Source organism: Pseudomonas putida (assembly GCF_005080685.1).
Lineage (GTDB): Bacteria > Pseudomonadota > Gammaproteobacteria > Pseudomonadales > Pseudomonadaceae > Aquipseudomonas > Aquipseudomonas putida_V.
This window is the reverse complement of sequence record NZ_CP039371.1, coordinates 1-114985: the sequence shown is the minus strand read 5'-3', so window position 1 is coordinate 114985 and position 114985 is coordinate 1. Positions and strand designations below refer to the sequence as shown.

Sequence of the window (114985 nt, the reverse complement as noted above, 5' to 3'; positions counted from 1 at the left end):
CGCGCTTCACCCTGGTCAGCGGCCAACTGCCCAGCCGCATCGGCGCCTACGACAACGCCGCCGATTTCCCCGCAGACGTGCCCACCTATGCACACTACCTGCGCCGCCTGGGCTATCGCACCGCGCTCTCAGGCAAAATGCATTTCTGTGGCCCGGACCAACTGCACGGCTACGAGGAACGCTTGACCTGCGACATCTACCCGGCCGACTACGGCTGGGCGGTGAACTGGGATGCACCGGACGAGCGCCCGAGCTGGTACCACAACATGTCGTCGGTGCTGCAGGCCGGCCCCTGCGTGCGCACCAACCAGCTGGATTTCGACGAGGAAGTGGTGTTCAAGGCGCGCCAGTACCTGTACGACCACGTCCGCGACAACGACGGACGCCCGTTCTGCCTGACCGTGTCGATGACCCACCCGCACGATCCGTACACCATTCCCAAGCGCTACTGGGATCGCTACGAGGGTGTGGATATCCCCATGCCGTGCGCCGAGTTCAACCAGGCCGAACTCGACCCCCATTCGCAGCGCCTGCTCAAGGTCTATGACCTCTGGGGCAAGCCGCTGCCCGTGGACAAGATCCGTGATGCCCGCCGCGCCTACTTCGGGGCGTGCAGCTACATCGACGACAACATCGGCAAGCTGTTGCAGACCCTGGAGGAGTGCGACCTGGCCGACGACACCCTGATCGTGTTCTCCGGCGATCACGGCGACATGCTGGGCGAGCGGGGGCTCTGGTACAAGATGCACTGGTTCGAGATGTCGGCCCGCGTGCCGCTGCTGGTGCATGCGCCCCAGCGCTTCGCCCCAGGCCGGGTCAGCGCCTCGGTATCGACCTGCGACCTGCTGCCGACCCTGGTCGAGCTGGCCGGCGGCAGCGTCGAACCGGCCCTGCACCTGGACGGCCGCTCGCTGCTCGGCCACCTGCAAGGGCAGGGCGGACACGACGAGGTGATCGGCGAATACATGGCCGAGGGCACGGTCGGCCCACTGATGATGATCCGCCGCGGGCCGTACAAGTTCGTGTACAGCGAGGACGACCCATGCCTACTCTATGACCTGGGCAACGACCCGCACGAGCGGGAGAACCTCACCGGCAGCCCGGACCACCAGGCGCTGCTGCAGGCATTCGTCGACGAGGCGCGGCAACGCTGGGACATCCCCAGCCTGCGCCAACAGGTGCTGGCCAGCCAGCGCCGCCGTCGCCTGGTGGCCGAGGCCCTGGCCATCGGCACGCTGAAAAGCTGGGACCACCAACCGTTCGTGGACGCCAGCCACCAGTACATGCGTAACCACATCGATCTCGATGACCTCGAGCGCAAGGCACGTTATCCACAGCCCGCATCCATGGATTGAGAAGAGAGACAGCCATGCACACCATCGCCACCGCCGCATTGACCCTGGTACTCGGCCTGGGCGCCATCGGCGCCCAGGCCGCCGACGACGACGCACAATGCAGCACCGTGAAACTCGCCGACCCCGGCTGGAGCGACATCGCCTCGACCAACGCCGTCGCCCGCCTGCTGCTCGAAGGCCTGGGCTACCAGGTGAAGATCGACAACCTGGCCGTGCCAATCATCTACGGCGGCCTCAAGGACGGCCGCGTGGATGCGTTCCTCGGCAACTGGATGCCGGCGCAGCAGGGCTTTCATGACAAGTTCATCGCCAACGGCGATGTACAGCGGCTGTCGCGCAATCTCGAAGGCACCGAGTTCACCCTGGCAGTGCCCGATTACGTGTGGAATGCCGGTGTGAAGGACTTCGCCGACCTGCAAAAGCATGCCGATCAGTTCGACCAGAAGCTGTATGGCATCGGTTCCGGCGCTCCGGCGAACCTGTCGCTGAAGCAGATCATCGACGCCAATGAGTTCGAACTCGGCAAGTGGAAGCTGGTGGAGTCCAGCGAACAGGCGATGCTGGCGCAGGTGGAGCGGGCGGTGAAGAAGCAACAGTTCATCGTCTTCCTCGGCTGGACGCCGCACCCGATGAACGTGAAGCTGAAAATGCATTACCTGACAGGTGGGGAAAAATGGTTCGGCAGCAAGGGAGAGGTCTATACCCTGACGCGCAAAGGTTATCCACAGGCCTGCCCGAACGCGGCCAAGTTGCTGGCCAACCTGACATTTACCCTGGACATGGAAAACGCCATCATGGCCGAGGTCGTGGATAAGAAAGTCAGCTTCGACGAGGCGGCCAAAGCCTGGGTGAAGGCGCATCCGCAACTGCTCGAAGGCTGGCTGGCTGGGGTAACGCCTAAGGCCGGAGGCAATGCAGCCGAGGTCCTCAAAGCCAAGCTGTGATGATTGTCTGCTAGGCTGCCCCACAGGCCCACTGCTGGCCTTCAGGTTTGTAGAAAACCCGGTGGGAGCGGCCTTGCGTCGCGAAACGAGGGCAAAGCCGTCGCCCGCGATTCAGAACCAGGAAAAATGCATGCCCCGTTTCCACAACCTGCTGCCTTTCCTAGCCTGGCTCCCCCGGCAAACCGGTCGCAGCCTGCGCCAGGATCTGCTGGTGGGTTTGAGCGGCGCCATCCTCGCCCTGCCGCAGTCCATCGCCTACGCCCTGATCGCCGGTCTGCCCGCCGAATTCGGGCTGTACGCGGCCATCGTGCCGGTACTGGTCGCCTGTCTCTGGGGATCGTCATGGCACCTGATTTGCGGCCCTACCGCTGCGATCTCCATCGTGCTCTACGCCAGCATCAGCCCCCTGGCCGTGGCTGGCAGCGCCGACTACGTCACGCTGGTACTGCTGCTGACATTTCTTGCCGGGATTTTCCAGTTGTTACTCGGGCTCCTGCGCTTCGGCGCACTGGTCAACTTCGTATCCCATTCAGTGGTGATCGGCTTCACCCTGGGCGCCGCCATCGTCATCGCCCTCGGCCAGTTGCCCAACCTGTTGGGCCTGGACCTGCCCAGCCAGGCGACAGCGTTGAAAACCGCGCAAGACCTGGCCAGCCATGCCGGCGAAATCGACCTGCCTTCGCTGCTGCTGGGGCTGGCCACCGTGGGGGTCGGCGCATCCCTGAAACTCTGGCGCCCGCGCTGGCCGAGCCTGTTGATAAGTCTGGTCCTGGTCAGCCTGCTGGCCTGGCTGCTGCCGGGCGTCTTTGGCCATGTGCCACGGGTGCCGGCGTTCATTGGCCAACTGCCGCCGTTCAGCCCCCTGCCGCTGCTGGATGTGGAACTGATCCTGCGTCTGCTGCCCAGCGCCGTGGCGGTCGGCATGCTGGGGCTGGTGACCAGCCTGTCGATTGCCCGTTCGCTGTCGGCACGCTCGGAGCAGTTGATCGACGCCGACCAGGAGATCCGTGCCCAAGGGCTCTCGAACATGGCCGGGGCATTCTTCTCCGGCTACCTGTCGTCCGGCTCCTTCACCCGCTCCGGGCTGAGCTACGACGCCGGTGCCCGCTCGCCGATGGCGGGTGTGTTCTCGGCGCTATGGGTAGCGTTGTTCGCCGTGGCCGGTGCCGGGCTGATCGCCCACCTGCCGATTCCGGCCATGGCCGGGAGCATCCTGCTGATCTGCTGGGGGCTGGTGGACCACCGGGCGATCCGGGCGTTGTTCCGGGTCAGCCGTGCGGAATTCCTGGTCATGGCCCTGACCGCCGCCGCCACCTTGCTGCTGGAGCTTCAGACCGCGATCTATGCCGGCGTGCTGGCGTCGCTGTTCTTCTATCTCAAGCGCACGTCACGGCCACGCGTGCAGCAGAGCCGCGAAGGGGAGGCCGACCTGCTGCGTGTGGGCGGGTCGATCTTCTTCGGCGCCGTGCATTACCTGCAGGTGCGCCTGCAACGCTGCCAGGGGCCGCACGTGGTGATCGACGCACGCCAGGTGAACTTCATCGACTATTCGGGTGTGGATATGTTGCACCGCGAAGCGCGCAGGCTACAGCGCGCGGGAGGTAGCCTGACCTTGCTGCGGGCCAGGCCGCAGGTGATCGAGGAACTGCAGAAGCTGGAAGGGGTGGAACTGTGCCCGATCCGCTTTGAGGAGTGAAGCTTGAATCCTTGGGGCTGCTTTGCAGCCCATCGCAGGCAAGCCAGCGCCTACAGGGATCGCGCCAGCTTTTGGAAATTGAGCAAGACAGTTGCTATCGCAGGTAAACCAAAAAGCTGGGGGCTGCGCCGTACCTGTGGGAGCTGGCGTGCCCGCGATGGGTCGCGAAGCGGCCCCGGCAGTCTCAGCCCCGAGCGAGCTGTCGGCGCAGTTCAGCCAAGACCGGCGCAGTGTCTGGGCGCACGCCGCGCCAGATGAAGAACGCCTCGGCCGCCTGTTCGGCCAGCATGCCCAGGCCGTCGAGCACCTTGGCCGCGCCCAGCTTGGTCGCCCACTGACAGAACGGCGTCGGCTCCTTGCCATACATCATGTCGTAGCAGACCGTACGCCCGGCTTCGACCAGGCTGTCGGCAATCGGCGGCAGCTCGCCAGCGAGGCTCGCCGAAGTGGCGTTGATGATCACATCCACCGGCTCCTGCAACCAACCGAAGCCACTGGCCACCACCGGGCCCAGTTCGTCGAATTCGTGCGCCAGTTGCTCGGCCTTTTCCACCGTGCGGTTGGCGATCACCAGCGACTGCGGCTTATGCGCCAGGATCGGCTCCAACACGCCACGCACCGCGCCACCGGCGCCAAGGATCAGAATGCGCTTGCCGGCCAGGCTCACCCCTGCGTTCACCGTCAGATCGCGGACCAGGCCCGCGCCATCGGTGTTGTCGCCTTGCAGGGTGCCGTCGGCCAGCCGGGTCAGGGTATTCACTGCACCGGCCCGACGCGCTCGCGGGGCCAGGCTGTCGCACAGGCGGTAGGCTTCTTCCTTGAACGGCACGGTGACGTTGGCGCCGCTGCCTTGCTTGAAAAAGCCGCGCGCGCAATCGCTGAACTCGTCGATCGGCGCCAGCAGGGTGGTGTACTCCAGGTCCTGGCCGGTCTGTTCGGCGAACAGCCGGTGGATCAACGGCGACTTGCTGTGGCCAATCGGGTTACCGAAAACGACGTACTGGTCCATGGGAGCTCTCCGGTTATCCACAGGCTTACTGGCCGAGCCAGTCGCGGTCTTGCAGGAAGTATTCGGTCAGGCGCGCTTCCTCGCTGCCGGGTGCGGCTTTCCAGTCGTAGCCCCAGCGTACCTGCGGCGGCAGCGACATGAGGATCGACTCGGTACGGCCACCGGACTGCAGGCCGAACAGCGTGCCGCGGTCGTAGACCAGGTTGAACTCCACGTAGCGGCCGCGGCGGTACTCCTGGAACTCGCGTTGCTGGGCGGTATAGGGCGTGTCCTTGCGGCGCTGGACGATCGGCAGGTAAGCCTCGACATAGGCATCGCCGATGGCGCGAATGAAAGCGAAGCAGGTGTCGAAATCCCACTCGTTCAGGTCGTCGAAGAACAGCCCGCCGATGCCGCGCGGCTCGCCACGGTGCTTGATGTGGAAATAGCGGTCGCACCAGGCCTTGTAGCGCGGGTACACGTCGGCGCCGAACGGCGCGCAGGCCTGCTCGGCTACGCGGTGCCAGTGGATGCAGTCTTCTTCGTTGCCGTAGTACGGGGTCAGGTCGAAGCCGCCGCCGAACCACCATACCGCTTCTTCACCTTCCTTCTCGGCGATGAAGAACCGCACGTTGGCGTGGGACGTGGGCACATGGGGATTGTGCGGGTGGATGACCAGCGACACGCCGAGGGCCTCGAAACCACGACCCGCCAGCTCCGGGCGGTGGGCACTGGCCGATGGCGGCAGCCCGGCGCCGAACACATGGGAGAAGTTCACGCCGCCTTTCTCGATGACCTTGCCGTCGCCGATCACCCGCGTGCGGCCACCACCACCGGCTTCACGCACCCAGGCATCCTCAACGAAGCGGGCGCCGCCGTCCTCGTTTTCGAGGGCAGAGCAGATGCGGTCTTGCAGGTCGAGCAGGTAGGCTTTCACGGCCTCGGTGCGGCTAGTCATCGGGTCACCAGGAACGGGCAGGGAAGAATTCGCCGGGTAGCATACCACCGGCGGCCAGCGCGCCGCAGTTGACGGCGATCAAGCAAAGGCGTCCGATAGAGGGCCTTTCCCGATCCCGACTACAGGAGTACGAGATGGCCAAGCGTATCCAGTTCAGCCAGCATGGCGGCCCAGAAGTGCTGCAGCTTGTGGAATTCGAACCCGCGGCCCCAGGGCCGCAGCAGGTACGTGTGCGTAACCATGCGATCGGCCTGAACTTCATCGACACCTATTTTCGCAGCGGGCTCTATGCCCCGCCTGCGCTGCCGTCCGGGCTGGGCACCGAGGGTGCCGGCGTGGTCGAGGCGGTGGGCGAGGGCGTCACCCGCCTGAAGGTCGGTGACCGCGTCGCCTACGGCACCGGCCCGCTGGGTGCCTACAGCGAGCTGCACACCCTGCCCGAAGCCAACCTGGTCAAGCTGCCCGAGCACATCAGCTTCGAGCAGGCAGCAGGGGTGATGCTCAAGGGCCTGACCACCCAGTACCTGCTCAAGCAGACCTACGCCGTGCAGCCGGGCGACTTCGTCCTGTTCCATGCCGCCGCCGGTGGCGTGGGTTCGCTGGCCTGCCAATGGGCCAAGGCCCTGGGCGCCAAGCTGATCGGTACGGTGAGCTCGCCCCAGAAGGCCGAGCGGGCCAAGGCGCTGGGCGCGTGGGCAACCATCGACTACAGCCACGAGGATGTGGCCAAGCGGGTGCTGGAACTGACCGACGGCCAGAAATGCGCCGTGGTCTACGACGGCGTCGGTGCCGATACCTGGCTGACCTCGCTGGACTGCGTGCGCCCGCGTGGATTGATGGTGAGCTTCGGCAACGCTTCCGGTGCGGTCAGTGGAGTGAACCTCGGTATCCTCGCGCAGAAGGGCTCGCTGTACGTGACCCGGCCGACCCTGGCGAGCTACGCCAACAATGCCGAGAACACCCAGGCGATGGCGGATGAGCTGTTTGCGATGATTGGGAGTGGGAAACTGGTTGTGGATATCCAGCAGCGGTATGCGTTGAGCGAGGCGGCCAAGGCGCAGGCTGAACTGTCGGCGCGCAGGACTGTGGGGTCTACGGTTCTGCTGCCTTGAGATAACGCCTGGAGCGGGTTGCCCGCTCCAGGCCCAAGAACGAACTGCGCGCGGTGTTATCAATCGTCATAGTGATAGCGACACTGCAAAATCGTCATCTGGCCTCCTTCGAAGAGGTAGACCAAACGATGTTCGCGAGTAATGCGACGAGACCAGAATCCTGAAAGGTCGCCCTTGAGTGGCTCAGGCTTGCCGGTGCCTTTGAATGGCGTACGCAGACATTCCCTGATCAATGCATTGATCGTTGCAAATACACCTGCGTCAGCGTCTCTCCAGTGGCAGTAGTCTTCCCAACCTTCCGAAGTGAACGCAACGCTTACAGCATTTCGAGCTTCAGTCTTGTTGCGCTGTTTTGACTTCATGTTCATCGATGGACAGCTCATGGATAGCAGCTCTACCCGACTGCAGCTGATCAATGGAGGCACGCAAGCGCTTGGCATTAGCCGACGACCCCAACAGGTAAAGGGTCTCTTGCATACCGTTGTAATCCTCAAGCGAAATCATGACCACCGGTTCACCGCGCTGGCGGGTGATAATTGCGGGCTCATGGTCCCGGCACACATCATCCATCGTCTGCTTCAGATCGGCGCGAGCCTGGCTAAAAGTCAGTACATGCATTGTTTCAAATCCTTCCCAGGCAGAGCCTGGATCAGGTTTTTCTCGACCCAGGCAGGTTTGCTGAATGGGCAATAGGCTTGATGGCTACTGACTAATGGACAGGGAGCAGCGCCAACACGAACATTGTACAAGCCTATGTACAATCATCAACATCCCATGGTCGGATACTTTAAGGCTAGAAATGATAGGTTGGGTGCCGCGTGAGTGAAAGGTGATGGAATTCGAAGGGATTGTTAGGACATTTCCCAAGCTTCAGGCCGGACAGCCATTCGAAACAGAAACATCTGCCGTACAAGGCTAGTCAGGCCTGAACGGCACCGAAACCGGATAATCGCGCTGAATATGTATCGCGAAACGAGGGCAAAGCCCTCGCAGCCGTATCACCCCGGACGCACGACCTCGCCGGTCGCCAGGTTACGAATCACACTCGGATTCTTGCGCCCCCCCAGCGCCCCACCCAGCACCAGGTCCAGCTCGCCGTGGAAATACTGCTCGACCCGCAACCGGGTCTTCGCCGCCGGGCGCCCGCCTGGGTTGCACGACGTCGAAATCAACGGCCCCACCAGTGCGCACAGCTCGCGCACCAGCGGATGATCGCTGACCCGCAGGGCGACAGTGTCATGCTCGCCCGTCACCCACTCCGGCAACAGGTCCTGGTGCGGCACCAGCCAGGTATTGGGCCCCGGCCAGGTGCTGCCCATGCGGTCGATCCAGTCGGTGGGGAAGTCCTCGAAGAGGAAATCGAACTGACGGATGTTGTCGGCGATCAGGATCAACCCTTTATCCACAGGCCGCGACTTGAGTGCCAGCAAGCGATATACCGCATCCTCGTTCCATGGGTCGCAGCCCAGGCCCCAGACCGCTTCCGTCGGGTAGGCGATGACTGCGCCCGCCCGGATCTCACGTGCGGCTTGTTGCACACGAAAACTGCTTACCATGTTGTGTCTCTCCACCTGTAGACCTTGCTTGAAGCGCAGTGTACTTAGCCGACGCGGGCAAACCAACGCCCGGCGACATTGCTGACTCGGCCTTCGAGCTCCAGCTCGGTCAGCTGCGCCAGCACCTCGGCCAGCGGCCGCTCGCTGCAGTGGGCCAGGTTCTCGCTAGTCTGTGGCGCGGCATGCAGCAGAGCAAGCAGGGGATGCGCGGGTTTATCCACAGCCGCCGTCGGCAGATTCTGCCAACCTTGCAGGCTGTCGAGGATCTGCCCGACGTTTTCCACAAGCAGTGCGCCGTCACGGATGAGCTGGTGGCACCCCTTGGCTCCCGGGTGATGAATCGAGCCGGGCAAGGCATAGACCTCGCGCCCCTGTTCGGCCGCCAGGCGGGCGGTGATCAGCGATCCGCTGGCCAGGCCCGCCTCCACCACCAGCACCCCCAACGACAGGCCACTGATGATGCGATTGCGCCGAGGGAAGTTGCCCGGCAGTGGCCCGGCATCCAGCGGATACTCGGAAACCAGCGCGCCACCGTTGTCGATCATCGCCCTGGCCAACTCGAGGTGGCGCTGTGGATAAAGTTTTTGCAGCCCCGTGCCAAGCACCCCGACCGTACTCCCCCCGGCCTGCACAGCTGCCCGATGAGCGGCGCCGTCGATACCCAGGGCCAAGCCGCTGGTGATGGTGAACCCGGCCTGGGCGAGGTGCCGGGAAAAGGCCTTGGCGGTATCCAGCGCCGTAGGTGAAGCACGCCTGCTGCCCACGATGGCCAGTTGCGGTCGCTCGAGCAAAGCCGGCTCGCCAGCGACGAACAGCAGCGGTGGTGGGTCGTCGATCTCTGCCAGCAGGGCCGGGTAGCCGGGGCCGTCCCACATCAGCAAATGCTGGCCGGGACGCTCTAACCAGGCCATTGCAGCCAGGGCGCCGTCACGCACCTCAGGGCAGCGGCGGGCATCGATGGCGGCCTGCGGCATACCCAGGGAGCGCCAGGCACTGGCCGGCGCGCTGAGCGCCGACGAGGCACTGCCGAAGGCCTGGATCAAGGTGGCAAAGCGACGCAATCCCACCTCTGGAAGGCGGTGCAGGCGCAAACGCGCCTCGAGTTCGGCAGGCGGACAAGGCGACGAATGGTGAGTCGGCATGGGGATCATCCTTGATCGAAACAGGGCCATCGACGTGGCACAAGCTGTGGATAACTTTGTGGGTAACAGTTTGAAAAGCTGTCCATCGATTGGCAGCTATCACGCCCATAGACACCCTAGTCGAGCTTGCCAGGTGCCGAAATCCTCGATTCCCTTTATTATGTGTGTTCAGTTTTCAACCGAACGCACAGTGACTGCCTGACCTTATGGCCATTTTGAACATTCTCGAATTCCCGGACCCGCGCCTGCGCACCATCGCCAAACCGGTGACGGAGTTCGACGACGCCCTGCGCCAGCTGATCGACGACATGTTTGAAACCATGTACGAAGCCCCTGGCATCGGCCTGGCCGCGACCCAGGTCAACGTGCACAAGCAGGTCGTGGTCATGGACCTCAGCGAAGACCGCAGCGAACCGCGGGTTTTCATCAACCCCACGGTCGAGGAGCTGACCCACGACATGGGTCAGTACCAGGAAGGCTGCCTGTCGGTACCGGGCTTCTACGAGAACGTCGATCGCCCGCTGCGGGTCCGGGTCAAGGCCCAGGACCGCGACGGCAAGCCGTACGAACTGGAGTGCGAGGGTCTGCTGGCGGTCTGCGTGCAGCACGAGTTCGATCACCTCAACGGCAAGCTGTTCGTCGACTACCTGTCGCAACTCAAGCGCGACCGGATCAAGAAGAAGCTGGAAAAGCAGCACCGCCAGCAAGCCTGATCCCCACCTGCCAGAAGGCTTGCTCCGGCAAGCCTTTTTCTTTTTTGAAGCGAGAACTCCATGCGCATCGTCTTTGCAGGCACTCCAGAGTTTGCCGCCGAACACCTCAAGGCCCTGCTCGACAGCCCCTACGAGATCGTGGCCGTCTACACCCAGCCCGACCGCCCCGCCGGCCGTGGCCAGAAGCTCATGCCGAGCCCGGTCAAGCAGTTGGCCGTGGGCCATGACATCCCCGTGCTGCAGCCGCCGACCCTGCGTAGTGCCGAGGCCCAGGCCGAACTCGCCGCACTTGCGCCCGACTTGATGGTGGTGGTCGCCTACGGCCTGATCCTGCCCCAGGCGGTGCTGGATATCCCGCGCCTGGGTTGCATCAACAGCCACGCCTCCTTGCTGCCACGCTGGCGCGGCGCGGCGCCGATCCAGCGCGCCGTCGAAGCGGGCGATGCCGAGAGCGGCGTGACCGTGATGCGCATGGAGGCGGGCCTGGATACCGGCCCCATGCTGCTCAAGGTGACCACCCCGATCAGCGCCGAGGACACCGGCGGCAGCCTGCACGATCGCCTCGCCGAGATGGGCCCGCCCGCCGTGCTGCAAGCCATCGCCGGCCTGGCCGACGGCAGCCTGCAGGGTGAAGTGCAGGACGACGCCCTGGCGACTTACGCGCACAAGCTGAACAAGGACGAGGCACGCATCGACTGGAACCGCCCGGCCCTCGAACTGGAGCGCCTGATCCGCGCCTTCAACCCGTGGCCGGTGTGCCACAGCACCCTCGACGGCGAAAGCGTGAAGGTGCTGGCCGCCAAGTTGTCCACAGGCAAGGGCGCACCGGGCGAAATCCTCGATGCCAGCAAGGACGGCCTGGTCGTCGCCTGCGCTGATCAGGCACTGAGCCTGAGCCGCCTGCAGCTGCCGGGAGGCAAGGCGCTGAACTTCAGCGACCTGTTCAACAGCCGCCGCGAGAAGTTCGCCGCTGGCAAGGTACTGGGCCAATGAACCCACGTCTCGCCGCCGCCCGTGCGCTGGCCGCCGTCCTCAGCGGCAAGGCCTCGCTGAACAGCTCGCTGCCCGCGCAACTGGACAAGGTCGACGAGCGCGATCGCGGCCTGACCCAGGACCTGGCGTTCGGCACCGCCCGCTGGCAGCCACGCCTCGACCTGCTGGCCGCGCAACTGCTGCAGAAGCCGTTCAAGGCCGCCGACGCCGATGTGCAGGCATTGCTGCTGGTCGGCCTGTACCAGCTGTTCTACACCCGTATTCCGGCCCACGCCGCCATCGGCGAGACCGTCGGCTGCGCCGACAAATTGAAGAAACCGTGGGCCAAGGGTCTGCTCAACGCCGTGCTGCGTCGTGCCCAGCGTGAAGGCGAGGCATTGCTCGCCGACATGGAGCGCGACCCGGTGGTACGCACCGCCCACCCACGTTGGCTGCAAAAGGCACTGAAGGCCTTCTGGCCGGAGCAGTGGGAAGCCATCTGCGCCGCCAACAACGCCCATCCGCCGATGATCCTGCGGGTCAACCGCCGTCATCACAGCCGCGACGCCTACCTGGCCCTGCTGGCCGAGGCAGGTATCGACGCCAGTGCCTGCCAGTACGGCAGCGACGCCATCGTCCTGGCCCAGGCCTGCGACGTGCGCGGCCTGCCGGGCTTCGCCGAGGGCTGGGTGAGCGTGCAGGACGAAGCCGCGCAACTGGCCGCCGACCTGCTCGAACTGGCCCCCGGCCAGCGTGTGCTCGATGCGTGCTGCGCCCCCGGCGGCAAGACCTGCCACCTGCTCGAAGCCGAAGCCGGCCTGGCCCACGTGGTGGCCATCGACCTCGAAGCCAAGCGCCTGGCCCGCGTACGCGAGAACCTCGACCGCCTTCAGCTCGACGCCGAACTGATCGCCTGTGATGCCCGTGACACCGCAAGCTGGTGGGATGGCAAGCCATTCCAGCGCATCCTGCTCGACGCGCCATGCTCGGCCACCGGCGTGATCCGCCGCCATCCGGACATCAAGCTGACGCGCCAGGCCGACGACATCCCGGCCCTGGCTGCGCTGCAAGGCGAATTGCTCGATGCCCTGTGGCCGACCCTGGAGGTGGGCGGCATGCTGCTGTACGCCACGTGCTCCAGCCTGCCGACCGAAAACACCGAAGTGATCGATGCCTTCCTGGCCCGCACCCCGGGCGCCCGTGAACTGGACCTGGCGACCGACGCCGGCCTGCGCCAGCCCCACGGTCGCCAGTTGCTGGCCCAGGAAGGCGGCCACGACGGCTTCTACTATGCCAAGCTGATCAAGATCGCCGCCTCGCGCGGGTAAGAACCAAGGTAGGGAGTAGCGGATGAAGATCATCATCCTCGGCGCAGGGCAGGTAGGCGGGACGCTGGCAGAACACCTGGCCAGCGAAGCCAACGACATCACCGTGGTCGACACCGACGGCGACCGCCTGCGCGACCTCGGCGACCGTCTCGACATCCGCACCGTGCAGGGCCGCGGCTCGCTGCCCACGGTGCTGCGCCAGGCCGGTGCCGACGACGCCGACATGCTGGTGGCGGTGACCAACAGCGACGAGACCAACATGGTGGCCTGCCAGGTCGCCTACTCGTTGTTCCACACCCCGACCAAGATCGCCCGGGTGCGCGAGTCTTCCTATCTCAGCCGCGAAGAGCTGTTCGACAACGACCATATTCCAGTGGATGTGCTGATCAGCCCCGAGCAGGTGGTGACCAACTACATCAAGCGCCTGATCGAACACCCAGGTTCGCTGCAGGTGATCGACTTCGCCGAGGGCAAGGCCCAGCTGGTGGCGGTCAAGGCCTACTATGGCGGCCCGCTGGTGGGCCAGCAGCTGCGCCAGATCCGCGCCCACATGCCCAACGTCGACACCCGCGTGGCGGCGATCTTCCGCCGCGACCGGCCGATCACGCCACGCGGCGACACCCTGATCGAAGCCGACGACGAAGTGTTCTTCATCGCCGCGCGCAAGGACATCCGCGCCGTGATGGGCGAGCTGCGGCGCATCGACGAGACCAACAAGCGGGTGGTCATCGCGGGCGGCGGGCAGATCGGCGAGCGTCTGGCCGAAGCCATCGAAAGCCGCTACCAGGTGAAGATCATCGAGATGAGCCCGGCGCGCTGCCGCTACCTCTCCGACACCCTGGAAAGCACCGTGGTGCTGCAGGGCAGCGCCTCGGACAAGGACCTGATGCTCGAAGAGAACATCGCCGATGCCGATATCTTCCTGGCCCTGACCAACGACGACGAGGCCAACATCATGTCCTCGCTGCTGGCCAAGCGCCTGGGCGCGCGCAAGGTGATGACCATCATCAACAACCCGGCCTACGTCGACCTGGTGCAGGGCGGCGAGATCGATATCGCCATCAGCCCGCAGCTGGCCACCATCGGCACCTTGCTCGCCCACGTGCGCCGTGGCGACATCGTCAGCGTGCACTCGCTGCGCCGTGGCGCGGCCGAAGCCATCGAGGCGGTGGCCCATGGCGATGCGAAATCGAGCAAGGTGGTGGGCAAGGCCATCGAGGACATCTCGCTGCCACCGGGCACCACCATCGGCGCGATCATCCGCGACGAGCAAGTGCTGATCGCCCACGACGACACGGTGATCGAGTCGGGCGACCATGTGATCCTGTTCGTTGTGGATAAAAAGCATATCCGCGACGTGGAGAAGCTGTTCCACGTAGGTTTGAGTTTCTTCTAGGAGAACACGGCATGCGCGAATCGCTGGAGAAGATGCTGGCCAAGGGTGTGGATAACCCACTGCTGCGCTTTGGCCTGGGCAAGGCCTGGCTGGATGAGGGCAACGGCGCCGAGGCCGCGCAGCACCTGGCGCGCTGCGTGGAGCAGGACCCGAAGTACTCGGCGGCGTGGAAGCTGCTAGGCAAGGCGTATCAGTTGCAGGGCGACCTGGCGCAGGCGCGCAAGGCCTGGGAAGACGGGATCGTGGCAGCGCAGGCCCATGGCGACAAGCAGGCCGAGAAAGAGATGGCGGTGTTCCTCAAGAAGCTCGATAAAGCCTGAGATGGCCGGGGCTGCCTCGTAGCCCATTCGCGGGCAAGCCCGCGCCCACAAAGGTCCTGCATACACCGATCAATGTGGGAGCGGCCTTGTGTCGCGAATGGGGCGCAAAGCGCCCCCAAAATCTCAATACCAGCGCGCCTCACCCTCCGGCCGCTTCTTGAAGCGCTTCATGCTCCACATGTACTGGCTCGGGTACTCGCGCACATAACGCTCGACCACCTTGCTCATGGCCGCCGCCGATTCGGTCACGTCGGTGCTGTACATCGCTTCCGGCGCGGCCTCCAGGAACACCTTGAAGCCCGACCCATCGGGCAGGCGCAGGGCATGCAGGAACACCCCGACGGCTTTGCCACCGGCCAGCATGTTCGGCACGAACTTGCTGGTCAGCGCCTGGGTGCCGAGGAACGGCACGAACACCCCGGCCGATTCCGCCGGCTCCGGATCGGCAGGAATGCCCACCTGGCCGCCGCGGCGCACTTCCTTGATCACGCTGAGAATGCCTTCCTTGGTCGAGGGCGCCACGCGGTTGCCCATCTGCACGCGCTGCTCGCGCAGCAGGTCATCGACCGCCTTGAGCTTGGGCGGGCGGTAGAAGATGATCGGCTTGCACTGGCTGCAATAGAAGTGGTTGAGCACCTCCCAGTTGCCCAGGTGGCTGGTGATGCCGACCACGCCCTTGCCCGAGGCCAGGGCCTGCTCTAGCACCTCCAGGCCGTGTACCTCCTTGACCAGCTCCAGCGACCGCTGCGGCGGCCAGATCCAGGCGCAGGCGCTTTCGGTGAACGACTTGCCGATGTCCTTCAATGCACGGCCAACCAACTGCTCGCGTTCGACCGGATCCATCTCCGGGAAACACTTGGCCAGGTTGATGCGCACCACGTCGCGCGAGCCGTTGGGGACTTTCCACATCAGCCAGCCGATGCCGGCGCCAACGCGCTGCACTGCGCCCCAGGGCAGCTTGGCAAACAGACGCAGCACCCCGACCATCAGGGCGCCCTTGAACTTTTCCACAGGCGGATTCCTTATTTCAGCAAGGCGCGCATTGTACCCTTTCAGCGCGCCAGCGCGGCGTAGCGATCACAGTCGATGGTATGGTCCATGACCATGCCGGTGGCCTGCATGAAGGCGTAGCAGATGGTCGGGCCGACGAAGGTGAAGCCGGCCTTGCGCAGCGCCTTGCTCATGGCCTTGGCCTCGTCGGTGACCGCCGGCACCTCATCGCGGCCCTTGAAATGGTTGACCTTGGGCACGCCGCCGACGAACGACCAGAGCCACTCGGCGGGGTTATCCACAGCCAGCCAGGCCTGCGCGTTGCGGCGCACGGCATTGAGCTTGAGGCGGTTGCGGATGATCCCGGCATCGAGCATCAGCTCGGCGATCCGTTCGTCGCTCAACTGCGCCAGGCGCACCGGGTCGAAGCCGTGCAGCACCTGGCGATAGCGCTCCCGTTTGCGCAACACGGTGATCCAGGAAAGGCCGGCCTGGAACCCTTCGAGCAAAAGCATCTCGAACAGCAACGCCGGGTCACGCTGTGGCGTTCCCCACTCCTGGTCGTGGTAGGCCTGGTACAACGGATCGTCGGTACACCAAAAGCAGCGTGGCATAAGGCTCCAATGAGTAGAGGGCGAGGCGAATCAGGTTATACTCCCGCTCTTTACATCCGCATCCCCAGATACAGGTGAATTTCGTGAGCCAGCCTACGCCAGCCGTGCGTACCTTCCAAGACCTGATCCTCGCCCTGCAGAACTACTGGGCCGAGCAAGGTTGTGTGGTGCTTCAGCCCTACGATATGGAAGTAGGCGCCGGCACTTTCCATACCGCTACATTCCTGCGCGCCGTCGGCCCGGAAACCTGGAACGCCGCCTATGTGCAGCCTAGCCGCCGCCCTGGCGACGGCCGGTATGGCGAAAACCCCAACCGCCTGCAGCACTACTACCAGTTCCAGGTGGTGCTCAAGCCGAACCCGGCCAACTTCCAGGAGCTGTACCTCGGCTCGCTGAAAGCCATCGGCCTGGATCCGCTGGTCCACGACATTCGCTTCGTCGAAGACAACTGGGAATCGCCGACCCTCGGTGCCTGGGGCCTGGGCTGGGAAATCTGGCTCAACGGCATGGAAGTGACCCAGTTCACCTACTTCCAGCAGGTCGGTGGCATCGAGTGCTACCCGGTCACCGGTGAAATCACCTACGGCCTCGAGCGCCTGGCCATGTACATCCAGGGCGTCGACTCGGTGTACGACCTGGTCTGGGCCGACGGCCCGTTCGGCAAGGTCACCTACGGCGACGTGTTCCACCAGAACGAAGTGGAGCAGTCGACCTACAACTTCGAGCACGCCAACGTCGAGAAACTGTTCGAGCTGTTCGACTTCTACGAAAGCGAAGCCAACCGCCTGATCAAGCTGGACCTGCCGCTGCCGACCTATGAAATGGTCCTGAAGGCGTCGCACACCTTCAACCTGCTCGATGCTCGCCGCGCCATCTCGGTGACCGAGCGCCAGCGTTACATCCTGCGCGTGCGTACCCTGGCCCGGGACGTAGCGCAAAGCTATCTGCAAGCCCGTGCACGCCTGGGCTTCCCGATGGCCACCCCTGAACTGCGTGACGAAGTGTTGGCGAAGCTGGAGGCTGCACAATGAGTGCTCAAGATTTCCTGGTAGAACTGGGCACCGAAGAGCTGCCACCCAAAGCCCTGGCGAGCCTTGGCGACGCCTTCCTGGCGGGCATCGAGAAGGGCCTGCAGGCCGCCGGCCTGAACTACACCGGCAAGCAGGTGTACGCCGCACCGCGCCGCCTGGCGGTACTGCTGCGTCAACTCGACGTGCAGCAACCCGACCGCAGCATCAACATCGACGGCCCGCCCATGCAGGCAGCGTTCAACGCCGAAGGCCAACCGACCCAGGCCGCGCTTGGTTTTGCCAAGAAGTGCGGGGTGGATCTGTCCGAGATCGACCAGAGCGGCGCCAAGCTGCGCTTCTCCCAGCACATCCCGGGCAAGGCCACCGCAAGCCTGCTGCCGACCATCGTCGAGGACTCGCTCAACGACCTGCCTATCCCCAAGCGCATGCGCTGGGCGGCCAGCCGTGAAGAGTTCGTGCGCCCGACCCAGTGGTTGGTGATGTTGCTCGGCGACCAGGTCGTCGACTGCACCATCCTCTCGCAGAAGGCCGGCCGCGAGTCCCGTGGCCACCGCTTCCACCACCCGGAAAATGTGGTCATCACCACCCCGGCCAACTATGCCGACGACCTGCGCAAGGCCTATGTACTGGCCGACTTCGCCGAGCGTCGCGAGCTGATTTCCAAGCGCATCGCCGAGCTGGCCCTGCAGCAGGAAGGCAGCGCCATCGTGCCGCCGGCACTGCTCGACGAAGTGACCGCGCTGGTCGAGTGGCCGGTGCCGCTGGTGTGCTCGTTCGAGGAACGCTTCCTCGAAGTGCCGCAGGAAGCCTTGATCACCACCATGCAGGACAACCAGAAGTACTTCTGCCTGCTGGACAGCGAAGGCAAGCTGCTGCCGCGCTTCATCACCGTGGCCAACGTCGAGAGCCGTGACCCCAAGCAGATCGTGCAGGGTAACGAGAAGGTCGTGCGCCCGCGCCTGACCGACGCCGAGTTCTTCTTCAAGCAAGACAAGAAGCAGCCGCTGGAAACCTTCAACGAACGCCTCAAGAACGTGGTGTTCCAGGCCCAACTGGGCACCGTGTACGACAAGGCCGAGCGCGTTTCCAAGCTGGCCGCGTTCATCGCCCCGCTGATCGGCGGCGACGCCCAGCGCGCGGGCCGTGCCGGCCTGCTGTCGAAGTGCGACCTGGCCACCGAGATGGTCGGCGAATTCCCCGAGATGCAGGGCGTTGCCGGCTACTACTACGCGATCAACGACGGTGAGCCGGAAGACGTCGCCCTGGCCCTGAACGAGCAGTACATGCCGCGCGGTGCCGGTGCCGAACTGCCGCAGACCCTGACCGGTGCCGCCGTGGCCATCGCCGACAAGCTCGACACCCTGGTCGGGATCTTCGGCATCGGCATGCTGCCGACCGGCAGCAAGGACCCGTATGCCCTGCGCCGTGCTGCGCTGGGCGTGCTGCGCATCCTGATCGAGAAACAGCTGGACCTGGACCTGACCACCGCGGTCGAGTTCGCGGTCAAGCAGTACGGTGCCAAGGTCAAGGCTGCCGGGCTGTCCGAGCAGGTGCTGGAATTCGTCTTCGACCGCCTGCGTGCGCGCTACGAAGACGAAGGCATCGATGTCGCCACCTACCTGTCGGTACGCGCCCTGAAGCCGGGCTCGGCCCTGGACTTCGACCAGCGTGTGCAGGCCGTGCAGGCTTTCCGCAAGCTGCCGGAAGCCGAAGCCCTGGCTGCGGTGAACAAGCGCGTGTCGAACCTGCTGAGCAAGGCCGAAGGCGCCATCGCCGACCAGGTCGAGCCCAAGTACTTCGACAACGCCAACGAGTTCTCCCTGTACTCGGCCATCCAGCAGGCCGACCAGGCCGTGCAACCGATGGCCGCCGCTCGCCAGTACAGCGAATCGCTGGCTCGCCTGGCAGCCCTGCGTGATCCGGTCGACGCCTTCTTCGAGGCGGTGATGGTCAACGCCGAGGACGCCAAGGTCCGCGCCAACCGTTATGCCTTGCTCAGCCGCCTGCGCGGCCTGTTCCTGGGCGTGGCCGACATTTCGCTGCTGGGGTAAGCCTTGAAACTGCTGATTCTCGACCGTGACGGGGTGATCAACTACGACTCCGACGCCTACATCAAGACGCTGGAAGAGTGGATCCCGATCCCTGGCTCGGTCGAGGCCATCGCGCAGTTGAGCAAGGCCGGCTGGACGGTGGCAGTAGCCACCAACCAGTCCGGCATTGCCCGAGGCTACTACCCCCTGGCAACCCTCGAGGCCATGCACGCGCGCCTGCGCGCGCTGGTGGCCGAACAGGGCGGCGAAATGGGCTACATCGTGCACTGCCCGCATGGCCCGGACGACGGTTGCGACTGCCGCAAACCCAAGCCCGGCATGCTGCGGGCGATTGCCGAGCACTATCACGCCGACCTGCGCGGCGTATGGTTCGTCGGCGACAGCAAAGGTGACCTGGAGGCCGCCCTGGCCGTCGGTGCACAACCCGTGTTGGTGAAAACCGGCAAGGGCGAGAGGACCCTGGAAAAAGGCGTTCCCGAATCTACACTGATTTTCGACGATCTGGCGGCTATCGCCAGAGAACTAATTTAAATAGTGCGCCGTTTGGCGCACGTTTCTTCAGGCGGGCGCGCCCGCAACGGTACATGCCACTATGTCGATCCTGCAGGCGATCAGAATCTTTCTTTTTTACCTGCTGTTGGGCACCAGCTCCTTACTGTGGTGCTCCCTGAGCTTCTTTATCGCGCCGTTCCTGTCGTTCCCCAAGCGCTACACGTTCATCAACGTTTACTGGTGCCGCTGCGCGTTGTTCCTCGTGCGCACCATCCTCGGCATCGACTACAAGATCACCGGTGCCGAGAACGTGCCGAATGAACCCTGCGTGATCCTGTCCAACCACCAGAGCACCTGGGAAACGTTCTTCCTTTCCCAATACTTCTCGCCGTTGAGCCAGGTGCTCAAGCGCGAACTGCTGTACGTGCCGTTCTTCGGCTGGGCCATGGCCATGCTGCGGCCGATCGCCATCGACCGCGACAATCCCAAGGAAGCCTTGCGCCATGTGGCCAGCAAGGGCGACGAACTGCTCAAGCAAGGCATCTGGGTGCTGATCTTCCCAGAAGGTACCCGCGTGCCGTTCGGCACCGTGGGCAAGTTCTCCCGCGGCGGTACCGCCCTGGCGGTGAACGCTGGGCTGCCGGTACTGCCGATCGCCCACAATGCCGGCAAGTTCTGGCCCAAGACGGGCTGGGGCAAGCGTTCGGGGACCATCGAGGTGGTGATTGGCGAACCGATGTATGCCAACGGCACCGGGCCACGCGCCATCGCCGAGCTCAACGACCGTGCTGCCGCCTGGAACGAAGCCACCCAACGGGCCATGGGTTCGTTGCCACCGGTGAATGAAAATCCCGAAGAACAGATTGCTTGACGATCTGTGGATAACTTGTGTGCAATTTTGGGATGGAATGCCTGGATCTATAGATAACTCATTGAATTAGTTATTTATTTCCTTGTATGAATTTTTTTGGAAAATCGTGCATAAGTTTTTTCGGGGCATAAGAAAACCGGCTTTTACAGCCGGTTTTTTTATGTCGGTTCGTCAGCGCTTCGCCGATTGTGTGGGAGCGGCCTTGCGTCGCGAAAGGGCTGCGAAGCAGCCCCGGATTTCAGCCGTGTCGCATATTCTGCCGGGGCCGCCTTGCGGCCCTTTCGCGACACGAGGCCGCTCCCACACAAAGCCCTTCAGACCTTGTCGATATCCACATCCTTGGTTTCTTTAAGGCAGAAGATCCCTACCACCAGGCTGATGCCGGTCACCAGCACCGGGTACCACAGCCCGTAGAAGATATCCCCGGTGTACACCACCAAGGCGAACGACACCGTCGGCAGGAAGCCACCGAACCAACCGTTGCCGATGTGATAAGGCAGGGACATGGAGGTATAACGGATGCGGGTCGGGAACAGCTCGACCATCACTGCCGCCAGCGGCCCGTAGGTCATGGTCGCGATCAGGATCATCGCCACGATCAGCACCACCACCATCACCTGGTTGACCTGCGCCGGATCCGCCTTGGCCGGGTACCCGGCCTGCTCGATGGCTGCGCGCATGGCCGCTTCATCGAAGCCATTGATGCTGGTTTCGCCAATTTTCACCACCACGTCGCTACCGGTGGCATTCACCGAGCTGTAGGGCAGACCCTGCTTGACCAGGAAGGTCTTGACCTTGTCGCACGGGCTGTCGAAGCGCGCCTTGCCTACCGGGTCGAACTGGAAGGTGCAGCCTTGTGGGTCGGCGCTGACCACGATCGGTGCCTGACGGCTGGCCGCGTCGATCTGCGGGTTGGCGTAGTGGCTCAGGGCCTTGAACATCGGGAAGTAGCACACGGTGGCCAGCAACAGCCCAATCATCAGGATCGGCTTGCGGCCGATGCGGTCGGACAACCAGCCGAAGAACACGAAGAACGGCGCGCCGATCACCACACTGATGATCAGCAGGGTATTGGCTTGCGCCGCGTCCATCTTGAGCATCTGGGTGAGGAAGAACAGCACGTAGAACTGCGCGGTGTAGAAGGTCACGGCCTGGCCGGCGTTGATGCTGAACAGCGCGGTGAGCACCACCTTGAGGTTAGGCCACGACGTGAACGATTCACGGATCGGCGATTTGCTGACCTTGCCCTGGGCCTTCATTTTCACGAACGCCGGCGACTCGTGCATGCTCATGCGGATCCAGGTGGAAATCGCCAGCAGGAAGATCGACAGTAGGAACGGCAGGCGCCAGCCCCAGGTTTCGAACTGATCGCCGCTTATATAGCGGCTGGCCAATACCACCAGCAGCGACAACAGCAGGCCAAGGGTGGCAGTGGACTGGATGAACCCGGTGTGGAAGCCGCGTTTGCCGGGTGGCGCATGCTCGGCCACGTAGGTCGCCGCGCCACCGTACTCACCGCCCAGGGCCAGGCCCTGGAGCATGCGCAACACCACCAGGATGATCGGTGCGGCGATGCCGATGCTGGCGTAGGTGGGCAGCAGGCCGACCGCGAAAGTCGACAGGCCCATGAGCACGATGGTGATCAGGAAAGTGTACTTACGCCCGATCATGTCACCGAGGCGGCCGAACACCAGCGCCCCGAATGGCCGCACCAGGAAGCCGGCGGCAAAGGCCATCAGGGCGAAGATGAAGGCGGTGGTGTCGTTCACGCCAGCGAAGAACTGCTTGCTGATCACCGCTGCCAGCGCGCCATAGAGAAAAAAGTCATACCACTCGAAAACAGTCCCGAGGGATGACGCGAAAATGATCTTGCGCTCTTCGCGACGGCTGGAGCTGCTGGCCGTCGCACCCTGCTCTTGGATGTAATCCGACATCGTTGCTGTCCTCGGCCCGCAGGCCACAGTGATTATTCTTGTTGTTCCACTGTCGGCAGCTTCCGACCGCTAGCTGCCGGTGTTGCACGCACCCGGTCAGGGCGTCGGTATTGCGTCTTGGTTCAGGTAGGTTTGGGTGGGCGCTCCCTTGAGAATGAGTTCGGCCGCCTTCTCGGCGATCATCAATGTGGGTGAACAGGTATTGCCGGAGGTGATCTGCGGCATGATCGAGGCATCCGCCACGCGCAGGCCGGGGATGCCGTGCACGCGCAGCTGGTTGTCCACGACGTCCAGCGCGCCGTTGCCCATGCGGCAGGTGCCTACCGGGTGGAAGATGGTGGTGCCAATGCGTCCAGCGGCCTCGAACAGCGCCTGCTCGGTCTGCAGGGCAGGGCCTGGCAGGTATTCCTGCGGCGCGAACGCCGCCAGCGCCGGGGCCTGGACGATGCGCCGGGTAAGGCGGATGGCATCGGCGGCAACCCGCAAGTCCTGTGGGTCGCTGAGGTAATTGGGGTCGATCAACGGCGCGCTGTTCATGTCGGCGCCGCCGATGTCGATGCGCCCACGGCTGGCCGGGCGCAAATTGCACACCGAGGCGGTGAAGGCCGGGAACGGGTGCAGCGGCTCGCCGAAGCGCTCCAGCGACAAGGGTTGCACGTGGTATTGCAGGTTGGGCGTGGCCTGCTCGGGGCTCGAGCGCACGAAGGCGCCCAGTTGGCTCGGCGCCATCGCCAATGGGCCACTGCGATCGTAGAGGTAGCGCAGGCCCATGCCCATCTTGCCCCACAGGCTGTTGGCCATCTGGTTCAGGGTCCGGGTGTTGCGAATCTGGTAGATCAGTCGCAGTTGCAGGTGGTCCTGCAGGTTGCCACCAACCCCCGGCATGTCGTGGCGCACGGCGATCCCAAGGTTTTCCAGAAGCTTGCGCGGACCAATCCCGGAACGCTGCAGGATGCCGGGCGAGCCGACCGCACCGGCGCAGAGGATGATCTCGCGCCGGGCCCCGAATTCGTGCCAGGCACCTTGCCAGAAGGCTTTCACGGCGCGGGCACGGGTGTTGTTGAGCAGTACCTGGTCGACCTGGACGCCGGTCAGCACAGTGAGGTTGGGACGATGCTCGATGGGCCGCAAGAAAGCCTTGGACGCATTCCAGCGCACGCCGCTGCGCTGGTTGACCTGAAAGTATCCACAGCCCTGGTTGTCGCCAGTGTTGAAGTCGTCGACCTTGGCGATGCCGCTTTGCTCGGCGGCATCGCGGAAGGCATCGAGGATCGGCCAGCTGTAGCGCTGGCGCTCGACCCGCCATTCGCCGCTGCCGCCATGGTGCTCGCTGGCGCCGGCAAAGTGGTTCTCGCTCGCCTTGAACAGCGGCAATACGTCCTTCCAGGCCCAGCCTTGGTTGCCTTGCTCGGCCCAATGGTCGTAGTCGGCGGCCTGGCCGCGCATGTAGATCATGCCGTTGATCGAAGAACAGCCGCCCAGCACCTTGCCCCGTGGATAACCCAGGCTGCGACCGCCCAGGCCTGGCTGCGCCTCGGTCTTGAAGCACCAGTCGGTGCGCGGGTTGCCGATGCAGTAGAGATAACCGACGGGAATGTGGATCCAGGGATAGTTGTCACGGCCACCCGCTTCGAGCAGCAGGACGCGGCAGGAAGGGTCGGCGGACAGGCGGTTGGCCAGCAGGCAACCGGCGGGACCGGCACCCACGACCACGTAGTCGTAGACAGAATCGGCTGATGGCATGTGCAACCTCGGGCCTGTTTTTTATTCTTGTCCCGAATCATCTTAGTGAGTAATTTCGCTGAGGAAACACGAAATTTCGCGCAGCCGTTGTGCGTTTTAGCACAGGGTGCCCACTGCAACGTCGCATTTCTGTAGGAGCGGCCTTGTGTCGCGAAAGGGCTGCGCAGCGGCCCCGGCTATATCTGCTGCGGCGCTGAAATCCTGGGGCTGCTGCGCAGCCCGTTCGCGACACAAGGCCGCTCCCACAGGATTCACTCCGCCTGGATGCATAGGGATCAGCATGTTCGACTGGAACGATCTGCGGTTTTTCCTCGAGTTGCAGCGCAGCGGCCGGCTGCTCACCGCCGCCAAGCGACTGAATACCACCCACAGCACCGTTGCCCGGCATATCGAAAGCATCGAGAAGAGCCTCGGCACGCCGCTGTTCATGCAGCACGCCCAGGGCTACGAACTGACCCCCTCGGGCCAGGCCCTGCTCAAGCATGCCGAGGCCATGGAGAACGTCGCCCTGCTGGCACAGGAAGAAATCACCCAGGCCATCACCCCGCTGGGCAAGATCCGCCTGGGCGTGACCGAAGGCATCGGCATCATGTTCTTCACCCCGCGCATGCGCGAGCTGTTCAGCCGCTATCCCGGCCTTGAGGTAGAGCTGGTGGCGGTGCCGCGCTTCGTCAGCATTCTCAACCGCGAGGCCGAGATCAGCATCCACCTGGAACGGCCGAACGCCGATTTGCTGATCACCCGCAAGCTCACCGACTACCGCCTGGCCCTGTACGCCAGCCAGGCCTATCTCGACCACGCGCCACCGCTGCACAATCGCGAAGACCTGGCCCGGCACAGCTGGATCGGCTACGTCGACGACCTGCTGTTCAGCCAGGAACTGCTGTTTCTCAACAGCTTCTGCAGGGCGCCCAACGTGGCCTTTCGCAGCACCAGCGTGATTGCCCAGCAACAGGCCGCCCGGGCCGGCGTGGGCATCGCCGTGCTGCCCAACTACATGGCCCGCCACGACCCTGGATTGGTGAGAGTGCTGCCCAGCGAAACCATCCAGCGCAGCTACTGGATCTGTACCCGTCGTGAGTTGCACAAGTCGGTGCGCCTGCGGGTGGTCTGGGACTACCTGCTGGAGCTGTGCGCCGCCGAACAGGACGAACTGCTAGCCCAGTAGCGCCTTGCCGGCCAGCGACACGGCGGCCAGCCAACCGGCCAAGGCGAACAGCTGCTGCAGCCGCGGGCCGGCGATTTTCGCCGCCAGCGGCCGTGCCAGCAGCAAGCCGAGCACCGCACCGACCGCGAACGGCGCACCGATCCGCCAGTGCATCACGCCAGCGAGGCTGGCGCTCACCACGCTACCCATGGATACCAGGGCGATCACGGCCAGGGACGTCGAGACGATGCTTTTCATGCGCAGGTTGGTGTAGCGGTTCAACGCCGGAATGATCACGAAACCGCCGCCGACCCCGAGCAGGCCGGACAACAGCCCGGACAGCGCGCCGGTGGACGCCAGCGCACGGGCACAGGGCAGCGTCCAGCGCAGGCGGCCCTGCAGCGGGTTGAGCACGCAGGGCTCGATGTAGCGATGAGCCTCGTTGAGTTCGCCGCGCAGTTCCTTGCCGGCCTTGCGCCAGATGCGCAGGCAGGCATAGACCAGCACCCCGGCGAACACCAGCGCCAGGGGCGTGTTGGGCAGACGGTGCGCGAGCATCAGGCCGAACGGCGCGGCAGCGATACCGATCAGCGCGATGAACAACGCGGCGCGATAGCGCACCAGGCCTTCACGCAAACCCAGCCCGGCCCCGACAGCCGCGGCCAGGCCGACAGCAAGCAAACCGATGGGCGCAGCTTCGGCCATCGACAGGCCAAGCCCGAACACCAACAGCGGCACTGCCAGGATGCCGCCACCGGCGCCGGTCAGCGCCAGTACCGCGCCGATGATCGCGCCCAGGCCGGCGCCAAGCAGCTGATGCTCAATCACCGTGTCGCCTCGACTGCCAGCTGCGACCGCGCCAGCCATTCACGGCCCTTGAGCATCGCCTGCCAGTAAAGCGGCGGCAACACACGGGCTTTCAACAACCAGGCCAGGCGCGTCGGCTGACGCCCATCGAGCAGCCAACGCGGGAAACTGGGCGCGAGCTTGCCGCCGTAGGTGAACTCGGCCAGCACGATCTTGCCACGCTCGACGGTCAGCGGGCAGGAGCCATAGCCATCGTATCGGGCCAGGGTCGGCAACCGGCCCAGCGCCACCAGCACGTTGTTGGCCACCACCGGAGCCTGCTTGCGCGCGGCGGCGGCGGTCTTGGCATTGCTGGTATTGGCGACGTCGCCCAGCGCGTGGACGTTGTCGAACTGCCGGTGGCGCAGGGTATGCGGATCGACATCGACCCAGCCGGCTGCATCGGCCAGCGGGCTGTTGCGGATGAAGTCCGGAGCGACCTGGGGCGGTACCACGTGCAGCATGTCGAAGGCTTCGATGCGGGTCTCGCTGCTGCCGTCGGCCAGGGTCCGCACGAAGGTGGCACGCTGCCTGGAGCCATCCACCGCGACCAGGCGATGGCTGTAATTGAGGTCGACGCCGTACTTGTCGATATAGCTCATCAATGCCGGCACATAGTCCGGTACACCGAACAACACGGCACCGGCATTGAAGAAGTGGGCCTTGATATCGCCTAGGCGACCGCTGCGCAGCCAGTGGTCGCACGACAGGTACAGGGCCTTCTGCGGCGCCCCCGCGCACTTGATCGGCATCGGCGGCTGGGTGAACAACGCACGGCCTTGCTTGAGCGACTGCACCAGCTCCCAGGTATAGGGCGCCAGGTCATAGCGGTAGTTGGAGGTAACGCCGTTGCGCCCCAGGGTCTGGCTCAAGCCTTCGATGGCGTCCCAATCGAGCTTGAGGCCGGGACAGACCACCAATTGTTCATACGTGATGGCGCGACCATCTTCGAGCATCACCTGCCAGGCGATCGGGTCGAAACCCTGCACCCGCGACTTGATCCAGCGCACCCCGCGCGGCATGGCCGAGGCCATGGCGCGGGCAGTGTCTGGCGCATCGAACACACCGGCGCCGACCATGGTCCAGCCGGGCTGGTAGTAATGCACGTCGGCAGGGTCGATCAAGGCGATGTCCAACGACGGGTCGCGCGCCAACAGGCTGGAAGCCGTGGCGATACCGGCGGCACCGGCACCGACGATGAGCACCTGATGATGGGAGGGGGACAGCAAGGCAGGCATGGCAGTGAATCCTGGATTCTGATGGGGGGCAGGGCGGTCAGAGCTTGTTCAGCGGGATCTTCAGGTAGCTGACACCGTTGGCCTCGGGCGCGGGCAGTTGGCCGCTGCGCATGTTGACCTGCACCGACGGCAGGATCAGCACGGGCATGTCGAGGGTCTTGTCGCGGGCTTCGCGCATGGCCACGAAGCTGTCTTCGTCGATGCCCTGGTGGATGTGGATATTGCTGGCACGCTGCTCGGCCACGGTGGTGACGTATTGCATCTCCCGCCCGCCTGGCAGGTAGTCGTGGCACATGAACAGCCGGGTCTGGTCGGGGAATGCCAGCAGGCGCCGGATCGAACGGTACAAAGTACGGGCATCGGCGCCAGGGAAGTCGCAGCGCGCGGTCCCGTAGTCGGGCATGAACAAGGTATCGCCGACGAATACCGCCTTCTCGCCACTGTCTTCCACGACGAAGCTCATGCACGCCGGGGTATGCCCGGGCGTATGCAAGGCGCGGGCATGCAGGTTGCCGATGCGAAATTCTTCCTCGTCTTCGAGCAGGACGTCGAACTGGCTACCGTCGCGGGCAAAGCCGGGCTCGGCGTTGAACAGCGCACCGAATACCTTCTGCACCTGGGTGATGTGCGCGCCGATGGCGGTATGGCCGCCGAGCTTTTCCTTGAGGTAGGCCGCCGCTGACAGGTGGTCGGCGTGAACGTGTGTTTCCAGCACCCACTGGACCGTGGCGTTCAGTTCGGCCACGCGCTCGATCAGGCGGTCGGCCGAGGCGGTGCAGGTGCGCCCGGACTTGGGGTCGTAGTCCAGCACGCTGTCGATCAGCGCGCACTGCCTGGTCTCGCGATCCAGCACCAGGTAGCTGATGGTCGAGGTCGCCTTGTCGTAGAAGGCGTCCACGTGAAGGTTGTTGCCGATGATCATCACGTTCTCCAGATTATCCACCAGGGCTTATAGAGGCCTAGGCAGTAACCGAAGGTTTATCAAGATGCATGCCAGGGATTTTTCTGCCTCAAAACCCATGAAAACGGCCTGTCGCCACCCGCTGGCAGGCGCAATGGCAGTGTTTTTGGCAGTCGACTGTCAGCCAATGGCAGTGTGTGGCAGCGCCTGTTACCCTCGGCGTGTTATCCACTGGTTGCCGTCATGTCCGATTCCCATCCGCTGATCCTCGCCCTGGTTTCCTACCTTGAACACGATGCCTTGCCCACCATCGTGCTGGATACCGACTACAACATCCTCGCGGCCAACGCTGCCTACCGACGCCAACTCGGTCAGGGCGAGCGTGCGCCGCTGGGCGAGAAGTGCCACCGGGTTTCGCACCACTATGCGGTGCCGTGCGACCAGGCAGGCGAGCATTGCCCGATGCGCAAGGCCTGGGACAGCAAGGTCCCGGAGCGTGTCCTGCATATTCATCACACCCCTCGCGGACCCGAGCATGTGGATGTGGAGTTGCGCCCGATCCTCGATGAACAGGGCAGGGTAGTGGCCTTCGTCGAGCGCCTGACCAGTATCACCTTGGCTTCGGCGCAACCCCAGCAGCAAGGCCTGGTAGGCCGCGCGCCAGCATTCAAGGCGGCACTGGCGAGCCTGCAACGTGCGGCCCCTGCGCAGATCCCGGTGCTGCTCCAGGGCGAATCGGGTACCGGCAAGGAGTTGTTCGCCCGCGCCATTCACCTGGGCAGCCCACGTGCCAATGGCCCTCTGGTGGTCGTCGACTGCACCGGCCTGACCGAATCGCTGCTGGAAAGCGAACTGTTCGGCTACGAAAAAGGCGCCTTCACCGGCGCCACCCAACGCAAGGTCGGCCTGGCCGAGGCTGCTCACGGCGGGACCCTGTTCCTCGACGAGATCGGCGAGGTGCCGCTGGCGATGCAGGTCAAGTTGCTGCGCTTGATCGAGTCAGGCAGCTTCCGCCCGGTGGGCAGCCTGCGCACCGTGCACTCGGACTTCCGCCTGGTATCGGCCACGCACAAGCCGCTGAAGAAGATGGTCGCCGAGGGGAGCTTTCGCGAAGACCTGTATTACCGCATCAGTGGTTTTCCGATTCGCCTGCCAGCGCTGCGCGAGCGGGTCGAAGACTTGGCGCTGCTGGCCGAAAGCCTGCTGCAACGCATGCCGGGCCACCCGCCAGCGCAACTCGGCGATGAGGCCCTCACACAACTCCAGCTGCATCCGTTCCCAGGCAACATCCGTGAGCTGCGCAACATTCTGGAAAGGGCCCGGTTGTTTGCCGATGACGGGCTGATCCGTCCTGAACACTTGCCAGAAGACATCGGGCCACAGTGCTTTGCCAGCGTAGCAAGCCCGCGTGGCGGTAGAGGCCTGGGGGATCTTGCGCAAGCGCTCGAGCACTTCCAGGGGTCTCGCAGCGAGCTGGCCCAGCACCTGGGTTTGAGCGAGCGCACGCTGTATCGGCGCCTGAAATCACTGGGTCTGGGGTCAGCGTAGGCCCTTAGCCTTACACACCTTTACCGGACCTTTACCTGTTGCTGAGGTTTACACCTGGGAAACTGTGTTTTCATTACTCCATCGCACCAGGCATAAACGACGTAGTTGCCGGTCGTTCACCGTAGAGGAACACCCCCGATGAAAAAGACGCTTACAGTGATCTGCGCCGCGCTGATGATCAGCGCTCCCTTGGCCAGCTTCGCTCAACCCGGGCCGTCCCAGGGCGGCCAGCAGGGGCGTCCGCAGCAGGGACAGCAACAGAATCGTCCCCAGCAAGGTCAACAGCAGAACCGCCCGCAGCAGGGACAGCAACAAAACCGTCCCCAGCAGGGCCAACAGCAGAATCGGCCGCAGCAGGGTCAGCCGCAAAACCGTCCGCAACAAGGCCAGCATCAGGGTAACCAGCAGCACAACAGGCCGGGCAACAACCAGGGCTATCGTGATCCGAGCTATCGCCCGCAGCCGGGCATGCCAGTGCCGCATTCCCAGTGGAAACGTGGTCACGTGGTCGACCCACGCTACCGCGGCGACGGTTACTGGGTAACCGACTGGCGTACTCGTCACCTGCCGGCACCGCCACATGACCACCGCTGGCTGCGCGTCAACGGCGATTATGTTCTGGTCGCCATCGCTACCGGCGTGATCATGAACATCTTGACCGGCTACTGACCAACACGAAAAAGCCCGCTGATGCGGGCTTTTTTCTGCGTGTCGATTTCTGTTACAGAGCCTTGCCCAGCGCGCCATGCGATTTACGTTTCGCCAGCCAGGCATCGATGCTCAGCGCACCGCCCCCGAACGCTGCGATCTGCAACAGGCCGCCAGCGATCGAGATGTTCTTGAAGAAGTTGATGAACTGGCCCTGGTCCGCGAGGTTGTTGTGAAACGCCAGCGCCGCCATCACGGTGAACACCGCCATCACCACAGCCGCGATCCGCGTTTGAAAGCCGACGATCAGCAACGCTGCCAGGCCGAGCTCGACGCCAAGCGCAGCAAGGTAGCTCAGTACCGGGAAGGGCAGGCCGCTCGACTCGATGTACGCGATGGTGCCCTCGGGCGAGGCCAGTTTGCTGAAGCCGCTCAGCAGGAACAGCACGGCCAGTAGTACGCGGCCGATGATTGCAGTGGTGTGTTTCAGAGAGTTCATATCGTTGCTCCAAATCCTGAGGGTTTGCCGAAGTGGCTTGCGATGGAGAAATGATAGGGCTGCTTACTTTATGCAACAATATGGCGATGTTTGATTTGACTGTTTCTAAATAAGGGACAGTGATAACCGCCATCTTGCTACCAGGGAACGCCAGTGGACCGTATCGAATGCATGCGAACCTTCATCGCGACCGTCGACGCAAACGGCTTTGCCGCAGCTGCCAGGATTTTGCGGGTACCGCGGTCGAAAGTCAGCAAGCAGATGCAAGCCCTGGAAGAGTCACTCGGCGTGCAGTTGCTGCATCGGACCACGCGCAGCCTCCACCTCACCGAGGCGGGCTGCGAGTATTACGAGGCCTGTCGGGAATTGCTGGCCTCCTTGGAGGAGGCCGAGCAGCGTGCACGCAGTGGCCTGGCCGAGGTGCAGGGGGTATTGCGGGTAAACGCACCGATGTCGTTCGGTCTGTGCAGGCTCGGGCCGCTGCTGCCGCAGTTCCATGCCCTGTACCCAAAGGTGGAGTTGCAGTTGGTGTTGAGCGATCAACAGGTCGATCCCATCAAGGGTGGCTTCGATGTCACCATCCGCATCGCCAGCCTCGCAGATTCATCGTTGGTAGCCAGGCACCTGTCACCAGCACCCAGAGTGCTGGTAGCCTCCCCAGGTTACCTGGCCCGACATGGCATGCCGGAATCTCCCAAGGACCTCGCCAGCCACCAGTGCCTTAACTATGGCTACCTGCAAAGCGGCGTGAGCTTGCAATTGAGCAACGGCAAGGATGTGCAACGCGTGCATGTCACAGGCCCGCTCAATGCCAACAATGGCGACCTGCTTGCACAGGCCGCCGAGGCGGGTATGGGGATTGCCCTGTTGCCGCTGTTCATCGTCGAGAAGGCCTTGGCGGACGGGCGCTTGGTGCAGGTGCTGGACGAATGGGAAGCTCCGCCCATCTCCATCAATGCCGTTTACCCGTCGGCGCGACGCGTGCCACTCAAGACCCGAGCGTTTCTCGATTTCCTTGCGGGCGAATTGCGCATCCCTGAAACCGCGGGGGAGAGTTAGCAACAGGCTCAAGGTGATCGACCCGTGGCTGGCTAGCGTCTCTCACAGCAATCCGCCGCCGGCCATCGCGCCAAAGAGACAAATTCGTTCAGCGCGGGCCGGGGCCACAAGGTTCCACGTGGAACATACACCGGTCCTTGGGTGGGGATCCGGGGCAAGGTCTAAATCGACCGGGCAAAGAAAAGCCCGCTTGCGCGGGCTTTGGTTCAGAGCACCACTCGCGCTGTGTCGGCGCCGATTTCCAAGCGCGTTTCATAGCCTGTGCATAAAGCCGCGAAGCGGTGCAGGATTGCCTGGGCCTGGTCACCTGCTGCCAGCCTTGGCCTGCCGCGTCGGTGGATGGCTTCGCCGAGACCCAGGTGCACCGGGTGCAATTCGATGCCTGTCAGGGTGCGACCGTCGAAGGTGCAGATCGGCACGATGCTCTCCCAGAAACGCGCATCGGACGGGAAGCTGCGCGTATCGTTGCGGGTGCGCTGCAAGAACACCTTGGACGGCGTCTGTTGGCGGTCCACCCGGAACTGGTCGTAGCTGTCCACCGGTAGACGCTCCACCAGTTCGTTCTGGCCGATGAAGTTGCCCAGGCTGTAGAAGATCGGCTTGCCCTGGTAGATCTCCATGCCTCGCAGCAAGTGCGGACCATGACCCACGACGATGTCGACGCCCGCATCGATCAGCTTGCGCGCAACCGGCTGGATGAATTCGGCGGGAGCTTCCAGGTCCCATTCCCCTTCATCGTTGTAGCCCAGTTCATGGGCATGCAGGCTGACCATCACGATGTCCGACGTCAGCCTTGCTTCCTCGACCCAACGCAAAATGCCATCCAGGTCTTTCTTGCGGGCGAGGGTGCGCAACCGGGTGCTGGCGCCTTCTCGGAACAACAGCGGAGTAAACGGGCCAAACACCTGCAGCGAAGGATCGGGCAGGGGATGAGCAAAGCCCAGGTCCACCGCCCCCTGGTACAGGCGATCCAGGCCAAGGTCGGCAATCAGCTGGCGCACCTGCGCCATCTGCTCGGTGCTGACTTCATGCAGGGTGTCATAACCCAGCGGGTTGAGGCCCGGGCGCCCAGGCATGTCGCGGCTCTGGTCGCTGGCTTCCTGGCCCTTGCCATAGGTCGAACTGCACGCCAGCAACGCGACGGTTCCCGCCGGTTTGCTGCAGTACACCGGACGGCGGGCTTCCTCGAGGTTACGCCCGGTGCCGGCGAACAGCAGTTCACGCTTGCGCAACTGTTCGTGGGCGGCATGAAGGCCACTGATGCCGTAGTCCAGGCTGTGGTTGTTGGCGGTCGAGAACAGGTCGAAGCCACCCTCGACCAATTCGTCGAGCACCCAGGCCGGCGCGCCGAAATGCGAGCCGCCGCTTTCCAGAGCCGGGTCACCGGCGAAGTCGTTGGGCAACACCTCAAGATTGGTGAAGCTGACGTCCGCTGCACGGATCAGGTCGAACAACGGACTCAGCGTCTGGTCGTCCCGGCTGTGCAGGCGGCGCTGCAGGATACTGTCGCCGGTCAGGGCAATCTTCATGGTCTACCTCGAAAGGGGAGAAGTCCGACCGGACTATAGGGCAAGGCTGCACGACATCAGATTGAATACGGCTCATCCCGATAGCCAGCAGTTATCAACCCCTCGCACGTCGCAGGTACTCGCACCCGCCACCCTCTCATTTGGCTATAGGCATCACTTTTTTTCAGAAGCCGCCGCTGTGACTCGCTGCTTACCATGCAAGCGCCCCGCCGACGGGGAGGCTTTCTCATGAACAGCAAGTTCAAGGCGCAGAGCACTATGAAAAAAACAATAACCGGCGTCGCGGGCCTTCGGCTTCGCGCTCTGCCGTTGGCAGTTGGCCTGGCAATCGCGGCAAGCACCGCGCAGGCCGTTACGTTCAACATCGGGGAAATCGAAGGGCGGTTCGACTCCAGCCTGTCCATCGGGGCAAGCTGGGCGATGGACAGCCCGGACCGCGCATTCATCGGCAGCCGCAACGGAGGTACGGCTTCTACCCAGACGTCCGACGACGGCCGCCTGAACTTCAAGAAAGGCGAGACCTTTTCGAAGATCTTCAAAGGCGTGCACGATCTTGAGCTCAAGTACGGCGACACCGGCGTGTTCGTGCGGGGCAAGTACTGGTACGACTTCGAGCTCAAGGACGAAAGCCGCCCGCTCTACGACATCGACGACAGCCACCGCGACAATGCCGCCAAGGCGTCGGGCGTCGAGCTGCTCGATGCCTTCGTCTATCACAACTACAACATCAACGACCTGCCCGGCACTGTTCGCGCCGGCCGGCAGGTGGTCAGCTGGGGCGAAAGCACGTTCATCCAGAACGGCATCAACAGCATCAACCCGGTCGACGTCTCAGCCTTGCGCCGCCCAGGCTCCGAGGTCAAGGAAGCGCTGATTCCGGTCAACATGCTCTATTTCAACCAGGGCCTGACCGACAACCTGTCGATCGAGACCTTTTACCAACTGCAGTGGGAAAAAACCGTCGCCGACAACTGCGGCACCTTCTTCAGCAGCGATGTGGCCGCCAAGGGCTGCGACATCAACATGGCCATCAACGGCAGCGACTTCGACCGCGATATCGACGGCACTGGGGTCCTGGGTGGGTACGGCTACGTGCCACGGCTATCTGACAAGGATCCACGCAACAGCGGCCAGTTCGGCGTGGCCCTGCGCTGGATGGTGCCTGAACTCAATGACACCGAGTTCGGCTTCTATGCCATGAACTATCACAGCCGTACCCCGACCAGCACCTGGTCGGTCGGCCGCGGCGCGCTGGCCGACCCGGTGGGCGGGCTGGCAGGGCGCGGTGGCGTCAGTACCGCGAGGTACTACCTGGAATACCCGGAAGACATTCGCCTGTACGGCCTGAGCTTCAGCACCACCGTCGGCGCCACCGCCGTGGCCGGCGAAATCAGCTACCGGCCAAACATGCCGCTGTCGCTGAACGCCAGTGACGTATCGGCAGCCGCCACGCTCGGCTCGGCGGCCACCAACCCGCTGGTCAATGCCGGCCTGCCGATCTTCGAGACCGGTTTCGCCAGCTCCGCCTACGGTTCGCTGATCAACGGCTATGTCCGCAAGCCATTCACCCAGGCGCAAGTCACCCTGACCCGCACCATCGACCAACTGACCTTCATTGGCGCAGACCGCCTGACGCTGGTGGGCGAGGCCGGCTACAGCCACATCGCTGACCTGGGCTCGACCGATGGATCGGACCTGCGCTTCGGTCGCAGCAGCGTCTATGGCAACGGTCAATTGTCCGAAGCCGGCAGCGCCGCGCTGCTCGGTGGTATTTCCGGTAACGACCTGTGCCGCCAGGTCGCCAACTCGGCCAATCCCGACCAGTGCACCAGCAAAGGCTTCTACACCGCTGACTCCTGGGGTTACCGACTGCGCGCCACGCTGGAATATGCCGACCTGATCGGCGGTGTGGTACTGCGCCCGAGCCTGTCCTTCTCCCACGACGTCGAAGGCTTCGGTCCGACCTTCAACGAAGGCGACAAGTCGATAAGTATTGGCCTCGATGCCGAATACATGAGCCGCTACAACCTGGCCGTCAGTTACACCGACTACTTCGGCGGTGACTTCAACACCAACACCGACCGCGACTTCCTCGCCGTCAGCATGGGCGTGAGTTTCTGACATCCCTTTGTTCCTGGAGGTAGACCATGTTTCGCAAATCCTTGATCCGCAGCAGTTGTCTGGTCCTGAGCCTGTTGGCCTGCCAGGTGATGGCGGCAGTGTCCGAGCAGCAAGCCGCACGCCTGGGAACCGACCTGACTCCAGTCGGCGCCGAGAAGGCCGCTAATGCCGACGGCAGCATCCCGGCCTGGACCGGCGGCTTGTCGGCCAGCACCGGAGCGGTGGACGCTGGCGGCTTTATCCCCAACCCTTACGCCGACGAAAAACCCCTGTTCGTCATCACCGCGCAGAACGCCGACCCATACAGGGAACGGCTGACGCCCGGTCAGTTGGCGATGTTCAAACGGTTCCCGGACACCTACCGCATCCCGGTCTACACCACCCATCGCAGCGTCACCTTGCCGCCAAAAGTGCTGGCTGCCGTGAAGGAAAACGCCACGCGCACCACCCTCGCAGAGGGCGGTAACGGCCTGCAGAATTTCAAGATGTCGATTCCCTTCCCGATTCCCCAGTCGGGGCTGGAAGTGATCTGGAACCACATCACCCGCTACCGGGGCGATTCGATCCTGCGCAACACCGCGCAGATGAACCCGGTGGAAAACGGCACCTACACCATCAGCATGATGAAAGAGCAGTTCGCCTTTCCGTTCGGGCTGAAGGATTACGACCCGCAGAAGATGGCCAACATCCTGTTCTACTTCCGCCAGGAAATCCTCTCGCCACCACGCCGAGCCGGTAGCGTGATGCTGGTGCTGGAGACCCTCGACCAGGTCGCCGAGCCGCGCATGGCCTGGATGTACAACGCTGGCCAGCGGCGGGTACGCCGTGCGCCCCAGGTTGGGTATGACAGCCCGGGCGCCGAGGGGATGCGCACCTACGACGACTTCGACATGTTCAACGGTGCACCCGACCGCTATGACTGGAAGCTGGTGGGCAAGAAAGAGGTGTATATCCCCTACAACAGCTATGCCCTCGATTCGCCGAAGCTCAAGTACGACGACATCATTCGCCCAGGCCACCTCAACCCCGACCATACCCGGTACGAACTGCACCGCGTCTGGCACGTGGTCGCCACCCTCAAGCCGGGGCAGCGGCATATCTACAGCAAGCGTGACCTGTACATCGACGAAGACAGTTGGCAGGTCGCCGAAGCCGATGCCTACGACAGTCGTGGCAACCTCTGGAGGGTTTCCGAAGGCCATGCGCGATTCTTCTACGATCAACAGTTCCCCTGGCTGACGGCCGAGACCCACTACGATGTGAACAGTGGCCGCTATACCGTCTCGGGCCTGCGCAACGAAGAGAAAAAGGGCAGCTACGACTTCTCGCTGAACGCCTCGAGCAAGGATTTCACCCCGAGCGCCCTGCGCGCTACCGGGATTCGCTGACCGACTGCTGCGCCCACGGGATCGCGATGTAACCCGTGGGAGCGGACTCGTCCGACGCGGCTTTTTATGCTCTAGTTCGCATCCCCTCACGTCCAGGTGTGTGTCCATGAAGTTGCATCAACTGCGCGCCATCGTCGCGATCTGCGAAAGTGGCAGTATCCAGGAGGCCTCACGGCTACTGCATATTTCCCAGCCGGCCCTGTCCAAGAGCATCAAGGAACTGGAGTCGGAACTGGGCGTGCCACTGTTGGTGCGGTCCAACCGTGGCATCACCGCCACCCCCTACGGTGAACGCCTGGTCCGCCGTGCGCGCCTGGTGGTGGAGGAGGTACGCAGGGCTCGCGATGAGATCGAGACGCTCAAGGGCACCATGGACGGTCGCGTGACCATCGGCGTATCGCCGGTAACGCCCAGCCAACAGTTCGTCAGCTGCATCCTCAGCTACCGCAAACGCTATCCGAAGGTGCAGCTGGAGATACTTGAACTGCGCCCGGCCAAGCTACTGGAAGGCCTGCGTGAGGGTCAGCTGGACCTGGCCCTGACATCGCACCCGCCGTTACGCAGCGTTGACGGCTTCGAATGGCGTGAACTATATGCCCAACCCACCACCCTGGCCGTGCGCAAAGGGCATCCACTGTCGAAGGCGCGCTCGTTGAGCGAACTGCTCGACCAGGAATGGCTGCTGCCCGATGCCCTTGCCATCAGCATGGCCGGTCGCATGTTCGAGGAGTACGGCGTCAAGCCCCAGAACGCACAATTGTCTGCGCGTCAGTGGTGCTCTACGCGGAACTCGCCGCCTCGACCGATGCCATCAGTAGCTGGTCGCGCCGGGTGTTCGACCTGCCGATCATATCGGGCAACCTCGATATGCTGTCGATCGCAGAGCGCGTACCCGGGACCGATATTTTCCTCGTCTGCCGACCTGCAGAACTGATGACCCGCGAAACGCAGATGCTCATCGACGACATCATCTACGCCTTCAAAAGCCCGCAATCCTTGCGTTCACCGCTTCATAACCAACCCTGATAAGCATGCCGATAGATCATTATTCAGCGATCAACGGCTGCGGCATCCTGCCCGCAAGCCCCATGGAGTAGCCCTGTATGCCGTTCTCCCGCCGTAATCTCGTGCTGGTGATGCTGATGGCAGTGATGATCATCAGTGTGCTGGACAAAAGCATCTTCGCCTTCGCCGGCGCCCAGATCATCGATGAATTGAAGCTCACGCCAGCGGAATTCGGTTTCATCGGCAGTGCGTTCTTTTTCCTCTACTCGATCTCCGGCGTAGCCGTGGGCTTTCTCGCCAACCGCTTTCCCAGCCGCTGGATCCTGGTGGGCATGTCAGTGGTGTGGATGGTCTCGCAACTGCTCGTGAGCGTCAGCAGCAGCTTCGCCGCGCTGGTGCTCAGCCGCTTGATGCTCGGTGCCGGTACCGGCCCCGGCACCGCCGTGACCCAGCACGCCTGCTTCAAATGGTTCGGCCCCACCGAACGGGTGATGCCCGCATCGTTGATCCAGGTTTCGATCATGCTTGGCGCCGTGCTTGCAGCCGTCAGCCTGCCGTTGCTGATCGCTCATGTCGGTTGGCGTATGGCCTACCTGGCGCTGGCGCTGATCGGGCTGGTGTGGATGCTGCTGTGGTTGGCTTTTGGCCGCGAGGGTACGCAGGTGGATGAGGTGGCCAGTAATACCGGCCAAGCCTTGCCGGGCTATCGCCGGTTGTTGCTGAACCGGACCTTCCTCGGCATCACGTTGATTGGCTTCATGGGCTACTTGCCCAATGCACTGGTCTATAGCTGGGTGCCGGTTTATCTGCAGAAGGGCCTGAGCATAACCGCGATGCAATCGGGTTACGTGGTCATGGGCGTCACCCTGGCTGTCATCCTGTGCAACCTCGGTGTCTCGGCACTTTCGCAACGGGCATTCAAACGAGGGGCCAGTCCACAGCGGGCAATGGTGGTGTTGCCACTGGCCTGCTGCCTGATCGCCGGCGTCGCCTTCCTGCTGATCACCCAGACCCACGGTCACATGATGGCGACCCTGGCGCTGTATGCGATCGGCGCGGTACTGATCAATGTGTTGCCCACGTTCGCCAACACCATCGTCGCCTTCATTGCGCCCAGCGTACGCCGAGGGTCGATGTTGTCGATCCATATTGGCGGGGTGACCAGCGCCGGCATGCTCGCGCCCTGGCTGGTCGGGCAATTGGTGGCGCTGCGCGGCGACGACATCGCCCATGGCTTCGAGTCTGCGCTGGCGCTGATCGGCACCGCCATCATCGCCTGCACGCTGATTGCCTTCTGGCTGGTACGACCCGAGCACACCCGCGAGCGCCTGCAAGCCAACGAGCCGTCGCTGCAACCAGCGCTCCACACCAGCTGATCGTCAGGCCGCGCTCTGCGGCCTTTTCCCTTCTCACTTTTCTGGCCTTGGGCCGGCCGGGATGCGGCTGCCCGTCGGCCGGGTCAACCCATGGAATATATTCAGGAGCCGCAATGAACCCTGCTGCCTGTTTCTCACAGACTTATGCACAAGCTCGACAAAAATTCCTCAATGCCTGTGCCGATCGCGGTCTAGCCGTGGAGTCCCATAAGCACCCGTTACTGGGTGCGGAGGGGGAAGAACTGGCGATCGATGTAGCGCGCAGCGGCCCGCTCGATGCCGAGCACGTGATGCTGATCAGCAGTGGCTGCCATGGTGTCGAAGGCTTTTGCGGATCGGCGGTGCAGTTGGCGCTGTTGCAGGACGAGGTCTTCCAGCACCAAGCCAGAGAGGCCCGTTGCGCGGTGGTGTACTTGCACGCAGCCAACCCGTACGGGTTTTCCTGGCTGCGCCGATGGACTCACGAAAATGTCGACTTGAACCGCAACTTTCGAGATTTCAGCCAGGCCCGTTCGCACAACCCCGACTATCCAGCGCTTCATTCGGTGATGATTCCCAAACGCTGGCCGGTGACCTTGGCCAATCGTCTTCACCTGTTTTCAAACCTGCTGAAGATGGGGCGCAAGCGTCTGCAGAAAGCGATCTCAAGTGGGCAACACAGCCATCCCGATGGCCTGTTCTACACCGGCACCGCGCCAACCTGGAGCAACGTCGCGGTGCGTCAAAGCGTTCGCCAACATGCCAGCCGATGCCAACACCTTGTGTGGGTCGATATCCACACAGGGCTAGGACCGAAAGGCCACGGTGAACGCATCTACTCCGGGCCTGCCAACTCGCCCATGCTGGAACGGGCACGGCGTTGGTGGGGGGAGGGCGTTCGCTCCTCGCAGGAAGGTCAGTCGGTGTCGGTGCCGCTGAGCGGGCTAATGGTGTACGGCGCGATGGAGGAGTGCGCGCCGCCAACCTTCACCGCGTTGACCCTGGAATTCGGCACTTTGCCAGGTGCCCAGGTACTCGATGCGTTGCGCGCCGAACAGTGGCTGCACAACAACCCGGGGACCGATGAGCCGAAGCGCCAGCAGATCAAGCGGCAACTGCGCGATGCGTTCTATGTCGACGAAGCACAATGGAAAGAGGATGTTTTGCGCCAGGCGCGAGAAGTCGCCTATCAGGCAATCAATGGCCTGAGCCAAGCGCCATCCTTGGCTCAGTAATGAAAAAGCCCGCTTGCGCGGGCTTTTTGATGAACCTGATGTAGGTTCACAAAATAGGTGATAGGCCAGACCCCGTGAAATTGGAATCTTCGCCATTTTTTTTGTGAAATGAAGGGGTGCTTTTCACAGAAAAGCCGAGAAATCCCTACTCACCAATCACAAAAGTTGATTGGCCTGGAAAGGGCCGTTTACGACCGACGCGTGACTTTTCGGTAAGGGATGAGGAGTAGTCGCAGCGATCCTTTAGCTCCTAGTCTGGCGACCTTGGGTTCAGAATCCGACTGGCAATGCCCGCCGTCACTACTTCAGAGGAACCAGCTTCCTCTGCTGCCAAAATTGCGGGGGGCTCATGCTGGTACCCAGGCCCGACAAATGCGCAGTTGCAGCCCTCAATTGCAAGGCTATCCAAAGCGGCACGCGTGTCAATCAAGATCTGATGCATGACGATGGCCGGCCTCACGGAGGTGAAACCGGAGATTCAGATTGACTAAACCGACCCCGTAGACACCAACCTCCACGAAGGCCGCTATCGACCCAAAGCTGTCCTTCAAGAAAGGCAGCTAACGGCGAGAAGCGGTCATTTTGTATCTACAGGTTTCGGGGCGATTCACTCGTCTGATGCTCAGGAGCACCAGGATGGGCGTCAAGGAGGTGGTCATCTTGAGGTGGACTATGCTGACCAGTTGCTCTCAAATCTAATCGTGAGGTCCTCCATGGCAAACCCCAATCTGCTGGCTCTATTCAGAGATGAAGTCCTTCTGACCGGGCCTGAAAGCTCCCTTCCAAGCAACCTATCTCAGTTCTGGCTTGAGGAGCTCCAGAGTCATCTGGAGAGGTATTTCGACGGTTTGAACTCGGATTCAGATGCAGAAGAGAAGGATCTCGACATCTCTCTCCCACTCGCAGCGATCATCCACATCTTGTTCGCGAAGAATGGTGGGGAGGAGATATCCGAGAGCTCTGAAAAGCTGTACGAGTATTTCCAAGACTACCGGCTCGAACTGGCCCTTGAAGAGATCACGCGAAAGACTCATGTGGCTGCCGAGGCTGCAACCATTGAGACCATCTTCACCAACCGAGATGTCCTGGTGGAACAAGGCCCCCTTCTTCAATAGGTACCTCCACCGATGCCATCGCCGGCGGGCACGCTCCGAGGCATTGATGGAATGCATTTTGACGGCTGCCGAGATCAGCGAATGAAAGAAATTGCTGCGCCGATGTTCGATCTAATCGCTTTGTCGCTTCCACGAGGGTTGGGGTTTGGGGACAGCCCGCCAGTAGGGGCATGGCTTAGTGAGGACGGAATTTCTTGTGCCGCTCTAACCCGAAATATCCATTCCGGCAGCTTCGGAATTGTCACCTTGCGGCGTCGTGTCGATAGCGTGTGGGTGCTCCTCAGCCATAGTGAGCGCACCACTGGCGAGTCTGAAGCCCGCGCCTCAATCAGCCATTTTCTCTATACCCAAGCCCATCCGCTTCCACTCCCTTCAGGTGAACGACGACGTGCTCCTCTAAGCAGAATGGGTAAGCGCACACCAAGCGTGGTGTTCAAATCACTATTTGATCCAAGCCGCCGTATTGGGGCGTGGGCGCTGAATCAACTGTATCTCGCACTGCCATCCCCAGACAGAAATTGGGTTCCCGATTGCCAGACTGAGAATTTTCACACCCGCCTCTGGGAAGCCCACCTATTAGCGATTTTTCGTGAACAGGGACTCTTGGTCACCCAGCCTAAAGAATCACCCGATTTTCACATCGAGAATAGGCTGGGAGATGAGGCCTGGGTTGAAGCAGTGACAGCCAACCCGGAAGAGCGGTATGAGCATTTTGGCGCCTCGCCGGTCCCCCCCACCCGCTGACCGACATGAGCGTTTCTTAGGAGCGGCTGCAGAAAGGTTTGCGAGGACCATCCAAAACAAATTGGACAAGCGTTACGAATCCCTACCGCACGTGGAGGGTAAGCCGCTCATTCTGGCCTTAGCCGATTTCCATGCGCCCAGTTCAATGCTGTGGAGCAGGGAGTCGCTCATCAGCTATCTCTATGGCTTTGCAGTTCACTCATCTGCGCATCGTGGTACGCACCTGATAACTGTGGAGGAAGAGACATCTCTGCTATCAGGGCGCCCCAACGGCCTATTTACGCTAATGGAAAATGCCCATCTTTCAGCGGTCATTTTCACCAATGCCTGCACAGTGCCAAAGCTCAGCCGAGTGCCGATCTCAGGTGGAGCTCATCTAGACGGGTACCGATACTTGCGGTTTGGTGAGTTTTTCGACCGTTCTCCGGGAGCATCACGAGGTATCCCATTTCTGTTGGATGTAGCGTCCAGCGACTACGGTCAGCTCTGGCCGCAATATGGCTACGAGCCGTGGTCTGCTGAAGTGGAGGTATTCCATAACCCTATGGCACTATACCCGGTGCCTAATGAGTTGATACCAGAAGTCACCCACTGGAGAGAAGTAAACGGAAGAGTCGAGTGCGAATCTTTCTTTGATGTATCCATACTCCGATCCAGAACACTCGTCCTCAGTGCAAACGCTAAGGTTCCGTCACTCGATGAGTTGCTGACAGCAGCCAGTCCTCCAGAGCTCTGACGGCGGCGGGGTGGCCGCATCGTTGCCACGCAGGTAGATGAGAATTTCTCAGCAAGCTACCCAGCCAGGGGAAGGACATGAGATCCCCTGCGCAATTCAGGACCGTTGAAGCGTCACCTCTCTTCGGGTAAAAGCATGACCGTCATACAACGCTACAACAGCGTCATACCCGAGAGCATAGGAAGAAAAATGTCGATCCAAGGACTAAAACGATACTTTGGAAACAAGATTCACGCAGTGATAATGATGGCCCCGCTTAAGCGGGAAATGATACGCCTCGGCATATGCACCCTTATGGCGATTATTCTGAATATCATCTTGTATACCGGCGTTGAAGTAGACGGCACCATCAAGCCGTGGGCAGAAACCCCGATAAAACTGTTTGCATCGTCGATGTTATTCGCCTTCATGATCAAGGCTTTTCTGCCAGTTCTCGGCTGGACGATACTGAAAGCAATGCTGTTGAGTGCGAACAATGCCTTCAGCGGCATACTGAGTTTTTTGGGCAATCAGTTCACAGGCGTCATGTACTGTACCGGAATTATTATGGGTTCTATCACGATTAAATTGTATATGGTTTCCGGGGTTTTAGACTCTGAGTTTGCTTATCTGTCCGCAATCGTATTTGCTTCCGGGGTTTTATATTTCTATGTGCTGCAATGCGCCATTCAAAAAACAATGAGTCCGGCCCTGCGTACACCAGCAGTACCGCGTTAAACCACTAGGCTGTGACTATTCATCTCTGGTGCTCAGTAGGCGCTCGCTCTGCTGAACCCTCACCCATACACAACCATTAATGGACTGGCCCGCCTTCGACTTTATGAAGAAGGCGAGCGAGCACGTGACTGATTGCGCATGTATTCCGAGATGAGACTTTCGAAATTGATGTCCGCCTCCTCAACGAGAATATTGACGTGACAGTACAGCTCTTCAGGACCTCTGAGATAATTGAAAATCCTTGATCTAACGATGCCGCAAACCCCTTCTTTGACCGCCGTAGAGGGGAGGTTGATAACATCGCCAACGCACGGGATAAGAGCTAGGCCATGGTCGCTGTTGAAGACAATGTCAGCTGGACAGGCATCAATGCTGGCATCGGATTGTCCTTGCGAAACCTGCTGATAATCAATGCTATACCTCATGTACAGCCTACCTCATTTGTTGAGTGAGGAATCAGCGCCGCGGATCGTAAACAGAAACCTCAAGTTCGCAAGCGACGGGAGCATGTAGCGGATTTTCGGTACTAGAGAGCTTGGCAACTATCGTTTTTCAAGCACATACCCTACGCCCCGAAGCGTATGTATCAGTTTGGTCTCGAAAGGGTCATCTATCTTGGCTCTGAGTCTTCGAATCGACACCTCTACAACGTTTGTGTCGCAGTCAAAATTCATATCCCAAACCTGCGAAATAATTTGGGTGCGGCTCAGCACCACACCGGTATTACGCATCAGGTAATGCAGTAACGCGAATTCTTTCGTGGTCAGGTCAATGCGCTGACCGTCCCTGAATGCCCTGTGCCGGCTCTGATCAAGCTCCAGGTCAGCGACGCGAATGACCTCTACGGATCCAGGGTGATCTGACCTGCGCATCAAGGCGCGAACCCGGGCCAGCAGCTCAGGGAACTCAAATGGCTTGATCAGGTAGTCATCTGCTCCGTTCTCCAGCCCCCGGACCTTATCCGCCAGCCGGCTTCTCGCCGTCAGCATCATGATACGGGAAGGGCAGTTTTTACGACGCAACAACTCAAGGACCTGCCAACCGTCCATCTCTGGCAGATTTATATCCAGGATAATCAGCTCATATTCGTGCTGCTTAGCCAAGAATAATCCATCTGACCCGGTGTGGACGCAATCTACGACATAGCCACATTCCGTCAGACCTTGACGCACATACTCCGCAGTTTTTACTTCATCCTCAATTACCAGAATTCGCATGGGATTTTGTCTCGATATCACTGAGCAATTAACCGCGCACGCGCGCCGGCATTATTGAAAGGGATGGTAAATCAAAATGAGCGTGCCGGGGCTCAAATGACGGATTTGTAATTTCTAGGTAATACAGTTGATAGTCTGGCGGTATATCTTGTCGCGGTTTGGGTTTGACAGTTGCGGGCCCTCTCTCCAGCAGGTGATTTGACCTTATGAAGTATTGGGTTATTTTCTTCTTTGTGCTGGCTTCGTTCCGCTCAGATGACGGCGAGGTCGCTCACATTGAAGAGACTGGTCATTGGTGTAGTCATGAACTTCACCGGCATGCGATGCGTACAATCGAACGCCTACTTGAATTTTAGGCAAAAAAAGGCGCCCAATGGGCGCCAAATATCCACCTTTTACCAAAGGAGCACTTAAGCCACTCAAGGTGAATTCGTAATGCTCGTTTTACTAATAGGACCAGTTAATGAATAACTGGTCCAGTTAGCGAATTACAGAATCGAAAGCGGGTACTCAATGATCACACGGGTTTCATCCAGATCCGATTCGAATGCAGTGGCACGTGTGGTTGCCTGGCGCAACCGGAAGGACAGATCTTTTGCTGGACCGGTTTGGACAACGTATTTGACTTCGACGTCACGCTCCCAACGCTTCTGATTGTCGAGCGGGTTGCCGTTGTCATCAGTGCGCATGTAGAACTGGTTAGCGTTCGAGTAATCCGCGCCCGAGCCTCTGGCGTAGCGGGTCATGAACGTCAGGCCTGGAATGCCGTAGCTGGTGAAGTTCAGGTCATAGCGCAGCATCCAGGAACGCTCTTTCGGCGAGTTGAAGTCGCTGTACTGGATGGAGTTGTCGACGAAAATCGAGTCCGACTGACGCAGGTAGTCAAAATCGTCGTCGCCGTTGTTGCGCTGGTGCGACAGGGCTAGGGTATGGGCACCGTAACGCACGCCGACCTTGGCACTCCAGATGTTGTTGTCGAATTCACCCAGGCGCTTCTTACCTTCATCTACGGCTTTGTAGTAGTTGAAGCCACCGATCAGCGCCAGATCGTCGCTCAGCGGGTAAACCACGCTGGTGCCGGCGTAGTACTGATTCCAGACGTCTTTCAGCTGGCTGGCGTAGACGCTCACAGTCCAGTTGTCGTTGATCGAGTAGTCACCGCCACCGTAACCGATCCATGGCGAGTTGACCGGGCCGCCGTAGAACGTCACGAAGTTGTCGTTCAGGTTGCTTGAGACCGGCTGGCTCATCGCATGCAGACGACCACCCTGCAGGGTGAGGCCTTGGATGCTGGTGTTCTCAACGGTCACGCCGCGGAAGCTTTCTGGCAGCAGGCGAGAGTCGCCGGATGCAACGACCGGAGTCGATGGGAAAACATCACCTACTTTCACGATGGTATCGAACAAGCGGACTTTGGCTGCGCCGCCGACCTTGGTGTATTCGTCGCGAGCTTCGCCCTTGTTATCAACGGGTAGCACGTCGAAGGAGCTACGGCCGCCGTTGCGCCCATCACCGGTGTCGAGCTTGAGGCCGATCATGGCGAAGGCATCAACGCCAAAGCCAACGGTTCCCTGGGTAAACCCAGAGTTGAATTTGCTGATGATCGCGTGCGCCCAGGCTTCGGAGTAGCCGTTGGTGTTGCCCTTGCCACTGTTATAAGTGGGGGCAGTGCTGTCGCGGTTATCACGGTTGAAGTAGAAGTTACGGTTCAGCACTGTAAGGCTGCTGCCTTCAATGAAGCCTTCTGGCTTGTCTTCTGCCTGTGCCGAAATAGCATAGCTTCCAGACAGCGCAGAAACTGCCGCCAAATACAGTGGTACTTTGATTTTCATCCGATGCTCCTTTGATTCACGGCAGTTTTTATTATGTTTACCGGCGCGGGTGTCGTTAATTGTTCTGACCAGGCGGCGCGCCTAGCGTAGCGCGAGCTCATATTTGCAGGCCGAAGATAACGGGGGGGTGATAGGAAAATTACAATTTCGTCATCTACCTGTTGTTCGGGCCTTCGCACCGCGTGTTTGCCATCTCCGTTGCTTGTAACGAAATCATCGTGTCGGGTTTGGTTTCCCAGTATTTTCGGGCATTACAGGACATTCTTACGGAATTGTAATTTTCTAGCCACCCCTCTGATAGCTACCGCTCATTAGAGTGCCATCACCTAATCAAGTGGGGCTTGGCAGCTGTTTCGGCGTTCTCGCCAAGCTTTATCGAAGTTTGTGCACGAGGACCATCAAAGTGCCCCGGTATAACCGCAATGTCTTACCCAAGACCCCCGTCTCGCCCTGGAAGATCGCTGCACTCTGTGCAGTCATCTCTGGGTTGATGGCGCCTGCAGCCCTTGCCCAAAGCATCAGCTTGCCCCAGGCGCTTTCGACGGCCATGGATGCCAACCCAGACCTGGCCGCGGCCAGGCAAGAAATTGGGATCGCTGATGGTGCTCGCAAGCAGGCCGGGCTTATCCCCAACCCCACAATCTCGTATGACGTGGAAGACACCCGTCGTAACACCAGCCAGACGACTGTCTCTCTCAGCCAGACCCTTGAGCTGGGCGGTAAGCGGGGGGCTCGTGTTGACGTCGCCACATACGGGCAGACCGCCGCACAGCTTGAGTTAGACCGTCGCGTTAACGGCCTGCGTGCAGATGTCGTCCAAGCCTTTTACGCCGCGTTGCGGGCCCAGACAGGTCTCGACCTGGCCAAGCAATCTCTCGAACTGACTGAGCGCGGTCTTCGCATCGTCGATGGCCGTGTTCGCGCAGGTAAGTCGTCCCCAGTGGAGGCGACCCGCGCTCAAGTGCAACTGGCCGAAGCCCAGCTGCAAGTTCGACGTGCAGAAACGGAAAAAGCGACCGCTTACCAACAGCTCGCTCAAATTACCGGGAGCTCAGTCACCGTGTTTGATCGACTCGAATCGCCAACCCTCTCCCCGGGCTTGCCACCTCGCACTGAAGATCTGCTGGCTAAGCTCGACCAAACAGCAGAAATGCGTCAGGCCGTGGTGCAGATAGACAAGAGCGATGCCTCGCTCGGCTCAGAGAAAGCTCAGCGTATCCCGAACCTTACTGTCAGTGTAGGTAGCCAGTACGACCGCTCTGTGCGCGAGCGGGTCAACACTGTGGGCCTGTCTATGCCTTTGCCGCTGTTCGATCGTAACCAGGGCAACATTCTTTCCGCTTCTCGTCGTGCAGATCAGGCCCGGGACCAGCGCAATGCTGTTGAGCTGCGCCTGCGCACCGAAACCCAAACCGCGTTGAACCAATGGTCCACCGCCATGCAGGAGGTCGAGTCCTACGACAAGACCATTCTGCCTTCAGCCCAACAAGCCGTAGAGACCGCAACCCGCGGCTTCGAGATGGGCAAATTCGGTTTCATCGAAGTGCTGGATGCCCAGCGCACCTTGATCGTCGCTCGTGGCCAATACCTCGAATCGTTGGCAGCGGCGACCAATGCGCGTGCGCAGGTGGAAAGGGTTTATGGCGAAGTCGGCTCAACCGCCGGCACTCGCTGAACGGGCCAAACATTTTCTTCGGCACACAGCCTTGAACAAGCCGGTGCCTACGATCAGCAGGAGTAGCAATGGATAACAAACGCAAGATCGCCCTCGCGGTAGCCGCTGTGGCAGCCCTCGGATTTGGCAGCCTTGCCTGGAACAACAGTTCCGGACAGCAGGCCGCCAGTACTGCCGAGCATGGCGCTAACGATGGCCATGGCGACGAAAAGAAAGCCGCATCTGCCGCCAAAGAGGAAGGTGATGAGGGCCATGGTGAAGAAGGCCACAGCGAAGAGGGCGGTGAAGAAGAGGGCAAGCTGACGCTCAGCGCTGAACAGATCAAGGCCGCTGGTGTTGCCCTGGAAGCTGCAGCGCCTCGTGACCTCGGTACCGTCGTGAGCTTCCCTGGCGAAATTCGCTTCGACGAAGATCGTACTGCCCACGTGGTTCCTCGTGTTCCTGGCGTTGTTGAGGCTGTCCAGGCCAACCTGGGCGAGACGGTCAAGAAAGGGCAAGTCCTCGCGGTAATCGCCAGCCAGCAGATCTCTGACCTGCGCAGCGAACAACAGGCCGCACAGCGTCGCGTCGAACTGGCGCGTGTGACCTTCGAACGTGAGAAGCAACTGTGGCAGGACAAGATCTCTGCAGAGCAAGACTACCTCCAAGCACGCCAAGCGCTGCAAGAAGCGGAGATCTCCTTGGCCAACGCCAAGCAGAAGGTCGGCGCAATCGGTGCCTCGGTTAACTCCGTTGGCGGTAATCGTTACGAGCTCCGCGCTCCCTTCGACGCCGTGGTAGTGGAGAAACACCTGACCGTCGGCGAAGTCGTCAGCGAGGCGACCAACGCCTTCATCCTTTCCGACCTGAATCAGGTCTGGGCGACCTTCGCAGTTCCGCCGACAGATCTGGGCAAGGTCACGACTGGCCGTGCAGTGAAAGTCTCTTCGCCTGACATGAACGTCGAGGTCGAAGGGAAGGTGGGTTATGTCGGCAGCCTGCTGGGCGAGCAAAACCGTGCAGCTACTGTCCGCGTCACCTTGACCAACCCCAACGGCGCCTGGCGTCCAGGCCTGTTCGTAAACATTGCGGTCACCTCCCAGACCGATCGAGTTGCCGTAGCGGTCCCTGAGCACGCTGTGCAGACCGTTGAAGACAAACCTTCGGTATTCGTACGCACCCCAGATGGCTTTGACACCCGCCCGGTAAAACTGGGTCGCCGCGACAATGGGTACGTGGAAATCATCGACGGTATTGAAGCCGGCGCCCAGGTAGCAACCAGTGGCAGCTTCACACTCAAGTCCGAGCTCGGCAAAGCTTCTGCCGAACACGGTCACTGATGCGAACTGACAGGATGATTTCTCATGTTTGAACGTATCATCAGATTCGCCATCGAGCAGCGCATCGTAGTAATGATCGCCGTTCTGATCATGGCGGGTATCGGTATCTACAGCTATCAAAAGCTGCCCATCGATGCGGTACCCGATATCACCAACGTCCAGGTGCAGATCAACACTGCAGCGCCTGGTTACTCGCCCTTGGAAACCGAACAACGGATCACGTTTCCAGTTGAAACGGCCATGGCCGGTCTCCCGGGCCTTCAGCAGACCCGTTCCCTGTCTCGCTCTGGCCTGTCTCAGGTCACCGTGATCTTCAAGGATGGCACTGACATCTTCTTTGCCCGCCAGTTGATCAACGAGCGGCTGCAGGTTGCGAAGGAACAGCTGCCAGAAGGTGTAGAGGCCGTCATGGGTCCGGTATCTACCGGCCTCGGCGAGATCTTCCTGTGGACTGTTGAAGCCGAAGATGGCGCGGTCAAAGAGGACGGTACGCCGTACACCCCGACCGACCTGCGCGTGATCCAGGACTGGATCATCAAGCCTCAGCTGCGTAACGTCCCGGGTGTGGCCGAGATCAATACCATCGGCGGTTATGCCAAGCAGTTCCTGGTTGCGCCGGATCCAAAGCGCCTGGCTACCTACAAGCTGACACTCAATGACCTGGTCGCAGCGTTGGAAAGTAACAACGCCAACGTCGGTGCCGGCTACATCGAGCGTAATGGTGAACAGTTGCTCATCCGTGCACCGGGTCAGGTAGGCAATATCGAAGACATCGCCAACATCGTGATCACCAGTGTGGATGGTGCACCGATTCGCATCAGCAGCGTTGCTGACGTCAGCATCGGTAAAGAGCTCCGTACAGGTGCTGCTACTGAGAACGGCCGCGAAGTCGTGCTCGGTACCGTGTTCATGCTGATTGGTGAAAACAGCCGCACCGTATCTCAAGCTGTCGCCGCCAAATTGGCGGACATCAACCGCACCCTGCCAAAGGGCGTGGTGGCTGTGACTGTTTACGACCGTACCAACCTGGTTGAAAAAGCCATCGCGACGGTGAAGAAGAACCTGGTGGAAGGCGCGATCCTGGTTATCGCCATTCTGTTCCTGTTCCTCGGCAACATCCGTGCGGCTCTGATCACCGCGATGGTGATTCCGCTGTCCATGCTGTTCACCTTCACAGGCATGTTCAACAACAAGGTCAGTGCCAACTTAATGAGTTTGGGGGCACTCGACTTCGGCATCATCGTCGACGGTGCCGTGGTTATTGTAGAAAACGCGATCCGTCGACTGGCTCATGCGCAACATAAGCATGGCCGCATGCTCACCAAAACCGAACGCTTCCACGAGGTCTTTGCCGCGGCGCGAGAAGCTCGCCGGCCGCTGATCTTCGGTCAGCTGATCATCATGGTGGTGTACCTGCCGATCTTCGCCCTCACCGGCGTCGAAGGCAAAATGTTCCACCCGATGGCCTTCACCGTTGTGATGGCGCTGCTGGGTGCAATGGTCCTGTCCGTTACCTTTGTTCCTGCAGCTATTGCCATGTTCGTCACTGGCAAGGTGAAGGAAGAGGAAGGCGTGGTCATGCGCACAGCTCGACTGCGCTATGAACCGGTTCTGCAATGGGTGCTGGGACATCGGAACATCGCTTTCTCGGCCGCAGTAGCCTTGGTCGTGCTCAGTGGTTTGCTGGCAAGTCGTATGGGTAGCGAGTTCATCCCAAGCCTCAGTGAGGGTGACTTTGCGATGCAGGCCATGCGTGTGCCTGGAACGAGCCTCACTCAATCTGTCGAGATGCAGCAGCGTCTGGAGAAAGCGGTGATTGCGCAGGTGCCTGAAGTTGAGCGGATGTTCGCACGCTCGGGTACCGCAGAAATTGCATCTGACCCGATGCCGCCGAACGCCTCTGACGCCTACATCATGCTCAAGCCTCAGGATCAGTGGCCTAACCCGAAGAAGCCTCGTGATGAGCTGATTGCTGAAGTGCAGAAGGCCGCAGCGGGTGTTCCAGGAAGCAACTACGAGTTGTCGCAGCCAATCCAACTGCGTTTCAACGAGCTGATTTCGGGCGTGCGTAGTGACGTCGCTGTGAAAGTCTTCGGCGATGACATGGACGTGCTCAACAACACCGCCAACAAGATCGCGGCAGCGCTCAAAGCGGTCCCGGGCTCATCGGAAGTGAAAGTTGAGCAGACATCCGGCCTGCCGGTGCTGACCATCAACATTGACCGCGAAAAAGCAGCACGCTACGGCCTGAACATCGCGGATGTTCAGAACTCGATCGCTATCGCCGTGGGTGGCCGTCAGGCCGGCACGCTGTATGAGGGCGACCGTCGGTTCGACATGGTAGTACGCCTACCAGAGACCGTTCGCACCGACGTAGCGGGTATGTCCAGCTTGCTGATCCCGGTACCTGCCAATGCGGCACAGGGTGCCAATCAGATCGGCTTCATCCCGCTGTCCCAGGTCGCCAATCTGGACCTGCAACTGGGCCCGAACCAAATCAGCCGCGAGAACGGCAAACGTCTGGTTATCGTCAGCGCCAACGTTCGAGGCCGCGATCTGGGGTCCTTCGTTGAGGAGGCGACCGCATCGCTGGACAAGAAGGTGCAAATCCCTGCGGGCTACTGGACGACTTGGGGGGGCCAGTTCGAGCAGCTGCAGTCGGCTGCCAAACGCCTGCAGATCGTTGTTCCAGTCGCCTTGCTGCTGGTCATGACCTTGTTGTTCCTGATGTTCAACAACCTGAAGGACGGCATGCTGGTCTTCACCGGTATTCCATTCGCACTCACCGGTGGTGTTGTGGCGTTGTGGCTGCGGGACATCCCACTGTCGATCTCGGCAGGTGTCGGCTTCATTGCACTGTCCGGCGTTGCAGTACTGAACGGCCTGGTGATGATTGCCTTCATCCGCGGGCTAAGGGAGGAGGGACGAACGCTCAGACAGGCAGTCGATGAAGGTGCATTGACCCGTCTGCGACCTGTTCTGATGACAGCCTTGGTAGCGTCCCTGGGCTTCATCCCGATGGCTTTGGCCACCGGCACCGGTGCCGAAGTTCAGCGGCCATTGGCGACGGTGGTGATTGGCGGGATCCTGTCCTCCACCGCACTGACCTTGCTGGTACTGCCTGCCCTGTATCACTGGGCACACCGCAAGGATGAAGACGGCGACGAGGCCGAAGTGGTTAGCTAACAGCCTCCGCTAAAGAGAAGCCCACAACACGTGTTGTGGGCTTTTTTGTTTAAAGTGAAGTAGATGCACTTACCTTTCAAAATTGTAAGTTTCTCGTCATGCCGGTGATGCCTATGCATTGCTAAGGTTACGCCCGAGAAGTTTTGAAATTGAGAGGGTTTTATGAAAAAGCTAATTATCGCTGCTGCACTTGTTGTTTTCTCGGTGGCTTCGCAGGCCAACACTTTCTCCGAGAGCAAGCAGCTTCAATACACCAAGGAACACCAGACCGCAGTGGCCAAGTACGCGGAGAAAAATGGCAAGCCAATGCCAGAGATTCAGGATTACAAATATGGCATGAAGATAGACGTTGCGAAATTCGTACGTCAGTCGCAGGCCCCCCGTACCTGCCAGGTCTATCCACGGTTGATGACCTTCGAGGACTCCCAGGGCACGCTCAAGACTGTTCGTTACTCGATGTATTCGCAATGCATCAACAACAAGTAGTAAACGATTTGAACAGAACAATTAGAGAATTCATAAATGCCAGGCAGTGCCTGGCATTTTTTATTACGCCCGATACCCCATAGCTTCGAAATGTTAACGCCTGGGCTCGGGCAAACCGTGCAATAGATCTTAGCCAACCAACAGAGACGGCTCCCCAACTGCAGAGGGCAATTGGAAGCCTTGACCCCAGAAGGGACGAGTTATGAAGAGTTTGCTTGAACGCCCTGATGACCAAGCCGGGCATGAAGGTCATAGCCATGAGCATGGCGGCATTTTTGGAATGAACACAGAGCTGATTTTCGCGCTGATCTGTGGTGCTCTCCTGGGTGCCGGAGCTCTCGCAGGAAAACTTGGCCTGATTGATCGTCTGCCTCTGATTCTGTACGTGTCGGCCTACGTGTTCGGTGGATGGTTCACCACTAAGGAAGCGGTTACCAACATCCGTCAGAAACGCTTCGAGATCGACTCGCTGATGCTTCTCGCCGCAGTCGGTGCCGCGAGCATCGGCGCCTGGGCGGAGGGGGCTCTGCTGCTGTTCCTGTTCAGTCTGGGGCATTCCCTTGAAAGCTACGCGATGGGGCGGGCCAAGAAAGCGATTGAGGCACTGTCCAAGCTCGCACCAGCCACCGCGATCGTACGCAGAGCAAATGGCACGGTGGAGATGCCCGTGGAGCTGCTGGTTCCCGGTGACGTTGTCATCGTGCGCCCCAATGACCGCCTGCCGGCCGATGGTTTTGTAGTCGTAGGCTCCTCAAGTATCAACCAGGCGCCAGTAACCGGTGAGAGCGTCCCCGTGGACAAGCAACCTGTTCCTGATGCCGAACTCGCACGCAGCAAGCCAGATGCAGTGGATGCAGCCTCGAAAGTCTTCGCCGGTACCATCAATGGCGAAACGCTCATCGAGGTTGAGGTAACACGGCGCTCTACGGAGAGTACCTTGGCGCGGGTCATCAAGATGGTCAGTGAAGCCGAAGTCAGGAAGTCACCGACCCAGCGATTCACGGACCGCTTCCAACGCATATTCGTCCCGTTGGTTTTACTGCTGGTAGTCGGGCTGCTATTTGCCGGCATTTTCCTTGACGAGCCGTTCCGTGACTCGTTCTACCGGGCGATGGCCGTACTGGTTGCAGCCAGCCCCTGCGCGCTCGCGATCGCTACACCAAGCGCCATTCTCTCTGGCATCGCCAGGGCAGCCCGAGGTGGCGTGCTGATCAAGGGCGGTGCGCCACTTGAAGAGCTTGGATCATTGAATGCCATGGCATTCGACAAGACCGGTACCCTGACCGAAGGGCGCCCACGTATCACCGATGTAATACCCATAGGCGGCACGCAGATCGAGGATCTGCTAAACGTCGCCATCGCTGTGGAGTCGATGAGCGACCATCCGCTGGCTGCGGCAATTGTGCGTGACGGTGAAGAGATGATTGGCACACGGCGCCGATTCCAAGCCAAGAACATGAGCAACATGATTGGCCGCGGCGTGCGTGCTGAGCTTGATGGGCAGTTCGTCTGGATTGGCAAGGTCGAGATGTTCGGTACCAATGGTATTCCCGCACTCAGCAAGGCAGCCCTGGAGGCTGCGGAGCGTCTACGTCAGTCAGGCCGTACCACCATGGTGGTACGGCGTGCTGACAAGGATCTGGGCGCTATCGGGCTATTGGACACACCCCGGGAGGGGGCCAAAGAGGCACTCCAGAAGCTTAGAGAGATGGGCATCGAACGCATGGTCATGATTTCTGGAGACCACAACCGCGTTGCAGAGGCTGTAGCCAAACAAGTTGGCTTAGATGAAGCGTGGGGAGACCTGATGCCGGAAGACAAGGTCAAGGCCATCAAAAACCTGCGCCTTAGCGCCAAGGTGGCCATGGTGGGTGACGGCGTCAATGATGCCCCTGCCATGGCCAGTTCGAGCGTTGGTATCGCAATGGGGGCTGCTGGATCTGATGTTGCCCTGGAAACGGCTGATATCGCGCTTATGGCTGACGACATCAGGCAACTCCCATTTGCGGTGGGGCTGAGCCGTCACACGCGATCGATCATCCACCAGAATCTGTTCGTCAGCTTGGGGATTGTGGCCATCCTGGTTCCGTCCACCATCATGGGCTTGAGCATTGGTGCCGCTGTTGCGATCCATGAGGGCTCCACACTGTTGGTCGTCTTCAACGCCTTGCGCCTGTTGGCCTACCGCAGAAGCACCTGATCCCTGAGCTTCAATCATGAAGCTAAGCAGGGAAATGACCTGAAGTAGAAGTACGGGTCGTGCGCGATCAGCGCACGACCCGTACTTTTCTCTCACTCGTCGATCCCGATGCGCTTGAGGCTTTCAAGGGCCTTTCCGCACTCAGGTGAGCCATGCCGTAAGCCGCAGGCCAATGCAGCTTTGAGGCTCATGACACCGGCTACGAAACCGACTTGATTGCCGACTCCGTGTCCGTCCGCAAATCCCTGATCATACGCAATCTCGACAAGCGCATTGATCGCCGCCAGGGTGTCCTGTTTGTTTTTACTCTTTTGCATATCTACTCCGCGAGCATTCAGCTCATATCGCTCGGTTAGGTGGCGGCGCCTTCAGGTTTGGGGTGAGCGAATCCCGCTCCCATAGCCAATCCCTAACGGGGGGCTCAGCCCGCCACCGTAAGGAAAATCAGCTATTGAGAGCAGATGACTCGTTTTGGTCACCCGTGCTGCTCGCCTCACCGCATTGGCACTGAGTGGGTACATCCGGGTAGTCGCTGTGATTCTCAATGAACAGCGTTCGGCAGGTTTCGCACCCATAGATCCGGGGCAGGGATTTAAGGCCGCTCGGAAGCACGTCACTCAGAGGCTCGTTATGCCAAGGAGCCCCGTCAAGGATTCTTGAACGCAGGATGTTTCCCAGGCGCCAGGTGTCACTTTGTGCGCGCCAGGACCACATCGGCGCAGAAAGCGAATACTGGATGAAGGTCTCTTGTGACTGCCTGGATAGCGGGTACTTGGGGCGGGTCCAGCCGGAATCGATGATGCTGAACCCCATGCCCATTTCTGCGCTCGGGTGGGTCTTTTCACCAAAGAAACGGTCATGCGTCGCTGGAGCCGTCGCATGATGGTCAGTCGGTGGGAATACCCACAGATAACACTCATCCCGGTTGACCATGCTGATGAGCTCGCTTGGCCCCCGCATGGGGGAATTTGCAGCCAGGGCGAAGCGATCCTTCCACGACATTTTGGGAGGCGGCGCAATACCAGCAGCGATGGCCAACGTGGCAGTCTTGGGGACGAAGCGATCGCCTAGCTCGTTCAGATCCAGGTTCTTGCAGAGAGCCTTGAAGGCCTTTTTGCGAGTCTTCGAGCTGAAGGAGGGGTCAAGGAGCAGGCGAACCTGGTTCACGCCGATTCCCGCAGTTCGTAGCACCTCAATGACTTCTTCAGCCACACCGACTGCTTGAAGATCGGTCAATCCTAAGCACGTTTTCGCCCGCTCGACCGCCGCGTAGAGGTTGTACTGCCGTGTCTCGTTGTCACGACAGACCTGAATTGGCAGCTTGTCTTGGATGGCAACTTGCGGTGCAACGGAGCCGATGGCCGCGTGGAACAGCTGGTGGAGGTGCAGATGAGAGTACGGGCGGCCAGAAGCCGAGAACGAGGCGTGCAGCTGAGCAGCGAGAGGTTGAAGCAGCTTTTTTGCAGACATGACTATCCCCTAATGAGCGACGTTGGGGTAGCTGCGCTTGTAGGGCCGTTAGACGCGAAGCTGGACGTCGAATCAGGTTCAATCATGAATAGGAGTCAGGTTTGATTTGCTTGCACGGCCACCATGCAAAGCCCGACGCGGCAATCACATCAGATTCGCCGAGCTTTGGCAAGAGCGGTCATCGGTAAGCGAAAGCAGGTAGGAGGAGGGCGCTCCATGCTTGATCACCTCCAGAAACAGGAAAGCCGGAAGCACGTTGAGCGCTTCCGGCTTTCTCACGTCAGACTGATGAGAGGGATCAGAAGACGTATTGCAGGCGGGTCACGATGGCATTGCCGCTGTCGTCGCCCACGGTGTTCTCGTTGTTGTCGGTGCGCACGTTGATGTAGTTGGCACTGACTTTCACCGCCTCGTTGACGTACCAGTTCACACCCACCGTGTGGCTCTTGGCCTTGCGCTCGTTCGATTGGTCCGCCGCGGTGACCAGGTTGCCGTCTTCGACCTTGATATCGTCAAAGCGGTAGAAGACTTCCCAGGCCCCCAGTTCCTTGTTCTCTGGTTTGATAGTGTCGAACTTGGCACCATCGAGCTTGTAGATACGCGGCTCGCCGGTCAGGGTGTAAGCCATCTGGGCGTAGTAACCGGAGGCCTTCATGTCGTTGTTGGCCTGGTCAGCTTTCAGCTTGCGGCGAAGGTATTCCGCTTGAACCGAGAACGGGCCGGTGGCCCAGGCACCTTCGAGACCCCAGACCGAGTCGTCCTTCCACAGGCCATCTTGTGCAGCAGCACCGCCAAACAGCATGCGGTTGCCGTTGGTGCCGGCATCGCCGCCGCCATTGGTATCTACACCGCGGACGCCCAGACGCGAACGAATCCGGGTATCGACCGCACTGTTTTTGAGGTCGCGGTAAGCGTACTGAGCACCGACGTGCAGGACGTTGCCATCACTGTGCAGCGGTGCGAACACGCCACGTACGTTGTAGCGCTTGGTGCTGTCGCCATCCGAGTTGTTATTGGTTTCGCTGAAAACGCTACCGGAAACATAAGCCATGTCAGCGATGGTGCTGGTGGCTTGAACACCCATGCCGGCGTTGTCGTTGATCCAGTCCGCCAGGTCGTACGAGAGGTTCCGCTCCATGGCGGTGGTCCACTTCGAACTGGTGGCTTTCTCAAGACCGAAGTCGGTGTAGAAACGGCCAAAGCGCAGTTGCACCGGCTTGAAACCCGTGTAGGTCAGGCTGGCTTCGTCGAAGTAGCCGTCGGAGTCGTTGCCCGTGTTGCGGGAAAGGTCGTAGTTGAGCTGATACTTCCAGTCGCGGTACAGCACGCCACCGAGCTCAAGGTAGGCGCGACGGAAGTAGCCTGCGTCAGCGGTATCGCCATTCTTGGTGAAGACACCATCGAAACGGCCGTAGTCGGCCTGAACTCGGCCGCCCAGTTTGAAACTGAATTCCTTGTCAGAAGTCGATACTTCAAGACCGCCCTTGGTCTTCAGAACGATGTCAGCTCCGTCAGTGGTTACTGTTCCGGAGAATGCTTGCGAGGAAAATGTGCCTATTATTGCGGCAGCCAACAGCTTTTCCCGCATGTTCGAAGAACGGATCATTGCTTGCCTCTCGTATGTTAAGTGCTTAGCTACCGACGTTATATTTCGCCCTGCGCCGGCCTAAATTTATCTTGCAGATGGGAGCAGGCCACGGTTGTCACCCGCTGTAACAAGATGCCTTTGTTCTAAGCACTCTGACTAGGTTGCAAGCGAATATGACAGTTGTGTTTCTGTAGTGTTAACGGAGGAGTTTGAAACCTAACAAAACTGTTACCGAACAAGCCAGTCCTTCTTATCAAAGAAGCTCTTCTTGATCAATCTTCGAATTTCCAAAACCTGCGGATTGCGGACAAGCTTCGTTTTGATAACAAGATAGACATCTTTCTCCTCCAGGTCGTCCAGGAAACCCGGCACGGGTAGGATATTTCTCTCCAGTTTTCGGCTGTAGTCGGGCAGCACTCCAATACACGCACCGCCAACGACAAGGCCTCGTGATAGGTTGTAGCTCTTGACCCGAGTGGTACCGCCCTGATGCTCAGCCATTATCGATGCCCACTTTCGTGAGCCCGCCAAGATCTCTTCATCCCAAGGGACAACGAGCATGAAGTTGTGCAAATCCAAGCTCTCCACTGGAAGGGTGACGCTTCTTGAATAGCGGCTGGAAATGAACAGGGCGTGCCCAATCCGGCCAAGCCTTTCAAACCTATACGTAGGATGGCGATCAAGCGCGCCTTTATCATCTGGGCTCACCAAAGCGATACCCACATCGACTTCACACTCAGAAAGCATCTGCGTTGTGCATTCTGAATGGATTTCCAGCTGCATTTCGGCATGATCACGCACGTAGGCGACTAGATCGCGGTTTACGATGTCGTTCAGCACTGGCTCTGTGATCGCGATGGTAAGCCTGGGGACTTCCTTTTCACCGGACTTGCCAAGGCCGTCTGGGCCGAAGAGCTGGCACAGGTAATGGCTGACCCTCTCGCCTGTGCGGGTCAGGGCAAGCTTGTTGTGTTTGTAGACAAACACGGGAGCACCAATGTGCTCTTCCAGTTTCTCCAAGCGTTTCCGCAGGCCTACCACTGGCACATTGAGCCCTCGGGCAGCCTGTTTGAAACTGGCACAACGTGCTGTTGCGAAAAACTCTACGGCCAGCTGATCATCAATTGGCAAATCATCCAATATGTCAGGGCTGTAAGGAACAACGCTGCTTGTATATGTTTCATTTTGTGTAACCATTAGGTCCCCCTTAATTCGGGGAATCTATCTCAATGCCACCCGGTGTTTCCTTATCTTGTCAACATTGTAATCCACGGGTCATGCATGCGTTATCGGAAGGCTTTTATTTCGAAAGCGTAATTTTCAGGCAATCCCTCTGATATTGTAGCGTGCTAGCCTAGTGCGCCGACTTGTTACTTACCATATATAGATTCGGCTAATTACGCATTTACATTTAGTTCACTATTTTTTCACCTTTGCCTCCATAGGCTTTGGGCATGGAAAATCAAACCCCACCTCTTACTACCTTACTGATTCGTTATCTGGGGATCGGCTTCATAGCAACGGGAGTCCATTATGCGGTGTTCCTATTGCTGGTTACGACAGAATTCGTTACTCCGTTACTGGCCAGTATCTGTGGCGGCATGGTTGGCGCAATCGCGAGCTTCATTGGAAATAGGGCGCTCTGTTTTGTGGCAGATGGCTCTCGTAAGTTTCAGCCTGTCAGGTTTGCACTGGTCGCGTTAACCACAAACTTCGGCAATGGCGTGGGTATGTGGTTCCTCATCAAGTCGAATCTGTCACCGCTCATCTCCCAAGTCGTAGTGACCTTAAGCCTCACTGCACTTGGATTCATTGCACATCGTTTTTGGACATTCAATCATGCAGACATTACATCGCTTTCCCGAGCGCCCTGATCCCTTGTTAACCATCGTGGTCCCTTGCTTCCAGGAAGAGGAAACCATCCCCGAGTTCCACCAGCGAATCACCCGCGTGGTGAAGCGCTTACCCGTCTCCTGCGAAATCCTCTATGTCGACGACGGCAGTAATGACCGGACGGCCGACATTCTTCGCCACTATCAGGATGGGTCATCTGTACGTTGCCTGTCCCTGAGTCGCAACTTCGGCAAAGAGGCTGCACTGAGCGCCGGGATAGACCATGCCCGTGGCAGTGCGCTGATCTTCATTGATGTCGACCTGCAGGATCCACCAGAGCTCATCGCGGCCATGGTGGACTACTGGCAACGCGGCTACGACGTGGTGAACATGCAGCGCAACCTGAGAATCGGTGATTCGTGGTTCAAGCGCATGAGTGCCCGGGCTTACTACTGGGTCATGCAGCGCCTGGTGGAGAAGGTGGACATGCCGGCCGATGTCAGCGATTTCCGATTGATTGGGCCTGCGCCGCTGGCAGCCCTGCGGGCCCTGGATGAACGCTCCAGGATTCTCAAAGGCATGATCGGCTGGGTAGGCTTTCGTACCATCGAACTGCCCTACAATCGCACTGTTCGCCATGCCGGGAGCACCAAATGGAATGCAGCTGGCCTGTTCAATCTGGCCATCGAGAGCATCGTCAGCTTCTCTCGCAAACCACTGCGCATTTTCAGCCTCATCAGTTTCGGTCTTTTCGTCTCCAGCATCTGCTACATGCTTGCGTCGCTTGTGGCAGGCAGTTTCGACATCCATCACCTGATCGTCGGAATGGCTTCATTCATGTGCGTCGGTGTCGCCATGGTGGGGGAGTACCTGGGCGTGACACTCGCGGAAGTGAAGCGCCGGCCTCTCTATTTCCTGAAGCACAGCAACAAGGCAGATCCCGTGTCACTCCACCCTTCGATGGCTTCGATCGAGGGTAAGAAATGCTGAACCTGAAGAACGAGAGGACGCTGTGGTGGGTCCTGGGTTCGATTTTGCTATTGCGTTTGGTGGGGCTGGGCATCTACCCGCTGATGGACACATCTGAGGCCCGTTACGCTGAAATGGCTCGCAAGATGGTCGAGTTGAATGACTGGATCACGCCCATGTTCGACTACGGGGTACCGTTCTGGGGCAAGCCTCCGTTGTCCTTCTGGACCCAGGCCGCGAGCATGACGGTCTTCGGCGTTAACGAGTTCGCTGCGCGCTTCCCAGCGTGGCTACTCCACCTGGCAAGCTGTTTCATCATCATCAAACTCGGCACGCAGCAGATTTCTCGTAACGCCGGCATCTGGGCTGCCATTATTTTTTCCAGCACCACACTTGGCCTGGTCTCCAGCGGTGTTGTGCTGACTGACCCTGTTTTGTCGTTCTCGATTCTGCTGGCCAGCTACGGTTTCTGGCGTTGGATGAAGTGCGCCAGCAAGGCGGATGCCTACCTGATGTTCGCAGGTCTCGGGCTGGGCTTGCTTGCCAAAGGGCCGCTGACCCTGGTGCTTATGGGGGCGCCGGCATTCGCCTGGTTCGTTATCTACAAGGAATGGGGACGGGTACTGAGGCTTCCCTGGATTAGCGGCCTTGTACTCATGTTCGGTATATCCGTGCCATGGTATGTCGCGGCCGAGATGAAAACGCCCGGCTTCATGGAGTACTTCTTCGTTGGTGAGCACTGGAGCCGCTACGTCGTCAGTAACTGGGCAGGGGACCTCTATGGTAGTGCTCATGCCAAGCCGTACGGCAGCATCTGGATCCAGCTCGGATTGTCGCTACTGCCATGGGCCTTGTTTCTACCACTGTTGATCCGCAAGCGTGGATCGATGCAGCGCTTCAAAGCCTACCTCTGGCTGTGGGCCTTGGCGACACCGGTCTTCTTCACATTTGCAGGCAACATTCTGTGGACCTACCTGCTACCCGCGCTGCCAGCGTGGGCATTGCTGCTGTCTGCACGGGTCAGCGAAGTTGGCCCGAAGACCACCTGGGCTGCCGCTGCGAGCGCATTGGTGTTGCCAATCATCGGTGCGGGCATCATCTACGCCGGGGTACTAGAGGAGCGCCCTCAGAATCAGCGGGATGTGGTTCAAGCCTGGCTCAATGTGCAGTCTGCTCATTCCGCTCCCCTGATCTATCCTGGCCGCCGCTCATACTCGTCGGAGTTTTACAGCAGCGGGAAGTCCGAGAACATCAAGGATCCTGCCAAGTGGCCGCGGGATGGCTCGTTCTATCTGTCCAGGCGCTTGCGAGACAGCAAGGATGGTCTGCCCGCTGATCTAGCTTGCACATCGATCACCGAAGCGAACGCCAGCCAGCTCCTGCTGTGCCATTGGAAACGCCCCGCACAAGGTGCCGAGGGTCTGGCCGGAGAAAGCAATGCGGAAACGCCTCGCAAGAACGAAGGCTAAATTCCAAGCACAAAAAAGCCAGGTTTTACCCTGGCTTTTTTGTCGATTTCTTTCGTCATTTGAAGTCCTATTTAACCGCCGATTAATTGTCGGCTTGTTCCTTACCATCCTTGCTTTCTTTCTTTTGCTCTTGAGCGACTTGTTGTTTGTTCTGGTCCGAAGAGTCATCGCTCCATAGGCGAGCCTGTTCGGTTCGGAAGTTCTCGTTGAACTGTTTCGTTCGCTCGAAGCCGCCTTCAGCGTAAGCGGTACCCATGAGACCCAGCAGCAGGCTGCCAATAGCGATAGATTTGACAAATTTCATTGTGAACCTCGGTTCATACTAGGCCAACCTGATTAGCGGCCTTTGTTGGTTTGTAGTTTAGGAACGCGAAGCTAACGACAAGGTGAGTCAATAATTACAATTCCGTAATTTTGGCTGCAGATAGGATGCGTTAAATCTTCAAATCTGGAAGGATCATGTCTATCTCGGCACTGTCGAGGGCGACTTCGAATTTTCTCTTAAATTACAATTTTGATATCTAGCGCGTTAATTCAGCGCGGCGTTGTTGGCCGCCCTAGGAGATAGCCATGAATGACATAGAGCCCTGGGCAGTTGCTATCGGTGACTTTCGCCGCTGCACTGAAAAACTCACTGTCCAGCTCGATGAGCTGACCTCGCAGACGCGCACCTCCAGCGCTGTTCTGGAGAGGTCGAACGAACTGGTGGAGCAGGTGGACGCTGTCGGCCGGCAGATTCAGGAGGAGGTGCGAAAGGCGGAGAAGGCTTGGTCGAACGCGGAGGAGGTTGCCTTGCGCGCCGCTGCATCAGCGTATTCAGCTGCATGCCGCGGAGTCGACACCGCCATCCAGCCACTGATCTCGGAGCTTACAGCAGCGACAAAGGCGGCGGACGCCTCTATCCAGGAGCTCAAGCGGGCACCGGTGCTGGCCAAGCGTTATGTGATGGTGGTCGCCACGGCGTTCTTCATTCTGGCGCTGATCTGTGTCTACTCGACCATGCGCCTGATCGATGCCGCCGGCAGCGTAAGTGCTCAAGAGAAAGTGAATGCTCAGTACTTCTCACACCTGTGGAAAAACGCCAATCCTGACGAACAGAAGATTATTAAGTCGGTGATTCTGCGGTCGCCCATGGACCCTGTGGTCCTTCGGCACTGATGCATTGAGGCAAACAAAAGGCCCGTCGATTGACGGGCCTAATCGTGTCTGCGCAATTTAAGCGGCGGTCATTGCCGGCTGCATTTGCTGGGCTTCCGGAAAGTGAAGGTGGAACCAGGTGAAGTTTTCTTCGGTCACCTCCACGCTCGCCGATCCCTGGTGCAGACTCATGATCGACTGCACAATGGCCAAGCCAAGACCGGTACCGCCTTCGCTCCGTGCTCGGCTCTTGTCCACACGGTAGAACCGCTCAAACAAGTGCGCGTGGTGTTCCTTGGCAATACCACGGCCGGGGTTGCCGACACTCAACGTCGTACCGCTCGCACTATGCTGCACCTTAACGTAGACCGTGCGGCCGCGAGGGCAGTAACGGATCGCGTTCGAGACCAGATTCGAGACGGCACGTTGAACCATCAGGCGATTCCCGCGCACCACGTCATCACTGCCGGAGATCTGCAGCTGAATCTCGCCTTCTTCTGCTGAAATGCTGAAGAGCTCGCACACTCGCTGAACCTCGTCGACCAAGGAGACGGATTCGAACTCCACCATTGATGCTGGATGACTGACCTGGGCCAAGAACAGCATGTCGGAAACCATGCGGCTCATGCGGTCCAGCTCTTCTGTGCACGACTCCAGAACCTCCCGGTACTCGGAAAGCGATCGTTCTCTGGTCAAGGCAACCTGGGCCTTGCCCATCAGGTTGGAAAGCGGTGCTCGAAGTTCGTGAGCAAGGTCGTCAGAAAACTGCGAGAGCTGCTGAACCCCATCATCCAGGCGAGCCAGCATGATGTTGATGCCGTCGGCGAGCATTTTGAGTTCTGCCGGCATCCCATCAGTTGGAAGGCGATGGTCGAGGCTCTCGGTTGAGATTTTCGAGGCGATCTTGAGGAACTTGGTCAGTGGTAGCAGGCCTCTGCGCACAGTCCACCAGCCAATGGCCAAGATCAGTGCGAGGATGACGGGGGACATCATCAAGGCCCAGGTCAGCAACGCATCGAGCAGCGCCTCACTGGATGACTGGTCCATGGTCATATAGACGCTGACCTCTGTTCCATCGCCCAAACGCATGATTCGAGAAGCACTCAGCAGAGGACGGTCCTGCGTATCACGCCATTCGTGCTCTTTGGGCTGGGCCGCCGGCTGAAACTTGTGCACCTCCAGATTGACCTGTTTCGAGCCAATCGAGAGCAGGGGAGTCTGATTCTGTGAGGTATCGAATATGCTCACATACAGGTTGTTGTGGCCCATGACCAAATCGACAAGCTGATGCGCATCCGCGTTGACGCCGGAGATGTCCGGGATGGTGGACAGGTTGTGAGCCATCCCCGCCATCTTTACTTCCAGGTCTGCTCTGGCATTTCTTTCCAGAGCCTTGCCTACCATCAGATAGCCAAAGGTGGCGAACAGAAGCAGCAACGCTGCGCTCATCAACCCAACTTTTAACCCCAGCTTTGCAGCCAGGCTGAATGGCCTCATGCGCGTTCCTCAAAAACGTACCCAACGCCACGAAGCGTGTGAATGAGCTTGGTTTCAAACGGCTCATCGATCTTCGAGCGCAAGCGCCGGATGGCTACATCGATGACATTGGTGTCGCAATCGAAATTCATATCCCAGACCAACGAGATGATCTGAGAGCGAGTCAGCGCTTCGCCCGTTCGGCTCATGAGCAGGTGCAGAAGCGCAAATTCCTTGGTGGTGAGATCGATGCGTGTGCCACCGCGGAAGACGCGATGGCGGACGGAGTCGAGTTCCAGATCGGCAATTTTCAGCGAGCTCTTCTCGACTAACTCATCACCACGGCGTTGCAGCGAACGGATGCGAGCAAGCAGCTCAGGGAATTCGAATGGCTTCACAAGGTAGTCATCCGCGCCGCCGTCCAAGCCCTTGAGCTTGTCATTGATGCGTCCGCGGGCGGTCAGCATGATGATGCGGACCCGGCTGGTCTTACGGATGGTTTCCAGCAGGTCCCAGCCGTCGATACCCGGGAGGTTCACGTCCAGGAGGACCAACGAATAGACATTAGTGTTGAACAAGTGCAGAGCATCTACACCGTTGTGCACGATATCTACGACATACCCGCTTTCGGATAGGCCCTGCTGAAGATATTCGGCAGTTTTAATTTCGTCTTCCACAACTAGAACGCGCATAACTTATCTCAAGGTGTGAGGAAGGAGTTGGCCTAATCCGCCAAGATTATGGTTGCAGGCTGTTCGAAAGTTTGGCTGAGGGTATGGCATGTGGTAGTCGCTACCTCTGTCCATACGCCGGGTCACCTGAGGACGCTTGAATCTTAACGCGAAGAAGCTGGCCGCGGCGAAATCCTACAAATTTGTAATGTAGCCGCAAGATTTCTGACAGTCATGCAGGCTCCACCCCTAAGCATAGCGGATTCTGGGGCCTGCGGCGGTGTATGACAGATTCGCCTGGCAGGTGGAATCGGCCAGGACAGGCAGCATTTCGGTCGTTAGCTTGCAAGGACTGGTACTGGCCTTGGATCGAGGGCGCCACGCAGGCAGACCCCATGCACGGCCGCAAACCGCAGCGCCTTTCTGCAAATTAGTTCACGTGGCGGCTCGATATTCTCTCGAATAATTATCTTACAATCTATTACATGTCCAAATTGTAATTGCCCGATCATCTTGGTGTTAGCCTCCTTTGCTAGTTTAAGGGCAGCGGAAGAGGCATCGCTGCTTTGGAAATTGTCTCATTTCAAAGCAGCTTGGCAAGAGCACCGAGCAGTTGTTCGCGCCAGTGCATTCACCTGTAAACCATACGCTCCTTTGGTAGGTGAATTTTAGCGCCCCCCTACGGGCGCTTTTTTATTAAGGGACTTCTTATGAACACTACTGTATCAGCGATCGCCGTGTTTTTGCTCTTTACATCACTAACAGCCAATGCCCAAAGCGGTATGGAGATCAATAAACGCATCGAGCGTACTGCTAGAGAGGCTACAGCGGATTATGCTCAACGCGTAAAAAAGCCCATGCCTCAACTAGAAGACTACGCCTATGGCATGGACCTGGACGTTGGTAAGTTGGTGTATGTATCACCCAGTGTGCGGTACTGCGGTAATGTAAGAAGCATGATGACCTACGAAGACTCGAAAGGCGAACTGCACATGGTTCGCTACCTGGTGAAGGGCGAGTGTGTTAATAGCCGTTAAGACTCATCAAGATGATCCCTGCGGCCACCGGATCATAGAAGCTCAATGCCGAACCGGCGCAGCAGTATGGCGAAGCCTCCGAAGCTGGCCATTGTGATGAGGATGCTGCTGATCAGTGTCGGCCAAAAGCCGAGCTTAGGTAGCAGCAATGGAAAAGCAATAAACATCGGTAGGGTCGGAAGCACGTACCAGAACGTGTACCAAGCATGGTTGGAGATCTTCTCCATGCTCTGGTTCTCTAAATAGAGCCAGACCAACGTCACGACCGTGACCAAGGGTAGGGCGGCGACCAAGCCGCCCAGCTTGTCGCTGCGTTTCGCCAGCTCTGACACGAGAATCACTATACCGGCAGTGAGTAGGTACTTCGTGATGATCCAGGCCATCGCTGAGCCTTCTGGAGGTTGTTGACGAGGGCAGGCGAAGCCATTCACCAACCCCCTTGAAGCGCTCCTGCCGTTTACGGCATCCCTCACCGCATTTTTTTTGCAACATCACCCTCAGCCAGGAGGGTGATGTGTTTGCATGGTGTTTACCGATCGGTCAGTGCGAGGGTGAGGGAACGCTCTCGTGGAAAGCTGCCCGCTCGATCTGGATGGTGCAGTGATGGATTTCGAATGCATCGCTGACAGCATCCACGACGGCCGCCAACACAGCATCCCCATCTGCAGAATCCCGAACCACTACGTGCGACGTCATCACGTTACTGCCACTGCTGACAGCCCACACGTGCAAGTCATGAACGTCCGTCACGCCATCTACTCCGAGGATGGTGGCCTCGATTGCCGTAACGTCGAGCCCCCTCGGGACACCCTCCATGAGGATCCCCAGGCTTTCGCGAAGCAACTGCCACGTCCGCGGCAGAACCCAAAGGCCGATCGCCACAGCGACAATCGTGTCGACCCAGGTCCAGCCGGTGAAGCGGATGATAAGTGCCGCGATGATTACGCCAAGCGAGCCGAGCATGTCGCTCCAAACTTCGAGGTAGGCTCCTTTGACGTTGAGGCTTTCGTTGCTCGCAGATGCCAGAAGGCGCATCGAAATTAGGTTGATGATCAGGCCGGCGATTGCGATCCACATCATCGCTCCGGTAGCGATCTCCGCCGGCATGAAGAAGCGCTGGTAGGCCTCATACAAGATGTACATCGCCACCAGGAAGAGCAGCACGGCGTTGAACGTCGAAGCCAGAATTTCCAGGCGCGCATAGCCGAAGGTTCTTTTCTGATCCGCCGGCCGCTTGGCTATCTGAAGTGCAATCAGTGAGATCGCCAAGGCGGCAGTATCTGTGAACATGTGAGATGCGTCCGACAGCAGCGCCAGGCTGCCGGTAATCCACGCACCGATCACTTCTGCAATCATGAAGCTGCCAGTCAAGCCGAGCGCCATGATTAGCTTCTTCTGATGCCCCTCGCGTACTGCAGCGCTGCCATGGTCATGATTTGAACCCACGTATTTCTCCTTGCGCAGGGTTGTGGTCTCGTTGGCCTTCCTGTCTACCTAGCCTTAGAGCGTCGCTTGGCCACAGTGACTGCAAAATCTTGCTCCTGCACTCAGCAGCGAGCCGCAGGCGGTGCAACCACTCGATAGCGGTGTTCCGCAGTTTAGACAAAAGCGTGCTGACGGATCGTTGGCCGTCCGGCACTGCCTGCAGCCCTGCAGATCTTTGATGGGGGCAGGAGTGGGAGGGCGCCCGCCGTCATACACCTGATTACCGCCGTCGCAGCCCTGCTGCCGGCCATGGCGATCATATTGCTCGGCCCCATGTCCCCCGCTGTGGTGCTTGCCTCCACCGTGGTTTCCACGGCCATGGTGCCCGCCCAGGATGTTTTTGAAAAAGCTCATGGTATTCGCCCCTCATTGATGGGTGACATATTAACGAGCAAAAGTTGAAAATAATATTCTGCTCGCGAGAAAGACTTGTAAGTTGAATTGAAAGTTCAAAATTAGCCTACGACAAAACGAAACCGTTTTGTTTGTGAAATTAAATTTATCTAGCTGAGCGGAGCATTGCTTTTGGTGGGTAGTATCCCCCTAATTTTGATCATAGCGTGATCAATGACAATCAAAACAGCAGTAATTGGATTTCTGTCAGCATTGTAATCCCGAGGTCATCGTGTCGTTATCAGGTCCCGGAAATAATGCGCTCAGCGAGATTCATTTCTCTTTTTATCCCTATGCCTCACACATACTAAGCGTCCCCAACGCCTAGGGGCCTAAGGCCTCTGACGCTCCGCACATTGCGCAATCGCTCAGCATCTGTCGACGGTTTGCCTTGTAGCTCCCGCTAACTCCATAGCTACCGCCATGGATAAGCAGCTTCCAGAGTTTGATAATGACACCTTCCAAATCCATTGTTCACACCCTGTTAAGCAAATGGATCTTTGCTATTCGCAATGCGCGGCAGAAAGGCATCAGTACTAATTTGCTAATCGGCCTGGTGACTTTTTGGTTACTGCTATTCGCGAACGCTGAGCTCTGGAACGTGCTCTGGAAGCTGGTATTCAAAACCGATGAAGTGAACTGGCAGCTAGCGGCTAGCCTCCCAGTCATAGTATTCGCATGGGTGTTTACCGTTCTGAGCTTGCTGTCATGGGGGCGGCTGGCCAAACCCATACTGTGCCTGGTACTGATCAGCGCGTCTTTTGCGAGTTACTTCATGAATGCCTACGGCATCGTGATCGATTACACAATGTTCACCAACGTTGTGGAGACCGACGTCGCTGAGGCAACCGAGCTGCTGAATTGGAAGCTCGGTCTTTGGGTCGCAATGGTTGGGGTGTTGCCCGTCTACCTGATTGCCCGGGTTCCCCTCCGGCGCAAGCCTTGGGCCAAAGCTTTGGTCAGCAGGTTCATTGCTCTGTCGCTCGCTCTGTTGACCTTATCTGGCATCGCGTTGAGTCAGTACCAGTCGTATGCCTCCTTGCTGCGCAACAATCGGGAGATCCGGCTGATTCTGGTACCTACCAACTTGTTTGCGGCTGGCCATGGGTACCTGAAGCGTCAGCTGGCCTCACCTAAAACGCTGACGGCCATTGGTACTGATGCGGTAGTTAATCGACAGGGTGCGGCTCGTAAACCCAGGCTGCTGGTACTGGCAGTAGGAGAGACCGCTCGCTCCGCCAACTTCTCCCTCAACGGCTACTCCCGTGAAACGAATCCGGAACTAGAAAAGCGAAATGTCATTAGCTTCACGAACGTGAGCTCCTGCGGTACCGCTACCGCGGTCTCGCTGCCATGCATGTTCCTGGACGTGGGTAAGGCCCAGTACAAAGATGGCTTGGCCAAGAGCCGAGAAGGGCTGCTCGACGTGCTTCAACGCGCTGGCATCAGTGTCATGTGGACTGACAACAACTCGGGGTGCAAAGGGGTCTGCGACAGGGTTCCCAACCACAAGGCTGCCTCTCACGCGGATTCCCAACTGTGCACCAGCGAGGAGTGTAAGGACGGGGTGCTGCTCACGGAGATGCAAGACTTCATCAAGCGCCAGGAAGGCGATGCTGTCCTGGTGCTCCACTACAAAGGCAGTCACGGCCCGGCCTACTACAAGCGCTACCCCTCGCAATTCAAGAAATTCGCACCGGTGTGCGAGACCAACGAGCTCGACAAATGTAAGCAGGAGGAGGTGGTCAATGCCTACGACAACTCAATCCTCTACACCGATTATGTGACTGCAAATCTCATCGATATCCTGGCGGCCAACACCAAGTTCGACACTGCGCTGATGTACGTTTCGGACCACGGCGAATCGCTGGGGGAGGGTGGGCTCTATCTACACGGGCTGCCTTACGCGATGGCTCCTGACGAGCAAACAAAGGTGCCGTTGGTACTTTGGATGTCTGACTCGCTCGCGAAGAGCGAAAAGGTCAACGTGGGTTGTTTGAAAGCTCAAACCACGTCACCGCTGAGCCACGACAACCTGTTCCACACCGTGCTCGGCATGATGAACGTCCAGACGTCTTCGTATCGCTCAGCGCTGGATTTCACTGCCCCTTGTAAGCCCTTTGTCGGAGGCTCTTATTCTGGCCTCTGAATGTTCGATGTGGACCGGATCATCGGCCAGGCGGTTCTGCACCAGCCTGCTTTGACAGCTGAGAGAAGCTGGACTAATTACATAGCTGCATTCAACAACCCAAGCGGAAAAGGAAGTTTTGCATGAGCATCAAGCCAGGCCCAAAGCGCACCAATGAAGATGGCACTCCGGACAAAAGGCAGCGAGTCACCCCTGAAAAGCAGAAGGACCATCCGGACCTGAAACCCCACAAGCACAAAAAGGGGGAGTAAGAAAAAAGCAGCTCTCGGGAGCTGCTTTTTTTTTGGGGCTGTGTGCAAACCCTCCCGACCGTCTCGCTGATCAATCGGACCGCGTCGTGAGTCTTCCGCTTGGCTTGATGGATTCTGAAGCTACCTCCGGATCGGTTATCCCTTCAGTGCGGACGACGAGACTGATATCCCAGAGCGTTGAGCTGATACTCGCTGACAGCCCGAAATTGTGATTCTGCGATTTGACGCAGGCGCTCAACCTCTTCGGCAGATGAGCCAGAAGCCTGCGCCTCGTGGTATTGCTTCATCGCATCCACTGCGTCGGTATACATGGGGTGGTCGGGGAGAAGAGCTGGTATCTTTTTCGTCATGTAGCGGCAGGTCCTCACTGGATAGTCGACGGTGGTTTACCTGCTTTGAGGAGCTGAAAATCAATGACCGCCTGATAGAGCGAATCTGCCAATAGGTGAAGACGCTGTACCTCAAGGTCTGGCAATCCAGCAGCCTCCGCTTCGTGGGCCTGTCGGATAGCTTCAAGCGCTTGCCTCATCAGTGGCTCACCAGCCTCGACCATTCCAATGAATGTGCGCTTCACAACATTTTGCTCCATTCAGCTGAAGATGAATTATAGGACACCGCGGCGTGGCAAGGCCCCGAGCAGCACAGGTGTTCGACGTCCGGCTGAACGAACCAATGAGGAGCGCGCTGGCCTGGGGAGTGGCCAGGGCGCGTGTCATAGCTACGTTGTAAACCACTTTTTTCACTGTAAACCACTGTGGTTTACAGTGAAAAAAAGTGGTTTACAGCAGGCCTCCTCAGGCCTGAGTCAGCTCCAGCAGATCGCCCAGTTCCTCCCGGGCCATCTTCACTCTATCCATTCTGCGATAAGGATGATCAACCGGCATCCGGATAAGAGATTCGAACCAAGCCGAATCGAATTTGATGACTTCCTTGTGAATGTGCTCAAGCTCACCTCCGCGAGGCTGTGACACTACAAACTCCATGCTTTGAATCGCCCCTGGTTTCGTAGACACCTCCAAGCCTCATAATGAGGCCCAAATAGGAGGTGCCATGAGTCGTCAGCGTTACCCCGAAGAATTCAAGATCGAAGCGGTCAAGCAAGTGACCGAGAAAGGCAAACCTGTCGCCGATGTCGCCCAGCGCCTGGGCATGTCCGTGCACAGTCTTTACGCCTGGATCAAGGTCTACAGCAAGCCCCAAGAGCAGCGTCAGCAAGACGACGATCAGCAGGCCGAACTGCGCAAGCTACGCGCTGAACTCAAGCGCGTGACGGAAGAGCGAGACATCTTAAAAAAGGCCGCCGCGTACTTTGCCAAGGAGTGCGGCTGAAGTACGCCTTCATCAAGAAGCACTCGACTGATTACCCGGTGCGGCGCCTTTGCCAAACCCTCAAGGTGCACCCCAGCGGCTATTACGCCTGGCTGGCCGAGCCTCAATCTGCCCGAGCAAAAGAAGATCAACGTCTGCTTGGCTTGATCAAACACGCTTGGCTGGAAAGCGGAGGTGTATACGGCTACCGCAAAATTCACGATGACCTGCGTGAGCTGGGAGAGGAATGCGGCCGAAATCGAGTCAGGCGCTTGATGCAGGCGGAGGGACTGCGTTCTCAAACGGGCTATCGGCGGCGTCCAGGGTTCTATGGTGGAAAACCAACAGTGGCCTCGCCCAACCACCTCGCGCGGCAGTTCAAGGTAAGTGAGCCGAACAAGGTCTGGGTGACAGATATCACTTACATCCGCACCTATGAAGGGTGGCTCTACCTCGCGGTAGTGCTGGATCTGTTCTCACGCCAAGTAATTGGTTGGTCAATGAAGCCAAGGATGTGCAGCGACCTGGCTATCGACGCGATGTTGATGGCTGTTTGGCGACGCAAGCCTCAGCAGCAAGTTATGATTCACTCAGATCAAGGCAGTCAGTTCAGTAGCTCGGATTGGAAAAGCTTTTTGAAGGCCAACAATGTAATCAGCAGCATGAGCCGACGGGGAAACTGCCACGACAATGCCGTAGCCGAGAGCTTTTTCCAGCTTTTGAAGCGAGAGCGAATCCGACGAAAGATCTACACAACCCGTGAAGAAGCCCGAAGTGATATTTTCGATTACATCGAGATGTTCTATAACCCTAAACGCCGACACAGCAGTGCTATGCAGCTGTCTCCAGTAGAGTATGAGAAACGCTATTTCCTGAGCTTGGAGAGTGTCTAGAAAACCAGGGGCGATTCAAAAGCTTGCCTACATCGAATGCCGAGTCGCTGGCAGAAACCGGATTGAAATCGACGACCTCCACAAGGCTTACCGATCGAGCGCGTATACCACCAGCTCGAAAGAGGTCGAAGAACTGCAGTTGTTGGCCATTAGCAAAGGCAATCAAGGCGGGCATTTGGACCTGCGCTGTCCATTTGACTTACCTGTTGAATACAAGTCGAACGTGGTGAGTTTTAACAGGACAGACCGTGATCAGCGTGTACAGACAAGGGTCTTCGATTCGTCGGCTACCGAGACTGAGCGCACCCTACTGAGGCAGATCACCCAACCGGATGAGAACGCTCCGGTCAAAGCGCCTCGTCGTAAACCGCTTCCAAAGGCGACCGACGAAGACCTAGCACTAGCCTTCCATCGATACGTGGACTCACAGTCCCCGTCCTCACCTAAAAAGCCGAAGTAGCATGGCTGGTTTGGCTTTCAAATCAATGACCATCACGGAAGAAGTCATCCCTGGAAGCGAGGCCGAAGTCATCCTCGGGCTGCTGCGGATCACCTTCAAACATGTTGGCTGTGCGCCGCTCTTGCTTGAGGTAAGCGATGGTTTGGAAGAAGCAAGGTTCACATAGGTGTACCTCATAGCGCTCTCCGTCATGCAGTGCACCAAAGCCCCAGTGCGCCTGGAGCACCCCATACTGCAGGCTGCCGTTTTCCAAACGTGTGGAGGAGCCGCATACGTCGCAGCTCACGTCGACCACCGCTTCTGTTTCTACACGACCAGTGATTTTCATCATGAAGCCTCTGCCAACGTTGGGACAAATGATTACGCCAGAGTTGGGCCTTGGAGAGCATCAATATGCGCCGTATCGGTATTCCTGCGGCGAGAGTCGGCCGCCTGGGCCGAATAGCAAGTGGGAGGTATAACGCTCCAGAAAAGCTATGGCTTCCTTCTGAACGCATCCCTCGTAGTAGGCTCGCCGGGCTAGCGGAACTGTGGCCCGATTTTTCAGGCACAGCTTCACCAACTCTGATAACAAATAACCGCGAACGTCATATCGAGCATCAACCGCCTTGATCACCGTCGAATAGCAATCATGGAAGACGGGTCGCCAGTTACGATCGTTGCGGGGAGCTGGTTGACTGCTCATCTTTGATCCCCTGAGACACTATCCATCGGGCGCGTCACGGTATGCAATCTGAAGCCGTTCATCTAATCACACGTCTTCCTCTTGGCTTTTTCTTTGCCGCAGCTAGCACCCATTCTGGGGCGGATGACAGCAAGGCTTTGGGGGCGATACCGCCCAGAGACGAATTTTCTGATTGGAACCAAGCCGCCATAGACCACTCGTCCATGCGAGTCGAGAGAACGGACAATACGTCGCAAAGGCTGCTGATCGGTTGATAGCCGTTGCTACCGTCCAAAGCATAAGCGGGGAAGAAGTCGACCTTCCCAGGTCGAAGCGAGAAGATCTGACCATCAGCCAGTAGCTGGTCGGGGTCAACTCCACCCCCTGGGGTGGAGGTAGATGCGAGCTGAAGCCATTGCTTGCCTGATATCCAGTCTCCGCTTTGGAAGACCCTGGAGCGGATGAGCCCGGCTGAAACGCCACTCTTCAGGATGGATTGAGGCACCGACTCTGCGGGGAGAAAGCAGTCGATGATGAGATCTAGCGCTTCCTGGGGGTATTCATCCAGCCGCCACTCGAATAGATCGTTGTACATCTGCAGGCCACCAAGGTAAGCATCGATCGTCCGGTCTGAATTGGCTTCAATCGACAGGGTAGCAACCAAAGCGACCTTGCTTTTATTCAGGGCGGTTGAAGGCTCATGTCGGGTCTGGATGTGAGCAAAGGGAGTGGTCATATGCACCTCCCGCGATGGGGCTAGAGATAGCTGTAGGTCGGGTAGCTGAAATCCATTGGAGGTTTACTAGAGCGGTAGCAGCAGTATGCGGCACCCTGCGCTCTACGCTTGGTTTTCCGATCAAACGCGAGTGCTTTAGCTGGGATGTGCGGCCGTTACCGTGTTTACTGCAAGGGAGTCCCCGCTGCGGGGCTGAGGTGTGTCCAATGAGCAATTTGCAAAGAGCTGCTGAGGCTTTGCGCAGGTCCAAGAGGGTCGTTTTTTTCACGGGTGCTGGCATCTCTGCTGACAGCGGAATTCCGACCTTCCGCGACAAGCTGACAGGCCTCTGGGCGAAGCATGACCCTCAGCGTCTCGAAACAGCGGACGCCTTTCGCAAAAATCCAGCTCTCGTCTAGAGCTGGTATCTTTGGCGCCGGCAGCAGGTTGGCCAGGCCAAACCTAACTTGGCTCATCTATCTATTCCACGGATAGCTGATGCTGGCTGGAACGTATCTGTCGTTACCCAGAATATTGATGATCTGCATGAACGAGCCGGCTCCAGTTCGGTGATACACCTTCATGGCCGCTTGATGGACGTGAAATGCTTCGGATGCCACCGGCCAGCAGAGTTATCACCAGATCAACTGGCGGTTCCCCCGGCGGGACAGATGATCGAGCCTCCGCGGTGCACTCGATGCAACGGGAGGTTGCGCCCTGGGGTGGTCTGGTTCAGAGAGAATCTTCCAGAGGATGCGTGGCGTTCAGCAGTAAGGCTTGTGGAAGCCTGTGACTTGCTGATTTCGGTGGGTACATCTGGCGTAGTCATGCCGGCAGCCGGTATTCCAGATATGGCTCTGGCGGCCGGGGCAACCGTGATCCATGTGAACCTTGACGACGTGGGGATGGACGGGGCGGAAGAGATAATGCTCGTTGGGCCTGCAGGGGTGGTATTACCCGCTTTGCTTCAAGCCGCAGGAGTTGCAGGTCCGTTGCAGCTTGATGGTTTTACTTAAGGAGCCAAGCCAGCTCTCCAATCCGCAGATGCTGTGCACATTTTTTTGCACATATCTCACGCCACGATACCCCAGTAGATTCAGGCTTTTCGCAGCCTTTGCATAGGTGAGTCGCGATGGATTTCTACACATCTCAATGAGGAAACCTAAGCTCCGTTTTCCACGTATTCCTCCGCTACAGAACGCTTTTCTGCGGTGTGTCCCCTGACATTCGCTTTTCAGGGCGAGCTATGGGGGCCACTCAAGACGGCTATCTTTTGCCTGGCACCAATGAAAAGGCCCTCAATATTGAGGGCCTTAAATTCAATGCGGATCCGTCACGCGGGCATTTTTTGCAGCTGTCGAACTCGATCATGGACCACAAATTTAATGATTCCTTTGACATCGTTGGTGCAGTTTTCAAAGGCAAGGCGCGATACCACCTGGCGACCCTCCTTCAGAATCAGCGCCCCGATCAACTCGTCGACGAAGGACTGAGTGACATCGTTCCCAGCGAAATCTATGACAACGCTCTCACCACTGCTGAGCGAGCGTTCGATTTCGGTACGGTAGGGGATCGCTGAAGCTCGCATTCCGTACGTTCGGATAGAACTATCCCTACTTAATCGAATTTGAGTTTGCATGTCGTAACCCCTTGTATTGCATAATCCTTTTTTGCAGCCCGAGAGTTTCAGTTGACGCTGAATCTCCCATTTACCGCTCCTTGCATGATCGACTCTAGCCCTCGAGCTATCAAAAAGCCAGAGCTAGCGGAAATTCAGATCTAGGTCGAGATCGTCGTCAACCTGTCCTGCATCGTCCTTCGGCAGCAAGTCACTGATCGAAATGGTGGGCAGCAGCTCACGGGTACAGCTAAACGCGATCGATACACCATTCCACAGCGCATCATGCAGCTCCTGAGACTGCCGACGCTTTGTGTCATGTATGCCATTGCCGCTCACGATGATCAAACCACCGCCCGCCGCGTCTGCAATTTTTGCGGTAGTTGTTAACCCGATACCTTGGTTCTCGCTACCCAGGATCTGGGCCATCGCACCCCGGTTGCAGCTCACTCGCGGTTTGAGTGCCGCCTCGATCGCGTGCAAATGCGTGCGGTCATGAAGCTCAGGGTGATTCCTCAGTGTCGCGAGAAACCCACACCCATTATCGACGATGGCCATGCGTACAAGGTTCAATTTTGGATAAAACTGACAGGTCAGCCAAACGGCGGCGTCACCACGTCCCTCTCTGCGGGCGTGAGTAAGCGAGTTTTCCAATAGCTCCTTGAGCGAATACTCCAGAGGGCCCCGGTAGGAGTCAAACTCATTCCGTCCCGTGTGCTCGTCGACTGGGGCATCCGGGTCCGATTGAGTCAACCTTCCCGTAATAGCTCTAGCGAGGCGAGAGGCTGCAGCCTCTGCTTGATGGTGTTCGCTGATTTTGGTGATTTCCACCAACGAGGTGCTTCGGTCGTTTCGACGTCCTACCCCCGATAGATCTACACCCTCTACATCAATGTCCTTGAAAAAATCCATCCTGGCCAGGTAGGAGGTCAGGTCTCTGCTCAAAAACTGCATCGAAACTCGCTTCTGGACCAACTGGTTTTCAAACAACGCTCGCAGCGTGGCCATCCCTAACGGATCGATATACGAGAGGTTGCTAGCGTCTAAAACGATGTCACCAGGGCAGTTAATGATTTCTGCGCACACAGAAAACAGGTCATGGGGCGATCTTGAGCCAAGCCCCCAAGGAAGAACGATCGCGTTTTCAATATCGATGGCCTGCATGCAATTCCCTGGCAACGGAGCTAACCCTTTCGGATAGATATAGGGCTCGATAGTAGCCCATTGCCTGCCGGGTAAGCACTCACCTATTTTTTGACGAGTAGTGCCGGCATAGAATTGGCGCGCGGCAGTAGCGGCCTGTGGATGGTGGATCGCGCTCGCCTTGGGCTCAACACGCACGAAGAAAACACGGCCAACGCCCTGCCACGGGTCAGCCATTCAAGCAAAGATGGCCAGATCAAAGCCTTGTGCGAGAGCACTGGAGCAGGTTTGTGAGTCCGCCGAGCAGTTTCATCTCCGACGTCTGCTGTGGGCAAAGGCAAAGCTGGAAGGGGAACAGCGAAGAGTGACCCGATCAGCGCTGTACCGCACCGCATGTATCAGGTCTGGGGCTTGAGCTGTTAGATCGCATAAGGCTACCTTGGCCGGCAACTGGAGAACGAACTGCACCTCGTCTTCCAATGCGTTGGCGTGGAAGTAACTGAGGAAGTACTCGCTTTGACGGAACTGGTCAGAAGCGATCTCCTCCAGGCGTTACAGCCCACTGGGCAGGCCTTCCTGACAGGCCTGGTAGAAGGGGTCGAGCAAGTATAGGCCGTCCAGGCAGGAAAGCATGGACGGCGTTCCCCACCGGGAGCCGGCGTCGTACTCCTCCAGCGGCTTGGGCACTCCCTCGCCGGGGTACAAGGCAGCCAGCGCATTGTCGAAGGGCAACCACTGGTGCAGCAGCAGGATCAGCAACCTCCAGAAATGATCTATGCCATGACGCTACACCACAACAATAATCGACACGCTTACAGGAGCATTGATTGGCGTCACAGCTGTTCAAGGAGATGTTGTCTAGGCTGGACAATACGGCAGCGGCCGATATTTCCCACCCAGCTTGGGAGTTGATCATGACGGAGCCCATCGCCGTGGTACAGATCTGGCAATACCTTTTTGGCGGACTAAAGGCGGTATTGCACTGATCATGCTGGCCATATTTGGCCTGTTTTATGTGGCTCGTGCACTATGGCCACCTGTCACAGGCACTACAGTTATTTAATTTTGTTGCTCTGTCCGCTGACGCAACTCTTCGGGCACAACCATGGCGGGTATTCTCACCAGAAGGGTGAAAACTCGTCCAAACCGGACAACAAAGGGAACTACTTCATGCACACCGAATCGTGCCAGCATGACCATGACCATGACCATGACCATGACCACTCGCACCCGCATGAGCAACCGGATGGTAGTCAGCGCGATTTGGTATGCGGTATGACGGTGCCACCGGATAGTCGCTACTTCGAGCTATACGAGGGAAGGACATACCGCTTCTGCAGTGAAAAGTGCCTGACGAAATTCCGCGCAGCGCCTGTGCATTATCTTAGCCCTCCCCAGGACCAAGAACACGCGGGCCATCTCCACTCGGCTGCCCCGCAGCCAAGCAACGCGGCGGACGCCGAATACACTTGCCCGATGCATCCCCAAATCCGCCAGCGTGGGCCGGGCAGTTGCCCAATCTGTGGCATGGCCCTAGAGCCGGTAATACCGGAGCTTGAGGAAGACGAGAACCCGGAACTCAAGGACTTCTCCCGCCGCTTCTGGTGGACCTTGCCCCTGACGGTCATCGTGACCGTGTTGGCCATGACTGCCCACCAACTCCAATTGCTGCATGGTGCCACACAGAATTGGGTGGAGTTGATTCTGGCCACTCCCGTGACACTATGGGCTGGCTGGCCGTTTTTCGTGCGTGGGGTCGCATCGATTCGTAATCGCAGCCCGAATATGTGGACCCTGATAGGTTTGGGAACGGCTGCGGCGTACCTATACAGCGTTGCGGCCACAGTGTTCCCGCAGGTTTTCCCGACGACTTTCATGCAGGATGGCCGCATCGGTGTCTACTTCGAAGCGGCTGCAGTCATCATCTCATTAACGTTGCTCGGCCAAATGCTCGAGCTCAAGGCGCGCTCACAAACCTCCGCCGCCATCAAGTCGCTCCTGGGTCTTGCCCCCAAGACGGCCCGTCGCATCGGGGCCGATGGTCAGGAGGAAGATATTCCGCTCACCCACGTGCATACGGGCGACCACCTGCGCGTTCGCCCTGGCGAGAAGGTGCCGGTCGACGGGGTGGTCCTGGAAGGCGAAAGTGCTATCGATGAATCCATGCTGACAGGCGAGCCCGTGCCAGTGATGAAGAAAGCTGGGGATGCACTCATCGGTGCCACGCTGAATACCCACGGCAGCCTTGTGATGGCGGCGCAGAAGGTCGGCGCCGAGACAGTGCTCTCGCAAATCGTGCAGATGGTCGCGCGGGCTCAGCGCTCGAAAGCCCCGATGCAGCGGATGGCGGACACCGTGGCCGGCTATTTCGTCATGGGGGTGATTCTGGTCGCGCTGGTCACGCTCTTCGGCTGGGGGCTTTTCGGACCGGAGCCTGGCTGGGTCTTCGGCCTGATCAATGCGGTCGCGGTCCTGATCATTGCCTGCCCCTGCGCGCTCGGCCTAGCCACTCCCATGTCGATCATGGTCGCTACCGGGAAGGCTGCCAGCAGTGGCGTGCTCTTCCGAGACGCCAGTGCTATCGAGAACCTCTGCAAGATCGACACGCTGATCGTCGACAAGACCGGGACCCTCACCGAGGGCCGGCCAGTGTTTCATAGCGTGGTCGGTACCGGGCAGTTCATGCCACCCGAAGTCTTGCGCCTTGCCGCCAGCCTGGACCAAGGCAGCGAGCATCCGCTGGCACATGCGATTGTCGATCATGCGCGAGCGCATGGACACAGCTTGTCCAAGCCAGAGGCGTTTGAGTCGGGCTCTGGGATCGGTGTACGTGGCCAGGTGAACGGCAAACGGCTGCAGCTTGGCAACACGACCTTGATGGAAGAGGCTGGCCTCGACACCAGTCCGTTGCGAGACCGCGCCGAGCAGCTGCGTCTGGAAGGCATGAGTATCATGTACTTGGCCGTCGATGGCGTGCTCGCTGGCCTGCTAGCGGTGTCCGATCCGGTCAAACCCACCTCCAAGGAGGCGGTAACCCGGCTACAGGCAGAAGATGTGAAGGTCATCATGGCCACCGGCGACGGCCTGACTACGGCACGTGCGGTCGCGAAACAACTCGGCATCGAGGAAGTCCACGGAGAAGTGAAACCCGAGGACAAGGAGCAACTGGTGGCGCTCCTGCAGGGCGATAAGCGCCGGGTTGCCATGGCAGGAGATGGGATCAACGATGCCCCTGCGCTGGCCCGGGCTGATGTCGGGATCGCCATGGGAACTGGCACCGATGTTGCCATGAACAGCTCCCAGTTGACGCTGGTCAAGGGCGACCTGATGGGCATCCTGCGGGCCAGAACACTATCCGTGGCCACGGTGAAGAACATGCGTCAAAACTTGGGCTTCGCATTCTTCTACAACGCTATGGGCATACCGCTGGCGGCAGGTTTGTTCTACCCGCTTACCGGCCATCTATTGTCACCGATGATTGCGGCATTGGCCATGAGCGTAAGTTCGGCTTCCGTGGTATTCAACGCACTGCGGCTGAAGCGCGTAGTCACAGACTGAAATGGGCACACCGCAACCTATGAGAGGAAGTTCCGCCATCAGCGTTTCAACGCCTGATCCATATGACTGACTGTCTAGGGCTTTGGCCTTAGCGGGTATGTCCGCGAGTTCGGCGCCAATCTGGTCCTGATGGAGGACATCGGGCAACTGCGACGTCCGCCATCTTCTGCCAAGATCGTAAGGGACAATTGTGATGCAGCAGGGGCCGCCGCCAGAGGAGTTGGACAAGATTTCAGGGCGAAGATAAATCCTTTGACCGGGCCTTGACCTTGTCATCGTGTCAAGGTTGAAGCTGTAAATGCGGCGAGAAAAGCCGTACCAGCATGAGAGGCCCGCTATGTTCGTTTTGGAAGTTTCCGGTATGGGATGTGGCAGTTGTGTCAACAAGATCACCAAGGCCATCCAGGCTGCCGATGGCGACGCGAAGGTGATCGTTGATCGTGCTGCCGGTACAGTGAGTGTCCAAAGCAACATCGAGGCGGAACGCGTCGGTGCACTGGTCCAGGCGCTTGGTTACCCAACCAAAGTCAGTCGCTAAGTCTCGTTACCGCTCAGATGGCAAGCCGCCGTGCCATGTTTCATGGCGCGGTTTCTTCATATACAGCCTGATGTCGACTGACTCCGGGTCGGGATAGCCAGCAATACTCCCCAAGAAATGGACGGCCTTCGATCACCCAGTGCCGAGTCAAGCTGTGGACGTTGACGCTGATCAAGAAAATGCTTCGCGATTGGTGTTTATCTTGAGTAAATGTATAGGCCAGCCTGGCTCACATACCCCGGCCCCTCGTTGGAGCTCATTCACAATGATGACTGCCAAGCGGTTTAGTTCTATGGCCTTGGGGATATCCCTGCTCATCCCTCTGGGGCTGGTCATGGCAAACCCTACGGGTAACGTCTACACGGCCAATGAACGGTCCGCTTCCATTAGCCAGGTAAATCTTGCGACAGGTGATGTGAGCACGGTCGCCTTGCCGATCGCACCCCACAACCTACAGGTTTCGCCCGACGGCAGCTTGCTTCTGGTTGTTGGAGTGGCTGGACATGCGGGGCATTCGAGCGGTGAAAAGCCCGGTGGGCAGTTGCTGGTGTTCAGTACCAGCGCGCTGGACAGGCCACCGTTCAGCTTCCCGGCAGGCGATCACCCGGCTCATGTGGTCACCGACGTCACCGGGCTGCGAGCTTTTGTGACCGATTCCGCTGCCAACCAGGTGCGAGTATTTGACCTTGAGCAGCGAATCGAGTTGCCCGGTATTCCAACTGGGCGTTATCCCCATGGGCTGCGCTTGAGCCCTGATGGCCGGACACTCTATATCGCGAACATGAAGAGCGACAGCGTATCGCTTATCGATGTCGTCACACTCAAAGAAACCGCGCAGATTCCCGTGGGCAAAGGCCCTGTCCAGGTCGGCTTTGCCCCTGACGGTCGCCTGGCATTCGTCTCGCTCAGTGCGACAAATCAGCTTGGCATCATCGACACGGCCAGACGCAAGGTGATCAGCAAGGTTGATGTCGGCCGCACGCCAATCCAGATGATGGCCACCGTTGACGGTCGCCAGGTCTATGTCGCGAATCAGGGCAGTGGCCAGAATCCGGACGACCGAGTCTCCATCGTAGATCTCCAGACGCGTAGCAGCCTGGGCACCGTGACCACCGGCAAGGGTGCCCATGGTGTGGCCATCAGCAGCGACGGCGCTTATGTGTTTGTCAGCAATATTGAAGCGGGCACCGTATCTGTCATCGATACGAGCAGCCGAAAGGTCGTTGCTACCCATAAGGTTGGCGCCGGGCCAAACGGGATCAGCTTCGAGCCGCCGAGTGCCCAATAATAGCCCGTCGGTGTACAACCCGAGCACGACGCGAAAAATGAGCATTCACGCCGGCGCAGTAATTTGCTTGTCGTGCCAGGTGAGGCCTAGCGCCCAGACCAAGGCATCCGGCTTTAAAACAGTGCTAAGGAGATGATGATGAACAACGTTCGAAATTTACTGATCGGACTTTGTTTGGCCGCAGCGTCCGTGGGCGCCATGGCGCAAAACACCGATGAACACTCGACACATCACCCGGCCGATGCGCCAAGCGCGGCGGCTACCGAGAAGACGCCTTCTCAGCCAATGGACAAAGGGCAAATGGCGGCGATGGACCAGCAAATGAAGGCCATGCAAGCCATGCACGAAAAGATGGCTGCAGCCAAAACGCCGGAAGCCCGTCAGGCGTTGATGGCCGAGCATATGGCGCTGATGAAAAATGGCATGGCCATGATGAAGTCCATGGAGGGTGGCATGCCTGAAATGGGGGGCATGCATGGCGGCATGGGCGGGGATATGGCCGCCCGCCACCAGATGATGGAAAAGCGCATGGACATGATGGAGTCGATGATGCAGATGATGATGGACCGCATGCCATCTGCTGCATCGAAGTAACCCATCTCCTTTCCCAGGAGTCGCTATGAACCCTCACTTCGATGAAAACGGCTCACCACACAGTTTCTGGCGTTCACGCTATGCAATCGGCCTGGTGGTAATCGGTGGGATCGCCGTCTACTTCCTGCTCACCGAGCACCTTGCCCATGTCGTTGGAGCCCTGCCTTATCTGTTGTTGCTCGCCTGTCCGCTGATGCATGTCTTCATGCATCGAGGACATGGGGGACACCATCACCAGGGCCAGAGCAAACCGGCCCCCTCCGATAAGGCTGATATCCATAAGCCGGGAGATCCATCATGAATCATGGTGAAAGCGCGTATGGCCTCTGGTCGCTGGTTTTCATCAACTCCGCGATCTTCATCATGTTTGCCTTCAGTTTCTTCAAGCCGGCAACGGCGAGAGACTGGAGGAGCTTCGGTGCATTCTCGGCCTTCATCGTTGCCCTGTTTGTGGAAATGTATGGCTTCCCCCTGACGATCTATCTGTTGTCAGGCTGGTTGCAGGCCAGGTTCCCCAACCTCGATCTGCTTTCCCACGAATCCGGCCATCTGTGGTCGACGTTGCTCGGTGACCAGGGCAACCCACACTTCAGTGTTTTGCACATTGCCAGTTACCTATTCCTGGGTTTCGGCTTCTATTTGCTTTCTGCCGCCTGGAACGTGCTATATCACGCGCAACGCCGCCGTTCACTTGCAACGGTCGGGCCCTATGGCTGGATCAGACATCCGCAGTACGTGGCATTTGTGCTGATTCTTCTGGGCTTTCTCCTTCAGTGGCCGACGCTGCTGACGCTGGCAATGTTCCCGGTGTTGCTGGTGATGTACGGGCGTTTGGCGGTTTCCGAAGAGCGGGAAATGCACAAGCAGTTTGGCGCTGCCTACGAAGCTTATACCCGCGTTACGCCTAGGTTCGTTCCGCACCTGCGCGAAAGGTTGGGTGGGGGTCATAGAGGCTGAAGCGTAGGACGAAGGAGCTACATGCCAGGAGGGTTTCAGCGGCAGTGTTTCTAGGGAAATCCTGAAGAAGACTTCCCGAATCTGGTGAAATACGCCGATCCCGTTGCCCGAGTTTTCCGATGAAGCAGATGACCTTCGCCGACGCCGAGTACGCCGGTAAGCGCAAGCAAACCCGCAAGGAGTTGTTCCTGATCGAGATGGATCAGGTGGTGCCGTGGCAGGGTTTGATCGCCCTGATCGAGCGGCATTATCCGAAGGGCGAAGGTGGACGTCCGGCCTATCCGCTGATGGCGATGCTGCGCGTGCACCTGATGCAGAACTGGTTCGGCTACAGCGATCCTGCGATGGAGGAAGCGTTGTACGAAACCACCATCCTTCGCCAATTTTCTGGGCTGAGCCTGGAGCGCATCCCCGACGAAACTACCATCCTCAACTTCCGCCGCCTGCTGGAAAAGCATGAGTTGGCGTCCGGAATTCTGGCAGTGATCAACGGCTACCTGGGGGATCGCGGCCTGTCGCTGCGCCAGGGCACCATCGTCGATGCCACACTGATCCACGCGCCAAGTTCGACCAAAAATAAGGACGGTAAGCGCGACCCGGAAATGCACCAGACCAAAAAGGGCAACCAGTATTACTTCGGCGCGAAAGCCCACATTGGTGCCGACGAAGAATCGGGCCTGGTACATAGCGTGGTGGTCACGGCGGCCAATGTTGCGGACATCACTCAGGTCGACCAACTGCTACACGGCGAAGAACACGTGGTGTGCGCTGACGCTGGGTATACCGGAGTCGAGAAGCGTCCTGAACATGAAGGTCGTGCCGTTATCTGGCAGATCGCGGCTCGGCGCAGCACCTACAAGAAACACGGCAAGCGCAGCGCCTTGTACAAAGCGCTGCGCAAGATCGAGAAGGCCAAGGCCCAGATCCGTGCCAAGGTCGAACACCCGTTCCGCGTGATCAAACGGCAGTTTGGCTATACGAAGGTGCGCTTCCGAGGATTGGCCAAGAATGCGGCGCAGATGGTGACGCTGTTTGCCCTGTCGAATCTGTGGATGGCCCGCCGACATTTGCTGGCCAGCGCAGGAGAGGTGCGCCTGTAATGCGGAAAATGGCTGCGGTAACGTGCTGGCGGTAACGAAAAAGGTAGAAAAGCGCGACTGATCGGATTGTCTTGGATCAGTTGGGCGATTTTGAAATCGGCAGACGCTGAAGTCAGCCAGAGATGCATGGCTACTTCAGACCATCCCTAGCGGGAATAGGGTATCCAAAGTCTGTTTGCTCGGATAACACTCTGAGTTGTCGCGGGTTTTCTTGTCGACAAGCTCGGTGGAATCCTTGTTGGCGTTCGGATAACTCAGGCAGTTGGATGACTTTGCGATGCCCTGTCCGCTTTCGACCCATATAGATCGTGATGCACGAAGATCTCTGCTCAAACGTCAGCTACTACTCTGATCTGAATGCATCCCGGCTACAGAGCGCAAAGACCAACTAGCGTCCCGAGGCACAGAGCTGAAGGCGGCGCGGTCAGGAATTGCGGCAGCACTTTTTCCAAAGTTTGGCTAAATGACCCTGCCTATCAGCTCTAATAGGCAGGGTTAGAAGTCAATCCGTCACTGCTTGCGAATGCCTACGATCGTCGCTGTGCCCCCATTCATTCGGAAATCGAAGCTGACCTTGTCGCCTACCTTGAGTCCCTTGAGTTGCTGCTCGGTAGCGCTGAAGCCCATGGTCATTGCCGGCCATTTCAGGGCTGATACTGGTCCATGCGCCAAGGTAACTTTACCTGGTTCCAAAGCTTTGATGGTTCCCTCAGCCGATGCAGTCGGAGCCGCCTGGCTGCCTTGGGTCTCGTTGCCTTCCATGGGCATATTCTTCATATCCGTGCCATACATGTCTTGGGCCTGCACCGCCGCCGCAACGGCGAACACCAGGCCAGCGCTGATCAGTAGCTTCTTCATCGGGTTACTCCTGTTTGGGGTTATCGTGTACAGCGAGTCCGCGGCGCCTGACGAGCCAGTAAGCCGCAGGGATTACAAATAGTGAGAGCAAAGGCGCGGTGAGCATGCCGCCGACCATGGGTACAGCGATCCGGCTCATGACTTCGCTGCCGGTACCGCTACTCCAGAGGATTGGCATCAAGCCTGCGACGATCACTGCTACGGTCATGGCTTTGGGGCGGATGCGCTGCACGGCCCCTTCGCGGATAGCATCCAGAAGCGCAGGTTGCCCCTGCGTACCGTTGCCGTTTCGTTCAGTCCAGGCATTGTTGAGGTAGATCAGCATGATGACTCCAAACTCTGCTGCGACCCCAGCCAAGGCGATAAAACCGACACCCGTGGCCACCGACAGGTTGTAGCCCATCATGTACAGCAGCCATACGCCGCCGGTTAGCGCAAATGGCAAGGTAGCCATGATCAGCAGCGCTTCACCGAGGCGGCCAAACGTGAGGTAGAGAAGGACGAAAATAATGGCCAGCGTCGCCGGTACTACCCATGCTAAGCGCGCATTGGCGCGCTCCAGGTATTCGAACTGCCCGGAATAGCTCAAGCTTATGCCAGGATCGAGCTTCACCTGCTGATCGACTAGCCGGCGCAGGTCGGCAACGACGGAGGACAGGTCCCGTCTCCGCACGTCGATATACACCCAGCCCGAGGGGCGCGCGTTTTCACTCTTGAGCATGGGTGGACCGTCCGCAATACGCACCCGTGCCACGGTTCCCAGTGTGATTCGCCCCCCTTGGCTGGTGTAAATCGGTAGCTGCCGCAGGGCATCAACAGAGTCACGCCACTCCCGTGGGTACCGAACACTGATGGGATATCGCGCCAGGCCTTCTACGGTTTCGCCGATGTTTTCGCCCCCAACGGCGCCGGCAACAATCGCTTGGACATCAGCAATGTTCAGGCCGTAACGCGCTGCGAATTGGCGGTCGATATCCAGATCGATGTAGCGTCCACCGGTTAATCGCTCGGCGAGGGCGGAAGTCACCCCTGGAACCGTTTTGGCCACCTTCTCGATAGCCAGAGTCACCCGGTCGATCTCATTCAAATTGCTGCCGGCAACCTTTACGCCGATCGGGCTTTTGATACCGGTTGCGAGCATGTCGATACGGTTTCGAATCGGTGGGATCCAGATATTGGTTAGCCCAGGTACCTGCACGGTACGGTCCAGCTCTTCGATCAGCTTCTCAGTGGTCATCCCTGCTCGCCACTGATCCTTCGGTTTAAGTCGGACAGTCGTCTCGAACATCTCCAGCGGGGCCGGGTCGGTCGCTGATTCAGCCCGGCCCGCTTTACCGAAGACACTGGCGACCTCCGGTACCGTTCGGATCAGCCGGTCCGTACGTTGCAAAAGCTCAGAGGCTTTCTGCGCCGAAAGACCTGGCAGGGCAGTCGGCATGTACAGCAAATCGCCTTCATCCAGTGGCGGCAAGAATTCGCCGCCGAGCTGGCTCAGGGGCCAGACACTGCTGAGCAAAATCAACAGTGCACCCGCCAACGTGAGCTTTGGCCGGCGTAGAACGATCTCCAATGCTGGGCGATAGAGCCGTATCAGGGTTCGATTGAGTGGGTTGCGCTCTTCTGCCGGTAAACGACCCCGAATCCAGTACCCCATCAGCACGGGTACCAGGGTAACCGAAAGGCCCGCTGCTGCTGCCATTGCATAAGTCTTGGTGAATGCGAGGGGCGCAAACAGCCTTCCCTCCTGAGCCTGCAAGGTGAATACCGGTATGAAGGACAGCGTAATGATCATGAGGCTGAAGAACAGCGCAGGCCCGACCTCGACTGCTGCCTCAGTCATCACTTTCCAATGATCTTCGCCACGCAACGACTTTCCAGGGTGCCACGTATGCCAAGCCTCAACCCGTTTGTGCGCGTTCTCAATCATCACCACAGCGGCGTCCACCATCGCACCGATTGCAATGGCTATGCCCCCAAGCGACATGATGTTGGCGTTGATGCCCTGGTGGCGCATGACGATCAGGGCAATGAGGACACCAACCGGAAGCGAGACGATGGCGACCAACGATGAGCGCAGATGCCAAAGAAATGCAGCGCACACCAGTGCGACCACGATGAACTCTTCAATCAGCTTCTGGCTCAGATTTTCCACAGCACGATCGATCAACTGGCTACGGTCGTAGGTAGTGACCAGCTCGACCCCGGCAGGCAGGCTTTTTTCCAGCGATTCAAGCTTGGATTTGACGTGAGCGATGGCATCTTTCGCATTCTTGCCACTGCGCAGAATTACTACGCCGCCCACCGCTTCGCCCTGTCCATCAAGCTCGCCGATGCCGCGACGTGCCTCAGGGCCCAGCTGTACAGTGGCTACATCGCCCAGTGTTACGGGTATACCCTTCGCAGCCAGGCGCAGGGGAATGGCTCGGAAATCATCGAGTGACTTCAGATAGCCGGAAGCCCTTACCATGAACTCAGCTTCGCCTTGTTCGAGCACGCCGCCACCGGTTTCCTGATTGGCCTTGGCGATGGCGTCCGAAACCTCAACTTGAGTGATTCCCAAGCTGGCCATGCGCAGCGGATCGAGCACTACCTGGTACTGCTTGACCATCCCGCCTATCGTCGCCACTTCGGCAACGTCCGGAAGAGTTTTCAACTCGAAGCGCAGGAACCAGTCCTGAAGGCTGCGCAGCTGTGCCAGGTCATGGGTACCACTGCGGTCCACCAGCGCATACTGGTAGATCCAGCCTACACCAGTGGCATCGGGTCCGAGCACTGGCTTAGCGGACGCCGGTAATCGAGACTGAACCTGGCTTAGGTATTCGAGCACCCTGGACCGCGCCCAATAGAGATCTGTGCCGTCCTCAAACAACACATATACGAAGCTGTCTCCAAATGCTGAAAAGCCCCGCACTGTCTTGGCTCCGGGTACGGAAAGCATTGTGGTGGTCAGGGGATATGTCACCTGATTTTCCACGATCTGCGGTGCCTGCCCTGGGTAGGAGGTGCGGATAATCACCTGCACATCTGACAGGTCAGGCAACGCGTCGATCGGCAAACTGCGCAGAGAGAAAACGCCCCAAGCTACGGCAAACAGTGTTGCCAGCAGGACCAGGACGCGGTTGCCAACCGACCAACGAATCAGGTTCGCGATCATGGCTGGTTCTCCTGCTGGGTTATTTGCTCGATGACCATGCCTTCATCGCGCTCGCGCACTCCAAACCGGATGCGTTCGCCAACCTTGAGTCCGGCAATCAAGCGGGGATCTGCCACAGGGAAAGTCATCGTCATACCAGGCATGCCCAGCGTCACGAACGGTCCATGAGCGATGGTCAGCTGATTACCTTCTATTTGAACGATGCGCCCATTGGCCTGATGTAGAGCCGGCTGTACAGGTTGCGCAAGTGGAGCATCGCCAGCAGTAACGGCCTCGATACCTTTCAAGCTCGCTTCGGAGTCCAGCAGAAACTGCCCGGACGCCACAACGCGCTGGCCCGCCTGAAGGCCTCGCAGCACGACCACCTGGCCAGCACTTTCCTGGCCGAGCACTACTTCCACCGGCCGGAATCGACCTCCGTCTTCTGACACCATTACGAGATCGCGTTTCCCCGTCCGAATGATCGCCTCGGCTGGCACCAGTAGGCTGTCATCCTGTTGCCCGGACGGATGGAGGGAAACCTGCGCGGTCATGCCTGGGCGCAACCGGCCGCCGGGGTTGGGCAGTTCTATACGAAGCCGCAAGGTGCGGCTTTGCAGATCCGCATCAGCCAGCAATGCGGTCAGCTTGCCGGGAACAGGTTCGCCTGGGAACGCTGCCAGATTCGCCTGCACTGCCTGTCCTTCCTGTAGGCCTTGGGCTTGCGCTTCAGGTACTGCGGCCTCAAGCCAGACGTTCGCGATACCATTGATCTTCGCCAACGTTGCACCCGGTGTCATTGTCATGCCTGGCCGCAATTCCAGAGCCTGAAGGACGCCTGCTGTTGGGGCCAAGAGCGTTACCGAATTCTGGACCCTTCCCGTACGGTCAATCCGGTTGATAAGATCGGCAGGCATACCCGCCAGCAGTAGTCGTTGCCGAGCTGCAGCGCGCAATTCATTGTCCCCAGATCGCTGAAGCGCCAGGTACTCTTCCTGCAAGCCCGCCCATTCAGGCGTCAACACATCTGCCAATGGGGCGCCCTTGGCAACCACGTCGCCTGTAGCGCGGCCATAGGTGCGTTCGACGTAGCCACCGGTACGAGCCTGCAGAACGCTAAAATCCCGCTCATCGAAGGTAAGCACGCCGCTCACCTGGAGGGTTCGAGCAAGCTGCCCTTTCGCTACGGTAGCCAGACGGACCCCCAGGTTTTGTTGGAGCCCCTGTGAAACTTGAACTGCGGGGCTCACCTCAGCAGCGGTGCTTTCCTGGTACTTCGGCACCAGTGGCATGTCCATGAAGGGCGACTTGCCCGGTGCTGGAAAGTGCTGCTGGGGGTACATCGGGTCATACCAATACAGCACCTTCTGTAGCGTTTCAGGGGAGGCAGTGGACACCTGCCCACGCTTTGCTAGCTGATAGCCAACGCCACCGCCGATAGCCAACGCGGCCAATACCACAAGGCTGATAGTTGAATTTCTCATGCGCGCACCTCTCCATACGCGAAGTGCAGCCGTGCAGCTGTCGCGGCCAACTGTCCTTGCAGATCGATGTCTTGCAGTCGTGTTTCAACCCGCTGACGTCGAGCGGTGAGAACCTCACTTAAGGGTGATTTACCGGCTCGATAGTCAGCAAGGGCGAGGCGGACTCGATCCTCCGCTAGCGGTAACAATGTTTCACGGCTGCGCTGCACTGCTCGCTGCAATCGCTGGTAATCCGCAAGATCTGTCTCCAGCTGCGCTTTATGCTCACGCAATGCCGCTTCCTGTTCGTCCTCCAGTTGCCGGACTTGTGCGCGACGTGCCGCGATCATCGGGTCCTGCCGTGAGCCAGCGAACAAGGGCAGTTGGAAACTTACCTGCAGGCTCACCATATTGCTGAATTCAGGCCCGCGCCGCTGGTAATCCACCTGCCACCCCCAGTCCGACTTCTTTTCTGCCAAGGCTTGGTGCACTTGAGCTTGTGCTTCCCGCGTAAGGGCGTTGTAGGTCGCCAATTCTGGATGTGCATGTATAGCGTGTAGATAGTCCGGCGCGCTCACTGGCCAGCGCGGAAATGCTTGAGCTTGCGGATCAGCATCCTCTCCAATCCATCGCTTGAGTGCAGCCCGTGCCTGAGCGGCCTGTGTGAGCAGAACATCTTTTTGCTCATCGAGTTGCGCAGCTTCCTGGTCAGGAGCAAGTGCGTCGGCCGTCGCGCCGGTACCGCCGGCCAGGCGTGCGCGGATTGCTGCGGCCAACAGACGGTTTTCTTTGTAGAAGTCCTCAAACTGCTGCAGTTTCCGTTGAACGGTGTACGCCGCGACCCAAGCTTGGGCTGTGGCAGCACGCACTTTTAAGCGCTCGAACACCGCCTCTGCATCGGCTCGCTCAACGCTCGCTCGTGCCGTCTCAACTCGTGCCTCCCGCTTGTCCCGGTTTGGTACTTCCTGGGAGAGGCCGACAACCTGCATCGTCATGAAATCGCGGTTCATGCTCCAACGATCACTGCCGTCAACAGGAAGGTTCTGCACTCCTAGGTTGAGACGTGGATCAGGCAGCTCGCCTGCTGGGATCACAGCGTGTCGAGCGGCCGTCATTTGCTCTTGCCTGGCCTGGAGGATGGGGGCATTGCGTTCGGCAAGTTGAAGCGCTTCCTCCAGAGACAACGGTGTAGCCTGAGCCGGTAACGTCGACAACAGGCTGATCAGAGCGGCCAGACATGCCATCCCTAATCGGTAACGTGGGGGAGTCATGGAAATGATTCCTCAAAAAATCAGCGCGCAAGCGCATGCCATCATCCGGCTGCAAAACAGGACGATGGGGTGAATTTAAGAGGTAATCAGGCGCGGGGTGGCCGCCAAGGGTCAGGAGGCGCCCTGTTTACGAGGCTCACCGCATAGGTATCTACTGGCCTAGGCGCAGAATAGGTGAGCGTGGGGTTAATTATTTCGACCTGAACTGTGCTCGCGGTTCTACACTCCTGGCCCACTTTGCAGGCTTTGGAGTGGTCGGCAGCTGATCCTGGATCAGTATCCTGGCAACAATCGTGATCCATCCCCGCCATCATCTCCATCCCCATGGTTTGCATGGGGCATGGTTCAATGGCTGAGTCGACTCCCGCCATGCCGTTGAGAGGAAGCGATGCGATTAGAAGCAGGATGGTGAACAGTCGTAGGAGCCGGTTCATGATGGCCGAGTATAGGTTACACGCATGAAATTAGCATTAAGCCGTTTGAGGCTTGGAAGTGGATTGTTTGGCGTGCGGCAGAGCGATGTGAAAACTCGTCACGCCGTCAGCGGAGGTACACCAAATTCGCCCACCATGAGCCTCGATGATCGAACGCGTTATGGCCAGACCCAAGCCGGCGTTGCTTGGGCTTCCTTCCCGCCTTGCAGGGTCAGCGCGATAGAACCGGTCGAAGATTTTGTTGATATGTTCCGGATCAATCGTGGCCCCATTGTTCTGGACGGACAGGTTCACTTGATCAGCCGCCTCGACAATCCGGACGGCGATATCGTGGCCTTCGGGGGTATAGCGCAAAGCGTTGGATAGAATGTTGGAAACCGCCCGGTCAATCATTAGCCGGTCACCACGGATCGTACCTTCGCCTTGAAGGGCAAGCCGAATGCTTCGGTCTTCGGCTGCAAGCTGGTAGTACTCAATCAGTCTGGACACTAGCCCGACCAGATCGATATCAACCTGCTCGGGGATGATCAAGCCGTTATCAGCTTTTGCCAGGAACAGCATGTCATCGATCATGCGCGACATGCGCTTGAGGTCTTCAAGATTGGAGTAGAGGTTGTCTTCGTAGGCATCGAGGTCGCGTTTTTTGGTCAGAACGACTTCGGTATGCGTCAGAAGATTACTTACCGGAGTCCGCAGCTCATGTGCGATGTCGGCTGAGAAGTTTGATAGCCGGACGAACGCGTCTTCCAGGCGTGCAAGCATTCCGTTGAAGGAGAGGATCAGCTCCTGCAATTCAAGCGGCACGGGCTCCAATGGAATTCGCTCGCGAAGGGACCGGGCAGACATGGATGTCGCCACCTTGGTGATCTGCCCAACCGGCCGAAGACCGCTCTTGGCCACGATCCACCCCAATCCTGCACTAACCAGAGCGCTGATGACCAAGCCAATGCCGAACCACCATTGCAGCGTCTTGAAAAAGTGGGCATGGCTGGTGACATCCAGCATCAACATGACTGTTACCGGCGCCTGCGCCTGCGCTATAGCCAGTTGAGAGGTAATCCCCCGGAAGTTCCGCGAGTCGATTTGCCAGTCCCAAACGGCGCCAGAAGAGGCCTGCTTAAAGCGCTCAGGGATGCGGGATGCCTTGGAGTCCGAGAACAGGACAGTACCGTCAGCATCAAGAATCTCCGCAGAAAGGTCCTGATGAGCCCCCAACAAAGCACGCAGTTGAGGCTCCTGATCCTCAAGTTCATCACGTGCTGCTGAAAGTGAAAGGATGTGCCGGGTGGATTCGAGTTTCTCGGCCAGGGCTTGCTCATCCAGCATCTGGAAATGGTGCTGACTGAGCATGTAGAAGCTCACGCCGGCAACGACCAATACGGCGATGACCGCGAACATGAACATGAGGGTAAGGCGTTTAACGAGCGACGATTGGGCGCGCATTACTCGGGAACATCCATCAGATAGCCCATGCCACGAACTGTATGTATGAGCTTGGGGGCGAAATCGTCATCAATCTTGGCCCGCAACCTACGAACAGCAACCTCGATCACGTTAGTGTCGCTGTCGAAGTTCATATCCCACACCTGCGATGCGATCAGGGACTTCGGCAGTACCTCGCCGCGTCGGCGCATGAGTAGTTCCAGTAAGGAGAACTCCTTGGCTGTGAGGTCGATCCGCTTGCCATTTCGGGTGGCCCGGCGCTTAAGCAGGTCTACCTCCAGGTCAGCCATCTTCATAGTGGTCTGAGCATAGCCACTGCTGCCTCTTCGCAGCAAAGTGCGCACACGCGCTAGCAGTTCCGAGAATGCAAAGGGTTTGACCAGGTAATCGTCAGCCCCGAGTTCTAACCCTTTCACGCGATCGTCCACGCCATCACGGGCCGTCAAAAACAAGACTGGGACCTCTTTCCCTGCCGCACGTACCATCCGCAGCACCTCCCAGCCGTCTAGCCCCGGCATCATTACATCAAGAATCAGCAGGTCATACGCCTCGCTCAAAGCGTATTGCAGCGCGTCGGTCCCTGTGACCACACGATCGACGGTAAAGCCTGCCTCCGTCAGCCCTTGCTGCAGGTAGGCCCCGATTTTTGGCTCATCTTCGGCTACGAGTAATTTCATCTGCTGCGCCCCCTTGGATGCCCTTCAGTGTGCAGCAAAAAAGGCACCCAACCAGAAGCTGACGGAAAAGTAATGTCGGGCTCAGCTTGCTGACAGTGCCGGGTAGCTAGCTTGAGCACTGTGAACGGCGCCAATCAGGCGAAACTGACCCTTAGAGGAAACGCAAATGAACATGATCAAAGCGATTGTGATGGTAGTCACCTTCGGCATGGCGAGCCTCGCCCTGGCTGAAGGCGGCGCGGATCGCACCTTCGCCAGGATGGAAGCTGCACGTGCATCTTCCATGCAGGCTTACCAGGTTGCTCAGGAGAAAAAAGCAGAGGCTCCTGTTACCGCCCAAAGCCAAAAGCACCCCGGCCACGAGAGCTGCTGAGCTTAGCTTACAGAAATGTAATCACCCCGGAATCTGAACTATGTCAGCTTTCGGGGTATTGCCTCCCGCAATCCTTGTGCTTTGGCGAAAGTCTACGAGGCTTGGGGGAGCTCAATTGAAACCAGATGGCTGCGGATCCCGCAGTCTGGATATCAGCGATCTACCTGATTGGACGCAACGGCATGCAAAGCAAAACCACGAGACGTTCATTCGTCAAAGGCCTGGCTGCTACCGGACTACTGGGTGGGCTGGGCATGTGGCGCGCGCCGGTCTGGGCCGTAACCAGCCCTGGCCAGCCTAACGTACTGACCGGCACCGATTTTGACCTGTACATCGGGGAGCTCCCGGTGAACATTACCGGGGCAGCTCGAACGGCGATGGCCATCAACGGTTCGCTGCCAGGACCAATACTCCGTTGGCGCGAAGGCGACACGGTCACGCTACGGGTTCGCAACCGCTTGAAGCAGGACACGTCCATCCACTGGCACGGCATCATCCTGCCGGCGAATATGGACGGCGTGCCGGGTCTAAGCTTCCATGGCATCGCTCCCGACGGCATGTACGAGTACAAGTTCAAGGTCCACCAGAACGGCACCTACTGGTACCACAGCCATTCGGGCTTCCAGGAGCAGGTCGGTGTTTACGGTGCGCTGGTGATTGATGCCAAGGATCCAGAGCCTTTCACCTACGATCGTGACTATGTCGTCATGCTGAGTGATTGGACCGACGAAGACCCGGCGCGGGTTATGTCCAAGCTCAAAAAACAGTCGGACTATTACAACTTCCACAAGCGCACCGTTGGCGACTTCGTCGACGACGTGAGCGAGAAAGGTTGGTCTGCTGCTGTGGCCGATCGAAAGATGTGGGCCGAGATGAAGATGAGCCCAACCGATCTCGCTGACGTGAGCGGGCACACCTACACCTACCTCATGAACGGCCAGGCGCCAAATGGGAACTGGACGGGAATCTTCAAGCCAGGGGAGAAAATCCGGCTTCGCTTTATCAATGGCTCGGCGATGACCTATTTCGACGTGCGGATCCCCGGCTTGAAAATGACGGTTGTCGCAGCCGACGGTCAGTACGTTAAGCCAGTGTCGATCGATGAATTCCGGATTGCCGTTGCTGAAACCTACGATGTCATTGTCGAGCCTGAAAACGAGCAGGCTTACACCATCTTTGCTCAATCCATGGATCGCACCGGCTATTCAAGGGGTACCTTGGCTGTCCGTGAGGGCCTGCAGGCACCGGTGCCGGCTGTAGATCCAAGGCCTCTCATCTCCATGAGTGATATGGGGATGGACCACGGCAGCATGGGTGGCATGGATCACGGCAGCATGGCCGGTATGGACCACAGCAAGATGGCTGGCATGGACCACGGCAGCATGGCCGGTATGGACCATAGCAAGATGGCTGGCATGGACCACGGCAGCATGGCCGGTATGGACCATAGCAAGATGGCTGGCATGGACCACGGCAGCATGGCCGGTATGGACCATAGCAAGATGGCTGGCATGGACCACGGCAGCATGGCCGGTATGGACCATAGCAAGATGGCTGGCATGGACCACGGCAACATGACCGGTATGGACCAAAGCAATATGGCCGCCAGCGGTGCCATGCAGAACCATCCCGCCTCCGAAACAAACAACCCTCTGGTCGATATGCAGACCATGACCCCTACGCCAAAGCTGAGCGATCCGGGGATCGGGCTTCGCGATAACGGGCGTCGGGTTCTCACGTATTCGGATTTGCGTAGCACCTTCATCGACCCTGACGGCCGGGAACCTGGCCGGACAATCGAACTGCACCTTACCGGGCATATGGAAAAGTTCGCTTGGTCCTTCGATGGGATCAAGTTTTCTGACGCAGAGCCGCTGCGGCTCAAGTACGGCGAGCGCCTGCGTATTACCTTGGTCAACGACACCATGATGACTCACCCCATCCATCTGCACGGCATGTGGAGTGACCTGGAGGATGAGGACGGCAATTTCATGGTGCGAAAACACACGATCGATATGCCGCCTGGCTCGAAACGAAGCTATCGCGTAACCGCAGATGCACTCGGGCGCTGGGCCTATCACTGTCACCTCATGTACCACATGGAGATGGGCATGTTCCGAGAAGTCCGCGTGGACGAATGAACTGGAGATACGAGATGAGCAAACCAATGAAACGAAGCGCCTTTTTCCTCTCTGCCGCGATGGTTGGCCTGCTCGCGGTGTACGCCCCGTCTTCCTGGTCCAGTGACAACCATGATCAGCACTCTCAAAAGTCGTCCAACGCGGCGCAATCGAACGGCTCGAAGAGCAAGCAAGCCCAGGGCATGAACCATGAAGGCATGGATCACGGCTCCATGAAAGGCATGGATCATGGCTCTATGGAGGGCATGGATCATGGTTCCATGGAAGGAATGGATCACAGCAAAATGATGGAATCGCATGGCAGCGACAAAGCTAAGGCAGGGAAAAATGGCCAATAGCGTTGCACGACCATCGCTGCTGGCATTCGCCGTTTCTTTAGGTGTGCTGGGCGTTTCGCCCAGCTTCGCCGCTGAAATGGATCATTCCGGAATGGACCACTCGGCAATGGGCCACGGTGCCATGCAGATGGACCACGCCTCATCACAGGCTGCGATGCCGGGCATGGACCACAGCCAGATGGGCGCGAGCAAGCAACCCACGCAACCTGCACCCGTTGATCACAGCAAAATGGGCCATGGCCAGCCCAAAGCGAAACCCGCCTCGATGGACCACAGCAAGATGGACCATGGAAGCATGAAAGGCATGGATCACGGGTCCATGGAAGGCATGGATCATGGCGCGATGGGTCATTCCACGATGGGAAACGGGAACGCTGATTCGCCGACCCCGACCAGCCGTACGCCAATCCCGGTGCTGACTGATGCCGACCGGCAGGCTGCCTTCCCCCCGCTTGACGGGCACAAAATGGATGACAGCGGGTTCAACAGCTTTTTCTTGCTAGACCAACTGGAATACCAAGATGCCGATGAAGGTAGCACGCTTGCTTGGGATGCATCCGGCTGGGTGGGCGGCGATATCAATAGGCTCTGGATTCGCTCGGAAGGTGAACGAACCAATGGTGTGACTGAAGATGCTGAGCTGCAGCTCCTCTATGGCCGCTCGGTAAGCCCGTGGTGGGATGTTGTCGCCGGCGTCCGGCAGGATTTCAAACCGGAGGATCCGCAGACCTGGGCTGCGTTCGGTATTCAGGGCCTGGCCCTGTATGACTTCGAAGCTGAAGCCACCGCCTTTATCGGCGAGAACGGTCAAACCGCTGCCCGTCTGGAGGGCGAGTACGACATCTTGCTAACCAATCGTTTAATTCTTCAGCCAACCGCTGAGGCCAACTTTTATGGCAAGAACGACCCGGAACGCGGCGTCGGCTCTGGCCTGGCAAACACCGAAGTCGGGCTGCGGTTACGGTACGAGATTGTTCGCCAGTTCGCGCCATACATAGGTGTCACCTGGAGCCGTTCCTACGGCAAAACCGCCGATTTCATTCGGGATGAAGGCGGGGACGTGGACGAAGCTCGTTTTGTGGCCGGTATTCGGATGTGGTTTTGAGAACTCAACATGAAAAAAACAATTACAACGCTGGTGGCGGCAGGTGCTGTTACTAGCGCAGCAGTGCTAGGTGCTGCTTACTTCGGTCTCGTGAACGTTGGTGCGGACGACCCACACTTCCCCGCTGTGCATGCGTTTTTGGCCATGGCGCGGGATCGCTCGATTGAAGTCCGAGCAAGCGACATTGAGGTGCCAAACCTTAAAGATCCTGCTCTCATCCAAGCAGGGGCAGGCAACTACAACGCCATGTGTATCGGTTGCCACCTCGCGCCAGGGGTGGAGAAAACTGAACTCAGCCAAGCCCTATACCCATCCCCACCAAACCTCACCGAGATAGGTGTAAGCGGTGACCCTGCTGCTGCGTTTTGGACCATCAAGCACGGTATCAAAGCGACAGGCATGCCAGCCTGGGGTAAGAGCATGGACGACCAGTACATCTGGGGAATCGTCGCGTTCCTGGACCAGCTACCGCAACTCAATGCTGAGCAGTACCAGATGATGGTCGCTTCCAGTGGTGGTCACCAACATGGCGGTGGCGAAAGCGATATGCATAACCATGAAGGCCAACACGGTGGTGCGAAATCAGGTCATGGAAATCATGATGATTCCGCAGCAAACGGCGTGGCTGAGGAAAGTCATGATCATGGCAGTTCGCATTCGGAGTCTTCATCAGTAGCGGAGCACCACGGTGAACACGAGTCCGGCGAGGCGCACTCGGACCACCACACAGGTTCTACTCCCAAAACCCATGTGCACAAAGACGGGAAGGAGCACACTCATGACAAGTAAGCGCCGCTTCCTCGGTTTAAGTACCGCAGCGTCACTTCTAATCGCCTCAGCCGCCTTTGCTGCGGAGCCCCTGACTATCGATGTGCACCGGGACGCTAATTGCGGTTGCTGTAAGAAATGGATAGCGCACTTGGAGGCAAACGGCTTCAAGGTCGTCGACCACGTTGAAACGGACATGAGGGCGGTGAAGCAAGAGCTAGGAGTAGCTCCGAGGCTGGCTTCGTGTCACACCGCGGTTATCGATGGCAAGTTTGTGGAAGGTCACGTCCCCGCAGCCCAGGTGCAGGAGCTCATAAAGCGCAACGACCTGGCAGGCGTCGCGGTACCTGGCATGCCCGCTGGCTCACCAGGTATGGAGGTTGATGGCATGAAACACGCCTATCAAGTCATCGGCCTCACCAAGAGTGGGGACGATCAAGTAGTTGCCAGTTATCCTGACACGTAATGCAAGATGCCCCGGGGGAAGGGCTTCTGCCGGCCAGCCGACCAGCTGCAGCGCTGGTCGTGGTCAGCTTACTCCAAGACTTACCCTGTCCCTTCGGTCAGTTTTGACCTCTACAGTTAATTCCAGCAGAGCGATATTCGAGGATTTTCAACTCACCTGTTGAGTCCTCGTAATTCATCTGTGTCGGCATCACGTCGCAGCTACCTTTGAGCGAAGTCATACTGATAACTCTCGCCACATCCAGTTTCATTCCGTAGCGATAATGGATCACTTCAGGTGGTTTTTTTCCATTGGCAGCGGCGTAGGCACGCATTGCTTGCTCATTTGCCTGAATCATCTTTCCGTGTAAGCGATCAGATCCTCCTTCAGCTAAAGCGGATGAGGAGGCGATTACGAGCATGAGGGCGGCAATGCTTTTAGCGGTGTTCATTTCTGTTACTCCATGAAGACATGAGTGAAGCTTACCGACTGGGAGCTGTCATCCACGTGATCCAGGAATTACATGTTTGTAAGCAGGCTATCGATAATGATGGCTCTGAATACACGTGAAAGCCGCGTCGTTTCAGGCTGCGACAGTTTTAATTCTCTAGCGAATCAGTCTGAACCGGCGTTTTGGGTGATTGCGACAGTTTTGCGTTTCCTCTCCAAATGGCTGCAGGCCGCGAAAGACGGGACCCTCTAGCGACAGTTTTAATTCTCTAAATCCACCACCCGCAGAAAATTTCGTCACGCCCCAGAATGGGAATTTGCATTCGGGGCGCACCACGATTCATCTCGTGCCAGAAGCCGCCTGCAGTGCAATCAATTGGCGAGCCAAGACTCGACTACCTCAGCGCCATACTCGTTTTTCCAGGCCTTAAGCGTACGCTGATTACCACCCTTGGTCTCAACAACCTCTCCGCTGTGTGGATTCTTGTAGACCTTCACTTCGCGTGGTTTCCGAGAGGTTTTTGGGGCCATATCAGTGGAAGCCACCGCTTGCGGATCGAGGATCAGCACCACTTGGCGCAGGCCGTAGCCATACTCGTTGAGCAAACTGCGCAGCTTCGTTTCAAATTCCATTTCCTGCTTCAGGGCAGAGTCATTTTTCAGCGCTTCCAGCTCCGCCAGTTGGGCTGCGAGCTGTTGTTCGAGCAGGCGGAATTCAGCGAGACGGGACATAAGATTCTCCAAAATGGGTTCGATGATTTTAGCAATCAAGAAAGAAAGCGTGCTAACTATCTTGATCCCACATGCCTGAATCGGCAATCACGAGGCTGAGCGATCGGTGTGGATAAAAACGTGATGGCTTCAGGATCGTCGATCTGGGCGGCTTCACTTGCGAGGTAATCGATCAGCTTTTTGCTTCTTACCCAAACGTACTGCCGGCAAGCCGCGTTTGGAATGGATGGCCCCGCAACGGGGCGAAACCTGGCCTCCCAAAGGTGCTTGAACGCCTCCCTGGTCGACTTCCCCAAATACACCGCAATCTCCGGTCCCAAGATATAGCCACGCCTGAATCTGTCGATGGCTTGAGGCTTAACCATCAATTGCGTACGCCGGCCTCGTTCGACAGCAGTGCTCCATAGCAGACCCAGTCGAACGAACGCGTATGCGCATTGTTCTTTGACGCCTAACAGCGCAGCAGCCTTGACTACCGACAGGCCGGGAAAGACCGGACTCTTGTTCTCAGCTCGGGCTTGTTGCCACGCTGCAAAATCTTGCGGCTTGAGTAACCACGCCCCTACCGCAACCGAGCCATTCTCAGCTGGGCCGTAAGCGCGAAGTTCACCTGCACGTATTGCCTGAACCAACTCGACCAACCCACCCCCCTTGGGCAGAGAATGCTTGGCCAAGTAGTTGATCGACACCAGGCTCTGGTCAGAGCTGGTAGGCAGCTTCTCATCAATCAATTCGTTGATCGAGCGGCAGTCAATCAGCCACCTTTCGCCTGGGCGCGGTTCTCCACCAAAGAACTGGAGGGTACCACCAGCTAGCAGCTGCCTAACCCGATTGCGACAGAGGCTTAGCAAAGTCGAGGTTTCTTTCATATCAGCCACGCCCTGGAGATGCTGCGAGATTGCCTTCAAATGATCCAGGTCCACGACCGTAAAGACTCGATCTTCATGGACCTTCTCCCGATAGGCGATTTGTCCCTCCTGATGAAGGCGTTTTATGACTGATACCCCGAGACCACAAGCTTCAGCAGCAGAATCGAACGACACCCAACGATGTCTCTCAATCGTCTCCTCACTCAAATTGCGATTTCGCTTCGCTAACGGTGCTTCCCACGCATGCTGCAGAAATGATTCGAACTCTCGACGAAGAAAGTCAAAACAAGAGTCATCCAGATCACGGTGGATGTCGTGGTATATCGGGCCGAACGATCTGCTGAGCGTCCAATGTTCGTTATCGGAATGGACTGCCTTGAGGCCACTCAGCAGTTCTCTGAATGCGAGAGGCCAGTTCATGAGAACCACGCCCGCCGCGTTTGCCATAAGCCGCGATATCTCTAGCGAACCCGAATCAGCAACCTTCAGCGGCTGGGTTCTTTCCGTAGGCAAACTTCTGACAGCGAGACGCGATGACAACTCGTGAAACTGTTCGTAGGTGAGGGCCGCCAATCCCGCGTCAGCTGGCAACGAGTCGGCGTAAAACCTATCTTCAAAGCCAGAGGTGAGCCAGGCGGCCGTATCACTCGCCGGCGCGATCTCAAAATTGGTCCCACTCAATGAGGTGCCACACGCTTGGCAACTATTCGCACTCATTGCGCTTGGATCGGTTTCCTTCAGACAGTTGGGGCACCGCCCGTGGAGTTCAGTGCCGTGGACAGAACACGTCGTAACCAGGGTCAAGCCCCAGCTTTCTCTCCAATAACCGGCTTCGCCCAAACAGATCGGACAGTAACGAGCGTGATGAGTCGTCCATAACTTGACCCCCTTGGGCCTTGGATCACGAAACTCAGCAGATACCGCAGGCCAGCTCAGTGGTCCTTCCATCATCTGCAGCCAGTCCGCAACATCGGTCTCGTCGGCTCGTGCAAAGGCGGTGAGCAGTTCCTTTCTGGGTAATCCGTTGGCTTTCGCCAGGCGCTGCAGGTACCCCAAAAGACTTTCGTCTTGGTGTGGTCGTGGGTTGATTAAAAGACCAAACATTCCTACACATCCATGAAATCGAAGACATAAAAATCAGGGGAGTAGAGCCGGGCCGATAAGCCCGGCCCTTGGCCGTCAGGTACTGCTCTCTTCGAACGTCTCAAACGGCTCCCGCTTCCCGAACAGAGGCTGGAAATTGAAGCTCGCACTGAAGGGGTTTCGATCCTCGGTGGCGTAGCTCCAAACCTCGTCTTCAAAAGCCTGGGCCAGCACAGGAAGTTCAATCCCGACAAGGTCCTGGACTTGAACCAGCCAAACAGCCCTGTCCACAATCTTGATGAGGTAGTCGATCAATCCATAGGAAGCCAGGTAGAAGCGTTTAATCATCGCTGGCTCTACAAAACTGATGGTTTGAACAGGCAGTTCGCCCTCGATTGCCTGCAACAACATCACGAAATGAAGAGACGTATTAGCGGAGAAGGTGAAGCGATCGTATGCCACCGTGGCCGAAAACCTGCGTCGCAGTTGCTCGTTTGCTAGCAGGAGATTTTCGGTGCGCTTCAGCCCAATCAGAACAAACGCGATACTGGTTTCATTCATCAGACTCTTGATCCAGTCTGCTGCCTCATACGCACCATTACGACGATAATCGACCAGGTGCTGCGCCTCATCGAGGACCAACATCTCCACGCCAAGGTTCTTCAGCAGCAGGACTACTCGCGCAAATTTAACCTCTGCCGAATGTCCTCGTGCCTCTGCGAAGGGATCCTTCAGCTCTGCCAAAATGGCTGCTGCCAGGTTCTTTTTGGTTGGAGACGAAGGCATCTCGACGAACAGAACTGTCCGCTTCTGTGGGTCATGGCTCTCCAATTCCTCCAATGACCGAATGTACTCCTTGACCAATGTGCTCTTGCCCACTCCGCTTGGACCTTGGATCAGCAACCCTTTACTTGCTCTGGTACGCCGACTATCGCCGTGGATATCGCCTAGTCGCGTCAACGCTCGCTCGACTTGAGGGCTGTGAATAAAACGATCGCGGAGCGTAAAGCTGTATTCACCATGCTCGTAGCATTCGTACAGATTGATGGCGTTCATGGCTTAGAACTCCCAGCAGGGCGACGAACCGAGACCTTGAAGGCTGCTGGCGGAATGTTAGGAATAGAGTCACCGGTCCATTCCACTTCAGCGAGTACCTTGGGTGGAGGCGTGCTTTCGGTCACTCGACCCTCCTTGTCGATTTTCGCTATGGCAGCTGCGCGTCGTTTTCTGAGCGTCTGCGAACGGCGGGCCTCGTCTGCATCTTCCATAATTTCCTGGTAGCACCTGTGCGTAGCCTCGAAGCTAGGCTGCTCATTATATTTTTCTCGCAGCGCTTTCTCGGCAGCCTTCCACACCTCCCTGCTCTTACCGGCCATTCGCTCATCTTTGGCGGGCACTTTGAAGAACAAGTTTCTGAAGCGGTCGTGAACCCAAACGTGCCCGGCTTCGTCTCGATAGCGGACGTTTACCTTTTCTCCGTCTGCCAAACGCATACGGAGCTCAGCAAGTTCCGTAGAGTGGTAGCCCACTTTGGCAACCTCGATGCCGTAATGGTGAACCTTCACCGAGGCCCGCTTGGCCAGAATGCACTCCAACGAGTCCAGGTCGACGGGAAGGCTGATGACATGGTTCGCCTCGCTAGTCCCCCAGACTTGAGCCGGTGTTCTGTTGTCCAGCCCCCGATGAGGAGTCTGGTGGTAACCATCGACGATCCATTTCACTACCACCGCCTCCAATTGAGGGAGCGTGAAACATGCATTCTTCTCCGAGTCGTAATCGCCACGCTGCTGGATATTCGAGAAGGTGGTACCCGGGAGGTTGTGGATAAGCCCCAGGTTCTGTGTGCTGAAAAAGCGTTCGACGGCACCTTTCCTTTGAGGGGCCCTTGAAGCGGGATACATGATCTCGATACCCAACTCGTTGAATCCCATGATGAGATCGCCCGCGTGAAATTCCGCTGCGTTGTCTGGGACTATTCGAGCCGGCAGCCCACGTGCCCACCATTCATTTCTCACTTTCGGAAAGCGCTTCAGCAATTCGGCTTTTGGACGGATTGAGCGTTCGATCACACGAAGCACGGTTTCCGTATTTGGCGCCGACAGGTGGAGCAAATATCCCATCACCATTCGAGAGAAGCGGTCGAGGACGATCGTCAGATAGGGGCGCCCAATGCACAGCCCCGAGGTTTCATCCACAAGCTGGACGTCCAACAAGGTGTGATCAATTTCCCAACGTTCCAAAATCTCATGGACACGTAGGACACCCGCCGCAACACGGTGCTTCTTGTCTGCTGCGTGTTTTCCGAGCCTCTCCTTATCCACAAGGTACGGATCCAGCTTGGCGATGTACCTTCGGACAGTCATTCCGCTTGGGATCTTGAGCTGATCCGAAGGCAAACGACTTTTGTTCCTCTCTTTTATCTGATCCTCGAATTCTGAAACGACCACGCTGACCGCTGGAATCGTATCCTGCAGGTAGGTTTTATTAATCACCCCTTCAAGAATAACTTCGAGCTCTCCCTGTATCGCGGCAGCCCGACCCTTTTTGGCATGCTGAGGGATAAGCTTTACTACGTTCTGGCCAATGTATTTGGCTGCCCAACGTCGAATAGTGGAAACCGAGGGTGCGCACGCATCCCCAATCTTTTTGGCGATATCTCTAAGCTTCTTGATCATGTCTTCGTCACCCGGTAGCTTGTATTTACCGCGCTTAGTTAGGTCGTCCAGATACTTGCGTCGACGCAATGCCTCATCTCCATGTTTTTTGGGGAAGCATGAAATATCTGGAGGGACGTTCCGCACATACGGAACCCTCCCAAGGTATGGCTGATCAGCGGAGATCTCGATCTCGCGCTTCTCGTAGGCCTCATAGAACTCCTTCTCGGATAGCTTCGTGGGCTCACCAAGCTCATCGAAAAAGAGCAGCTTCCGGTCAATAAGCCTCTTCTCAAGCACCATCAGTACGCCACGAACGATGACGACCAATTTCACCCTAAGGGAAAAGGTTTGCATGACGGTGCCCCCCTTGCAGGAAGACCGGGGAGTCAGTGTCAATTGACCTATCAAGGTCAATGCCCACCACCCCAAGGCCTAACAAGCGCCAGGCTTTCCCCTCACCAACCACGTAGAGCAGATCTGCAACGGTCATAGGCGGCCATTCGTTGAAGGTCGCCATTACCTCCTCCAACGCCTGATGCGAAAGCTCTGGACCGCGCCGGTGATACATCAGCCTTCTAAGATTGGTAGCCAGGGGTTCAGCTTCAATTAACTTTTCAGTGATCACCGAAAAGTTACGGGCAGTGGCGTTGAAGTAGCGCTCAGCGGCATCCAGTCGCTGCCTGACGCTGGCAATCTTCAGTCGGTCGTGAGGCTTCACTTCAAACCACCACTCGCGCCCATCCGCGAGGAAAACCTGTACGTCTGGGTAATATTTGAAGTAGCCCTGGAGCGATGGAACACGTTCCTCACTGGGCTGCGGGACGTAGCCGATGACCGCAGGAGACAGCTCAAGAAGCCGAAAAAGAGCGCCTTCGAGCTGGGACTCCCAGGGCACAGGCTTTTTATTTTTGAGCGATGGGAAGTAGCCGCGGTAATGGTTGGACCGCCGCGTGACCACCTTTCGTACTGTCATGAAACACCTCCGAAAATCTCGAAACGAGCGCCGACGCTGCGCCAAAAAATCAAGGCGCAGGGCGGGCGAAGTGAGGCCTTTCGACAGGCAACACTGTGCCGTCGAGTAACCTCGCTAAGGTCGAAAAAATGGGAGAGGATTGACAGTCGCTTCGAAAAAGCAGACATTGCGGGTTCTGAGGACGCAAGTCTGCTTCGCTAAGCGCGGTCAGTCCTCTCGGGATTGATCGCGTTTTTCTACATTTTCAGGTCTCCTTTTCTCTCATTGGTCATGACTCTCATGACTGATCAGAATCTAAAGCAATCGGCTTGCTCTCTTTATTTCTAAACGGCCACTTCGTGATCGCTGGAGCAATTTGGATCAGGTCTGAAGCTCTCGCTTCAAACAGCTGATTTGGCTGAAAATCTTCAGTGCAAAGCGGAAAAGTTGGTCATAGATCTTATTCCAACATCCCTTCGAAATCTACAAAAAATCCAAAATGGCAACTTCCACCAAATTCCATTTCCATACTAAATTGTTCAAATTAATACTTAACACGTACGCTTAATTAACTATTAAGGTGTTCAAATATTAGTTTTAAAGTCCTCTCAATCTCTCTGCTGCTCAGATCCGCCCGCCGACCCTCTCAGCACTTCCAGCGCCCCATCAAATCACTTCCTCAAATCCCCCCATCTGCATCATTTTCCAATGAGCGGAGTAGGGCGCCCCGGCAGGAATTCCAGGCAAAAAAAAGCCCGCGAAGGCGGGCTTGATGGTGACCGACAGGGGCCATGGTTGAAGCCCGGCCGGTCATCTATTTGTGAAAGCGTGCAGCTTTTCTGTGAACCTACACCTGATCAGAAGTCCAGGTTCGATACCGACAGGGCGTTGCTTTCGATGAAGTCACGACGCGGTTCAACGGCGTCGCCCATCAGGGTGTTGAAGATCTGATCGGCTGCGATCGCGTCCTCGATGGTGACCTTGAGCATGCGGCGAACGGTCGGATCCATGGTGGTTTCCCACAGCTGATCCGGGTTCATCTCACCCAGTCCTTTGTATCGCTGGATGGTATGGCGCTTGGTGGTCTCGTTCATCAGCCAGTCCAGGCCTTCCTTGAACTCGACGATCGCTTTACGACGCTCACCACGCTGCACGTAAGCACCTTCACCCAGCAGGCTGGACAGCTTGGCACCTACGTTGACCACGGTGCGGTAGTCGTTGCTACCGAAGAAATCGCGATTGAAGGTGACATAGCTCGCCAGGCCATGGGAGATGATTTCCACTTCCGGCAGCCAGATATTACGTTCCTTGTCCTCGCGCAGGCTGGTCTTGTAGGCCAACCCAGACTTCTGGCTGTTGTTCAGACGCTCCTCGAACTTGGCCAACCACGCTTGCATCACGCCATGGTCACCCAGTTGCTCCAAGGTAACTTCTGGCAGGTAGATGAAATGCTCGGTCAGCTCTTCCGGGTACAGACGCGACAGACGCTTGAGGGTCTTCATCACGCTGCGGAATTCATTCACCAGCGCTTCCAGCTGAACACCCGAAACGGCAGGGGCCGATTCGTCCAGGTGCAGGCTGGCGTCTTCGAGGGCCGACTGGGTCATGTATTCTTCCATGGCCTCGTCGTCCTTGATGTACTGCTCCTGCTTGCCTTTCTTCACCTTGTACAGCGGTGGCTGGGCAATGTAGATGTAGCCACGCTCGACCAACTCTGGCAGCTGACGGAAGAAGAAGGTCAGCAGCAGGGTACGGATGTGCGAACCGTCGACGTCAGCATCGGTCATGATGATGATGTTGTGATAGCGCAGCTTGTCGATGTTGTACTCTTCGCGGCCGATACCACAACCCAGCGCGGTGATCAGCGTGCCCACCTCCTGGGACGAGATCATCTTGTCGAAGCGAGCCTTCTCGACGTTGAGGATCTTGCCCTTCAGCGGCAGGATCGCCTGGGTACGGCGGTTACGACCTTGCTTGGCCGAGCCCCCTGCGGAGTCACCCTCCACCAGGTACAGTTCGGAAAGGGCAGGGTCCTTCTCCTGGCAGTCCGCCAGTTTGCCTGGCAGGCCGGCGATATCCAGCGCGCCTTTACGGCGGGTCATTTCACGGGCTTTACGTGCCGCTTCACGGGCGCGGGCAGCGTCGATCATCTTGCCGACGACAGCCTTGGCCTCGTTGGGGTTTTCCAACAGGAAGTCGGCGAAGTACTTGTTCATCTCCTGTTCCACGGCAGTTTTCACTTCCGAGGAAACCAGCTTGTCCTTGGTCTGCGAGCTGAACTTAGGGTCCGGTACCTTCACCGAAATGATCGCGGTCAAGCCTTCACGCGCATCGTCACCGGTGGTGGCGACCTTGTTCTTCTTGGCCAGGCCTTCCTGCTCGATGTAGCTGTTGAGGCTACGAGTCAGGGAAGAACGGAAGCCCACCAGGTGGGTACCGCCATCACGCTGGGGAATGTTGTTGGTGAAGCACAACAGGTTCTCGTTGAAGCTGTCGTTCCACTGCAAGGCAATCTCGACACCCACACCATCTTCACGCTGGACGTTGAAGTGGAACACCTGGGAGTTGATCGGCGTCTTGTTGGTGTTCAGGTACTCGACGAATGCGCGCAGGCCGCCTTCGTACTTGAAGAATTCTTCCTTACCGGAACGTTCGTCTTTCAGCAGGATGCCAACGCCCGAGTTGAGGAACGACAACTCGCGGATACGCTTGGCCAGGATGTCCCAGCTGAAGTGAATGTTCTTGAAGGTTTCAGCCGAAGGCTTGAAGTGAATGTGGGTACCGGTGGTTTCGCTATCACCCACCACGGCCATCGGCGCCTGAGGCACACCATGAACGTAGGTTTGTTCCCAGATCTTGCCGCTGCGGCGAACGGTCAGGACCAGCTTTTCCGACAGCGCGTTCACTACCGAAACGCCTACGCCGTGCAGGCCACCGGAAACCTTATAGGAGTTGTCATCGAACTTACCGCCGGCGTGCAGAACGGTCATGATGACCTCGGCGGCGGATACGCCTTCCTCTTTATGCACATCGACAGGGATGCCGCGACCGTTGTCGCGCACGCTGATGGATTCGTCTGGGTGGATGATGACCGTGATGTCATCGCAGTGCCCGGCAAGGGCTTCGTCGATCGAGTTGTCGACCACTTCGAAGACCATGTGGTGCAGGCCGCTACCGTCATCGGTGTCGCCAATGTACATGCCGGGACGCTTGCGCACGGCATCCAAACCTTTCAGCACCTTGATGCTGGAGGAGTCGTACGTTTGATTTTCGCTCATGCCTTCACTCCCGATGGTCGTGGGTCTGGGTGATACGGCCCTGTTCCACGTGGAACAAAGCAACTGGCGTTTCCGTCTGCCAGCCTTCCCTCAGTAATTCGTGATCTACACAGGTGATGAACACCTGGCAGCGTAATTCTTCAAGCAAGCGACACAGCGCACGGCGGTGCTGGTCGTCCAACTCGGACGGCAAGTCATCCACCAGATAAATACAATGACCGCGACGCGCCTGGCTGACGAGGTGGCCCTGGGCGATGCGCAGTGCGCAGACCACCAGCTTTTGCTGACCACGAGACAGAATGTCGGCCGCGTTATTGGCAGCCAGACGAAGACGCAGATCAGCACGCTGTGGGCCGGCTTGGGTATGGCCCATCTGCTGATCGCGCAGGAGAGAGGAGGCGAGTACTTCGTTGAGTTCCCGGTCCTTGTCCCAGCCTCGGTAGTAGCTAAGGGTCAACCCGTCCAGCTCGACCAATTCGCTCAGGGTTTGCTCGAAGACGGGCTTCAAGGCCTTGATGTAGTTGCGACGGTATTCATCTATTTCCGCGCTGGCCAGGCATAGTTCCCGGTCCCAGGCGGCTTGCGAAGCTGGGTCAAGTGTACCATGCCGCAACCATGAGTTCCGCTGCCGCAGCGCCTTCTGCAATCGCTGCCATGCGGGCATGAAGCGAGGTTCCACGTGGAACACTCCCCAATCGAGGAACTGGCGGCGGATTTTAGGCGCACCTTCCAACAGGCGGAAACTGTCTGGGTTGATCAGTTGCAGCGGCAGCAACTCCGCCAACTGAGCGGCACTTTTGGCGTTCTGGCCGTCAATGCGAATGGTGAATTCCCCTTGCCGCTCGCGCGAAACACCCAGGTTGCTGGTACCACCTTCGACCAACTGCACTTCGCCGAATACCGTGCACGCCGGCTGCTCGTACTGGATCACCGGGTTAAGACGGGTACTGCGGAACGAGCGCGCCAAGCCGAGCAAATGCACGGCTTCCAGCACGCTGGTCTTGCCGCTGCCATTGGCGCCGTAAAGGATGTTGATGCGGGGGGAGGGGGAGAGTGTCACCGGGTGCAGGTTGCGCACCGCGGTGACCATGATACGTCGAAGAGACATCGTGCCTGCTACGGTTACAGACGCATCGGCATGACAACGTAGGACGAGTCGTCATTGCCCGCTTCCTGCAACAGGGCGCTGCTGTTGGAATCCGAAAGGATCAGGCGAACCTGCTCGGTCGTCATCACACCCAGTACGTCCAGCAGGTAGCTGACGTTGAAACCGATCTCCAACGAGCTGCCATCGTAATCGACGCTGATTTCTTCTTCCGCTTCTTCCTGATCGGGGTTATTGGCCTGGATCTTCAATTGACCAGCCGCCAGCTGCAGACGAATGCCGCGGTACTTTTCGTTGGACAGGATCGCGGTGCGGCTGAACGCTTCACGCAGCGCCTGGCGGTCACCCAGTACCAACTTGTCTCCACCCTTGGGCAGCACGCGCTCGTAGTCTGGGAACTTGCCGTCGACCAGCTTGGAAGTGAAGGTGAATTCACCCGTGGTGGCGCGGATATGGTGCTGGCCCAGGACGATGCTGACCATGCCTTCCGGGTCGGTGAGCAGGCGCGCCAGTTCGAGGATACCTTTGCGCGGCACGATGACCTGGTGGCGATCGGCCTGGCCGATCTGTGCCTGCATCGAGCACAGTGCGAGGCGGTGACCATCGGTGGCCACGGCGCGCAAGGTGTCGGTCGACACTTCCAGCAGCATGCCGTTGAGGTAGTAACGCACGTCCTGCTGCGCCATGGCGAAGCTGGTGCGCTCGATCAGGCGACGCAGTTTGCTCTGTTCCAGATTGCAGGTCAGGGAGCCAGGGCCTTCCTCGACGGTGGGGAAATCGTTGGCCGGCAGCGTCGACAGGGTAAAGCGGCTACGGCCAGCCTTGACCAGCAGCTTCTGCTCATCGACCTTGATGTCGATCAGCGCATCGCTGGGCAGGCTTTTGCAGATGTCCATCAGCTTACGTGCTGGGACAGTGATCTCGCCCGGCTCGGCCGGCTCTTCCAGTTGAACTCGGCCAACCAGCTCGACTTCCAGGTCGGTACCGGTCAACGACAGCTGTTGGCCTTGCACGACCAGCAGTACGTTGGATAGCACCGGCAAGGTCTGACGGCGCTCGACGACACCGGCGACCAGTTGCAGAGGTTTCAACAGGGCTTCGCGTTGAATGGTGAAATGCATGGTCTAGTCCCTTGCCTTCATTAAGCTGCGCCGACGCCCATCAGGTCGTCAGCGTGCGCAGCAGGTTCTTGTAGTCCTCGCGGATGTCCGCGTCGGATTCCTTCAATTCGTTGATCTTGCGGCAGGCGTGCAGCACCGTGGTGTGGTCCCGACCACCGAACATGTCGCCGATTTCCGGCAAACTGTGGTTGGTCAGTTCCTTGGACAGTGCCATGGCGACCTGGCGCGGGCGCGCCACGGAGCGCGAACGGCGCTTGGACAACAGATCGGCGATCTTGATCTTGTAGTACTCGGCTACCGTGCGCTGAATGTTATCCACACTCACCAGCTTGTCTTGCAGGGCCAGCAAGTCTTTCAGCGATTCGCGGATCAGCTCGATGGTGATGTCGCGGCCCATGAAGTGCGAGTGGGCGATCACGCGCTTGAGCGCACCTTCGAGCTCCCGCACGTTGGAACGGATGCGCTGAGCGATGAAGAACGCAGCGTCGTGAGGCAGCTCGACCTTCGCCTGGTCGGCTTTCTTCATCAAGATCGCCACGCGGGTCTCAAGCTCGGGCGGCTCGACTGCAACGGTGAGGCCCCAGCCGAAACGCGACTTCAGTCGTTCTTCCAGGCCTTCGATTTCCTTCGGATAGCGGTCGCTGGTGAGGATCACCTGCTGGCCGCCTTCGAGCAGGGCGTTGAAGGTGTGGAAAAACTCCTCCTGCGAGCGCTCTTTGCGTGCGAAGAACTGGATATCGTCGATCAACAACGCATCGACGGAACGATAGAAACGCTTGAACTCGTTGATCGCGTTGAGTTGCAGCGCCTTGACCATGTCGGCGACGAACCGCTCCGAATGCAGGTAGACCACCTTGGCATTCGGGTTCTTCTTCAGCAGGTGGTTACCGACCGCGTGCATGAGGTGGGTTTTACCCAGGCCCACACCACCATAAAGGAACAGTGGGTTGTAGCCATGCTTGGGGTTGTCGGCGACCTGCCAGGCCGCCGCTCGCGCCAGCTGGTTCGACTTACCCTCGACGAACGTTTCGAAAGTGAAGGTTCGGTTCAGGTAGCTGGTGTGCTTGAGCGCGCCTTCGACCTGCACCGTGCGCTGCTCGGTGCGACCAGCAGCGGAGGGGGCAGGTGAGGTGTCGGCCATGGCATCGAAGCTGTCGCGCGAAGATGCCTCGGCAGGCTCGCTGCTCGGCACAGGCTCGGCGACGGGTACGGTAGCCGGCTCTGCAGGCATGGCAACCAGCGCCGAGGGCTGGACCTGGTTTTGTGCCAGAGATGCCGCCACTGCAGCACTGACCGGTGCGTTGGGCGCAGCCCGTGGAGCGGAGCTGCGACGGCTGCCTATTAATAAGGAAAGGGCAGGCGCGATGCCGCTGCCTTGCTCACCCAACAGCTCGAGCAAACGACCCAGGTACTTTTCATTGACCCAATCGAGAACGAAACGGTTAGGCGCATAGACGCGCAACTCGTCGCCTTCGGCTTCGACCTGTAGCGGACGGATCCAGGTGTTGAATTGCTGGGCAGGCAGTTCGTCGCGTAGAAGCTCCACGCACTGCTGCCAAAGTTCCACTGACAC

Annotated in this window: 101 protein-coding genes and 3 pseudogenes (1 of these 104 cut by a window edge); 52 read left to right on the top strand and 52 right to left on the bottom strand. The window is 58.6% G+C overall.

Annotated elements, in window-relative coordinates:
• The 3 genes from betC to E6B08_RS00525 form a co-directional block, all read left to right on the top strand.
• Positions 1-1355: the 3' portion of a choline-sulfatase gene (gene betC / locus E6B08_RS00535; protein WP_136912303.1), read on the top strand. Its footprint begins 163 nt before the window's first position; only the last 1355 of its 1518 coding nucleotides appear in the window; its start codon lies beyond the left edge, outside the window; its stop codon occupies positions 1353-1355.
• A gap of 14 nt (positions 1356-1369) precedes the next feature.
• Complete coding sequence (choX, locus tag E6B08_RS00530; protein WP_238349275.1) at positions 1370-2299, top strand: choline ABC transporter substrate-binding protein; 930 nt, start codon at positions 1370-1372, stop codon at positions 2297-2299.
• A gap of 130 nt (positions 2300-2429) precedes the next feature.
• Positions 2430-3995, top strand: coding sequence for a SulP family inorganic anion transporter (locus tag E6B08_RS00525; RefSeq protein WP_136912302.1), 1566 nt, complete (start codon positions 2430-2432; stop codon positions 3993-3995).
• A gap of 184 nt (positions 3996-4179) precedes the next feature.
• On the opposite strand, the gene aroE is transcribed toward E6B08_RS00525, so the two are convergent.
• Together aroE and hemF are read right to left on the bottom strand one after the other, a co-directional pair.
• Positions 4180-5004 (bottom strand): shikimate dehydrogenase, encoded by an 825-nt coding sequence (aroE, locus tag E6B08_RS00520; protein WP_136912301.1) that lies wholly within the window; start codon positions 5002-5004, stop codon positions 4180-4182.
• Positions 5005-5029: 25 nt separating this feature from the next.
• The gene (gene hemF / locus E6B08_RS00515) at positions 5030-5941 is read right to left on the bottom strand and encodes an oxygen-dependent coproporphyrinogen oxidase (RefSeq protein WP_136912300.1); all 912 of its coding nucleotides are present in this window, start codon (positions 5939-5941) and stop codon (positions 5030-5032) included.
• A 134-nt stretch (positions 5942-6075) separates the two neighbouring features.
• On the opposite strand from hemF, the gene E6B08_RS00510 reads away from it, so the two are divergent.
• The gene (locus E6B08_RS00510; RefSeq protein WP_136912299.1) at positions 6076-7053 is read left to right on the top strand and encodes an NADPH:quinone reductase; all 978 of its coding nucleotides are present in this window, start codon (positions 6076-6078) and stop codon (positions 7051-7053) included.
• A gap of 59 nt (positions 7054-7112) precedes the next feature.
• Here E6B08_RS00510 and E6B08_RS00505 read toward each other — a convergent pair whose 3' ends face one another.
• The 4 genes from E6B08_RS00505 to dprA form a co-directional block, all read right to left on the bottom strand.
• Positions 7113-7421, bottom strand: a complete 309-nt coding sequence (locus E6B08_RS00505) for a Txe/YoeB family addiction module toxin (protein ID WP_136912298.1) — start codon at positions 7419-7421, stop codon at positions 7113-7115.
• Entirely contained in the window at positions 7387-7671 is a 285-nt protein-coding gene (locus tag E6B08_RS00500) for a type II toxin-antitoxin system Phd/YefM family antitoxin (protein ID WP_136912297.1), read from the bottom strand. The genes E6B08_RS00505 and E6B08_RS00500 overlap by 35 nt, the downstream gene beginning before the upstream one ends.
• A gap of 380 nt (positions 7672-8051) precedes the next feature.
• Entirely contained in the window at positions 8052-8609 is a 558-nt protein-coding gene (locus E6B08_RS00495) for an L-threonylcarbamoyladenylate synthase (protein ID WP_136912296.1), read from the bottom strand.
• 44 nt (positions 8610-8653) lie between these two features.
• Entirely contained in the window at positions 8654-9751 is a 1098-nt protein-coding gene (gene dprA, locus E6B08_RS00490; RefSeq protein WP_136912295.1) for a DNA-processing protein DprA, read from the bottom strand.
• A 206-nt stretch (positions 9752-9957) separates the two neighbouring features.
• Here dprA and def point away from each other — a divergent pair, with 206 nt between their 5' ends.
• The 5 genes from def to E6B08_RS00465 are packed head-to-tail and all read left to right on the top strand — an operon-like array spanning position 9958 to position 14480.
• Positions 9958-10464, top strand: a complete 507-nt coding sequence (gene def, locus E6B08_RS00485) for a peptide deformylase (RefSeq protein WP_051097836.1) — start codon at positions 9958-9960, stop codon at positions 10462-10464.
• A gap of 60 nt (positions 10465-10524) precedes the next feature.
• On the top strand, positions 10525-11457 hold the full coding sequence (gene fmt / locus E6B08_RS00480; protein WP_136912294.1) for a methionyl-tRNA formyltransferase: 933 nt from the start codon (positions 10525-10527) through the stop codon (positions 11455-11457).
• A complete protein-coding gene (gene rsmB / locus E6B08_RS00475; protein WP_136912293.1) occupies positions 11454-12764 on the top strand; it encodes a 16S rRNA (cytosine(967)-C(5))-methyltransferase RsmB in 1311 nt (436 codons plus the stop codon). The genes fmt and rsmB overlap by 4 nt, the downstream gene beginning before the upstream one ends.
• A 22-nt stretch (positions 12765-12786) precedes the next feature.
• Complete coding sequence (trkA, locus tag E6B08_RS00470; protein ID WP_136912292.1) at positions 12787-14160, top strand: Trk system potassium transporter TrkA; 1374 nt, start codon at positions 12787-12789, stop codon at positions 14158-14160.
• An 11-nt stretch (positions 14161-14171) separates the two neighbouring features.
• Positions 14172-14480, top strand: coding sequence for a tetratricopeptide repeat protein (locus tag E6B08_RS00465; protein WP_136912291.1), 309 nt, complete (start codon positions 14172-14174; stop codon positions 14478-14480).
• Between the two features lie 123 nt (positions 14481-14603).
• Here E6B08_RS00465 and E6B08_RS00460 read toward each other — a convergent pair whose 3' ends face one another.
• Positions 14604-15491 carry a lysophospholipid acyltransferase gene (locus tag E6B08_RS00460; protein ID WP_136912290.1) on the bottom strand — a complete coding sequence of 296 codons (888 nt, stop codon included), beginning with the start codon at positions 15489-15491 and terminating at the stop codon, positions 14604-14606.
• Positions 15492-15532: 41 nt separating this feature from the next.
• Positions 15533-16084 (bottom strand): DNA-3-methyladenine glycosylase I, encoded by a 552-nt coding sequence (locus E6B08_RS00455; RefSeq protein ID WP_136912289.1) that lies wholly within the window; start codon positions 16082-16084, stop codon positions 15533-15535.
• Between the two features lie 83 nt (positions 16085-16167).
• Between E6B08_RS00455 and glyQ the strand changes: the two genes are divergently transcribed.
• The 4 genes from glyQ (at position 16168) to E6B08_RS00435 (ending at position 20529) form a co-directional block, all read left to right on the top strand.
• A complete protein-coding gene (gene glyQ, locus E6B08_RS00450) occupies positions 16168-17115 on the top strand; it encodes a glycine--tRNA ligase subunit alpha (protein ID WP_060479092.1) in 948 nt (315 codons plus the stop codon).
• Positions 17112-19166, top strand: a complete 2055-nt coding sequence (gene glyS / locus E6B08_RS00445) for a glycine--tRNA ligase subunit beta (protein WP_136912288.1) — start codon at positions 17112-17114, stop codon at positions 19164-19166. Before glyQ ends, glyS begins: the two co-directional genes overlap by 4 nt.
• Before the next feature lie 3 nt (positions 19167-19169).
• A complete protein-coding gene (gene gmhB, locus E6B08_RS00440; RefSeq protein WP_136912287.1) occupies positions 19170-19697 on the top strand; it encodes a D-glycero-beta-D-manno-heptose 1,7-bisphosphate 7-phosphatase in 528 nt (175 codons plus the stop codon).
• A gap of 61 nt (positions 19698-19758) precedes the next feature.
• The gene (locus tag E6B08_RS00435; protein ID WP_136912286.1) at positions 19759-20529 is read left to right on the top strand and encodes a lysophospholipid acyltransferase family protein; all 771 of its coding nucleotides are present in this window, start codon (positions 19759-19761) and stop codon (positions 20527-20529) included.
• A 314-nt stretch (positions 20530-20843) separates the two neighbouring features.
• Here E6B08_RS00435 and E6B08_RS00430 read toward each other — a convergent pair whose 3' ends face one another.
• On the bottom strand, positions 20844-22463 hold the full coding sequence (locus tag E6B08_RS00430) for an MFS transporter (RefSeq protein WP_136912285.1): 1620 nt from the start codon (positions 22461-22463) through the stop codon (positions 20844-20846).
• Positions 22464-22559: 96 nt separating this feature from the next.
• Positions 22560-24206, bottom strand: coding sequence for a GMC family oxidoreductase (locus E6B08_RS00425; protein ID WP_136912284.1), 1647 nt, complete (start codon positions 24204-24206; stop codon positions 22560-22562).
• Positions 24207-24486: 280 nt separating this feature from the next.
• On the opposite strand from E6B08_RS00425, the gene E6B08_RS00420 reads away from it, so the two are divergent.
• Entirely contained in the window at positions 24487-25374 is an 888-nt protein-coding gene (locus tag E6B08_RS00420) for a LysR family transcriptional regulator (RefSeq protein ID WP_136912283.1), read from the top strand.
• Here E6B08_RS00420 and E6B08_RS00415 read toward each other — a convergent pair.
• From E6B08_RS00415 to E6B08_RS00405, 3 genes are read right to left on the bottom strand one after another with little or no spacing between them, the layout of a single operon-like run.
• On the bottom strand, positions 25363-26181 hold the full coding sequence (locus E6B08_RS00415; RefSeq protein WP_136912282.1) for a sulfite exporter TauE/SafE family protein: 819 nt from the start codon (positions 26179-26181) through the stop codon (positions 25363-25365). The genes E6B08_RS00420 and E6B08_RS00415 overlap by 12 nt on opposite strands.
• On the bottom strand, positions 26178-27437 hold the full coding sequence (locus E6B08_RS00410; protein WP_136912281.1) for an NAD(P)/FAD-dependent oxidoreductase: 1260 nt from the start codon (positions 27435-27437) through the stop codon (positions 26178-26180). The genes E6B08_RS00415 and E6B08_RS00410 overlap by 4 nt, the downstream gene beginning before the upstream one ends.
• 37 nt (positions 27438-27474) lie before the next feature.
• The gene (locus E6B08_RS00405; RefSeq protein ID WP_136912280.1) at positions 27475-28359 is read right to left on the bottom strand and encodes an MBL fold metallo-hydrolase; all 885 of its coding nucleotides are present in this window, start codon (positions 28357-28359) and stop codon (positions 27475-27477) included.
• A gap of 222 nt (positions 28360-28581) precedes the next feature.
• Between E6B08_RS00405 and E6B08_RS00400 the strand changes: the two genes are divergently transcribed.
• Positions 28582-29886 (top strand): sigma-54 interaction domain-containing protein, encoded by a 1305-nt coding sequence (locus tag E6B08_RS00400; RefSeq protein ID WP_136912279.1) that lies wholly within the window; start codon positions 28582-28584, stop codon positions 29884-29886.
• Positions 29887-30024: 138 nt separating this feature from the next.
• Positions 30025-30555 (top strand): RcnB family protein, encoded by a 531-nt coding sequence (locus tag E6B08_RS00395; RefSeq protein WP_136912278.1) that lies wholly within the window; start codon positions 30025-30027, stop codon positions 30553-30555.
• A gap of 52 nt (positions 30556-30607) precedes the next feature.
• Here the strand turns inward: E6B08_RS00395 and E6B08_RS00390 are convergent, their stop codons facing one another.
• On the bottom strand, positions 30608-31033 hold the full coding sequence (locus E6B08_RS00390) for a DoxX family protein (RefSeq protein WP_136912277.1): 426 nt from the start codon (positions 31031-31033) through the stop codon (positions 30608-30610).
• Between the two features lie 153 nt (positions 31034-31186).
• On the opposite strand from E6B08_RS00390, the gene E6B08_RS00385 reads away from it, so the two are divergent.
• Complete coding sequence (locus tag E6B08_RS00385) at positions 31187-32092, top strand: LysR family transcriptional regulator (RefSeq protein ID WP_136912276.1); 906 nt, start codon at positions 31187-31189, stop codon at positions 32090-32092.
• A 206-nt stretch (positions 32093-32298) separates the two neighbouring features.
• Here the strand turns inward: E6B08_RS00385 and E6B08_RS00380 are convergent, their stop codons facing one another.
• Positions 32299-33621, bottom strand: coding sequence for a CapA family protein (locus tag E6B08_RS00380; protein ID WP_136912275.1), 1323 nt, complete (start codon positions 33619-33621; stop codon positions 32299-32301).
• Between the two features lie 258 nt (positions 33622-33879).
• Between E6B08_RS00380 and E6B08_RS00375 the strand changes: the two genes are divergently transcribed.
• From E6B08_RS00375 to E6B08_RS00340, 8 genes and pseudogenes are all read left to right on the top strand, one after another.
• Positions 33880-35742 carry a DUF1302 domain-containing protein gene (locus E6B08_RS00375; RefSeq protein ID WP_136912274.1) on the top strand — a complete coding sequence of 621 codons (1863 nt, stop codon included), beginning with the start codon at positions 33880-33882 and terminating at the stop codon, positions 35740-35742.
• A 26-nt stretch (positions 35743-35768) separates the two neighbouring features.
• Positions 35769-37130, top strand: coding sequence for a DUF1329 domain-containing protein (locus tag E6B08_RS00370; protein ID WP_136912273.1), 1362 nt, complete (start codon positions 35769-35771; stop codon positions 37128-37130).
• 106 nt (positions 37131-37236) lie between these two features.
• Positions 37237-38156, top strand: a pseudogene (locus E6B08_RS00365) (LysR family transcriptional regulator).
• Positions 38157-38233: 77 nt separating this feature from the next.
• Positions 38234-39511 (top strand): MFS transporter, encoded by a 1278-nt coding sequence (locus E6B08_RS00360; RefSeq protein ID WP_136912272.1) that lies wholly within the window; start codon positions 38234-38236, stop codon positions 39509-39511.
• Between the two features lie 113 nt (positions 39512-39624).
• On the top strand, positions 39625-40725 hold the full coding sequence (locus E6B08_RS00355) for a M14 family metallopeptidase (protein WP_136912271.1): 1101 nt from the start codon (positions 39625-39627) through the stop codon (positions 40723-40725).
• A 713-nt stretch (positions 40726-41438) separates the two neighbouring features.
• Complete coding sequence (locus E6B08_RS00350; protein ID WP_012269857.1) at positions 41439-41840, top strand: hypothetical protein; 402 nt, start codon at positions 41439-41441, stop codon at positions 41838-41840.
• An 81-nt stretch (positions 41841-41921) separates the two neighbouring features.
• A complete protein-coding gene (locus E6B08_RS31015; protein ID WP_226342902.1) occupies positions 41922-42584 on the top strand; it encodes a hypothetical protein in 663 nt (220 codons plus the stop codon).
• Between the two features lie 925 nt (positions 42585-43509).
• Positions 43510-44037 (top strand): hypothetical protein, encoded by a 528-nt coding sequence (locus tag E6B08_RS00340; protein ID WP_012269855.1) that lies wholly within the window; start codon positions 43510-43512, stop codon positions 44035-44037.
• Positions 44038-44138: 101 nt separating this feature from the next.
• Here E6B08_RS00340 and E6B08_RS00335 read toward each other — a convergent pair whose 3' ends face one another.
• The 3 genes from E6B08_RS00335 to E6B08_RS00325 form a co-directional block, all read right to left on the bottom strand.
• The gene (locus E6B08_RS00335) at positions 44139-44462 is read right to left on the bottom strand and encodes a hypothetical protein (RefSeq protein WP_010951457.1); all 324 of its coding nucleotides are present in this window, start codon (positions 44460-44462) and stop codon (positions 44139-44141) included.
• Positions 44463-44579: 117 nt separating this feature from the next.
• A complete protein-coding gene (locus E6B08_RS00330) occupies positions 44580-45254 on the bottom strand; it encodes a heavy metal response regulator transcription factor (protein ID WP_136912270.1) in 675 nt (224 codons plus the stop codon).
• A gap of 488 nt (positions 45255-45742) precedes the next feature.
• Positions 45743-47086 carry an OprD family porin gene (locus E6B08_RS00325; protein WP_003253422.1) on the bottom strand — a complete coding sequence of 448 codons (1344 nt, stop codon included), beginning with the start codon at positions 47084-47086 and terminating at the stop codon, positions 45743-45745.
• Between the two features lie 403 nt (positions 47087-47489).
• Here E6B08_RS00325 and E6B08_RS00320 point away from each other — a divergent pair, with 403 nt between their 5' ends.
• The 5 genes from E6B08_RS00320 to E6B08_RS00300 all read left to right on the top strand — a co-directional run bounded on the left by E6B08_RS00320 (position 47490) and on the right by E6B08_RS00300 (position 55952).
• Complete coding sequence (locus E6B08_RS00320) at positions 47490-48761, top strand: TolC family protein (RefSeq protein ID WP_010951456.1); 1272 nt, start codon at positions 47490-47492, stop codon at positions 48759-48761.
• Between the two features lie 68 nt (positions 48762-48829).
• Complete coding sequence (locus E6B08_RS00315) at positions 48830-50080, top strand: efflux RND transporter periplasmic adaptor subunit (protein ID WP_010951455.1); 1251 nt, start codon at positions 48830-48832, stop codon at positions 50078-50080.
• Between the two features lie 24 nt (positions 50081-50104).
• Positions 50105-53266, top strand: a complete 3162-nt coding sequence (locus E6B08_RS00310) for a CusA/CzcA family heavy metal efflux RND transporter (RefSeq protein ID WP_010951454.1) — start codon at positions 50105-50107, stop codon at positions 53264-53266.
• 162 nt (positions 53267-53428) lie between these two features.
• The gene (locus tag E6B08_RS00305; protein ID WP_136912269.1) at positions 53429-53752 is read left to right on the top strand and encodes a DUF2790 domain-containing protein; all 324 of its coding nucleotides are present in this window, start codon (positions 53429-53431) and stop codon (positions 53750-53752) included.
• A gap of 202 nt (positions 53753-53954) precedes the next feature.
• Complete coding sequence (locus E6B08_RS00300) at positions 53955-55952, top strand: heavy metal translocating P-type ATPase (RefSeq protein WP_010951452.1); 1998 nt, start codon at positions 53955-53957, stop codon at positions 55950-55952.
• Between the two features lie 92 nt (positions 55953-56044).
• Here the strand turns inward: E6B08_RS00300 and E6B08_RS00295 are convergent, their stop codons facing one another.
• The 4 genes from E6B08_RS00295 to E6B08_RS00280 all read right to left on the bottom strand — a co-directional run bounded on the left by E6B08_RS00295 (position 56045) and on the right by E6B08_RS00280 (position 60207).
• Positions 56045-56269 carry a hypothetical protein gene (locus tag E6B08_RS00295; RefSeq protein ID WP_010951451.1) on the bottom strand — a complete coding sequence of 75 codons (225 nt, stop codon included), beginning with the start codon at positions 56267-56269 and terminating at the stop codon, positions 56045-56047.
• Between the two features lie 127 nt (positions 56270-56396).
• Positions 56397-57422: a hypothetical protein gene (locus tag E6B08_RS00290; RefSeq protein ID WP_011953109.1), complete on the bottom strand. Its 1026-nt coding sequence runs from the start codon at positions 57420-57422 to the stop codon at positions 56397-56399.
• Positions 57423-57720: 298 nt separating this feature from the next.
• Positions 57721-59028 carry an OprO/OprP family phosphate-selective porin gene (locus tag E6B08_RS00285; RefSeq protein ID WP_009395904.1) on the bottom strand — a complete coding sequence of 436 codons (1308 nt, stop codon included), beginning with the start codon at positions 59026-59028 and terminating at the stop codon, positions 57721-57723.
• Between the two features lie 210 nt (positions 59029-59238).
• On the bottom strand, positions 59239-60207 hold the full coding sequence (locus tag E6B08_RS00280) for a LysR family transcriptional regulator (RefSeq protein ID WP_011953108.1): 969 nt from the start codon (positions 60205-60207) through the stop codon (positions 59239-59241).
• 257 nt (positions 60208-60464) lie between these two features.
• Here E6B08_RS00280 and E6B08_RS00275 point away from each other — a divergent pair, with 257 nt between their 5' ends.
• The 3 genes from E6B08_RS00275 to E6B08_RS00265 are packed head-to-tail and all read left to right on the top strand — an operon-like array spanning position 60465 to position 63281.
• A complete protein-coding gene (locus E6B08_RS00275; RefSeq protein WP_010951446.1) occupies positions 60465-60884 on the top strand; it encodes a GtrA family protein in 420 nt (139 codons plus the stop codon).
• Positions 60850-61833 (top strand): glycosyltransferase family 2 protein, encoded by a 984-nt coding sequence (locus tag E6B08_RS00270; RefSeq protein WP_010951445.1) that lies wholly within the window; start codon positions 60850-60852, stop codon positions 61831-61833. Before E6B08_RS00275 ends, E6B08_RS00270 begins: the two co-directional genes overlap by 35 nt.
• Positions 61827-63281, top strand: a complete 1455-nt coding sequence (locus tag E6B08_RS00265) for a phospholipid carrier-dependent glycosyltransferase (protein ID WP_010951444.1) — start codon at positions 61827-61829, stop codon at positions 63279-63281. The genes E6B08_RS00270 and E6B08_RS00265 overlap by 7 nt, the downstream gene beginning before the upstream one ends.
• An 82-nt stretch (positions 63282-63363) precedes the next feature.
• Here E6B08_RS00265 and E6B08_RS00260 read toward each other — a convergent pair whose 3' ends face one another.
• The gene (locus E6B08_RS00260; protein WP_010951443.1) at positions 63364-63585 is read right to left on the bottom strand and encodes a hypothetical protein; all 222 of its coding nucleotides are present in this window, start codon (positions 63583-63585) and stop codon (positions 63364-63366) included.
• Between the two features lie 266 nt (positions 63586-63851).
• Between E6B08_RS00260 and E6B08_RS00255 the strand changes: the two genes are divergently transcribed.
• Positions 63852-64439, top strand: a complete 588-nt coding sequence (locus E6B08_RS00255; protein ID WP_010951442.1) for a hypothetical protein — start codon at positions 63852-63854, stop codon at positions 64437-64439.
• A 57-nt stretch (positions 64440-64496) separates the two neighbouring features.
• On the opposite strand, the gene E6B08_RS00250 is transcribed toward E6B08_RS00255, so the two are convergent.
• Together E6B08_RS00250 and E6B08_RS00245 are read right to left on the bottom strand one after the other, a co-directional pair.
• Complete coding sequence (locus E6B08_RS00250) at positions 64497-65915, bottom strand: heavy metal sensor histidine kinase (RefSeq protein WP_011953107.1); 1419 nt, start codon at positions 65913-65915, stop codon at positions 64497-64499.
• Positions 65912-66586 (bottom strand): heavy metal response regulator transcription factor, encoded by a 675-nt coding sequence (locus E6B08_RS00245; RefSeq protein ID WP_015268421.1) that lies wholly within the window; start codon positions 66584-66586, stop codon positions 65912-65914. Before E6B08_RS00245 ends, E6B08_RS00250 begins: the two co-directional genes overlap by 4 nt.
• A gap of 689 nt (positions 66587-67275) precedes the next feature.
• Here E6B08_RS00245 and E6B08_RS00240 point away from each other — a divergent pair.
• Positions 67276-67602, top strand: a complete 327-nt coding sequence (locus tag E6B08_RS00240) for a DUF2790 domain-containing protein (RefSeq protein WP_011953106.1) — start codon at positions 67276-67278, stop codon at positions 67600-67602.
• Between the two features lie 32 nt (positions 67603-67634).
• Here E6B08_RS00240 and E6B08_RS00235 read toward each other — a convergent pair whose 3' ends face one another.
• From E6B08_RS00235 to E6B08_RS00225, 3 genes are all read right to left on the bottom strand, one after another.
• The gene (locus tag E6B08_RS00235; RefSeq protein WP_011953105.1) at positions 67635-67985 is read right to left on the bottom strand and encodes a DUF3147 family protein; all 351 of its coding nucleotides are present in this window, start codon (positions 67983-67985) and stop codon (positions 67635-67637) included.
• A 157-nt stretch (positions 67986-68142) separates the two neighbouring features.
• Positions 68143-69048 carry a cation diffusion facilitator family transporter gene (locus E6B08_RS00230; RefSeq protein ID WP_010951438.1) on the bottom strand — a complete coding sequence of 302 codons (906 nt, stop codon included), beginning with the start codon at positions 69046-69048 and terminating at the stop codon, positions 68143-68145.
• Between the two features lie 54 nt (positions 69049-69102).
• Positions 69103-69441, bottom strand: a complete 339-nt coding sequence (locus tag E6B08_RS00225) for a zinc ribbon domain-containing protein (protein WP_071890582.1) — start codon at positions 69439-69441, stop codon at positions 69103-69105.
• Between the two features lie 490 nt (positions 69442-69931).
• Between E6B08_RS00225 and E6B08_RS00220 the strand changes: the two genes are divergently transcribed.
• On the top strand, positions 69932-71629 hold the full coding sequence (locus E6B08_RS00220; RefSeq protein WP_003298414.1) for a phosphoethanolamine transferase: 1698 nt from the start codon (positions 69932-69934) through the stop codon (positions 71627-71629).
• A gap of 122 nt (positions 71630-71751) precedes the next feature.
• Positions 71752-71880 (top strand): hypothetical protein, encoded by a 129-nt coding sequence (locus E6B08_RS31285; RefSeq protein ID WP_003253468.1) that lies wholly within the window; start codon positions 71752-71754, stop codon positions 71878-71880.
• Between the two features lie 143 nt (positions 71881-72023).
• On the opposite strand, the gene E6B08_RS00215 is transcribed toward E6B08_RS31285, so the two are convergent.
• From E6B08_RS00215 to E6B08_RS00205, 3 genes are all read right to left on the bottom strand, one after another.
• A complete protein-coding gene (locus E6B08_RS00215) occupies positions 72024-72230 on the bottom strand; it encodes a hypothetical protein (RefSeq protein WP_011953104.1) in 207 nt (68 codons plus the stop codon).
• A gap of 14 nt (positions 72231-72244) precedes the next feature.
• Positions 72245-72469: a hypothetical protein gene (locus E6B08_RS00210; RefSeq protein ID WP_011953103.1), complete on the bottom strand. Its 225-nt coding sequence runs from the start codon at positions 72467-72469 to the stop codon at positions 72245-72247.
• A 205-nt stretch (positions 72470-72674) separates the two neighbouring features.
• Complete coding sequence (locus E6B08_RS00205) at positions 72675-72863, bottom strand: hypothetical protein (RefSeq protein WP_015268417.1); 189 nt, start codon at positions 72861-72863, stop codon at positions 72675-72677.
• Between the two features lie 67 nt (positions 72864-72930).
• On the opposite strand from E6B08_RS00205, the gene E6B08_RS00200 reads away from it, so the two are divergent.
• Positions 72931-74081, top strand: a protein-coding gene (locus E6B08_RS00200) for an IS3 family transposase (RefSeq protein WP_087535084.1) whose coding sequence is annotated in 2 segments (ribosomal slippage) — positions 72931-73165 and positions 73165-74081 — 1152 coding nt in all. Because the reading frame shifts where the segments join, the coding sequence is not laid out codon by codon here.
• A gap of 482 nt (positions 74082-74563) precedes the next feature.
• On the opposite strand, the gene E6B08_RS00190 is transcribed toward E6B08_RS00200, so the two are convergent.
• Both E6B08_RS00190 and E6B08_RS00180 read right to left on the bottom strand, forming a co-directional pair.
• A complete protein-coding gene (locus E6B08_RS00190) occupies positions 74564-74872 on the bottom strand; it encodes a hypothetical protein (RefSeq protein WP_012312015.1) in 309 nt (102 codons plus the stop codon).
• Positions 74873-75284: 412 nt separating this feature from the next.
• Positions 75285-75941: a hypothetical protein gene (locus tag E6B08_RS00180; protein WP_012312014.1), complete on the bottom strand. Its 657-nt coding sequence runs from the start codon at positions 75939-75941 to the stop codon at positions 75285-75287.
• A 206-nt stretch (positions 75942-76147) separates the two neighbouring features.
• Here E6B08_RS00180 and E6B08_RS00175 point away from each other — a divergent pair.
• Positions 76148-76936 (top strand): annotated as a pseudogene (locus tag E6B08_RS00175) (SIR2 family NAD-dependent protein deacylase).
• Positions 76937-77253: 317 nt separating this feature from the next.
• Here E6B08_RS00175 and E6B08_RS31405 read toward each other — a convergent pair.
• From E6B08_RS31405 to E6B08_RS30760, 3 genes and pseudogenes are all read right to left on the bottom strand, one after another.
• On the bottom strand, positions 77254-77508 hold the full coding sequence (locus E6B08_RS31405; protein ID WP_128337688.1) for an STAS-like domain-containing protein: 255 nt from the start codon (positions 77506-77508) through the stop codon (positions 77254-77256).
• Between the two features lie 174 nt (positions 77509-77682).
• Positions 77683-78702, bottom strand: a complete 1020-nt coding sequence (locus tag E6B08_RS30950) for an ATP-binding protein (protein WP_015268415.1) — start codon at positions 78700-78702, stop codon at positions 77683-77685.
• Between the two features lie 423 nt (positions 78703-79125).
• Positions 79126-79461: pseudogene (locus E6B08_RS30760) on the bottom strand (helix-turn-helix transcriptional regulator); the annotation flags it as partial.
• 249 nt (positions 79462-79710) lie between these two features.
• Between E6B08_RS30760 and E6B08_RS00155 the strand changes: the two are divergent.
• The 7 genes from E6B08_RS00155 (at position 79711) to E6B08_RS00125 (ending at position 86716) form a co-directional block, all read left to right on the top strand.
• Entirely contained in the window at positions 79711-82239 is a 2529-nt protein-coding gene (locus E6B08_RS00155) for a heavy metal translocating P-type ATPase (RefSeq protein ID WP_135192439.1), read from the top strand.
• A 337-nt stretch (positions 82240-82576) separates the two neighbouring features.
• On the top strand, positions 82577-82777 hold the full coding sequence (locus E6B08_RS00150; protein ID WP_004575963.1) for a heavy-metal-associated domain-containing protein: 201 nt from the start codon (positions 82577-82579) through the stop codon (positions 82775-82777).
• 265 nt (positions 82778-83042) lie between these two features.
• Positions 83043-84065 carry a cytochrome D1 domain-containing protein gene (locus E6B08_RS00145; RefSeq protein WP_011953096.1) on the top strand — a complete coding sequence of 341 codons (1023 nt, stop codon included), beginning with the start codon at positions 83043-83045 and terminating at the stop codon, positions 84063-84065.
• A 138-nt stretch (positions 84066-84203) separates the two neighbouring features.
• Positions 84204-84659 carry a hypothetical protein gene (locus tag E6B08_RS00140; protein ID WP_011953095.1) on the top strand — a complete coding sequence of 152 codons (456 nt, stop codon included), beginning with the start codon at positions 84204-84206 and terminating at the stop codon, positions 84657-84659.
• A 25-nt stretch (positions 84660-84684) separates the two neighbouring features.
• Complete coding sequence (locus tag E6B08_RS00135; protein ID WP_011953094.1) at positions 84685-84960, top strand: DUF2933 domain-containing protein; 276 nt, start codon at positions 84685-84687, stop codon at positions 84958-84960.
• Positions 84957-85616, top strand: a complete 660-nt coding sequence (locus tag E6B08_RS00130) for a methyltransferase family protein (RefSeq protein WP_011953093.1) — start codon at positions 84957-84959, stop codon at positions 85614-85616. The genes E6B08_RS00135 and E6B08_RS00130 overlap by 4 nt, the downstream gene beginning before the upstream one ends.
• A 119-nt stretch (positions 85617-85735) precedes the next feature.
• Positions 85736-86716 carry an IS5 family transposase gene (locus E6B08_RS00125; protein WP_104881048.1) on the top strand — a complete coding sequence of 327 codons (981 nt, stop codon included), beginning with the start codon at positions 85736-85738 and terminating at the stop codon, positions 86714-86716.
• Between the two features lie 510 nt (positions 86717-87226).
• Here E6B08_RS00125 and E6B08_RS00115 read toward each other — a convergent pair.
• The 6 genes from E6B08_RS00115 to E6B08_RS00085 form a co-directional block, all read right to left on the bottom strand.
• Complete coding sequence (locus tag E6B08_RS00115; protein ID WP_011953092.1) at positions 87227-87574, bottom strand: copper-binding protein; 348 nt, start codon at positions 87572-87574, stop codon at positions 87227-87229.
• Between the two features lie 4 nt (positions 87575-87578).
• On the bottom strand, positions 87579-90728 hold the full coding sequence (locus tag E6B08_RS00110; protein ID WP_136912268.1) for an efflux RND transporter permease subunit: 3150 nt from the start codon (positions 90726-90728) through the stop codon (positions 87579-87581).
• Complete coding sequence (locus E6B08_RS00105) at positions 90725-92191, bottom strand: efflux RND transporter periplasmic adaptor subunit (protein WP_011953090.1); 1467 nt, start codon at positions 92189-92191, stop codon at positions 90725-90727. The genes E6B08_RS00110 and E6B08_RS00105 overlap by 4 nt, the downstream gene beginning before the upstream one ends.
• The gene (locus E6B08_RS00100) at positions 92188-93441 is read right to left on the bottom strand and encodes a TolC family protein (RefSeq protein WP_011953089.1); all 1254 of its coding nucleotides are present in this window, start codon (positions 93439-93441) and stop codon (positions 92188-92190) included. The genes E6B08_RS00105 and E6B08_RS00100 overlap by 4 nt, the downstream gene beginning before the upstream one ends.
• Before the next feature lie 470 nt (positions 93442-93911).
• Positions 93912-95318: a heavy metal sensor histidine kinase gene (locus tag E6B08_RS00090; RefSeq protein WP_011953087.1), complete on the bottom strand. Its 1407-nt coding sequence runs from the start codon at positions 95316-95318 to the stop codon at positions 93912-93914.
• Complete coding sequence (locus E6B08_RS00085) at positions 95318-95995, bottom strand: heavy metal response regulator transcription factor (protein ID WP_011953086.1); 678 nt, start codon at positions 95993-95995, stop codon at positions 95318-95320. Before E6B08_RS00085 ends, E6B08_RS00090 begins: the two co-directional genes overlap by 1 nt.
• 166 nt (positions 95996-96161) lie before the next feature.
• Between E6B08_RS00085 and E6B08_RS00080 the strand changes: the two genes are divergently transcribed.
• The 6 genes from E6B08_RS00080 (at position 96162) to E6B08_RS00055 (ending at position 101186) form a co-directional block, all read left to right on the top strand.
• Positions 96162-96368 (top strand): co-regulatory protein PtrA N-terminal domain-containing protein, encoded by a 207-nt coding sequence (locus E6B08_RS00080; RefSeq protein ID WP_011953085.1) that lies wholly within the window; start codon positions 96162-96164, stop codon positions 96366-96368.
• Between the two features lie 182 nt (positions 96369-96550).
• Positions 96551-98509, top strand: a complete 1959-nt coding sequence (locus tag E6B08_RS00075) for a copper resistance system multicopper oxidase (protein WP_012269846.1) — start codon at positions 96551-96553, stop codon at positions 98507-98509.
• A gap of 14 nt (positions 98510-98523) precedes the next feature.
• Positions 98524-98847, top strand: coding sequence for a hypothetical protein (locus E6B08_RS00070; protein WP_012269845.1), 324 nt, complete (start codon positions 98524-98526; stop codon positions 98845-98847).
• On the top strand, positions 98837-99952 hold the full coding sequence (locus E6B08_RS00065; RefSeq protein ID WP_011953082.1) for a copper resistance protein B: 1116 nt from the start codon (positions 98837-98839) through the stop codon (positions 99950-99952). Before E6B08_RS00070 ends, E6B08_RS00065 begins: the two co-directional genes overlap by 11 nt.
• A 9-nt stretch (positions 99953-99961) precedes the next feature.
• A complete protein-coding gene (locus E6B08_RS00060) occupies positions 99962-100741 on the top strand; it encodes a c-type cytochrome (protein ID WP_011953081.1) in 780 nt (259 codons plus the stop codon).
• Entirely contained in the window at positions 100731-101186 is a 456-nt protein-coding gene (locus E6B08_RS00055; protein WP_011953080.1) for a DUF411 domain-containing protein, read from the top strand. Before E6B08_RS00060 ends, E6B08_RS00055 begins: the two co-directional genes overlap by 11 nt.
• Before the next feature lie 97 nt (positions 101187-101283).
• On the opposite strand, the gene E6B08_RS00050 is transcribed toward E6B08_RS00055, so the two are convergent.
• The 10 genes from E6B08_RS00050 to dnaA all read right to left on the bottom strand — a co-directional run bounded on the left by E6B08_RS00050 (position 101284) and on the right by dnaA (position 114985).
• Complete coding sequence (locus E6B08_RS00050) at positions 101284-101616, bottom strand: DUF2790 domain-containing protein (protein WP_011953079.1); 333 nt, start codon at positions 101614-101616, stop codon at positions 101284-101286.
• 371 nt (positions 101617-101987) lie between these two features.
• Positions 101988-102347 carry a histone-like nucleoid-structuring protein, MvaT/MvaU family gene (locus E6B08_RS00045; RefSeq protein WP_010951431.1) on the bottom strand — a complete coding sequence of 120 codons (360 nt, stop codon included), beginning with the start codon at positions 102345-102347 and terminating at the stop codon, positions 101988-101990.
• Positions 102348-102403: 56 nt separating this feature from the next.
• Positions 102404-104320, bottom strand: coding sequence for a TniQ family protein (locus E6B08_RS00040; RefSeq protein ID WP_010951430.1), 1917 nt, complete (start codon positions 104318-104320; stop codon positions 102404-102406).
• A gap of 75 nt (positions 104321-104395) precedes the next feature.
• Entirely contained in the window at positions 104396-105355 is a 960-nt protein-coding gene (locus E6B08_RS00035) for a TniB family NTP-binding protein (protein ID WP_010951429.1), read from the bottom strand.
• A complete protein-coding gene (locus E6B08_RS00030; protein ID WP_011953078.1) occupies positions 105352-107310 on the bottom strand; it encodes a DDE-type integrase/transposase/recombinase in 1959 nt (652 codons plus the stop codon). Before E6B08_RS00030 ends, E6B08_RS00035 begins: the two co-directional genes overlap by 4 nt.
• Complete coding sequence (locus E6B08_RS00025; RefSeq protein WP_011953077.1) at positions 107291-107929, bottom strand: TnsA endonuclease N-terminal domain-containing protein; 639 nt, start codon at positions 107927-107929, stop codon at positions 107291-107293. Before E6B08_RS00025 ends, E6B08_RS00030 begins: the two co-directional genes overlap by 20 nt.
• Before the next feature lie 836 nt (positions 107930-108765).
• Complete coding sequence (gyrB, locus tag E6B08_RS00020) at positions 108766-111186, bottom strand: DNA topoisomerase (ATP-hydrolyzing) subunit B (RefSeq protein ID WP_136912267.1); 2421 nt, start codon at positions 111184-111186, stop codon at positions 108766-108768.
• A 4-nt stretch (positions 111187-111190) separates the two neighbouring features.
• The gene (gene recF / locus E6B08_RS00015; protein WP_136912266.1) at positions 111191-112294 is read right to left on the bottom strand and encodes a DNA replication/repair protein RecF; all 1104 of its coding nucleotides are present in this window, start codon (positions 112292-112294) and stop codon (positions 111191-111193) included.
• 14 nt (positions 112295-112308) lie between these two features.
• Positions 112309-113412, bottom strand: coding sequence for a DNA polymerase III subunit beta (dnaN, locus tag E6B08_RS00010; RefSeq protein WP_136912265.1), 1104 nt, complete (start codon positions 113410-113412; stop codon positions 112309-112311).
• Between the two features lie 40 nt (positions 113413-113452).
• A complete protein-coding gene (gene dnaA / locus E6B08_RS00005; RefSeq protein WP_136912264.1) occupies positions 113453-114985 on the bottom strand; it encodes a chromosomal replication initiator protein DnaA in 1533 nt (510 codons plus the stop codon).

Bases quoted from the DNA above. Each gene is read 5' to 3' on its own strand.
- choX (WP_238349275.1), top strand. From the start codon at position 1,370: ATGCACACCATCGCCACCGCCGCATTGACCCTGGTACTCGGCCTGGGC.
- E6B08_RS00525 (WP_136912302.1), top strand. From the start codon at position 2,430: ATGCCCCGTTTCCACAACCTGCTGCCTTTCCTAGCCTGGCTCCCCCGG.
- aroE (WP_136912301.1), bottom strand. From the start codon at position 5,004: ATGGACCAGTACGTCGTTTTCGGTAACCCGATTGGCCACAGCAAGTCG.
- hemF (WP_136912300.1), bottom strand. From the start codon at position 5,941: ATGACTAGCCGCACCGAGGCCGTGAAAGCCTACCTGCTCGACCTGCAA.
- E6B08_RS00510 (WP_136912299.1), top strand. From the start codon at position 6,076: ATGGCCAAGCGTATCCAGTTCAGCCAGCATGGCGGCCCAGAAGTGCTG.
- E6B08_RS00505 (WP_136912298.1), bottom strand. From the start codon at position 7,421: ATGAACATGAAGTCAAAACAGCGCAACAAGACTGAAGCTCGAAATGCT.
- E6B08_RS00500 (WP_136912297.1), bottom strand. From the start codon at position 7,671: ATGCATGTACTGACTTTTAGCCAGGCTCGCGCCGATCTGAAGCAGACG.
- E6B08_RS00495 (WP_136912296.1), bottom strand. From the start codon at position 8,609: ATGGTAAGCAGTTTTCGTGTGCAACAAGCCGCACGTGAGATCCGGGCG.
- dprA (WP_136912295.1), bottom strand. From the start codon at position 9,751: ATGCCGACTCACCATTCGTCGCCTTGTCCGCCTGCCGAACTCGAGGCG.
- def (WP_051097836.1), top strand. From the start codon at position 9,958: ATGGCCATTTTGAACATTCTCGAATTCCCGGACCCGCGCCTGCGCACC.
- fmt (WP_136912294.1), top strand. From the start codon at position 10,525: ATGCGCATCGTCTTTGCAGGCACTCCAGAGTTTGCCGCCGAACACCTC.
- rsmB (WP_136912293.1), top strand. From the start codon at position 11,454: ATGAACCCACGTCTCGCCGCCGCCCGTGCGCTGGCCGCCGTCCTCAGC.
- trkA (WP_136912292.1), top strand. From the start codon at position 12,787: ATGAAGATCATCATCCTCGGCGCAGGGCAGGTAGGCGGGACGCTGGCA.
- E6B08_RS00465 (WP_136912291.1), top strand. From the start codon at position 14,172: ATGCGCGAATCGCTGGAGAAGATGCTGGCCAAGGGTGTGGATAACCCA.
- E6B08_RS00455 (WP_136912289.1), bottom strand. From the start codon at position 16,084: ATGCCACGCTGCTTTTGGTGTACCGACGATCCGTTGTACCAGGCCTAC.
- glyS (WP_136912288.1), top strand. From the start codon at position 17,112: ATGAGTGCTCAAGATTTCCTGGTAGAACTGGGCACCGAAGAGCTGCCA.
- E6B08_RS00435 (WP_136912286.1), top strand. From the start codon at position 19,759: ATGTCGATCCTGCAGGCGATCAGAATCTTTCTTTTTTACCTGCTGTTG.
- E6B08_RS00430 (WP_136912285.1), bottom strand. From the start codon at position 22,463: ATGTCGGATTACATCCAAGAGCAGGGTGCGACGGCCAGCAGCTCCAGC.
- E6B08_RS00425 (WP_136912284.1), bottom strand. From the start codon at position 24,206: ATGCCATCAGCCGATTCTGTCTACGACTACGTGGTCGTGGGTGCCGGT.
- E6B08_RS00420 (WP_136912283.1), top strand. From the start codon at position 24,487: ATGTTCGACTGGAACGATCTGCGGTTTTTCCTCGAGTTGCAGCGCAGC.
- E6B08_RS00410 (WP_136912281.1), bottom strand. From the start codon at position 27,437: ATGCCTGCCTTGCTGTCCCCCTCCCATCATCAGGTGCTCATCGTCGGT.
- E6B08_RS00405 (WP_136912280.1), bottom strand. From the start codon at position 28,359: ATGATCATCGGCAACAACCTTCACGTGGACGCCTTCTACGACAAGGCG.
- E6B08_RS00400 (WP_136912279.1), top strand. From the start codon at position 28,582: ATGTCCGATTCCCATCCGCTGATCCTCGCCCTGGTTTCCTACCTTGAA.
- E6B08_RS00395 (WP_136912278.1), top strand. From the start codon at position 30,025: ATGAAAAAGACGCTTACAGTGATCTGCGCCGCGCTGATGATCAGCGCT.
- E6B08_RS00390 (WP_136912277.1), bottom strand. From the start codon at position 31,033: ATGAACTCTCTGAAACACACCACTGCAATCATCGGCCGCGTACTACTG.
- E6B08_RS00380 (WP_136912275.1), bottom strand. From the start codon at position 33,621: ATGAAGATTGCCCTGACCGGCGACAGTATCCTGCAGCGCCGCCTGCAC.
- E6B08_RS00375 (WP_136912274.1), top strand. From the start codon at position 33,880: ATGAAAAAAACAATAACCGGCGTCGCGGGCCTTCGGCTTCGCGCTCTG.
- E6B08_RS00370 (WP_136912273.1), top strand. From the start codon at position 35,769: ATGTTTCGCAAATCCTTGATCCGCAGCAGTTGTCTGGTCCTGAGCCTG.
- E6B08_RS00360 (WP_136912272.1), top strand. From the start codon at position 38,234: ATGCCGTTCTCCCGCCGTAATCTCGTGCTGGTGATGCTGATGGCAGTG.
- E6B08_RS00355 (WP_136912271.1), top strand. From the start codon at position 39,625: ATGAACCCTGCTGCCTGTTTCTCACAGACTTATGCACAAGCTCGACAA.
- E6B08_RS00350 (WP_012269857.1), top strand. From the start codon at position 41,439: ATGGCAAACCCCAATCTGCTGGCTCTATTCAGAGATGAAGTCCTTCTG.
- E6B08_RS31015 (WP_226342902.1), top strand. From the start codon at position 41,922: ATGAAAGAAATTGCTGCGCCGATGTTCGATCTAATCGCTTTGTCGCTT.
- E6B08_RS00340 (WP_012269855.1), top strand. From the start codon at position 43,510: ATGTCGATCCAAGGACTAAAACGATACTTTGGAAACAAGATTCACGCA.
- E6B08_RS00335 (WP_010951457.1), bottom strand. From the start codon at position 44,462: ATGAGGTATAGCATTGATTATCAGCAGGTTTCGCAAGGACAATCCGAT.
- E6B08_RS00330 (WP_136912270.1), bottom strand. From the start codon at position 45,254: ATGCGAATTCTGGTAATTGAGGATGAAGTAAAAACTGCGGAGTATGTG.
- E6B08_RS00325 (WP_003253422.1), bottom strand. From the start codon at position 47,086: ATGAAAATCAAAGTACCACTGTATTTGGCGGCAGTTTCTGCGCTGTCT.
- E6B08_RS00315 (WP_010951455.1), top strand. From the start codon at position 48,830: ATGGATAACAAACGCAAGATCGCCCTCGCGGTAGCCGCTGTGGCAGCC.
- E6B08_RS00310 (WP_010951454.1), top strand. From the start codon at position 50,105: ATGTTTGAACGTATCATCAGATTCGCCATCGAGCAGCGCATCGTAGTA.
- E6B08_RS00305 (WP_136912269.1), top strand. From the start codon at position 53,429: ATGAAAAAGCTAATTATCGCTGCTGCACTTGTTGTTTTCTCGGTGGCT.
- E6B08_RS00300 (WP_010951452.1), top strand. From the start codon at position 53,955: ATGAAGAGTTTGCTTGAACGCCCTGATGACCAAGCCGGGCATGAAGGT.
- E6B08_RS00295 (WP_010951451.1), bottom strand. From the start codon at position 56,269: ATGCAAAAGAGTAAAAACAAACAGGACACCCTGGCGGCGATCAATGCG.
- E6B08_RS00290 (WP_011953109.1), bottom strand. From the start codon at position 57,422: ATGTCTGCAAAAAAGCTGCTTCAACCTCTCGCTGCTCAGCTGCACGCC.
- E6B08_RS00285 (WP_009395904.1), bottom strand. From the start codon at position 59,028: ATGATCCGTTCTTCGAACATGCGGGAAAAGCTGTTGGCTGCCGCAATA.
- E6B08_RS00280 (WP_011953108.1), bottom strand. From the start codon at position 60,207: ATGGTTACACAAAATGAAACATATACAAGCAGCGTTGTTCCTTACAGC.
- E6B08_RS00275 (WP_010951446.1), top strand. From the start codon at position 60,465: ATGGAAAATCAAACCCCACCTCTTACTACCTTACTGATTCGTTATCTG.
- E6B08_RS00270 (WP_010951445.1), top strand. From the start codon at position 60,850: ATGCAGACATTACATCGCTTTCCCGAGCGCCCTGATCCCTTGTTAACC.
- E6B08_RS00265 (WP_010951444.1), top strand. From the start codon at position 61,827: ATGCTGAACCTGAAGAACGAGAGGACGCTGTGGTGGGTCCTGGGTTCG.
- E6B08_RS00260 (WP_010951443.1), bottom strand. From the start codon at position 63,585: ATGAAATTTGTCAAATCTATCGCTATTGGCAGCCTGCTGCTGGGTCTC.
- E6B08_RS00255 (WP_010951442.1), top strand. From the start codon at position 63,852: ATGAATGACATAGAGCCCTGGGCAGTTGCTATCGGTGACTTTCGCCGC.
- E6B08_RS00250 (WP_011953107.1), bottom strand. From the start codon at position 65,915: ATGAGGCCATTCAGCCTGGCTGCAAAGCTGGGGTTAAAAGTTGGGTTG.
- E6B08_RS00245 (WP_015268421.1), bottom strand. From the start codon at position 66,586: ATGCGCGTTCTAGTTGTGGAAGACGAAATTAAAACTGCCGAATATCTT.
- E6B08_RS00240 (WP_011953106.1), top strand. From the start codon at position 67,276: ATGAACACTACTGTATCAGCGATCGCCGTGTTTTTGCTCTTTACATCA.
- E6B08_RS00235 (WP_011953105.1), bottom strand. From the start codon at position 67,985: ATGGCCTGGATCATCACGAAGTACCTACTCACTGCCGGTATAGTGATT.
- E6B08_RS00225 (WP_071890582.1), bottom strand. From the start codon at position 69,441: ATGAGCTTTTTCAAAAACATCCTGGGCGGGCACCATGGCCGTGGAAAC.
- E6B08_RS00220 (WP_003298414.1), top strand. From the start codon at position 69,932: ATGACACCTTCCAAATCCATTGTTCACACCCTGTTAAGCAAATGGATC.
- E6B08_RS31285 (WP_003253468.1), top strand. From the start codon at position 71,752: ATGAGCATCAAGCCAGGCCCAAAGCGCACCAATGAAGATGGCACTCCG.
- E6B08_RS00215 (WP_011953104.1), bottom strand. From the start codon at position 72,230: ATGACGAAAAAGATACCAGCTCTTCTCCCCGACCACCCCATGTATACC.
- E6B08_RS00210 (WP_011953103.1), bottom strand. From the start codon at position 72,469: ATGGAGCAAAATGTTGTGAAGCGCACATTCATTGGAATGGTCGAGGCT.
- E6B08_RS00205 (WP_015268417.1), bottom strand. From the start codon at position 72,863: ATGGAGTTTGTAGTGTCACAGCCTCGCGGAGGTGAGCTTGAGCACATT.
- E6B08_RS00190 (WP_012312015.1), bottom strand. From the start codon at position 74,872: ATGATGAAAATCACTGGTCGTGTAGAAACAGAAGCGGTGGTCGACGTG.
- E6B08_RS00180 (WP_012312014.1), bottom strand. From the start codon at position 75,941: ATGACCACTCCCTTTGCTCACATCCAGACCCGACATGAGCCTTCAACC.
- E6B08_RS31405 (WP_128337688.1), bottom strand. From the start codon at position 77,508: ATGCGAGCTTCAGCGATCCCCTACCGTACCGAAATCGAACGCTCGCTC.
- E6B08_RS30950 (WP_015268415.1), bottom strand. From the start codon at position 78,702: ATGCAGGCCATCGATATTGAAAACGCGATCGTTCTTCCTTGGGGGCTT.
- E6B08_RS00155 (WP_135192439.1), top strand. From the start codon at position 79,711: ATGGCCACCTGTCACAGGCACTACAGTTATTTAATTTTGTTGCTCTGT.
- E6B08_RS00150 (WP_004575963.1), top strand. From the start codon at position 82,577: ATGTTCGTTTTGGAAGTTTCCGGTATGGGATGTGGCAGTTGTGTCAAC.
- E6B08_RS00145 (WP_011953096.1), top strand. From the start codon at position 83,043: ATGATGACTGCCAAGCGGTTTAGTTCTATGGCCTTGGGGATATCCCTG.
- E6B08_RS00140 (WP_011953095.1), top strand. From the start codon at position 84,204: ATGAACAACGTTCGAAATTTACTGATCGGACTTTGTTTGGCCGCAGCG.
- E6B08_RS00135 (WP_011953094.1), top strand. From the start codon at position 84,685: ATGAACCCTCACTTCGATGAAAACGGCTCACCACACAGTTTCTGGCGT.
- E6B08_RS00130 (WP_011953093.1), top strand. From the start codon at position 84,957: ATGAATCATGGTGAAAGCGCGTATGGCCTCTGGTCGCTGGTTTTCATC.
- E6B08_RS00125 (WP_104881048.1), top strand. From the start codon at position 85,736: ATGAAGCAGATGACCTTCGCCGACGCCGAGTACGCCGGTAAGCGCAAG.
- E6B08_RS00115 (WP_011953092.1), bottom strand. From the start codon at position 87,574: ATGAAGAAGCTACTGATCAGCGCTGGCCTGGTGTTCGCCGTTGCGGCG.
- E6B08_RS00110 (WP_136912268.1), bottom strand. From the start codon at position 90,728: ATGATCGCGAACCTGATTCGTTGGTCGGTTGGCAACCGCGTCCTGGTC.
- E6B08_RS00105 (WP_011953090.1), bottom strand. From the start codon at position 92,191: ATGAGAAATTCAACTATCAGCCTTGTGGTATTGGCCGCGTTGGCTATC.
- E6B08_RS00100 (WP_011953089.1), bottom strand. From the start codon at position 93,441: ATGACTCCCCCACGTTACCGATTAGGGATGGCATGTCTGGCCGCTCTG.
- E6B08_RS00090 (WP_011953087.1), bottom strand. From the start codon at position 95,318: ATGCGCGCCCAATCGTCGCTCGTTAAACGCCTTACCCTCATGTTCATG.
- E6B08_RS00085 (WP_011953086.1), bottom strand. From the start codon at position 95,995: ATGAAATTACTCGTAGCCGAAGATGAGCCAAAAATCGGGGCCTACCTG.
- E6B08_RS00080 (WP_011953085.1), top strand. From the start codon at position 96,162: ATGAACATGATCAAAGCGATTGTGATGGTAGTCACCTTCGGCATGGCG.
- E6B08_RS00075 (WP_012269846.1), top strand. From the start codon at position 96,551: ATGCAAAGCAAAACCACGAGACGTTCATTCGTCAAAGGCCTGGCTGCT.
- E6B08_RS00070 (WP_012269845.1), top strand. From the start codon at position 98,524: ATGAGCAAACCAATGAAACGAAGCGCCTTTTTCCTCTCTGCCGCGATG.
- E6B08_RS00065 (WP_011953082.1), top strand. From the start codon at position 98,837: ATGGCCAATAGCGTTGCACGACCATCGCTGCTGGCATTCGCCGTTTCT.
- E6B08_RS00060 (WP_011953081.1), top strand. From the start codon at position 99,962: ATGAAAAAAACAATTACAACGCTGGTGGCGGCAGGTGCTGTTACTAGC.
- E6B08_RS00055 (WP_011953080.1), top strand. From the start codon at position 100,731: ATGACAAGTAAGCGCCGCTTCCTCGGTTTAAGTACCGCAGCGTCACTT.
- E6B08_RS00050 (WP_011953079.1), bottom strand. From the start codon at position 101,616: ATGAACACCGCTAAAAGCATTGCCGCCCTCATGCTCGTAATCGCCTCC.
- E6B08_RS00045 (WP_010951431.1), bottom strand. From the start codon at position 102,347: ATGTCCCGTCTCGCTGAATTCCGCCTGCTCGAACAACAGCTCGCAGCC.
- E6B08_RS00040 (WP_010951430.1), bottom strand. From the start codon at position 104,320: ATGTTTGGTCTTTTAATCAACCCACGACCACACCAAGACGAAAGTCTT.
- E6B08_RS00035 (WP_010951429.1), bottom strand. From the start codon at position 105,355: ATGAACGCCATCAATCTGTACGAATGCTACGAGCATGGTGAATACAGC.
- E6B08_RS00030 (WP_011953078.1), bottom strand. From the start codon at position 107,310: ATGCAAACCTTTTCCCTTAGGGTGAAATTGGTCGTCATCGTTCGTGGC.
- E6B08_RS00025 (WP_011953077.1), bottom strand. From the start codon at position 107,929: ATGACAGTACGAAAGGTGGTCACGCGGCGGTCCAACCATTACCGCGGC.
- gyrB (WP_136912267.1), bottom strand. From the start codon at position 111,186: ATGAGCGAAAATCAAACGTACGACTCCTCCAGCATCAAGGTGCTGAAA.
- recF (WP_136912266.1), bottom strand. From the start codon at position 112,294: ATGTCTCTTCGACGTATCATGGTCACCGCGGTGCGCAACCTGCACCCG.
- dnaN (WP_136912265.1), bottom strand. From the start codon at position 113,412: ATGCATTTCACCATTCAACGCGAAGCCCTGTTGAAACCTCTGCAACTG.